The 109,441-nt window shown below is 56.0% G+C and carries 130 protein-coding genes and 2 pseudogenes (1 of these 132 cut by a window edge); 63 read left to right on the plus strand and 69 right to left on the minus strand.

The window, feature by feature from the left end; genetic code table 11:
* Positions 1–50 precede the first annotated feature (50 nt).
* The 8 genes from vapB (at position 51) to DV532_RS30505 (ending at position 3,578) form a co-directional block, all read left to right on the plus strand.
* A complete protein-coding gene (vapB, locus tag DV532_RS26695; protein WP_056799331.1) occupies positions 51–281 on the plus strand; it encodes a type II toxin-antitoxin system VapB family antitoxin in 231 nt (76 codons plus the stop codon).
* Positions 281–691 (plus strand): tRNA(fMet)-specific endonuclease VapC, encoded by a 411-nt coding sequence (gene vapC / locus DV532_RS26700; protein WP_056799328.1) that lies wholly within the window; start codon positions 281–283, stop codon positions 689–691. Before vapB ends, vapC begins: the two co-directional genes overlap by 1 nt.
* A 17-nt stretch (positions 692–708) precedes the next feature.
* Positions 709–960, plus strand: coding sequence for a hypothetical protein (locus tag DV532_RS26705; protein WP_056799325.1), 252 nt, complete (start codon positions 709–711; stop codon positions 958–960).
* Between the two features lie 88 nt (positions 961–1,048).
* Positions 1,049–1,288, plus strand: coding sequence for a hypothetical protein (locus DV532_RS26710; RefSeq protein ID WP_056799319.1), 240 nt, complete (start codon positions 1,049–1,051; stop codon positions 1,286–1,288).
* An 11-nt stretch (positions 1,289–1,299) separates the two neighbouring features.
* Positions 1,300–1,596 carry a hypothetical protein gene (locus DV532_RS26715; protein ID WP_156675953.1) on the plus strand — a complete coding sequence of 99 codons (297 nt, stop codon included), beginning with the start codon at positions 1,300–1,302 and terminating at the stop codon, positions 1,594–1,596.
* A 574-nt stretch (positions 1,597–2,170) separates the two neighbouring features.
* Positions 2,171–2,836: a hypothetical protein gene (locus tag DV532_RS26725; RefSeq protein ID WP_056799313.1), complete on the plus strand. Its 666-nt coding sequence runs from the start codon at positions 2,171–2,173 to the stop codon at positions 2,834–2,836.
* Positions 2,837–3,060: 224 nt separating this feature from the next.
* Entirely contained in the window at positions 3,061–3,345 is a 285-nt protein-coding gene (locus DV532_RS26730; RefSeq protein ID WP_056799310.1) for a hypothetical protein, read from the plus strand.
* A gap of 5 nt (positions 3,346–3,350) precedes the next feature.
* Positions 3,351–3,578, plus strand: a complete 228-nt coding sequence (locus tag DV532_RS30505; protein ID WP_156675951.1) for a hypothetical protein — start codon at positions 3,351–3,353, stop codon at positions 3,576–3,578.
* 36 nt (positions 3,579–3,614) lie between these two features.
* Here DV532_RS30505 and DV532_RS30790 read toward each other — a convergent pair whose 3' ends face one another.
* Positions 3,615–4,073, minus strand: a complete 459-nt coding sequence (locus DV532_RS30790; protein ID WP_201785244.1) for a zinc ribbon domain-containing protein — start codon at positions 4,071–4,073, stop codon at positions 3,615–3,617.
* A gap of 192 nt (positions 4,074–4,265) precedes the next feature.
* On the opposite strand from DV532_RS30790, the gene DV532_RS26740 reads away from it, so the two are divergent.
* Positions 4,266–4,919 carry an OmpA family protein gene (locus tag DV532_RS26740; protein WP_056799307.1) on the plus strand — a complete coding sequence of 218 codons (654 nt, stop codon included), beginning with the start codon at positions 4,266–4,268 and terminating at the stop codon, positions 4,917–4,919.
* 117 nt (positions 4,920–5,036) lie between these two features.
* On the opposite strand, the gene DV532_RS26745 is transcribed toward DV532_RS26740, so the two are convergent.
* Entirely contained in the window at positions 5,037–6,116 is a 1,080-nt protein-coding gene (locus DV532_RS26745; protein WP_056799304.1) for a hypothetical protein, read from the minus strand.
* Positions 6,117–6,340: 224 nt separating this feature from the next.
* Between DV532_RS26745 and DV532_RS30510 the strand changes: the two genes are divergently transcribed.
* The 5 genes from DV532_RS30510 (at position 6,341) to parC (ending at position 11,377) form a co-directional block, all read left to right on the plus strand.
* A complete protein-coding gene (locus tag DV532_RS30510; protein ID WP_156675950.1) occupies positions 6,341–6,493 on the plus strand; it encodes a hypothetical protein in 153 nt (50 codons plus the stop codon).
* 2 nt (positions 6,494–6,495) lie between these two features.
* Positions 6,496–6,654: a hypothetical protein gene (locus DV532_RS30515; protein WP_156675949.1), complete on the plus strand. Its 159-nt coding sequence runs from the start codon at positions 6,496–6,498 to the stop codon at positions 6,652–6,654.
* 12 nt (positions 6,655–6,666) lie between these two features.
* Positions 6,667–6,975 carry a DUF3828 domain-containing protein gene (locus tag DV532_RS26750; RefSeq protein WP_156675948.1) on the plus strand — a complete coding sequence of 103 codons (309 nt, stop codon included), beginning with the start codon at positions 6,667–6,669 and terminating at the stop codon, positions 6,973–6,975.
* A 210-nt stretch (positions 6,976–7,185) separates the two neighbouring features.
* Positions 7,186–9,084: a DNA topoisomerase IV subunit B gene (gene parE, locus DV532_RS26755; protein ID WP_056799298.1), complete on the plus strand. Its 1,899-nt coding sequence runs from the start codon at positions 7,186–7,188 to the stop codon at positions 9,082–9,084.
* A gap of 37 nt (positions 9,085–9,121) precedes the next feature.
* Positions 9,122–11,377: a DNA topoisomerase IV subunit A gene (parC, locus tag DV532_RS26760; protein ID WP_056799295.1), complete on the plus strand. Its 2,256-nt coding sequence runs from the start codon at positions 9,122–9,124 to the stop codon at positions 11,375–11,377.
* Between the two features lie 100 nt (positions 11,378–11,477).
* Here the strand turns inward: parC and DV532_RS30520 are convergent, their stop codons facing one another.
* Positions 11,478–11,633: a hypothetical protein gene (locus tag DV532_RS30520; RefSeq protein ID WP_162948998.1), complete on the minus strand. Its 156-nt coding sequence runs from the start codon at positions 11,631–11,633 to the stop codon at positions 11,478–11,480.
* A gap of 406 nt (positions 11,634–12,039) precedes the next feature.
* Between DV532_RS30520 and DV532_RS26765 the strand changes: the two genes are divergently transcribed.
* Positions 12,040–12,582: a hypothetical protein gene (locus tag DV532_RS26765; protein WP_056799289.1), complete on the plus strand. Its 543-nt coding sequence runs from the start codon at positions 12,040–12,042 to the stop codon at positions 12,580–12,582.
* Positions 12,583–12,622: 40 nt separating this feature from the next.
* Here DV532_RS26765 and DV532_RS26770 read toward each other — a convergent pair whose 3' ends face one another.
* The 4 genes and pseudogenes from DV532_RS26770 to DV532_RS26785 all read right to left on the minus strand — a co-directional run bounded on the left by DV532_RS26770 (position 12,623) and on the right by DV532_RS26785 (position 19,420).
* The gene (locus DV532_RS26770; protein WP_056799286.1) at positions 12,623–13,903 is read right to left on the minus strand and encodes a hypothetical protein; all 1,281 of its coding nucleotides are present in this window, start codon (positions 13,901–13,903) and stop codon (positions 12,623–12,625) included.
* Between the two features lie 104 nt (positions 13,904–14,007).
* Positions 14,008–14,520: pseudogene (locus tag DV532_RS26775) on the minus strand (type II toxin-antitoxin system death-on-curing family toxin); the annotation flags it as partial.
* 32 nt (positions 14,521–14,552) lie between these two features.
* Positions 14,553–15,146 (minus strand): hypothetical protein, encoded by a 594-nt coding sequence (locus DV532_RS26780; RefSeq protein WP_056799280.1) that lies wholly within the window; start codon positions 15,144–15,146, stop codon positions 14,553–14,555.
* A gap of 206 nt (positions 15,147–15,352) precedes the next feature.
* A complete protein-coding gene (locus DV532_RS26785; protein WP_056799274.1) occupies positions 15,353–19,420 on the minus strand; it encodes a DUF4165 domain-containing protein in 4,068 nt (1,355 codons plus the stop codon).
* Between the two features lie 369 nt (positions 19,421–19,789).
* Between DV532_RS26785 and DV532_RS26790 the strand changes: the two genes are divergently transcribed.
* The gene (locus tag DV532_RS26790) at positions 19,790–20,233 is read left to right on the plus strand and encodes a hypothetical protein (protein ID WP_162948999.1); all 444 of its coding nucleotides are present in this window, start codon (positions 19,790–19,792) and stop codon (positions 20,231–20,233) included.
* 7 nt (positions 20,234–20,240) lie between these two features.
* A complete protein-coding gene (locus tag DV532_RS26795; RefSeq protein WP_056799268.1) occupies positions 20,241–20,570 on the plus strand; it encodes a hypothetical protein in 330 nt (109 codons plus the stop codon).
* Positions 20,571–20,692: 122 nt separating this feature from the next.
* On the opposite strand, the gene DV532_RS26800 is transcribed toward DV532_RS26795, so the two are convergent.
* From DV532_RS26800 to DV532_RS26810, 3 genes are all read right to left on the minus strand, one after another.
* Positions 20,693–21,244 carry a hypothetical protein gene (locus DV532_RS26800; protein WP_056799265.1) on the minus strand — a complete coding sequence of 184 codons (552 nt, stop codon included), beginning with the start codon at positions 21,242–21,244 and terminating at the stop codon, positions 20,693–20,695.
* Between the two features lie 77 nt (positions 21,245–21,321).
* Positions 21,322–21,612, minus strand: coding sequence for a hypothetical protein (locus tag DV532_RS26805; RefSeq protein WP_056799263.1), 291 nt, complete (start codon positions 21,610–21,612; stop codon positions 21,322–21,324).
* Positions 21,613–21,670: 58 nt separating this feature from the next.
* Complete coding sequence (locus DV532_RS26810) at positions 21,671–21,934, minus strand: hypothetical protein (RefSeq protein WP_120715440.1); 264 nt, start codon at positions 21,932–21,934, stop codon at positions 21,671–21,673.
* Between the two features lie 254 nt (positions 21,935–22,188).
* Between DV532_RS26810 and DV532_RS26815 the strand changes: the two genes are divergently transcribed.
* Positions 22,189–23,238, plus strand: coding sequence for a DEAD/DEAH box helicase family protein (locus DV532_RS26815; RefSeq protein WP_056799254.1), 1,050 nt, complete (start codon positions 22,189–22,191; stop codon positions 23,236–23,238).
* Between the two features lie 114 nt (positions 23,239–23,352).
* On the opposite strand, the gene DV532_RS30525 is transcribed toward DV532_RS26815, so the two are convergent.
* The 10 genes from DV532_RS30525 to DV532_RS26860 all read right to left on the minus strand — a co-directional run bounded on the left by DV532_RS30525 (position 23,353) and on the right by DV532_RS26860 (position 31,925).
* The gene (locus DV532_RS30525) at positions 23,353–23,820 is read right to left on the minus strand and encodes a hypothetical protein (RefSeq protein ID WP_156675947.1); all 468 of its coding nucleotides are present in this window, start codon (positions 23,818–23,820) and stop codon (positions 23,353–23,355) included.
* 299 nt (positions 23,821–24,119) lie between these two features.
* Positions 24,120–24,461: a hypothetical protein gene (locus tag DV532_RS30530; protein WP_056799241.1), complete on the minus strand. Its 342-nt coding sequence runs from the start codon at positions 24,459–24,461 to the stop codon at positions 24,120–24,122.
* 322 nt (positions 24,462–24,783) lie between these two features.
* Positions 24,784–26,352, minus strand: a complete 1,569-nt coding sequence (gene pilV / locus DV532_RS26830; protein ID WP_056799238.1) for a shufflon system plasmid conjugative transfer pilus tip adhesin PilV — start codon at positions 26,350–26,352, stop codon at positions 24,784–24,786.
* A gap of 34 nt (positions 26,353–26,386) precedes the next feature.
* The gene (locus DV532_RS26835; RefSeq protein WP_056799235.1) at positions 26,387–27,961 is read right to left on the minus strand and encodes a prepilin-type N-terminal cleavage/methylation domain-containing protein; all 1,575 of its coding nucleotides are present in this window, start codon (positions 27,959–27,961) and stop codon (positions 26,387–26,389) included.
* A 286-nt stretch (positions 27,962–28,247) separates the two neighbouring features.
* Positions 28,248–28,679 (minus strand): hypothetical protein, encoded by a 432-nt coding sequence (locus DV532_RS26840; RefSeq protein WP_156675946.1) that lies wholly within the window; start codon positions 28,677–28,679, stop codon positions 28,248–28,250.
* 125 nt (positions 28,680–28,804) lie between these two features.
* Complete coding sequence (locus DV532_RS26845) at positions 28,805–29,737, minus strand: hypothetical protein (protein ID WP_056799230.1); 933 nt, start codon at positions 29,735–29,737, stop codon at positions 28,805–28,807.
* A complete protein-coding gene (locus DV532_RS26850) occupies positions 29,737–30,525 on the minus strand; it encodes a hypothetical protein (protein ID WP_056799229.1) in 789 nt (262 codons plus the stop codon). Before DV532_RS26850 ends, DV532_RS26845 begins: the two co-directional genes overlap by 1 nt.
* Positions 30,526–30,830: 305 nt before the next feature.
* Positions 30,831–30,977, minus strand: coding sequence for a hypothetical protein (locus tag DV532_RS30535; RefSeq protein ID WP_162949000.1), 147 nt, complete (start codon positions 30,975–30,977; stop codon positions 30,831–30,833).
* 115 nt (positions 30,978–31,092) lie between these two features.
* Positions 31,093–31,587 (minus strand): hypothetical protein, encoded by a 495-nt coding sequence (locus DV532_RS26855; protein ID WP_120715443.1) that lies wholly within the window; start codon positions 31,585–31,587, stop codon positions 31,093–31,095.
* A complete protein-coding gene (locus tag DV532_RS26860) occupies positions 31,584–31,925 on the minus strand; it encodes a glyoxalase superfamily protein (protein WP_120715444.1) in 342 nt (113 codons plus the stop codon). Before DV532_RS26860 ends, DV532_RS26855 begins: the two co-directional genes overlap by 4 nt.
* Positions 31,926–32,262: 337 nt before the next feature.
* Here DV532_RS26860 and DV532_RS26865 point away from each other — a divergent pair, with 337 nt between their 5' ends.
* The 11 genes from DV532_RS26865 to DV532_RS26910 all read left to right on the plus strand — a co-directional run bounded on the left by DV532_RS26865 (position 32,263) and on the right by DV532_RS26910 (position 40,114).
* Positions 32,263–32,664 (plus strand): hypothetical protein, encoded by a 402-nt coding sequence (locus tag DV532_RS26865; RefSeq protein WP_056799225.1) that lies wholly within the window; start codon positions 32,263–32,265, stop codon positions 32,662–32,664.
* Positions 32,665–32,737: 73 nt separating this feature from the next.
* A complete protein-coding gene (locus tag DV532_RS26870; RefSeq protein WP_056799223.1) occupies positions 32,738–33,757 on the plus strand; it encodes a DUF3850 domain-containing protein in 1,020 nt (339 codons plus the stop codon).
* A gap of 5 nt (positions 33,758–33,762) precedes the next feature.
* Positions 33,763–34,809, plus strand: a complete 1,047-nt coding sequence (locus tag DV532_RS30745; RefSeq protein WP_177339531.1) for a hypothetical protein — start codon at positions 33,763–33,765, stop codon at positions 34,807–34,809.
* A gap of 111 nt (positions 34,810–34,920) precedes the next feature.
* The gene (locus DV532_RS26880; protein ID WP_056799219.1) at positions 34,921–35,382 is read left to right on the plus strand and encodes a hypothetical protein; all 462 of its coding nucleotides are present in this window, start codon (positions 34,921–34,923) and stop codon (positions 35,380–35,382) included.
* A 2-nt stretch (positions 35,383–35,384) separates the two neighbouring features.
* Complete coding sequence (locus tag DV532_RS26885) at positions 35,385–35,795, plus strand: hypothetical protein (RefSeq protein WP_056799216.1); 411 nt, start codon at positions 35,385–35,387, stop codon at positions 35,793–35,795.
* 10 nt (positions 35,796–35,805) lie between these two features.
* Positions 35,806–36,012, plus strand: a complete 207-nt coding sequence (locus tag DV532_RS30540) for a hypothetical protein (protein ID WP_156675945.1) — start codon at positions 35,806–35,808, stop codon at positions 36,010–36,012.
* A 68-nt stretch (positions 36,013–36,080) separates the two neighbouring features.
* The gene (locus DV532_RS26890; protein WP_056799213.1) at positions 36,081–37,004 is read left to right on the plus strand and encodes a hypothetical protein; all 924 of its coding nucleotides are present in this window, start codon (positions 36,081–36,083) and stop codon (positions 37,002–37,004) included.
* Positions 37,001–37,552, plus strand: a complete 552-nt coding sequence (locus DV532_RS26895) for a DUF262 domain-containing protein (RefSeq protein WP_236707504.1) — start codon at positions 37,001–37,003, stop codon at positions 37,550–37,552. The genes DV532_RS26890 and DV532_RS26895 overlap by 4 nt, the downstream gene beginning before the upstream one ends.
* Before the next feature lie 24 nt (positions 37,553–37,576).
* On the plus strand, positions 37,577–37,888 hold the full coding sequence (locus DV532_RS26900) for a hypothetical protein (RefSeq protein WP_056799207.1): 312 nt from the start codon (positions 37,577–37,579) through the stop codon (positions 37,886–37,888).
* A 158-nt stretch (positions 37,889–38,046) separates the two neighbouring features.
* Entirely contained in the window at positions 38,047–39,420 is a 1,374-nt protein-coding gene (locus DV532_RS26905; protein ID WP_056799205.1) for a hypothetical protein, read from the plus strand.
* 127 nt (positions 39,421–39,547) lie between these two features.
* Positions 39,548–40,114, plus strand: coding sequence for a hypothetical protein (locus DV532_RS26910; protein WP_056799204.1), 567 nt, complete (start codon positions 39,548–39,550; stop codon positions 40,112–40,114).
* Between the two features lie 27 nt (positions 40,115–40,141).
* Here the strand turns inward: DV532_RS26910 and DV532_RS26915 are convergent, their stop codons facing one another.
* The 7 genes from DV532_RS26915 to DV532_RS26950 form a co-directional block, all read right to left on the minus strand.
* A complete protein-coding gene (locus DV532_RS26915) occupies positions 40,142–40,912 on the minus strand; it encodes a hypothetical protein (protein WP_056799201.1) in 771 nt (256 codons plus the stop codon).
* Between the two features lie 78 nt (positions 40,913–40,990).
* Positions 40,991–41,566 (minus strand): hypothetical protein, encoded by a 576-nt coding sequence (locus DV532_RS26920; protein ID WP_162949001.1) that lies wholly within the window; start codon positions 41,564–41,566, stop codon positions 40,991–40,993.
* An 810-nt stretch (positions 41,567–42,376) separates the two neighbouring features.
* Entirely contained in the window at positions 42,377–43,582 is a 1,206-nt protein-coding gene (locus DV532_RS26930) for a hypothetical protein (RefSeq protein ID WP_156675944.1), read from the minus strand.
* A 185-nt stretch (positions 43,583–43,767) separates the two neighbouring features.
* Complete coding sequence (locus DV532_RS26935; protein ID WP_056799193.1) at positions 43,768–45,354, minus strand: hypothetical protein; 1,587 nt, start codon at positions 45,352–45,354, stop codon at positions 43,768–43,770.
* Between the two features lie 77 nt (positions 45,355–45,431).
* A complete protein-coding gene (locus DV532_RS26940) occupies positions 45,432–45,851 on the minus strand; it encodes a hypothetical protein (RefSeq protein ID WP_056799190.1) in 420 nt (139 codons plus the stop codon).
* 107 nt (positions 45,852–45,958) lie between these two features.
* Positions 45,959–49,063 (minus strand): efflux RND transporter permease subunit, encoded by a 3,105-nt coding sequence (locus DV532_RS26945; RefSeq protein ID WP_056799187.1) that lies wholly within the window; start codon positions 49,061–49,063, stop codon positions 45,959–45,961.
* Positions 49,060–50,172, minus strand: a complete 1,113-nt coding sequence (locus DV532_RS26950; protein ID WP_056799183.1) for an efflux RND transporter periplasmic adaptor subunit — start codon at positions 50,170–50,172, stop codon at positions 49,060–49,062. Before DV532_RS26950 ends, DV532_RS26945 begins: the two co-directional genes overlap by 4 nt.
* Positions 50,173–50,496: 324 nt before the next feature.
* On the opposite strand from DV532_RS26950, the gene DV532_RS26955 reads away from it, so the two are divergent.
* The 5 genes from DV532_RS26955 (at position 50,497) to DV532_RS26975 (ending at position 52,856) form a co-directional block, all read left to right on the plus strand.
* Positions 50,497–50,934 carry a PH domain-containing protein gene (locus DV532_RS26955; RefSeq protein WP_082476820.1) on the plus strand — a complete coding sequence of 146 codons (438 nt, stop codon included), beginning with the start codon at positions 50,497–50,499 and terminating at the stop codon, positions 50,932–50,934.
* A gap of 10 nt (positions 50,935–50,944) precedes the next feature.
* Positions 50,945–51,520, plus strand: a complete 576-nt coding sequence (locus DV532_RS26960; protein ID WP_056799177.1) for a hypothetical protein — start codon at positions 50,945–50,947, stop codon at positions 51,518–51,520.
* 196 nt (positions 51,521–51,716) lie between these two features.
* Positions 51,717–52,103, plus strand: a complete 387-nt coding sequence (locus DV532_RS26965; protein WP_162949002.1) for a hypothetical protein — start codon at positions 51,717–51,719, stop codon at positions 52,101–52,103.
* A gap of 131 nt (positions 52,104–52,234) precedes the next feature.
* Positions 52,235–52,492 carry a hypothetical protein gene (locus DV532_RS26970; protein WP_056799170.1) on the plus strand — a complete coding sequence of 86 codons (258 nt, stop codon included), beginning with the start codon at positions 52,235–52,237 and terminating at the stop codon, positions 52,490–52,492.
* A 97-nt stretch (positions 52,493–52,589) separates the two neighbouring features.
* Positions 52,590–52,856, plus strand: coding sequence for a hypothetical protein (locus DV532_RS26975; protein ID WP_156675943.1), 267 nt, complete (start codon positions 52,590–52,592; stop codon positions 52,854–52,856).
* Here DV532_RS26975 and DV532_RS26980 read toward each other — a convergent pair whose 3' ends face one another.
* From DV532_RS26980 to DV532_RS26990, 3 genes are read right to left on the minus strand one after another with little or no spacing between them, the layout of a single operon-like run.
* Positions 52,857–53,282 carry a KfrB domain-containing protein gene (locus tag DV532_RS26980; protein WP_056799165.1) on the minus strand — a complete coding sequence of 142 codons (426 nt, stop codon included), beginning with the start codon at positions 53,280–53,282 and terminating at the stop codon, positions 52,857–52,859. It lies immediately after the preceding gene.
* 57 nt (positions 53,283–53,339) lie between these two features.
* Positions 53,340–53,660 carry a hypothetical protein gene (locus DV532_RS26985; RefSeq protein WP_056799163.1) on the minus strand — a complete coding sequence of 107 codons (321 nt, stop codon included), beginning with the start codon at positions 53,658–53,660 and terminating at the stop codon, positions 53,340–53,342.
* Between the two features lie 9 nt (positions 53,661–53,669).
* A complete protein-coding gene (locus DV532_RS26990) occupies positions 53,670–54,209 on the minus strand; it encodes a molybdopterin-dependent oxidoreductase (RefSeq protein WP_201785243.1) in 540 nt (179 codons plus the stop codon).
* A gap of 416 nt (positions 54,210–54,625) precedes the next feature.
* Between DV532_RS26990 and DV532_RS26995 the strand changes: the two genes are divergently transcribed.
* Positions 54,626–54,814: a hypothetical protein gene (locus DV532_RS26995; protein ID WP_056799161.1), complete on the plus strand. Its 189-nt coding sequence runs from the start codon at positions 54,626–54,628 to the stop codon at positions 54,812–54,814.
* A gap of 95 nt (positions 54,815–54,909) precedes the next feature.
* The gene (locus tag DV532_RS27000) at positions 54,910–55,419 is read left to right on the plus strand and encodes a hypothetical protein (protein WP_056799159.1); all 510 of its coding nucleotides are present in this window, start codon (positions 54,910–54,912) and stop codon (positions 55,417–55,419) included.
* 46 nt (positions 55,420–55,465) lie between these two features.
* Here DV532_RS27000 and DV532_RS27005 read toward each other — a convergent pair whose 3' ends face one another.
* The 5 genes and pseudogenes from DV532_RS27005 to DV532_RS27025 form a co-directional block, all read right to left on the minus strand.
* A complete protein-coding gene (locus DV532_RS27005; RefSeq protein ID WP_056799156.1) occupies positions 55,466–55,735 on the minus strand; it encodes a hypothetical protein in 270 nt (89 codons plus the stop codon).
* Between the two features lie 73 nt (positions 55,736–55,808).
* A complete protein-coding gene (locus DV532_RS27010) occupies positions 55,809–56,075 on the minus strand; it encodes a hypothetical protein (protein ID WP_056799153.1) in 267 nt (88 codons plus the stop codon).
* Between the two features lie 704 nt (positions 56,076–56,779).
* A pseudogene (locus DV532_RS31305) lies at positions 56,780–57,049 on the minus strand (ASCH domain-containing protein); the annotation flags it as partial.
* A gap of 50 nt (positions 57,050–57,099) precedes the next feature.
* Complete coding sequence (locus DV532_RS27020; protein WP_082476818.1) at positions 57,100–57,489, minus strand: DUF4031 domain-containing protein; 390 nt, start codon at positions 57,487–57,489, stop codon at positions 57,100–57,102.
* A 568-nt stretch (positions 57,490–58,057) separates the two neighbouring features.
* A complete protein-coding gene (locus DV532_RS27025; RefSeq protein WP_162241130.1) occupies positions 58,058–59,290 on the minus strand; it encodes an RNA-guided endonuclease TnpB family protein in 1,233 nt (410 codons plus the stop codon).
* Positions 59,291–59,299: 9 nt separating this feature from the next.
* Between DV532_RS27025 and tnpA the strand changes: the two genes are divergently transcribed.
* From tnpA to DV532_RS27045, 4 genes are all read left to right on the plus strand, one after another.
* Positions 59,300–59,716: an IS200/IS605 family transposase gene (gene tnpA, locus DV532_RS27030; RefSeq protein ID WP_056799149.1), complete on the plus strand. Its 417-nt coding sequence runs from the start codon at positions 59,300–59,302 to the stop codon at positions 59,714–59,716.
* Between the two features lie 154 nt (positions 59,717–59,870).
* A complete protein-coding gene (locus DV532_RS27035) occupies positions 59,871–60,095 on the plus strand; it encodes a hypothetical protein (protein WP_056799146.1) in 225 nt (74 codons plus the stop codon).
* 175 nt (positions 60,096–60,270) lie between these two features.
* The gene (locus DV532_RS27040; protein WP_056799144.1) at positions 60,271–60,642 is read left to right on the plus strand and encodes a ProQ/FINO family protein; all 372 of its coding nucleotides are present in this window, start codon (positions 60,271–60,273) and stop codon (positions 60,640–60,642) included.
* Positions 60,639–61,202 carry a hypothetical protein gene (locus tag DV532_RS27045; RefSeq protein WP_056799141.1) on the plus strand — a complete coding sequence of 188 codons (564 nt, stop codon included), beginning with the start codon at positions 60,639–60,641 and terminating at the stop codon, positions 61,200–61,202. The genes DV532_RS27040 and DV532_RS27045 overlap by 4 nt, the downstream gene beginning before the upstream one ends.
* Here the strand turns inward: DV532_RS27045 and DV532_RS27050 are convergent.
* The 6 genes from DV532_RS27050 to DV532_RS27070 all read right to left on the minus strand — a co-directional run bounded on the left by DV532_RS27050 (position 61,199) and on the right by DV532_RS27070 (position 65,396).
* Positions 61,199–61,663: a hypothetical protein gene (locus DV532_RS27050; protein WP_120715448.1), complete on the minus strand. Its 465-nt coding sequence runs from the start codon at positions 61,661–61,663 to the stop codon at positions 61,199–61,201. The two genes, DV532_RS27045 and DV532_RS27050, sit on opposite strands and share 4 nt — an antisense overlap.
* Positions 61,657–61,779, minus strand: coding sequence for a hypothetical protein (locus DV532_RS31020; RefSeq protein ID WP_256659173.1), 123 nt, complete (start codon positions 61,777–61,779; stop codon positions 61,657–61,659). The genes DV532_RS27050 and DV532_RS31020 overlap by 7 nt, the downstream gene beginning before the upstream one ends.
* A 138-nt stretch (positions 61,780–61,917) precedes the next feature.
* Positions 61,918–62,853 (minus strand): hypothetical protein, encoded by a 936-nt coding sequence (locus tag DV532_RS27055; protein ID WP_056799136.1) that lies wholly within the window; start codon positions 62,851–62,853, stop codon positions 61,918–61,920.
* 19 nt (positions 62,854–62,872) lie between these two features.
* Positions 62,873–64,147, minus strand: a complete 1,275-nt coding sequence (locus tag DV532_RS27060; RefSeq protein ID WP_056799132.1) for a mechanosensitive ion channel family protein — start codon at positions 64,145–64,147, stop codon at positions 62,873–62,875.
* A gap of 75 nt (positions 64,148–64,222) precedes the next feature.
* Entirely contained in the window at positions 64,223–64,831 is a 609-nt protein-coding gene (locus DV532_RS27065) for a hypothetical protein (protein WP_056799129.1), read from the minus strand.
* 4 nt (positions 64,832–64,835) lie between these two features.
* Positions 64,836–65,396: a hypothetical protein gene (locus DV532_RS27070; protein ID WP_156675942.1), complete on the minus strand. Its 561-nt coding sequence runs from the start codon at positions 65,394–65,396 to the stop codon at positions 64,836–64,838.
* On the opposite strand from DV532_RS27070, the gene DV532_RS27075 reads away from it, so the two are divergent.
* Together DV532_RS27075 and DV532_RS27080 are read left to right on the plus strand one after the other, a co-directional pair.
* On the plus strand, positions 65,395–66,987 hold the full coding sequence (locus tag DV532_RS27075; RefSeq protein WP_156675941.1) for a hypothetical protein: 1,593 nt from the start codon (positions 65,395–65,397) through the stop codon (positions 66,985–66,987). The two genes, DV532_RS27070 and DV532_RS27075, sit on opposite strands and share 2 nt — an antisense overlap.
* Before the next feature lie 150 nt (positions 66,988–67,137).
* The gene (locus DV532_RS27080) at positions 67,138–67,827 is read left to right on the plus strand and encodes an ankyrin repeat domain-containing protein (RefSeq protein WP_162241129.1); all 690 of its coding nucleotides are present in this window, start codon (positions 67,138–67,140) and stop codon (positions 67,825–67,827) included.
* Between the two features lie 132 nt (positions 67,828–67,959).
* Here DV532_RS27080 and DV532_RS27085 read toward each other — a convergent pair whose 3' ends face one another.
* Complete coding sequence (locus DV532_RS27085; RefSeq protein WP_120715449.1) at positions 67,960–68,568, minus strand: hypothetical protein; 609 nt, start codon at positions 68,566–68,568, stop codon at positions 67,960–67,962.
* 125 nt (positions 68,569–68,693) lie between these two features.
* Here DV532_RS27085 and DV532_RS27090 point away from each other — a divergent pair, with 125 nt between their 5' ends.
* Entirely contained in the window at positions 68,694–69,035 is a 342-nt protein-coding gene (locus tag DV532_RS27090; RefSeq protein ID WP_056799117.1) for a hypothetical protein, read from the plus strand.
* A 51-nt stretch (positions 69,036–69,086) separates the two neighbouring features.
* Here DV532_RS27090 and DV532_RS27095 read toward each other — a convergent pair whose 3' ends face one another.
* The 4 genes from DV532_RS27095 to DV532_RS27110 form a co-directional block, all read right to left on the minus strand.
* Positions 69,087–69,629, minus strand: coding sequence for a hypothetical protein (locus DV532_RS27095; RefSeq protein ID WP_056799115.1), 543 nt, complete (start codon positions 69,627–69,629; stop codon positions 69,087–69,089).
* A gap of 126 nt (positions 69,630–69,755) precedes the next feature.
* On the minus strand, positions 69,756–70,835 hold the full coding sequence (locus DV532_RS27100) for a hypothetical protein (protein ID WP_056799112.1): 1,080 nt from the start codon (positions 70,833–70,835) through the stop codon (positions 69,756–69,758).
* Complete coding sequence (locus tag DV532_RS27105) at positions 70,832–71,539, minus strand: hypothetical protein (protein WP_162949003.1); 708 nt, start codon at positions 71,537–71,539, stop codon at positions 70,832–70,834. Before DV532_RS27105 ends, DV532_RS27100 begins: the two co-directional genes overlap by 4 nt.
* A gap of 116 nt (positions 71,540–71,655) precedes the next feature.
* Entirely contained in the window at positions 71,656–72,093 is a 438-nt protein-coding gene (locus tag DV532_RS27110; RefSeq protein WP_120715451.1) for a hypothetical protein, read from the minus strand.
* A gap of 135 nt (positions 72,094–72,228) precedes the next feature.
* On the opposite strand from DV532_RS27110, the gene DV532_RS27115 reads away from it, so the two are divergent.
* From DV532_RS27115 to DV532_RS27160, 9 genes are all read left to right on the plus strand, one after another.
* A complete protein-coding gene (locus tag DV532_RS27115; protein WP_056799105.1) occupies positions 72,229–73,845 on the plus strand; it encodes a hypothetical protein in 1,617 nt (538 codons plus the stop codon).
* 92 nt (positions 73,846–73,937) lie between these two features.
* Positions 73,938–75,533, plus strand: coding sequence for a hypothetical protein (locus tag DV532_RS27120; protein ID WP_056799103.1), 1,596 nt, complete (start codon positions 73,938–73,940; stop codon positions 75,531–75,533).
* On the plus strand, positions 75,530–77,062 hold the full coding sequence (locus DV532_RS27125; RefSeq protein WP_056799100.1) for a hypothetical protein: 1,533 nt from the start codon (positions 75,530–75,532) through the stop codon (positions 77,060–77,062). Before DV532_RS27120 ends, DV532_RS27125 begins: the two co-directional genes overlap by 4 nt.
* Positions 77,063–77,078: 16 nt before the next feature.
* The gene (locus DV532_RS27130; protein WP_056799098.1) at positions 77,079–78,617 is read left to right on the plus strand and encodes a hypothetical protein; all 1,539 of its coding nucleotides are present in this window, start codon (positions 77,079–77,081) and stop codon (positions 78,615–78,617) included.
* Positions 78,618–79,086: 469 nt separating this feature from the next.
* Positions 79,087–80,028: a DUF6036 family nucleotidyltransferase gene (locus DV532_RS27140; RefSeq protein WP_156675940.1), complete on the plus strand. Its 942-nt coding sequence runs from the start codon at positions 79,087–79,089 to the stop codon at positions 80,026–80,028.
* 483 nt (positions 80,029–80,511) lie between these two features.
* The gene (locus DV532_RS27145) at positions 80,512–81,678 is read left to right on the plus strand and encodes a hypothetical protein (RefSeq protein ID WP_120715452.1); all 1,167 of its coding nucleotides are present in this window, start codon (positions 80,512–80,514) and stop codon (positions 81,676–81,678) included.
* A gap of 2 nt (positions 81,679–81,680) precedes the next feature.
* Positions 81,681–82,091: a hypothetical protein gene (locus tag DV532_RS27150; protein ID WP_120715453.1), complete on the plus strand. Its 411-nt coding sequence runs from the start codon at positions 81,681–81,683 to the stop codon at positions 82,089–82,091.
* Positions 82,088–83,629, plus strand: coding sequence for a hypothetical protein (locus tag DV532_RS27155; RefSeq protein ID WP_056799089.1), 1,542 nt, complete (start codon positions 82,088–82,090; stop codon positions 83,627–83,629). Before DV532_RS27150 ends, DV532_RS27155 begins: the two co-directional genes overlap by 4 nt.
* The gene (locus DV532_RS27160) at positions 83,626–85,161 is read left to right on the plus strand and encodes a hypothetical protein (protein ID WP_056799085.1); all 1,536 of its coding nucleotides are present in this window, start codon (positions 83,626–83,628) and stop codon (positions 85,159–85,161) included. The genes DV532_RS27155 and DV532_RS27160 overlap by 4 nt, the downstream gene beginning before the upstream one ends.
* A gap of 417 nt (positions 85,162–85,578) precedes the next feature.
* Here DV532_RS27160 and DV532_RS27165 read toward each other — a convergent pair whose 3' ends face one another.
* On the minus strand, positions 85,579–86,028 hold the full coding sequence (locus DV532_RS27165) for a hypothetical protein (RefSeq protein WP_056799082.1): 450 nt from the start codon (positions 86,026–86,028) through the stop codon (positions 85,579–85,581).
* Positions 86,029–86,049: 21 nt separating this feature from the next.
* Positions 86,050–86,379, minus strand: coding sequence for a hypothetical protein (locus DV532_RS27170; protein ID WP_056799079.1), 330 nt, complete (start codon positions 86,377–86,379; stop codon positions 86,050–86,052).
* Between the two features lie 568 nt (positions 86,380–86,947).
* On the opposite strand from DV532_RS27170, the gene DV532_RS27175 reads away from it, so the two are divergent.
* Positions 86,948–88,429 (plus strand): hypothetical protein, encoded by a 1,482-nt coding sequence (locus tag DV532_RS27175; protein WP_156675939.1) that lies wholly within the window; start codon positions 86,948–86,950, stop codon positions 88,427–88,429.
* A gap of 126 nt (positions 88,430–88,555) precedes the next feature.
* On the plus strand, positions 88,556–88,963 hold the full coding sequence (locus tag DV532_RS27180) for a hypothetical protein (protein ID WP_056799073.1): 408 nt from the start codon (positions 88,556–88,558) through the stop codon (positions 88,961–88,963).
* Between the two features lie 84 nt (positions 88,964–89,047).
* Here the strand turns inward: DV532_RS27180 and DV532_RS27185 are convergent, their stop codons facing one another.
* The 3 genes from DV532_RS27185 to DV532_RS27195 all read right to left on the minus strand — a co-directional run bounded on the left by DV532_RS27185 (position 89,048) and on the right by DV532_RS27195 (position 91,067).
* On the minus strand, positions 89,048–89,818 hold the full coding sequence (locus DV532_RS27185) for a hypothetical protein (RefSeq protein WP_056799069.1): 771 nt from the start codon (positions 89,816–89,818) through the stop codon (positions 89,048–89,050).
* A 262-nt stretch (positions 89,819–90,080) separates the two neighbouring features.
* Complete coding sequence (locus tag DV532_RS27190) at positions 90,081–90,275, minus strand: hypothetical protein (protein WP_056799067.1); 195 nt, start codon at positions 90,273–90,275, stop codon at positions 90,081–90,083.
* 9 nt (positions 90,276–90,284) lie between these two features.
* Positions 90,285–91,067 (minus strand): A24 family peptidase, encoded by a 783-nt coding sequence (locus DV532_RS27195; protein WP_236707514.1) that lies wholly within the window; start codon positions 91,065–91,067, stop codon positions 90,285–90,287.
* Positions 91,068–91,229: 162 nt separating this feature from the next.
* On the opposite strand from DV532_RS27195, the gene DV532_RS27200 reads away from it, so the two are divergent.
* Genes DV532_RS27200 through DV532_RS27205 form a run of 3 tightly spaced genes read left to right on the plus strand, consistent with a single transcriptional unit; the run spans position 91,230 to position 91,946 of the window.
* Positions 91,230–91,568, plus strand: a complete 339-nt coding sequence (locus tag DV532_RS27200) for a hypothetical protein (protein WP_056799061.1) — start codon at positions 91,230–91,232, stop codon at positions 91,566–91,568.
* Entirely contained in the window at positions 91,546–91,674 is a 129-nt protein-coding gene (locus DV532_RS31025; RefSeq protein ID WP_256659174.1) for a hypothetical protein, read from the plus strand. Before DV532_RS27200 ends, DV532_RS31025 begins: the two co-directional genes overlap by 23 nt.
* Entirely contained in the window at positions 91,671–91,946 is a 276-nt protein-coding gene (locus DV532_RS27205) for a hypothetical protein (RefSeq protein ID WP_120715454.1), read from the plus strand. Before DV532_RS31025 ends, DV532_RS27205 begins: the two co-directional genes overlap by 4 nt.
* 14 nt (positions 91,947–91,960) lie before the next feature.
* On the opposite strand, the gene DV532_RS27210 is transcribed toward DV532_RS27205, so the two are convergent.
* From DV532_RS27210 to DV532_RS27230, 5 genes are all read right to left on the minus strand, one after another.
* Positions 91,961–92,257 carry a hypothetical protein gene (locus DV532_RS27210; RefSeq protein ID WP_056799054.1) on the minus strand — a complete coding sequence of 99 codons (297 nt, stop codon included), beginning with the start codon at positions 92,255–92,257 and terminating at the stop codon, positions 91,961–91,963.
* Positions 92,258–92,325: 68 nt separating this feature from the next.
* Entirely contained in the window at positions 92,326–92,538 is a 213-nt protein-coding gene (locus DV532_RS27215; RefSeq protein WP_056799051.1) for a hypothetical protein, read from the minus strand.
* Positions 92,539–92,551: 13 nt separating this feature from the next.
* Positions 92,552–93,880: a hypothetical protein gene (locus DV532_RS27220; protein WP_056799048.1), complete on the minus strand. Its 1,329-nt coding sequence runs from the start codon at positions 93,878–93,880 to the stop codon at positions 92,552–92,554.
* A 105-nt stretch (positions 93,881–93,985) separates the two neighbouring features.
* A complete protein-coding gene (locus DV532_RS27225; protein WP_056799046.1) occupies positions 93,986–94,294 on the minus strand; it encodes a hypothetical protein in 309 nt (102 codons plus the stop codon).
* A gap of 3 nt (positions 94,295–94,297) precedes the next feature.
* The gene (locus DV532_RS27230) at positions 94,298–94,696 is read right to left on the minus strand and encodes a hypothetical protein (RefSeq protein ID WP_156675937.1); all 399 of its coding nucleotides are present in this window, start codon (positions 94,694–94,696) and stop codon (positions 94,298–94,300) included.
* A gap of 206 nt (positions 94,697–94,902) precedes the next feature.
* Between DV532_RS27230 and DV532_RS27235 the strand changes: the two genes are divergently transcribed.
* Positions 94,903–95,307, plus strand: a complete 405-nt coding sequence (locus tag DV532_RS27235) for a hypothetical protein (protein WP_056799043.1) — start codon at positions 94,903–94,905, stop codon at positions 95,305–95,307.
* A gap of 409 nt (positions 95,308–95,716) precedes the next feature.
* On the opposite strand, the gene DV532_RS27240 is transcribed toward DV532_RS27235, so the two are convergent.
* From DV532_RS27240 to DV532_RS27250, 3 genes are all read right to left on the minus strand, one after another.
* Positions 95,717–96,130: a hypothetical protein gene (locus DV532_RS27240; RefSeq protein WP_056799040.1), complete on the minus strand. Its 414-nt coding sequence runs from the start codon at positions 96,128–96,130 to the stop codon at positions 95,717–95,719.
* A 342-nt stretch (positions 96,131–96,472) separates the two neighbouring features.
* Positions 96,473–97,918, minus strand: coding sequence for a hypothetical protein (locus DV532_RS27245; RefSeq protein WP_156675936.1), 1,446 nt, complete (start codon positions 97,916–97,918; stop codon positions 96,473–96,475).
* A gap of 128 nt (positions 97,919–98,046) precedes the next feature.
* Entirely contained in the window at positions 98,047–99,039 is a 993-nt protein-coding gene (locus DV532_RS27250; protein WP_056799035.1) for a hypothetical protein, read from the minus strand.
* A gap of 349 nt (positions 99,040–99,388) precedes the next feature.
* Between DV532_RS27250 and DV532_RS27255 the strand changes: the two genes are divergently transcribed.
* Entirely contained in the window at positions 99,389–99,769 is a 381-nt protein-coding gene (locus DV532_RS27255; protein WP_156675935.1) for a hypothetical protein, read from the plus strand.
* Between the two features lie 81 nt (positions 99,770–99,850).
* On the opposite strand, the gene DV532_RS27260 is transcribed toward DV532_RS27255, so the two are convergent.
* From DV532_RS27260 to DV532_RS27290, 7 genes are all read right to left on the minus strand, one after another.
* Positions 99,851–100,522: an HD domain-containing protein gene (locus tag DV532_RS27260; protein WP_056799029.1), complete on the minus strand. Its 672-nt coding sequence runs from the start codon at positions 100,520–100,522 to the stop codon at positions 99,851–99,853.
* 406 nt (positions 100,523–100,928) lie between these two features.
* A complete protein-coding gene (locus tag DV532_RS27265; protein ID WP_056799025.1) occupies positions 100,929–101,447 on the minus strand; it encodes a hypothetical protein in 519 nt (172 codons plus the stop codon).
* Positions 101,437–101,670 (minus strand): hypothetical protein, encoded by a 234-nt coding sequence (locus DV532_RS27270; RefSeq protein ID WP_120715456.1) that lies wholly within the window; start codon positions 101,668–101,670, stop codon positions 101,437–101,439. Before DV532_RS27270 ends, DV532_RS27265 begins: the two co-directional genes overlap by 11 nt.
* On the minus strand, positions 101,667–102,749 hold the full coding sequence (locus DV532_RS27275) for a hypothetical protein (RefSeq protein WP_120715457.1): 1,083 nt from the start codon (positions 102,747–102,749) through the stop codon (positions 101,667–101,669). Before DV532_RS27275 ends, DV532_RS27270 begins: the two co-directional genes overlap by 4 nt.
* A 5-nt stretch (positions 102,750–102,754) precedes the next feature.
* The gene (locus DV532_RS27280) at positions 102,755–104,317 is read right to left on the minus strand and encodes a hypothetical protein (protein WP_156675934.1); all 1,563 of its coding nucleotides are present in this window, start codon (positions 104,315–104,317) and stop codon (positions 102,755–102,757) included.
* The gene (locus DV532_RS27285) at positions 104,314–104,709 is read right to left on the minus strand and encodes a helix-turn-helix domain-containing protein (RefSeq protein WP_082476816.1); all 396 of its coding nucleotides are present in this window, start codon (positions 104,707–104,709) and stop codon (positions 104,314–104,316) included. The genes DV532_RS27280 and DV532_RS27285 overlap by 4 nt, the downstream gene beginning before the upstream one ends.
* Positions 104,706–106,022, minus strand: a complete 1,317-nt coding sequence (locus tag DV532_RS27290) for a type II toxin-antitoxin system HipA family toxin (protein WP_056799014.1) — start codon at positions 106,020–106,022, stop codon at positions 104,706–104,708. Before DV532_RS27290 ends, DV532_RS27285 begins: the two co-directional genes overlap by 4 nt.
* A gap of 149 nt (positions 106,023–106,171) precedes the next feature.
* Here DV532_RS27290 and DV532_RS27295 point away from each other — a divergent pair, with 149 nt between their 5' ends.
* Positions 106,172–106,615, plus strand: a complete 444-nt coding sequence (locus DV532_RS27295; protein ID WP_056799012.1) for a hypothetical protein — start codon at positions 106,172–106,174, stop codon at positions 106,613–106,615.
* 82 nt (positions 106,616–106,697) lie between these two features.
* Here DV532_RS27295 and DV532_RS27300 read toward each other — a convergent pair whose 3' ends face one another.
* The 3 genes from DV532_RS27300 to DV532_RS27310 are packed head-to-tail and all read right to left on the minus strand — an operon-like array spanning position 106,698 to position 107,883.
* On the minus strand, positions 106,698–107,078 hold the full coding sequence (locus DV532_RS27300; RefSeq protein ID WP_056799010.1) for a hypothetical protein: 381 nt from the start codon (positions 107,076–107,078) through the stop codon (positions 106,698–106,700).
* A gap of 14 nt (positions 107,079–107,092) precedes the next feature.
* Positions 107,093–107,482, minus strand: a complete 390-nt coding sequence (locus tag DV532_RS27305) for a hypothetical protein (RefSeq protein ID WP_056799007.1) — start codon at positions 107,480–107,482, stop codon at positions 107,093–107,095.
* Between the two features lie 2 nt (positions 107,483–107,484).
* Positions 107,485–107,883, minus strand: coding sequence for a hypothetical protein (locus tag DV532_RS27310; protein ID WP_056799004.1), 399 nt, complete (start codon positions 107,881–107,883; stop codon positions 107,485–107,487).
* Positions 107,884–108,203: 320 nt separating this feature from the next.
* Here DV532_RS27310 and DV532_RS27315 point away from each other — a divergent pair, with 320 nt between their 5' ends.
* The 3 genes from DV532_RS27315 to DV532_RS27325 all read left to right on the plus strand — a co-directional run.
* Positions 108,204–108,587 carry a hypothetical protein gene (locus DV532_RS27315; RefSeq protein ID WP_056799000.1) on the plus strand — a complete coding sequence of 128 codons (384 nt, stop codon included), beginning with the start codon at positions 108,204–108,206 and terminating at the stop codon, positions 108,585–108,587.
* Positions 108,588–108,677: 90 nt separating this feature from the next.
* Positions 108,678–109,106, plus strand: a complete 429-nt coding sequence (locus tag DV532_RS27320; RefSeq protein ID WP_056798996.1) for a hypothetical protein — start codon at positions 108,678–108,680, stop codon at positions 109,104–109,106.
* 37 nt (positions 109,107–109,143) lie between these two features.
* Positions 109,144–109,441 carry the 5' end (the start) of a hypothetical protein gene (locus DV532_RS27325; RefSeq protein WP_056798993.1) on the plus strand. Its footprint extends 983 nt past the window's final position, so only the first 298 of its 1,281 coding nucleotides appear in the window; the start codon lies at positions 109,144–109,146; its stop codon lies off the right edge, out of view.

The following is a 109,441-nucleotide window of genomic DNA, read 5'->3' on the forward strand; positions in this document are numbered from 1 at the left end:
ATGCTTCATTATCATGGGATATACATTTGATATATCCCGCGAGGTGTGCCGTGGAACAAGGCGCCGTTTTTCAGAGCAATCGCAGCCAGGCGGTGAGGCTACCCAAGGCTGTTGCCCTTCCTGATGACGTGAAGCGTGTCGATGTGGTGGCTCTTGGTCGAGCCCGGATCATTACCCCTGCTGGCGAGTCTTGGGATAGCTGGTTCGACAGCGAAGGCGTAACTGTTGACTTCATGGCGGAGCGCGAACAGCCTGCCGATCAGGAGCGCGAGACTTTCTGATGCTCAAATTCATGCTCGACACCAACATTTGCATCTTCACCATCAAGAACCGTCCCCAAGAGGTGCGTGAGGTTTTCAAGCGGCATCACGGCCAGATGTGCATCAGCACCGTGACGCTAATGGAGCTTATCTACGGTGCGGAGAAGTCCTCGAACCCCGAGCGCAATCTTGCGGACGTAGAAGGCTTTGCGGCTCGACTGGAGGTGCTCAAGTATGATCAAGAAGCTGCCGCCCACACTGGTCAGCTTCGTGCTGAACTGGCCCGTCTTGGTAAACAAATTGGCCCCTATGACCAGATGATCGCTGGGCATGCCCGTTCTCAGGGGCTGATTGTTGTCACTAACAACCGCTGCGAGTTCGACCGCGTGCCCGGTTTAAGAATTGAGGATTGGGTCGCCCCGATCGCGTAACTGAGGAAAACTCGGCCATGGCACAACTGATCGAGGCGCTACGCTTGACTGCCGCGAAATGGCGAAAAGACAACCAGGAACATCGTGAGGGCGTTGTTCTGGTGTGGAAAGGCAAGGTATACGGCTGGAAGAATGAGCTGCGTGATCCGGCCAGCGAACGCCCAGGCGCCTATGCCGTGGACAAGGCCGGGCAGGTCTTCAAGGCCGAAGGCGGCGACGACTACAACGGTGCAATTGAATGGGTCGCGGTTGTCCCTGACGCGCCATAGGATAACACCATATGGACGCAAGACTTTGGACTGTTGCTCGATCTGCCAACCCAGGCTTCGCCTTACAAAGCTAACTAGAGGAAAATTCATGGAACTCCCGATTTCTCTCCCTGAAGGATGGTCTGCTGAAGCGGATGAAATGCTCGGCGTAGTCATCACCGCCGTGTCCTCGGAAGGGCATAAAGGATTTGTCACCGTCAGCGAGGCGAAGCGCTCGTTCGAGCTGGGCATGAGCGTGGTCAGGCAGCGCAAGCACTACGCTGGTCGATACTGGAGAAAGGAGTTGTACGAGGAAGCAGTTGCCACTCTTCGGGCAGCAATGAGTTAGGGGAAACTACGATGAGTAAAGCGAAAGCATGCAACCATCAAAACCAACACACAGAGGGAGCGGGGGTTCGCTGGTGCTCTGATTGCGGCAAGAAGGAGCCAGCACCTTTGAGCTTGGATCAAGCGACTTCCGCAGAGCGGCAAAGGCAAGCCAACCGGATTGAGGGACAGTTTGACACTCTACAAGATCGGGTAGCTGCTGTTGGACACGGCAAAAAGTACAGCGACGAAGAAGTGGCGGCAATGCGGGCAGAGATGGCGGTGCTTTCGAACCAGTATTTCGACCTGACCGGCCTCACCTTGGAATAGCAGGGTAACATACGTGAAGATCAAACCGACCCGCGAGCGGATTAATGATGCACTGGCTGGTGGAGCGCTCAGTTTTCACGAGTTGCCATGCGGGTTTATCCGCCTGAAAGCCACCCAAGGTCTTGGCGCTATAGCGCGAACGGAGGCCCACCAGGTTGCTTCATCGCTTTGAGCCGAATGGTGCGTGAAATGGGCCTGATTCAATGGGAAACGGGGGTAGGCGCTGGTCAGCGGTTTGTTCAACTGCCCGAAAACTCCAAGACATAGGAATTCGACTCGTGATCCTTCGATGGCTTCGCCGCATGATTGGCAAAAAGGCCCAAGCCCCAACGCTGTTCCTTGGGTCTACGACCTCCGGCTCAATGACCGATGCCCAGTTGAGGGAATGGGCTTGGTGGTTGCATGCCACCTCGATAGCCCCGGCAAAACTATCAGGGTTCGGAATCGACCCTGCGTTGTTGCTTAAGGCACAACTGGACGATCAGGCGTTGATGGATGTTCGTCGCTGGTCAGGCGTTGCGCACCCAGACCAGAACATATAGAAAACCGACATCATTCTGCCTGGAGTCCCCCAATGACCTTAATGAAAATCGTGTTTACAGAAGAAGACAAAGGCTTTGGTCAGGTGGGTGGCAGTGTTCGTATGGACGACCCAGGATTGTGGCCTCTGTCACCTGACACCCAGGAGCCGATGACACCTCTTTGCACGGTCATGGAAAGCTTCCTCCCAGCTAAAATCTTTCCGCCCGACATGGCTGCCACGGTATTCATAACCGCTAGAAAACAGCGCGACGGGGGCTTCAAGGCATCTGTCGTCAGCCGCTACTCACTTCATGAGCAAGCGGAGCTGCCTGGCATCCACAATGGTTACGCACGGTTCATTCTCCATCGGTTGTGTGAGGAAGAGTTAACAGCCCCACCTGGAACGCTCTTGCTGGAGCGCCGTTTTATCGACTTCGAGCCGATGACCGAAGATGAATTTGCCGAAGAGCACGCGGACGAGGACTCCGGTCTGGGAATCAGCAAGCAACTCGGTCGAGCAGCCTGGATGCAAGATCCAATTTATGTTCCAGACCGGTACTTGCTCCTTTTGCAACTGACTGACTATGAAGTTAGCCGCTGGGCCCCCGAGCAGGAAGGGATCTTCCTGGATGGCATAGGTTACATCTATCTGGACAAGCGAGCGCGGCGAAAAAACCAAGGTGACGAAGCAGGGTTCTTTTTTGTTCAATACACCTGATCAAAACAAGGATCAGCGTGTTACCATTCACGGTGCTGGTTTACACCAAAGTCCGGGCGCTAGCCCACTTGAATGCAGGAAAACCGGCCATGACTATAAACTAGCTTATTTGTTGAACGGGACAGTGACACCCGTAAGACTGAGGAGCTGTAGAATTCTTCGATTGCATTGTTGATCAGGTGAGCACATCCTCACTGGACTGCCAAATTGAGTGAAAACGCCCGATGACTACTGATTACACCCCGCTTTGCTACAAAGACCTAGCCACACTCCCTGGCGTAAAGGCCGTGGATGTTGTGGGAGGTATCTTGGTGGTGCTCCTCAATAACGATTCATCGATCGCTGTCACCAGAGCGGCCTTGGCAGAAGAGCTTGGGCTTGAGAAATGGAGTGCCCTTGTCGGCGAGGAACAGGCTCTTTCTCTAACCTCTGCTGAGATGCTTGATCTCATCAAGCGGACTGCATCAGCAGCCTCCTCAAACTTATCAAGAAAGCCAGCGGAATCATGAAGCCCATGAAACATCGTTATGACGTTGAACCAACGGTAGAAGCCATTCGCAGCATGGCCGAGCAGTTGCGCAAAAAAGCTGCAAAGCTTGACGATCTGGCTAGCGAGATGGTTGCAACAGGGAATCTTTCGTTAGCCGGACATGCTGCAAACGTAGTCAATAACCCTGTAGCCCATATGGACTATCTGGTGGATCGGCCTTTGGCTGCGATGGCCAATCCGTCAGATTGTTAAGGGAAAACGTCCACGTAAAACAATAACATCACTGATTCAATTGCGTCTGTGATGCATGCGGCCTATGCCCATGTTGAAACAGTAGTTGTCCAAGCTAATGGCAAATGGGGGCTTGGCATTCCCCCCCACCGAATCCTTACTTTGGAAGGGGATTCTCACAGTTGGACGCTCATGCCCGAGCGCAGGAATTTTTTTGGCGCCGTTGGCGTCGCGATCGTGGGTGACACCGCACCCATTGCAAATCCATTCTCTTATTCCAAGCCCAGCGATACCTATTGTCCTTGAATCTGGCAATTGCTGGTAGTTCGAGCAGGATTGAGCGGTGTTTCTTTCGCTTAAAATCTTGAAGACGATGCGTGAATCCTTGTTGAATAGGGGGCTAGGCCATAAGCTGCGGACGCAGCTGATGACTGCGATCGTGGAATGGTTGAGGGCAGGACGGGTTCCATCCAATGATTTTGAACCATCCGCGACGTTTTTTTGCGAACCCTCCAAGGTTTGAGGCTGATCTTTAGAGCATGTCCAGATGGGGGCTGGAGCGGTTTTCGCGTTGGCTGTAAATTGATTTAGCGATTCGAGTATTCAGCTAATTGACATCATCCTTGTATTGTCGTTAATTTAGCTGCCATCAATCCATGGACTGGGTTCCAGGCCAGGTTGAGCCTTTATTAACAGGAGTTTCTACCCATGAAAACCGCTTTTCGCTTGATCGCTGCTTCGACGATCGCCGCAATGCTCTCCGGTTGCGCCCTTGATGGCATGAACAAGATGACCACCTATGGCGGCGTGGGCGCCCTAGCCGGCGCTGCCGCTGGCGCACTCATCGGTGGCGACGGCAATCGCGGCAAGGGCGCACTGATTGGTGCCGTGCTGGCGGGCGGCGCGGGTGCCGGGTACGGCTACTATGCTGACAAGCAGGAGGCCGAGCTGCGCAAGCAACTGGCAGGTACCGGGGTAGATATTCAGCGCGAAGGTGATTCGATCAAGCTGATCATGCCGGGGAATGTCACCTTCAAGACCAACTCCAGCGACATCGCCAGCAATTTCTACAGCCCGCTCAACCAGGTTTCGGCTTCGCTCAAGCAATACGACCAGACCACCGTCTCGGTGGTGGGGTATACCGACAACACCGGCCCACGGCAGTACAACATGAACCTGTCACAACAGCGAGCGCAGAACGTTGCTCAGCACATCATTTCCCAGGGGGTGGGTGGGCATCGCCTGATGATTCATGGCGCTGGGCCCGATCAGCCTGTGGCGAGCAACAGCACTGAAGGCGGTCGACTGCAAAATCGTCGTGTGGAGATCAGCCTTCGCCCAGTGGTGGCAGCCGGGGCGTAAACCCACCTGAGGCAGCGCTCGGTGCGCCAACAACTTGCCGTTGGTGCGCCTGCTGGCTGGCCAGGCAGGACTCATAGCAGGCCGAACCAGCCATCAGGAACAACCCATCTGCCTTGGCTATAGACCCAGCTCCAGGGCCAGGAAATCATCCATTCGATTGTCAAACTCAGCCTGCTGTTCCGCAGTAACAATGTCTTCGAGCATAAATTCCTTTGTCAAGTTGGTGCCCCTCGCCATAGACGGGTGGATAGCCTTGACTATGAAGTTGTTGGGCTGCAGCTCCCCACTGATAGCGACCTTCCCAAGGAAGAAGATTGTGATGTTCCTTTTGTAGCCGTTGCTAACCTCAGTCCGAAATGCAGCCAGCAGGGCATCGCTCAATGCCTCAAAGCGTTTGCCTCGATTTTCGACCTCGAAATCCTTCAGCCTGGGGTGTCGAGACCTGAACTCATGACCCTTTACATCAGCGCTTCCCGGTGAATTCGCGGAATCATCTCCATGCCCATGATTGAAGAAGAAAAAATCATCATGATAGAAATCACCATAATCCCGATCTTCAGGCGTTTGCGAAATTTGACTTCCAGCGGTCATCGAGAACAAAGAGCATGCGCAATCGCCCCGGATCAATGAGTCCAGGTGCGACGACGATGTGTAATGGTGTTCATTGCTCAGCACGTTGGCTGCAGCCAGTGCGTCCTTGTCAACTTTGATGGAAAATTCAGATACCAGTTCAGCGTAGGGTTTTCCCATCAGCAGGTCGAAGAAAGCATCGATCTCACGCTGATCGGTTTCATCGAACGCCTTGTACAGCACGTCCAGATCACGCCAGAAATGCACATGCGATTCAAGCCATGGAATGCTGTCCTGGCTTGCTATGTGTCTGCGCAAATCCATCAGCGCACTGTCATGCGGCCTTCTGAGCAGTTGGGAACCACCGAATCGTGCCCACAATCTGTCCTGCTTGCTTTTGTGCTGGTCAACCAGATGGCCGTAGTCAACCTTTTCAAAAGTCAGAAAGCTGACCAAGCACTGCAGCAGGCCCGCATCCATGTCCACGGTGTTTTTCAGCGGAATGTCGCGTGCGGGTTGTCCATCCGAGCGCCTGACGACGTTATAGACATCACGACAGCCACGCTTGAGGACATCCGTGATCAAGGTGTGACAGGCCAGGGGGATGATGTCGTGGTAGGTTTTCACAATTTCAGTTCCTAACTGGTTTTTGCCAGCATTTTCCCACGGGAGAGTCTACCCTGGGTAGAGTGACTGTCGCCACCTGCAGGCTGCAGCGCCCGAACACCGGGGCTCGGCGCTGAAGTTCTGCCGATTGCCATAATGGCAATTTTAACCTTGCCTATCGTTCGGTTTATCGGTAAATTGCCATCCACTGCTTTCAAAGCCCATGATGGATGAGGAATGCCAGCGTGGAAGGTTTTCACGAGAAATTGGTGAAGTGTCGGATTTTCCTGCAGTGCCTGCTGGTCTTTTCCGTGGTCAGCAGCGTCTGTCGCGATGCCCTGTCACACTACATCTACCAGTTGCCCACGGTTTCGATGCGCACCTCCACGGTGGGGTAAAGATGCTGTATCCGCTGGTGTATGGCGCCCTGCTGATGCAACGGGCAGCCGCAGAAGCGGTGTGTATGAAGGCGCCACGGCAAGCGACCGAGGTGTTCTATAGTTGGCACCTGAATGCCCTCAACGACGGTCGATCGGCGCTGGCCACCAACCAGGATTAGCTGGGCGGATTGGTGTCACGTGGCTTGCTGGCCGAGCTGAGTGTAGGTGCTGGCGCAGACCAGGTTGGTACCGGGGTGGACTATTTCATCCAGGCGCCTGGCATGGATGCGGGCTGGAGCAGTGCGCTGGAGGTGAAAACCCAGTTCGAAAGCAGCAGCCAAGCCGTGGTTGCAGTGACGCTGGAGCAGGCTTCCGGCGTGAAGCAGGGTCTGCTAGTGCAACTCAAGCCATTGCAAGGTTGCTGGAAAATTGCGCATATTGGGCCGCGCACCACGGGGCTTTACCAAAAGAACTGTGAGACAGCGCTGGGGCAAACATGAAAACCAGATTAACTGCAAACGCTAAACACTGTCGTGCACCATACCGTTTGAAATTAGGAAGTTAGCATCGGATACATGCGAGAGAACTCGCCAATATATTGCCAAATCTGGAAAAATGAGGTTTACTCCGCAGCTGAAATGCGAAAGCGCTAGCTCGATGCCTCAGTCCGTTTGGCCTTTTGTTCCCAGTCACTTGTCAAGAGATCATTCATGACGCTGCCCAATACATACAACGCTGATGCCATCGAGGTGCTCTCCGGGCTGGATCCGGTTCGCAAACGCCCAGGCATGTACACCGACACCACACGCCCGAACCACTTGGCCCAGGAAGTGATCGACAACAGCGTCGACGAAGCAATGGCTGGGCATGCCACAAGCATTGAAGTGATCTTGCATGAAGACAACTCGCTGGAAGTGACAGACAACGGGCGCGGCATGCCCATTGACATCCACCCCACCGAAAAGATGTCCGGTGTTGAGCTCATCCTGACCAAGCTGCACGCAGGCGGCAAGTTCTCGAACAAGAACTACGAGTTCTCGGGCGGCTTGCACGGTGTTGGCATCTCGGTGGTGAACGCCCTGTCGGCCAATGTGGTCGTCAATATCAAGCGCGATGGTGGTCTGCACAGCATCAGCTTTGCTGACGGCTACAAGCTCACCGAGTTGGAGCGCATTGAGTCGGTGGGTAAGAAGAACACTGGCACCTCGGTTCACTTCTGGCCAGACCCGAAGTATTTCGACTCACCCAAATTTTCCGCCAGCCGTCTCAAGCACGTTCTTAAAGCCAAAGCCGTGCTTTGCCCAGGCCTGAACATCACCTTTGAAGACAAAATCGCAGGCGAGAAGCTCGAATGGCACTACGAAGATGGCCTGCGCTCGTACCTGTCTGAGGCCTGCGCTGACAGTGAAACCGTGCCGGAAGACCCCTTCACCGGCAAGCTGCGTGGCGACAAGGTTGAGCTGGAGTGGGCCCTGACCTGGCTGGTAGAGGGCGGCGAAGCGCTGCAGGAGAGCTACGTCAACCTGATCCCGACCGCCCAGGGCGGTACCCACGTCAACGGCCTGCGCCAAGGCCTGCTCGATGCCATGCGCGAGTTCTGCGAGTTCCGCAACCTGCTGCCACGCAACGTCAAGCTGGCTCCTGAGGATATCTGGGGCGGCATCACCTACGTGCTGTCGCTGAAGATGCAGGATGCCCAGTTCTCCGGCCAGACCAAAGAGCGCCTCTCTTCCCGCGAAGCCTCGCCTTATGTCAGCGCCGTGGTAAAAGATGCCTTCAGCCTGTGGCTCAACGAACACCCTGACAAGGGCCAGGCGCTGGCGGAAATGGCGATCAGCGCCGCCCACCGCCGCCTCAAGAGCAGCAAGAAGGTCGAGCGCAAGAAGATCACCCAGGGCCCGGCACTGCCCGGCAAGCTCGCGGATTGCTCGGGTACCGACCCGATGCGTGGCGAACTGTTCCTCGTCGAAGGCGACTCTGCAGGCGGCAGTGCCAAGCAAGCCCGCGACAAGGAGTATCAGGCCATCCTGCCTTTGCGTGGCAAGATCCTCAACACCTGGGAAGTCGAAAGCGGCGAAGTCCTGGCCAGCCAGGAAGTGAACAACATCGCCGTGGCCATTGGCATTGACCCAGGCTCGTCGGATCTGAGCGAGCTGCGCTATGGCAAGATCTGTATCCTGGCCGACGCCGACTCGGACGGCTTGCACATCGCCACCTTGCTCTGCGCACTGTTCGTCCAGCATTTCCGTCCGCTCGTGGCTGCCGGCCACATCTTCGTCGCGATGCCGCCGCTGTACCGCATTGACCTGGGCAAAGAGAAATTCTACGCCCTGGACGAAGCCGAGCGCGACGCCATCATCGATCGCCTGGCCGCTGCGAAAAAGCGTGGCACTCCGCAGGTCACACGCTTCAAGGGCCTTGGTGAGATGAACCCGCCCCAGCTGCGTGAAACCACCATGGATCCGAACACCCGCCGCCTGGTGAAGCTCTCGATCGATGACCACGCCGTGACCAACGAGATCATGGATATGCTGCTGGCGAAAAAGCGTGCCTCTGATCGCAAGAGCTGGCTGGAAGACAAGGGCAACCTCGCAGATGTCGAAGTCTGAGTAGGCTGTTAACCGAATTTTGAATGAGTATTCCATCATGAACGATGCGATCAACCTGAGCCTGGAGGGCGTTGAAGAACGCTCGATGGCTGATTTCACCGAGACGGCCTACCTCAACTACTCCATGTACGTCATCATGGATCGGGCGTTGCCGCACATTGGCGACGGCCTGAAGCCTGTGCAGCGCCGGATCACCTATGCGATGAGTGAGCTGGGCCTTGATGCCGACAGCAAGCACAAGAAGTCAGCGCGTACCGTGGGTGACGTACTGGGTAAATTCCACCCCCATGGCGACTCGGCGTGCTACGAGGCGATGGTGCTCATGGCCCAGCCGTTTTCCTACCGCTACACCCTGGTCGATGGCCAGGGGAACTGGGGCGCCCCTGATGACCCGAAATCCTTTGCAGCCATGCGATACACCGAGGCGCGGCTTTCCCGCTACTCCGAAACGCTGCTGACCGAGCTGGGCCAGGGCACCGTTGACTGGGTGCCTAACTTCGACGGCACCCTCAAGGAACCTGCCACGCTGCCAGCGCGCTTGCCCAACCTGCTGCTCAACGGCACCACGGGCATTGCTGTGGGCATGGCCACCGACTTCCCGCCGCACAACCTGCGCGAAGTGGCCGCTGCTTGCATTCGACTGCTGGATGATCCAGCGACGACCACCGCGCAATTGATGGAACACATCAAGGGCCCGGATTACCCGACCGAAGCTGAAATCATCAGCTCGCCTGGTGACATCCTCAAGATGTATGAAACAGGTCGTGGTTCGGTGAAAATGCGTGCGGTGTATAGCGTTGAAGACGGCGATATTGTCATCACCGCGCTGCCGCACCAAGTGTCGGGCGCCAAGGTGCTGGAAACTATCGCGGTACAAATGCAGGCGAAAAAGCTCCCGATGGTTGCGGATCTGCGTGATGAATCCGACCATGAAAACGCTTGCCGCATGGTCATCGTTCCGCGCTCCAACCGGGTCGACACTGAAGCGTTGATGGATCACCTGTTTGCTACCACTGAACTTGAATCCAGCTACCGCGCCAACTTCAACGTGATTGGCCTGGATGGACGCCCTGCGGTCAAGGGGCTCTCCACGTTGCTCAGCGAGTGGCTGCAGTTCCGCATCACCACGGTGCGCCGCCGCCTGCAATTCCGCTTGGACAAGGTCGAGGCCCGCCTGCACCTGTTGGAAGGTTTGCTCATCGCATTCCTCAACATGGATGAGGTGATTCACATCATTCGCACCGAGGACGAGCCGCGTACGGCCCTGATGGCACGCTTCGAGCTCACCGAAGCCCAAGCCACCTACATTCTGGAAACCCGCCTGCGCCAATTGGCACGCCTGGAAGAGATGAAGATCCGTGGCGAGCAAGATCAGTTGCTGCAGGAGCGCGAGAGCCTCAAGCTTTACCTGGAAAATGAAGTGGAGCTCAAGGGGCTGGTGCGCTCGGAGATCATTGCTGATGCCGACACCTATGGCGATGAGCGCCGTTCGCCGATCGTGGAGCGCGCTGAAGCCAAGGCACTGTCCGAAACTGAGTTGATGCCTTCTGAGCCGGTGACGGTGGTGCTGTCGGATAAAGGCTGGGTGCGCAGCGCCAAAGGCCATGATGTCGATGGCGCCGGGATGTCGTACAAAGCCGGCGATACGTTCAAGATGGCCGCCAATGGCCGGAGCAACCAGTCTGCAGTGTTCATTGACTCGACGGGTCGCAGCTTCTCCCTCCCGGTCAACCAGATGCCTTCAGCCCGAACCCAGGGCGAGCCGCTTTCGGGCAAGCTCAGCATCCAGCAGGGGGCGACGTTTGAATGCGTGACGCTGCCAGACGATCAAGCCTACTACCTGCTCGCCTCCGATGCTGGCTATGGCTTTGTGGTCAAAGGCGAAGACCTTCAGTCCAAGAACAAGAACGGCAAGACCTTGTTGACCTTACCGGACAACAGCAAAGTCATCGCGCCGATCCTGCTCAAGGATCGTGACCAGGACTGGGTCGCTGCAGTCACCAGCGAAGGGCGTCTGCTCATATTCCAGGCCAGCGAACTGCCACAGCTGCCCAAAGGCAAAGGCAACAAGATCATCAGCGTGCCTGGCGACCGTGTAGCCTCGCGGGAAGAAATGATGACCCAACTGGTGACCCTGAGTGAGGGTGACAGCCTGCTGATTACCGCTGGCAAGCGCACCATGACCCTCAAGCCTTCTGATCTGGAAGGTTACAAGTCCAGTCGGGGCAAGCGCGGCAGCCTGTTGCCCAAGGGCTACCAGAAGGTGGATCAGGTCGAGGTCAGCGCCAGCTGAGCTTGAAGGATCTGAAGAGGGCGCCTGCGGGCGCCTTTTTTATGGGGTAACCACTCAGCATGGGAAACAGTAGCTGAGTTGGACGGCACTGGCCGCAAGATCAGTGTTTGCCAGCGACATCTAGGGCAGATTTCTTGAAGGGCACCAGCGTCCCGCCTGGTTTCTCTGCCCCCATGTTCAGGATGTGATCCGGCAGGGTGATGAGGAAGGCCTGGACATGCAGCACAGGTCGAGGACTGTTGATGATGTGCATCATGTAGACCCTGTCTTTGGGCGACACCTTCTTTGCACAGCGCCTTGCCTGGTACGAACTGCTTTGTCGGTTTTGTGAATTTCCATGGCCAAGCATACACAGACCAGGGCGTCTAGAAATCTCATGGTGCTTCCAGCAGTCGACGGTGTAGAGCAATAAAAGCGGCGCAGATTATGCCACCGTTGACGTGGAGAATCGAGTGCGAATGGTTGTTCGCCGGCTGGCGAAAGCCCCATGGCGCGTGACGATCGGGTCTGCACAGAGGGCCCTGGGGGTGATGTTGACCGACTAATCGAGACGGGCATTAAATCTGCCCGAAATTACATGAAGCTCTGCAACTTTATGTATATATATCGCGAATGCGCATACTGCATAATGAGATAAATTGCATGGTCACCCTGAGGCTGAAATGACTATCTCTGTTGGCGTGATTTACTCGACATCGTCTGTGAGTGCCTTTTTTGAGGAGGGGCTGAAAGATGACGACGTGCTGAACGATCTTGTGCTGTATGAGTTCGAGACGGAGGTCGAAGGCGGGGTATTTCTGCGGGGATTGGACGACAGCTGTGGCTACGAAGAATGTGTGGTGCGTGAAGTGGAAGCCGACTCCGTCACTGCCAGGATAAGCTTTGGCAAAGGCCCTAGCCGCAGCGGCAAGTCTACAAAAGTGACCCTGGACTCAGTTGCTGAGCGAATCGCCTATGAAAAGGGTGTCTCAGAAGGCGAGGGCTGGGCCGCTTACCACGTGTTGGAGCCCGAAGACCTGCAGAACTATCTTGATGCCACTGAAGCGTTCAAGAAAGCGGTAGAGTCAGGCCAGGCGCGCAGCTTGATCGACTTTATCAAAACCCCGGAGGAAATCGAAGCCTTGCAAGAAGCAGCATTGGATCGAGGCTTGGAACCTTCAAAAGATCAAGGTGTTCGTGACACAGGTTCAGTTATGGAGCCCTAGAGCCATAAAGCCCACCAGGCAAGGAGATGGCTACAAAACACTAGAGGCCTAGGTCTGTGCCCAGCTGATCACCTGCGGCCCCCTCTGACATCCGCTCAAGGTACCGCTTTTCGCCTGTAAAGGCGTAAGCCGCTCGAAGCTGGGTGTCGGTTTTGGCACACTGGTCTACGTACTGCGGATCAACAAATACAAGCAATGAGTCTATTGCCATACCGTGGGCCTTGACTGCTCTAACTTGGTTGCCTGACAAAGATAGCAAATCTCCGACATATTCCTGAGTCAACGTGGTTGCGCTGGAGATCTTGTCCAAGTACTCGCCTGGAGAGCGACGCTCGATGTGCTTGTAAAGGATCTGATGCCCTGGGATGCCAGCTTTATGCAGATCTTCGATAAGCACCTGCACCATGAAAGGATTGTCACTCATGGCCGCCGCCAGACAATCTTCAATCACTTCTGGATAGCGGGTTAGTAGCTCATAATAGCCAGGAATATACCTTAGACCATGGTCTTTTGAGCGAATTGCAAGTGAGTCCATGTTGTAAAGGCCTTCGTAGAACCCACATTGAGTCCCTATTTCAGGAGCGCTTTTGTAAAGTTGATGCCCTGAAATATCCAACCCAACGGAAGCCAGGGGGAATGAGGTGGTCTCTAACGCTTTAGCCTGACGAGAGATTCGGCATTCGACCTCCATCATTGATGGCGTGGTCATTTCAGCCCAGCTGCGAACACTGGATAGGGGGTCAAACACAGTCTTTGCCAAGGCCGCACAAAGACTTTTTCTAAAATCACGAGAGAAAACCGACTTGGATATTTTTTCCACCATGGGAGCATCATCAAAAATTACGGCAAGCTGGAGAAGCGTGTCCTGAACTGAGAATGCCTCATTGAGATCCAACCAGTTTTCAACTGATGTATTTTTGAATGCAAGGTAGGGGTTGATTGGATTGCGATCCAAGATCCAACGGATTGTGTCGTAACAATCTCGTATCAGCAACGCGTCTAACTCTGCGAATTTTTCAAGAATGTACTCCAGCAAATCATCATAATCACCACATGGCGCGCTCAGTGCAAAAGCGACGTTTGCAATGAAGATGTCAACGGCTTCGCGATCGTCCCGCTCCGACTTGGGTGTCGACGCAACCGCGTCCAGAAGATCATCGATACCTGTGTTGTTGAGCATGTGCTGCCTGAAGGCCGACTGGCAACTGCGCTGCACCTCGCCCGAAATGAGTTCAGGGCATTCGTCATACGGTCGTGCCCCGTCGCTATTCATGCGATTGTTCAGCTGCAAGCCAGCAAAGCCAGTCAAAAGCGAGGTCATGTCGGAATTTCCTGAAGTCTTGACCTTCAGTATACATACTGAGTTGCCGGGAGTTGAACAACCCAAGAAGGTGGCGCCAAGCCACTGGCTTGTCTATTGACGCATCATCCGCTGGCGCTGAGCATGGCCACGATCAACGCGATGATCGTGTCCTTCTGCTCCGGGCTGGACTGGGCGACCATCAGCGTGAGCGAGGTCAAGGCCATGGGGCTGATCAAGGCTTCACCACCGGTCTCAGGAGTGAGGCGCCCATTGAAGTCCAGGAATGCCACGAACAAAAATGCCGCCGAGCGCTTGTTGCCATCCGAAAACGGGTGGTTTTTGACGACAAAATACAGCAGGTGGGCGGCTTTGCTTTCGACTGTGGGATAGGCGGGCGAGCCAAATACCGACTGTTCAAGGTTGCCCAGGAGGGCGGCCAACTCCTGCCCCCGGTCACGGGCAAACAGTTCCGAGGCCTCGCCCTTTTCCATCAGAAATCGCTTGAGCTCATCCAGTTGCAATTGAGCCTGGTCAAGCGGTGGAAGCTCACCTGCAGATTGCCCTTCGACGTCTGGGAAGCGGTCGTCGTCATAGCGCTGCAGCCAGGTAAAGGTGTCTTCATACTGGCGAATCAAAAGACCGCTGGGCAGGGACATTGCGGTTACTCCTAACCATTTTCTGGAGTGAAGGTGGGGCTGAACTCAATAATGCCATAACCCATACACTCACCGTCGACCAATTTCAGAAAAGTGCCTGATTGACCCGGAGCAAAGAAAACGGTCGAGGTTGGCTCGATCAGCTGCCCCCAGCGGTAGTCGCCTGGGTCAATGCTGGATCCCGGCAATGGCCCGATCAACACGTTGGCCCAGCCAGGTGCGCCTTTCCAGCGTTCGATCTTGGCAATTTCACGGATTTCCAGCGCTTTTTTGAGGAGGTTGTCGGCCATGCGATCGAGCCCCTCGCTGGCGGCATAAATGGCGGCCCGCGCCGGAGACTCTTCTTTTACCGTGGGCGGCGCAGGAGTTTTACTTTTGCGACGGCGTTTGTCGGCTGCGCACTTCCAGCCCACCGGCAGGGAATCCCCATTGGCAATCAGCCAGTCGCGTTTGCTCGGCACATCGGCGACCGATGCGGTTTTCGCGCATTCTGGGCATACGGCGACATCATGCGGCTCGTACCAGAAGTTGGTGGGCTTGGTGCACAGGGCACAGGGTTCGCCTGGCATGTACGATGGAAAATCATCCTTCACCACTTTGATCATGATGGTCGCTCCTGGCCAGTTATTGATTGCCATTATGGCAACGAAATGGTGAAGGTCAAGCCTTTATCAATAAATTGGCCAAGGGGCAGTTGGTTGAGCGATGCCGCGAAAGGTTATAGGTTGATGGCGGGAGAGGGGGACGTAAAGGTCAGCCCCTTCAAAATAAAAAAGGCCCTAGGGTAGGGCCTGTTGGCATCAGCAGACAATCATTCGGGGCTGGCTAGCACTTGGCTGATGGGCGCCCCCATGCGAATCCTGTTGTTGCCACGCGGCATAGGAATCAGCTTGAGGTCAATATTCTGATCAACATACAGGCCGTTCTGGTCAATGGCTCGAATGAGCACTGATGTATCGCTAGCACCTGTTGTCTGGAACCTCATCCGCGCCCCCTCCAGGGTGACCACCCCGTGACCGGGCTGGCGGATTACCTCGAACACATGCGAGTCCCAGCGGTTAGGATCAGTGACGGTCAAGGTTGCTGCACCACCGATGCCGACATACGCCTTGACCTCATCCGGCGAGATGCTGAGGGGCGGGAGATTGTACTGATCGACCTTGACCACCCCGTTGCCTTCAATGGCCAAGCCAGCCTCGTCAGTGGCGGTGAATTTGAAGCTGTCGTCGCCATAGAAGCCTGGGGCTGGCGCGTAAGCCAACCGGTCACCCAGCACCACGATTATGCCGTTCTGCGGTGCTTGAGTGACAGCATAGCTGTGACTGTCCCAGAGATTGCGATCCTGCACGGTTGGGACAACTGGGTCGCTCAGCTTCCCCTCACGCCCCTGAATCACCACGGAGGTAAAGGTGGGGGCGTAGTTGTATTTCTCGACCAACACGTGCGCAGCACCCTCTACAGCCATGCCCGAGGCATCGAGCACCTTGTAGGTGAACCCGTCGCTGCCGACATAGCCTTCAGCAGGGGTGTAGGTGAAACCCGATGCGGTCGGCACGACACTGCCATGCTCAGGGTCTGAGAGCACGGAATAGGTTTTGCTCTGCCAGGCATCTGGATGGCTGTCCGCTGGCGTGACAGTCGCCTGGGAGCCCTCATTGATCTTGAACTCCAGCGACGTTGTCACATCTGGATTAATCACCTGAATGGTCGATTGGCCTTGTTCAAGGGTTAGCTTGGTGCCCGAGGCATCGAACACACTGGCCGTCCAGCGAATTGACTGTTCGCCAGCGCGAGGCAGTTTTCCGGTCAGTTCCAAGGGATCAAGGGATTTGGTTTTGAGGCCCTCTGGTACGGCGGTTAATTGGATCAAGCATGTGAGTGACGTGCCCGCCACACCTGCCTCCCTGGCAATGGCCTCATCCCCCGTAATTCTGCACCTCGGGCCTGTCAGCTGAGACATTGTCACCGAAACCAGGTCGATCGCCCGCGTGACGGGCTTGCCTTGCAGTGACTGGGAGAAGGTGGCCGAGGCGACGGTCGACTGGACATCCAGGAACTGCTCGCTACTGGTCAGCAGCACCTTCTCCGTGCCTTTGTTGTAGAGGGAGAGGGAATAGCCGATTTTTTGCCGACCGACATCCAGGGCTCGACCGGTCAAATGCGTCATGGGATGAAGCGTGCCTGCCACATCCGTCTGCTTGAGCCCACGTGGGATGCTTGTCCATTCCAGCAGGCAGACTGGCGCCAGGATCGGGTCAGCGGACTTGGCCACTTCGGGGGAGGTCGTCACTTGGCAAGTATTGCCGGCTGCTTGTTCAAGCGTGGCACTGACAGTGGTCATTGCCTGCACGGGTTTGTCATCGTTGACGGCCAGTGACACTGTGGGAAGCCAGGTCGTGATGTTTGCGTACACCACGGGGGAGTTGGGGGCCGAGGTGGAGATGATCAGGCTATTGCTCCCGACCGCGCCCGGTGTGACAGGCACTACAGGGATGGATATCTTACCACCGGTGCTGGTGAAATTCAGCTGACCCAGCATCACCGTTGACCCAGGGTTCACGGTGAAACCCGAAATGCGCAGGGGGGTGACCGCATCCGAGCGCACGGTGGCGAGCAGATCATAGACTCCAGATACGGGCGTGCCATCAGCAAGCTTCAGCTGCTGACTGTTGATCAGCACAGAGCCATCTTTTCGTTTGAATTCCGTGGGTACCGCAGGAATGTTGATCAGGCCTTTGTCATGATCGATGATACCTGCCATCGGCGGGCCATACAAGAACGTCGTTGCTCCGGTACCTGTGTTTTTCTGGGCGTCCTGCGCGGTGACTGTCAGCGTGTAGGTTTCCCCAGCTGCCAATGATGGGAAGAGGATAGGGTATTCAAGGCCGTAGGTGGTCGCGTTGATTTTTCGGTACGACAGGGCGATCGACTCATTGGCGGGCCCACCTGTCAAATTCACCGACACAATCTTCGGCGCGGGATCCTTGTCATCGGTAACCGTGAAGCTGATTTTGTCCAGGGTGTCGATGGTTTCGCTGGCACCTTTGCTGACAGCAATGACTGGGCTTTTGCGGTCGCTCTCAACGGTGAACAATGGAATTCTGGAGACTGCGCCCAGGTTTTCACTGGCAGCGCCTACGATCTCCTGGGTGCCCTCCGGGAGGGTTTTCAGGTCAAACTCATACTCGAAATTCCCGCCATTGGATGAGGTCAGTTTTTTGGTAACGGGGAGTTGGGCACCAGATTTGTTCTCGATCCACGCTGTTTTATGTGCAAGGTAGTTGTTGTAGTCCCCTTGATGCGGCTGTTGCACCTTGAGTGTCAGGATCATTTCGGCGGCATTGTAGGTGTAACTCAGAACGGGGTAATACAGATCGTTCCACCAGACGTTTGCCCACTGCCCAGAAGCACTCAAAGCCCCGTCAGCACTTTTCAGTACCGCCTGGTTATGCATGTAGCCCGTAGTGCCTTTGGCCAGTGTAGTGTCAATGGCGATTTCGCACTGGGTCTGCCCCGCAGGGATGGTGCAGGTGCCCAGATGGGTCGCCACCTGGGCGAACGGACGAGCTTCGACAGTGTATCTGACCTTGGTAACTTTGATCGGAAGCTCCTCGGGCCTCACGATTCTTCCAGAATAATTCATCCAGCCTTTGTCACTGAAATAGTATTCCACCAATTTTATCACAGGCGTTTTCGGGGCATTGGGGTGAAGCACCAGGTCATACCGAATGGTGCCTTGAGAGCCCCATTCGCCATAATTAAAAAAGCGTATGTAGTTGGTGTCTTCGGCCCGAAACGGTAACGATCCTACCAAGTAAACGAAAGTGTCATCTGTGCCAACAACCGTGTTTTCGCCGAAGCTGTTTTGAAACCTCAACCCACCCAGACGGTAGTCGTTCCAGTTGGTTTTCGGAATCTTCCAGGCCAGCCGAATCGGGTTGGTTTTCACCGCATAGCCTGGCACATAAGGCACGAAGCCTTTCAGCCCTGGTGCAAGGGTAGCGGTGTTATCAGGATCATAGACGGCGAATGGCTCGGTCGGCGCGTTGCCAATGTTGTCAAACATGACCTTCTGCCGGTTGGTCGCAGTGACGTTGCCGGCCTTGTCTGTGATGACAAAATCAACGCCAAACACCTCATCAAGGTCGGAGTTGGGAAAGAAATTTGTACGGTACTGAATCGACGCTGTTTTAGTGTCTTCGGAAAACAGCACGTTTTGCGCCTTGTAGAGCTCGCCTGTCGCCCGATATACCCTCGCCGTGACATTGCTGATCCCAGAAGTGTCAGAAAAGCCACTCAAAACAAAGGTTGAGTAGGTTGCAGCATCGGCAGCCGCCAGCCCAAGCTTCCACACATCTCCAGTCAGAACAGGGGTGCCCCAGGTATACGGTCGTGGCGCGAAGGTGCCGGCCACCGGGCCTTTTGTATCGATCACCAGGCTGTTGTTGTCGCTCTGGACAATAGCGCCCGTGCTCGACAAGATATCTGTGCGAACCGAGTACTTCCCATCCGCCAGCTTTGGGCTCAGAAATTCTTCGCCGTAGTAGCTCTTGCCGTTGTAGGTGATGACGTCGTTGGCCCCCAAGACCCTAGTGCTTTCCTTGATAAAAGTGGGTGCCGAAGAACCATTGGGGGTGACGGTTACGCGAAGTTTACGGTCAATCCCGCCGCTGACCATGAAAGACACCGTGGACGCTGGATTGATAAATCCGACTCCAGGCTCGGTTGCGACCTGCTCGCCCGTGCCGGTGGTGTAGCTGTACCTGACCAGGTCGGCATAGGCATTGTCGACTGACAGCAGTGGTAGCCCCAAAATAATGCCCAATACTCCCCAGGCACATTTTCTGCACGTCCTCTTCATCCTATCACCTACACTCATCAGAACCCCCTTCGCGCTCTACCCTCTTTGGGTAAGGCCAACCTGAATTTCCCGACAGCGGATCGCATCGGATCGTCGCGTCAAATTACATGCATCTTTTAGCCTTTAGCTACATATTGAGTTTTTCATGGATCCATTCCAAAGTCCATTGGGGTTTAGCTCTACACCCGAATTGAGCTTGCCCATCTTTCAATCGTGGGGCCTGAAGAACAGCCAACGAGATTTCTGTGGTACCAATCCACACTGGAAATCCAGATGTGATTGACCTATATTGACTGCAATTTTGACTAGAGAGTATTGCAGATGACGCCGGGGGAGTTCGAGACATTTGTGCGTGACAGGGCCTCCTTGGGCTGGAGTCGTCAGCGGGTGTGCCAAACCCTGGGAATCACACCCGTTAAGCTCGCGCACCTCACCGAAGGCATGGATGACATCCCGTGGCCCAAGCCTTCGTGTGGAGCTGGGCATCGCCTGCACTACCAGTCTATCAAGGGGCAATTCCCGCTCTATCTGCAGCGCAATATCGAGAAAGCCCTGGCCGCCAACGCCAAAAAATATCCTCAGTACACCCTATGTGGAGTGCAGGGATCCGTGCGCGAACTGTTCGTGGCCTGGAGTGACTACATTGACGTTTCTCTGTGTACAGTGCGGCGAAGGCTGGCTGCCGGAAAAAGTCTTTATGATGCCCTGTTTCTCCCGGCCACCCCGGCTAACAGTCGAAATCAGGGGAGAAGGAAAATCCCGACCTATCGCAAGCTGCGCAGAACCCGTCCCAAGCAGGCGGCCATAGCGCAAATCAACAACCCCATATGAGGCAGTCATGAGACCTATCACCATCACCAAGTACGCGCAGGGCCTTAGGGCTCCGCAAGGGGTCTGGACAGACGCCGATGACCCGAACTTCCAGCGCTGCGTTTTCGGCGGACAGGAGATGCTACTGGTCAGTGTTGGCGATGCCGACCTGACCTATGATCTGGTGTTCATGTCGTTCAAAATGGCTGGTTTCCACAGTCTGGAGGTGGCCAAAGAGAGCGCTCAGGCGTTTGCCTTGAAAGTGCTCAAACTGGTTACGGAAAGCGCTGCCACCCTGGAGCCAATCCAGTTCTCTGTTGAACGCGCCCTGGATCCTTCAGCTCCATTTCCCGGATAACCCTTACCTGCGGATGAGCCATCGCGGGAATTCATGCCAGCTTGCAGCTCCCCACATTTCTGGTGACCCAAGAAAAGGCCCGCAACGCGGGCCTTTGTCCCCCAGCTACAATTACCTGCCTGTTACTGAACTGCCCACTGCTGGGCAAAGGTCTGGGCCAAACTTGCATTCTGCTCTGCAGTGTTCTTGCTCGACCACACAAGACCGGTGGCCACAGTGACGGCCTCCAGATCCGGGTAGCGTGGTTCGCCGTCCACCACGGTCTCTTGGCGCCAGATGTCCGGAAGGTGCGAATATTGTCGTCTTTGGCCCGATGCTTCGGCATTCGCCAGCTGGTCAGCCTCGGTTTCAATACAGGGTCTGCGAGTGATCGTCGTGACCAGGTGGATTTCCAGCGTGCTCTCAGGGGTAACGCCATACTCCTGGGCGAGCAGCTCGGCTCGGTGGGCCTCGTTACGCGTAAAGGAGGTCAGGTAGCCGTAATAGTCATTGGTTACGGGGCCCTGGCGAACGACTTTCCCGCCGTGCATGAAGAGAAGGGCAGTTTCGCTTTCCTGCACCCAGATTACTTCACGCTCAAACGACGCTCTTTGACCGGCGCCGCCCACTTCCACGAACTGCACGAATTTTTCGGTGGTCTTGCTTGTTGGACATTCAGTGCGAAATTGCGACATAGTCGAACTCCCAGATTCTGCGCGCAATGGCAGGGGTAGATTAATCCTGAATGGCTTCACATCACCGGCATGAGGCCCTATTTTTCCAACACTTCAGCTCGGGTGAAGTCGCCTTCCTTGAGCTCACTACTGAGCAAACTAGCCAGGTGATTGGCTGCGACCCTGATTGCCTCAACGTTTGGCGTCCAGAATTCGATCATCAGCCAATTACCTGAATCCCCCTGCTTGAAGGGCTTGCAAGGCTCAACCTGAGGATCCTTCATGGCCATCACCAGCAGGGTGCGCTGCTCTGGCTTGAGGTGAATGGCCTGAAATGACCAGGACTTATCGCCGTGGGGCGGCACCAGCCTGGTGACCAACTTCAGCATGGTTCAATCTCCTTGAGCAGGTCAGATTGTTCATCGCTGATCACCGCTCTGCCGACAGTTAAACAGAGAACAGCCCGGCGAGCGCTAGCAGCATCCAGAAGGCGCAGACCACCGCGCTCAGCAGGCTTACGCGAAAGAAGGGCAGCATGAAGTCGACGATCGGCGATTGCACGCCGACCTCCATGGCCGTGGCAACGATGCTGTTCCACTGGTGTAGGCAGCTATAACAGAGAAAGAGAAACGCACCGGCCACCAGCAGGTTGAGCACAATCAGCAACGTGATACGCGACACCGGCTCTTTCGATTTGATTGCAAAGGCCATGACAGGCTCCTTGGGCGTGTTGTCATTTTGGCAATATATGCGCCAAGCGCATTTCTGTCAATAAATGCGAAACCCGAGTTGAAAATATTTCCGAATATGCTATTTTTCAATCACGGCCTGTCTCCGCCTGCAGCTTGCCCCATACCGGGATGGCAAAGGATGACGTTCACACCCTCCAATCGAATTTGGTCTTCTGCCAGCGATTGGGTAATGCAAGCGCCCTGTCTGAAGTTGCTGGCACCTGGAGCATCCGAATGCAAAACGAATACGTTTCTGCGGTAAAAACGCACGCCTCGGTTTTGGTCGAGCACCTGAATCGCTACGGTATCAAGCTGAAGAAAACTCAGGCCATCGAGGTCATTGCCAACTTGCAAGGGCAAACTGACTGGAATCGGGTCAGGGCCAAGCTCACCGGAGTCGAGAAAAAACTCATGCCAGAGTTGCCGGCAGGTGCCAAACCCCTGCGGGCTATGATATTGCTGGGTCGACCAGGGATTGGCAAGACCGAGGCGCTGAAGACAATTGTTGAACTTGAGCAAGCGGACAGCCAGACTAACTCCTTGTTTATCTGCCTGTCAGGCTCCGCTCATGTGTACCTTGATGAGCAGGACAGCATTTCGTATCACAGCAATAATTTTGATGTTCACTACTCGTCAACTGGGATAATCAAGACCACGGGTCGGCTGCGCCTGCCAAATAAGCCCATTCTGATCAACATGATTTCCGATGAGCGTGGATCACGTCATGGCCTGAAGCAGTCATTGATCAGCTTTCTGATACAAAACAAAGAGTTATTCCAAAGTGTTCGGATTGGCTCGGTGTTGATCGATGAACTCCACTGCCTCCAGGCGGAAGAGGAGCGGGAGATCATAGAGACAGTGGCCTGGTTCTCCGCGACGCTGCCCAGGCCGATCCGTCAGTTGGTGATGGTGAGCCAAGTGATACCAAGTTTTAAGACGGCGCCTGCCGGTGTTGACTTGAAGCTTTTGGTGGATAGCCAATTTCCATTGGCAATGGATTGGAAGCCTAATGAAAATCTTAGTTTTCCACATGAGAGTGTTGGTCAGGTTTATACGCGCCCATTAGACGGAATGGGTTATTGGGAACATCCTCATCTGCCGTGGCGCTCTCAATCCATTGACGATGAATTTTTGGTGAAAGATATCTTCAATGCGGTGATTCTGGCATTGATTGAAGAAAAAAGCGAAAGGCGAATCAGGGTGAATGGAACAACGCGGTTACGATATGTCCTTGGCGAGTCGATCTGGTTCCGGGATCTTCGCGCAGATCTACTGCGCCTCTAAGACCCCCAAAAGCTCCTTCGGGAGCTTTTTCCTTGCGATGCCTGTGTTCGGAATCTATGCACATTGCCTTGACGACGCTGATAGGCTGGGCAAATCACCTGCCGGCCCCAAGTGTTAGGCGCTGGCGTTTAACTCGGCATGACTGGAACACTCACTGGCGGGCCGGTAGTCAATGCCCTGAATGGCAAGGGCAGCCTTGCGAATGCGACCCTCTGCATAGAACTTGTTGCAGGCCGAAATTTGAAAATTGTCTGTGTGACCATGCCAGCGCAGATGAAAATACGCACCTGACGGATTATGCAAACAGATCAGAGAGTACTCATGCGCCGGAAGATCGTCATCGTCGGTCATTTCCGTCACCTGGAGCACCTTGAGATCCACACCTGCCAGCTCTTTACCGTCAGGGAGCTGGAACACTTTACTCGCCAGGCCTTGTTGATGGCGAGCAAGCTGAAAATCATGTGCTTGCTGACGTTGTTGAAAGGCTTTCGCCTGGCGCGCCTTGCCTTGTTTGGCAACAAACACTGCCACGCCTGCGCAGAGTCGAGCATAGAGGCCTGGTTTGGTTCTTGGCTGGGTCATGACGTTCTCCGAAGGCCGGGAATTTTTCAGGGCAGGGTGCTATCAATCATGGGATGAGTGTCAGTTGACGTTTCGCAAGACAACACATCCCTTGCCGTTTGTTCAAGTTATCCATAAATTGCCAAATTGTCAATACCGCCTTTGCCAGCGTCGGTGAGTAGGGGCTGATACTGCCTGCTCGCCCGACGATCGCCCGACTATCAGGGGGAAAGGCGTGGCAATAAAAAAAGCCCCTCAGGGGGCTTTTCGGTGTCCACAGCCAGTGCGCAGCATCTGCTGGGAATAGCGGGGATGGGTGTCTACCACCAGTTGTAGCTATTGCGTTTGTTCAGCCGGCTGAGCGCTACCTCCAGGTCGCCGTTTCTCAATGCCTGGTGGATCGCCTGGCGATGCTCACGGCTTTGCTTCTTTACATCCAGCCTTCGGCAGAAACCTGGTACGCTGCGTCCGCCTTTGTCGCGGTGGTGCTTGCGCACAGACTGTCGCACATGGTCATCGTAGCTACCGGGGTTTCTCCAGTCATCGACCCAGCGCGGGATGCCGCTGTAGTGGGAGACATCAGCCTCGCTGTAAATCACGCCGATGCGCTGGTAGTGCTGCCGGTTACGGGTGGGTTTTCCCTGACGCAGTGTTCGTGACATTTTTGTTCCCTCGTTTGTGTGAACACAAACGGGAAACCTTGTTGTGGCGGTAGGGGATCATTTCTTTCATGGGAAATCCTCATGCAGTTATGGGAGATAACCAATATAGGTAAAAACCTTCAACAGGATTTCAGAGTAACATCCTTCCAAACGCTTCACCAGCTCTTCGTACATTGCCCGGCCAAATGCCGAGACACTCCGAGGTTACCCTTATTTTCCCATCAGATATCAAAGAAACACCTGGCGCCACTGGATTGCGAGCGGAACTAATCGGTATCTGCTAAAGCGGAGTGATGGCTGGATTGGCCAGCCACCGGAAGTCTTACAGGTTGAAGGCGTAAACTGTGAACCTACCCAGTCCACAATCATAGGGTAGAGAGGTAATGCTGTAGGCAGTGTTGCTGGGCACCCCGAAAGTAATGGTGGCAGTCTTGTACCATTCGTTGTTGTTATCAATAGCTCCTGCGACTTGCATGCCGTTTACCGTAGCGGTCAGGTAATAGCGGTTTGTGCCGTCACTGCCACCGCATGAAGGAGCATTCCCGCCACGAACCATAACGATTTGAGCCTTTGACCCCGAGCTCAGCGTGGCACTCCCCGTGTATGTGCCCATTTGTGTATAGTCACCCTGGATCCCATTTGCAGCCCATTGGCCTGCCTGGCATGACAACAGTTTTCCGTCGCTGGCCCTGCCCACCAAGCCGGATGGGGCGCATCCTGCACCTTCTGTGGCCAGGCCCCCAAGCGCAAGGTATTCATTGGTGGAAATCCTGCCGGCAGAGGTAATGGTGCCAGAGTTGGTAATGTTGGCACTGCGCAGGTTTGCGAGGTTCGAGGTGTTGTTCGGGTCGAGGTAATAGGCGGTGTTGTTGGAATCATAAAAAATCTGCGCGAGAACAGCGTTACCTGCGGTCACATTGCTGCTAGCGGTGACGTTGCCGCCAGCGGTGACGTTCTGACCTGCAGTCACATTGTTGCCAGCAGAAACATTGTTGTTGGCGGTGACGTTGCCAGTGGCTGTTACGTTTCCGGTAACGGTCGCACCATTGTCGACTACCAGGCTGTTGCGTACGCGCAGACTACCGATGATTTCCGCGTTGGTGTCTACGACCACTCCGGCTCCAGAAACGGGGGTGACACCCGAAGCTGCACCCAAATAAAGCACCTGACCTGCCAGGTTTTGTACGCGGGAGGCCCCAGTGATTTGCCGATTAAGAGCGTTAGCGTCATCAAACTTCAGGTTAGCATGCATGGCGTTTCCGCCATCGGTGCGTAGCCAGATATCGCCCGTGGATACGTTGCGGGCCACCATGGTGATCTTGGCATCCAGGGCATTTGACTGATAGCTGGCATCGGTAGCCGCCGCATAAGGGGTGGCTCCAGTTGAGCCAGTGCTATACCCGGCGCCCAGCGCTGCCGCAGCGGTGAGGGCAGCCATGCCAGAAAGATCCGAACGAATGGTGGCGATATTGCCTTTATAGAGCGTGAAGGCACTGGTCGTGGTGGTTGCAGTCAGTTTTCGGTTGGGCGCGGTACCCGTAGCGGTAATGACCGTGGTAAAGCTCAGAGAGCCGAACTTGATGGGATTTGCAGCGCTGGCTTCAGGGAAACTGCAGGGGAGAAACTCGCTACCTACCGCGAGTGTACCACCGCACGTTGTGTTCTTTAGCCAGGCAGTCCCCGCTCGCGTGCCGACAGCCACCGCACTGTTCTGAGCGAGGCTGGCGCGAACGGCATTGTTGTATTGGTAGAGTTGCTCGCCAACAACGCGCGCTTGGGCTTGCTCAAAGGTTGCCTGGCGCTCGTTGAACGACATGATGATGCCAACACTGAGCAGTGCGACAACTAATAGTATTTCTAGAAGGGTCAGCCCGCGCTGAGACTGTTTCATGCTCTTGCGTCCTATTGTTATTATTGTCGCAGGATCAAAGGTTGAAAGCTTTTACGGAAAATACACCGGGGTTGCAGTTGTAGGGTTCACTCCTTATATAGAATTGAGTATTGGCAGGCGCCATGAAGGCGATGTAGCCCCTTTTACCCCACAGATTACTGGCATTGTTAATGTTCGCAACGATCATGCCGTTTAATGTTGCCGTCAATTGATATCGGTTTATACCATCCCACACATCACACGAGGTGCCATTACCACCATAGACTTGAATCAGTGCAGCCTTGGCGCCCGTGGCGAGAATGGCTGAACCGCTGTGGCTACCCATATTCACATATTGACCGCTGATACCACCACTCGACCAAATCCCTGCAGTACACGAGAGCACAGCCCCTGTCGACGATCTCGCTACTAAGCCAGTTTGAGCGCAGGGGGAGCCTTCGTTCACTGTGGCTCCGAGCTGGAAAAACTCATCTGTTTTCAGCCTGCCCGCTGTCGCGACCGCAAGTGAGTTGTTGATCGTCTGCGTGTAAATGGAGTTGAGGTTGGAGGTAGCGGCTGGATCCAAGTAATAGCCAGTGTTGTTGGCATCGTAGAAGATCTGGGAAACCAGAGCACCCCCTGCGGTAACGTTTCCGCCAGCCTGGACATTGTTGCCGGCAGTTACGGACTGATTTGCTGATACACTGCCAAGGGCAGCGACATTGTTGCTTGCCACGATCTGGTTGGAGGCTGTGACGCCCCCTGTAATTGCTGCGCCATTATCTACCGCCAGGGTGTTGCGCACCCGAGCCGAGCCGATAATTTCTCCATTGGCATCCACTACCGTGCCCGCCCCGGAAACGCTGGCGACACCAGAAGGGCTCCCTAACATCAGCACGCCAGCTGCAATATTCTGGATTCTCGAAACTCCCTGGATCTCTCTTGCACTGGCCGATGCAGCATCGAAGTCCAAAGTAGCCCGCATAGCATTGGCGCCATCGGTGCGAATCCAAACATCGTTGTTAGGCGCTGCGCTTGCTACCATCACGATGGTAGAACTCAAGGGATCGGCCTTGTAACTGACGTGTGTAACCGCATTAACTAACGAGGTGCCTTCCTCGGATACGCTGCCATTACGGTTGGCATTGTTGGCTGAGGCTGCAGTGATTGCGCTAATGCCCGCCAGGTCAGATCGGCGCGTGAGCACACCCTTGTCGTACAGCGAAAAGGCGCTGGTGGTTGTAGTGGCCGTGGTTTTCACGTTGGGTGTGGTGCCAGTTGATTGCACCAGGGTGCTAAGGGAGAGCCTGCCGAAGCGAATCGGGTCTGAAGCAGTGGCTGCAGGAAATTCGCAGGGAAGATACTCTTTGCCAACCGCCAGCGTGCCGCCGCAAGTGTTGTTCTTAAGCCAGGCGGTGCCATCTTTCACACCCAGGGCCGGCGCTGTTTGTTGACTGAGGTAGGTGCGCACGGCGTTCTCGTACCGAAACAGCAGGGCTCCGGTCTGTGCCGCCTGTGCCTGCTCCAGATCTGCCTCTTTGGCGCTCAATGACAGGGCAAGAAGCAGGGAGGAAAGGCCAGTCACCAGCAGCAGTTCTACCAGCGTAAATCCGCCTTGACGCTTTCTCATCAGATGACCCCCAATTCTGAATGCGCATGCTGACCACAATATTCAGAAATGAATTTTGTCGTCGATGGCCCATGGGCCATAAAATGCGTCAGACCAATTTATTGGCCAACCACCTGAGACTATTAGCGAATGGCCATCTTTATTGTATGATGCCAAGGATGTCATATTTAAGCATAAATTGCTATAGATGACCTTCATGCAATCCCCGCCTGGCCGGCTCTTCGCAGGGCACGCTGGATAGGGGGACGGAGAGGGCTGCTGCGCAAAGCAACCAATGATCTGGGCTCTAGTTTCCTTGCGCAATGTCAGAGAAGTGCAGCTCGATACCCAGGATTTTCGCTTGCGCCTGCTCGATTTGATTTTGCGCTTCTTCTTGCGGGCACAGCCTGATGGCGCAGTGCGAGTCATAGTTATTGCGAGTAACTATGAAGAAGCTTCTGCCCTGTCCGTCCCAGCACAAAACCGCATGATCGTGATGGTGTTTCGGTGTTGACGGGGTGGTGATGACGTTTTGAACAAGAAGGTCTTCACCTTTCAACAGCCGTTTCTGACCGTCATGTGAAATTTGGAAGTGATGCTTACGAATAGCTCTTTGGTGGTAGGCAAGCACCTGCTGGTGATTACATCGGCGCAAAGTGACACCGAACCTATGCAGATTTGCCTTTAGCGCCGCGAAAGCGCGACCGATAGCACCTGCCTTCGATTGGGTTTTCTTCATGGGATAACCTTTCGTCAGATCTAGTGAAATTGGCTGATAAAATTGCCCCTGACATTCTGCCAAGGGCATCCTGCGTTCCTGGTAACACAGTCCGGCACAGACTCAGGCCTGATCCATCGTGTGGATCAATCCTGCGTCAATCCGAGCAGTTCTTGCACGGTTTGGCCGATCTTGAGTTGCTCCAGGCGCTCGTTCATTTCGGTGATGAACTGGCGGTGGGCTCGCTGACCTTCGGCTGCCCCTTTGGCGTTACCCAGGGCCAGCACCTCATCGACGACTTTTGCGTAGGCTTCGGAAATGCGCCGGGACTGCTCGATAAATGCCGCGTATTCACCTTTCTTGCTGGCGCCTTTGGCTACCATAGCTCGAAGGGCACTGATCTCCGCTTGAACGCCTTGCAGGAGGTCTTCGAGCACCGCCTTGAAGTCGACGGCGCCGTGGCGATCGAAGGTCATTGCGGGCGGCGTATCATTCCAGTGTCCCGTGTTGATCTGCACGCCACAAGGCGTGTAGAACCCCGCGTCACCGCGAACCATGAGGATGAACTGCTCGGCGGAAAGGTTCAACTCCAGCTTTCTGCCGACCCCCGAATGTAGCGTCGGACGGTCTTCGTGCCCCTGATCTACATCCACCCTCGCCAGATTGAAGACAATTGACTTCGAGTACTGACTGATAGTGCTCGCCCCCACCAAGAAATCGTTGGCGCCGCTCGGGTTGCTGACGGACACGGCGCCGTAGCTGCTGTGCGCCAAGCCAAGCCCATCGGCGTCCAGGCTGGTTTCCACGATCAGCTGACCGTTCTCGCTGCGCGTCGGGTCGTGATTGAGAATGTGGTGAAGGGTGCTGCCCTCAATGGCATCCGCCGCTGTGAAACGCGGCGCTCGCAGGCTCTCCAGGTGCGTGGAGAATGGGTTCTGTCGGTTGGACTTGTTGCTGCGGTCGTACGCGGTTTTCTGCGACCACGCTTCAAAGCTGTGATCGGCTTCAGGCAGTAAAAATGCTAGCTCTTCCGGAGTGAGACCGAGGTCGCGGGCGGTAACGACATCAACGTAACGCATTATTTGCCCCCTTGCGTTTTGCGCAGGCTAATCAGGGATTCAACCTCAGCCCGCTGCGAGGTCGTGACCTCCTGCGAGAATTCGGCGACCTTGGAGATCTGGAAGCTGAGGTTGCGCGTCAGCGAGGAAACCTCAGGAATGGTGTTGCGCTGAAGCGCATCGATGGTCTTTTGACTGAGCTTTCCACCTTTGGCCCCCAATTCTTCGAAGTCGGTGGTCAACTGCTCCAGGCGCCCGGTCATGCCCTCGACAATCCCCTGGATTTTTGTGGCCAGGTGCCGTGCTTGCGAGGTGAAGGCCGAAGGAATCGTCGGCTCGATTCGGTAGCCTACCAGTTTTTCAATAGTCACCGGAGAGTCGACGCCGCCAGAACTGGTTACCATGGTGTTGTAGCTGAGCTCACTCAACTGGAATTGTCCAACGATTTCGTAGGGCGCGTACGTGATCAACCCTTCAGGGGTAATGGTCGCCTCGGCGCGAGACACCGTGAGGGTGTAGGCCGTTAGCGACTTGCTTGGGGTGCCAAACAGCACCGTCGGCGCCGGTAGCACATGGTGATCGACGGAGACCACACCAATGGCGGGATGGCGCAATCGAACAGCACCATCGGGCAGCACTGACTCAGCATATTGGGCGCGATCGGCGCTGCGGTACTTCTCGATCTTGGCCAAAATGGAGTCACGCACGCCGGCATCGCCTTGAGCAGCGTGGGCGAGGTCGGCCAGGACGTTGAGCGACTCCTCGCGATCCCTTAAAAACTTCATGTTGCTTGGCTTGATGTACTTCATGCGTGACTCCCGCCAGTGTCGATTTCGCCCACACATACTGATTGGGCTACTGAGTCCAAACGCTCCCCAGGGACGCCTGGGGGATGGGTTCAATTTATTAATATATTGCCAAATTGTCAATGAAATTTCAGCAAATCAGCGGCCAATGCTGGGCATGAATTGTCAGAAGAGGCGGGGCCTGGAAACACTAAGGGCGACAGCAACTAAACAGCATGGACTCAGCATATTGCCTGCACAATTGCCCGCAGAAGCCTGCGCCAGCCAGATGCCGGCCAGGCCGAGTTTCTGCAGTAGTCTGAAGCACCTTAATCGACAACCTCTACTTCAACACCGAACCCGACGACCTGCGGGTCGGCTTCGTCCAGGGCGGCAACCACATGGGCATGCAGATCATCCTGGCTCATGTCCATTTCTTCGAGTTCTGCTTTACTGACGATGACTTTGAGTTCCATGGGGTTACTCCGTAAAAGGCGGTGTGGTGATTGATGTTCGTTGGGCAATGGATATACGCCAAAGTAGGCCAGGTATGCTAGTTGACTCCGGCACACCCAGCACTGGTGATTGATCCTAAAGCCCTGCCCCCAGTGGACTTTGGCCGCCGAGGTTGCGCAGATCATCAGCCAAGCCAATCGCCTCCAGTTTTCTAAGGCGCGACCGCCAAATTTCCTGCATGCCCGCCGCAGGCCACACAGGCTGCTGCTCAAACATGAGCAGGAACGGAAGTTGGTCAATTTGGCCTGCAAATTCACCCAGGCCAGCCTGCCCCATCAAGGTCTTGATCCTCACGATCGGATCGGCGGCGTGCAGACCAACAACTATCTTGAAGCCGATTTGTGCCAGCTGCAAGGCTTCATAAGCCACGCGACCACAGCGCAAGTCGTCGACAAACACAATGCCAGAGCGGGAGAGGGCGCTACCCATAATGCTTTGGCCCCCACTTGCGTTGACCCATTTGATGGCCGCGGGGTATTCCCGCTCCTGCTTACCGAACTGGTAGAAATCGACAGAGTCGTGACCCTGGATCAGGGCTTCATCCGCCATTTGCGAAAGCGTGGTGGTCATGCCGCAGCCAGTGCTACCAGCCAAGATGACCAGACCACCTTTCGGCGTGCGCAGGAAATCCTGAATCTCCTTGCCCAGCTGCGGGTTATTGCGAACACCTCGTCGTATTGCCCCACCCAGTCTGGACGTATCTGAGTGCGCAGCTCCCGCACCAGAGGGTTGCAGCGCTCCTGCGGCAGGGCTTTAAGGTGGGCAGCACATGCGGCGTCCCAATGAGGATAGTTTTCCTCTTTGGCCACCAGCTCCAGTGCTTGAGAATGTGAAACAGGAATGCCAAGCATTTTCTCAATGGCATGGCGCAGGCGCTTGGCCCGTGATTTCAGAATTTTTGCGGACATAACTGGCTTCCAGATGTGGCCAGGCTGGCGCACTGCGCGATCGGAGTCCTCGTTCTCGAAGCCTGGTAAATGGTCACCCGAGGCTTTGGTTGCACCCCGCATTCACCGTACCCATGCGGGCGAGGACGACTGGCTGCGGATAGCCACGAATGATAATATCCACCCCGGCATTTTGTGTCAATAAACACATAAATAGACAATGTGCGCGTATGCCAAATATTGACAATTTGGCAATGCGACTTATAATTCGAATACAGGGGTGCGAACCTGTACAGCCGTGGTCTTTGCTTGCAAAACACAGCGTTCCGCCCGGCCCACTTCGAATGAGGGTTACCCCATGCTGGACTACCACATCAAGCAAGTCGAAGAATTGATGACAGAACATGGTAATACCGTGGGCGAAGATTTTTCAGGCCACGAAGTGCTTGAGGCAGCGCGCAAATACGCCGCCTCGCTCAACAGCGACCAGAAGCCAGTTCCCATCAATGAGCATTTGCGCCGCTGGGAAGACATGGGGCAAGGCCGCCTGGAACTGTTCCGTGAGGAGGATGGTGACATGATTGTCACGGTCATCGACCCGGAGGGCCACTCCAGCAGCGTGCAATTCTGTACCTACGGCAGTGGTGGCGGCCAGTCGCCCAAAGTGCTGAAGGCCCTGTACACCCTGGCCAGCGCCATCTTGGAAGAAAACCAGTCCCACCCTCAGCGGGGACGCGGGCCCGCCCTGGCAGGCAGCTGATTATCGTGAGGGGCACAGATGTACTCCTGACCGACCCCATGGATTTCAGACTTACATTTCGGAGCGACCACGTATGACCACCCACAGGGTAAAGCTGCCTAAAATGGCATTTTTTGATCTACTGTCAGGCGCCAAGAACGCCGAACTACGCGATTGTTCCGACACTGCGCCGCATCGATACCGCGTGGGTGATACGATGCATTTCAACCTGGTGGACGAAACCGGCAACCCGACTCCTCACGAAATGACCCGGACGATCACCCACGTCGAATACGATGGCCAGCTCGATGACCTCTGCTTGGTTTGTTACGCGCCAGTTCCCAAGAAATATGACCTGGACGCGGTGAAAAACCCTGCAGAGCAGGCAGCCTTCAGTCAATGGGCGTCTCAGGAACAGCATCCGCTGGACGACGCGCAGCGTGAATCGGCGCGGGTGGGTTGGCTGGCGGCCCTGGAATGGATGAGCCAATCGCCAGATATCATGGAAACCCAGGCCCTGCATCGGGCTGCAACTATTGTCCGGCGTGGCAAGCAACACAACCGGGGAGCACGGGGGATTGACTCGCACCTGGAGAAGGCGGCTCAACGCATTGAAAAACGCGCTGACTTCGAATGGTATTTCTACGACTACGTGCACCCCACACCCACCAAGCCGCAAATGGTTTGCCTGATCAATACCGAGGACGCCAAATTCCTGCAAAGCAATCTGCATCGGAAGGGCACTTTCAAAATGGATCTGTTCCTTGATGGGGACAGCGCCGGGGCGGACACCAGCTTGCTGTACATTATCCCTGCACCTGTTCATCACGCGCCACTGCCCGTCGATTGCGAGGCAGACCGCCCTGTCTTCTCGCAAAAATTCCCCGACGCTGCGCGTTACAAGCTGCGCGAAGATGGGCTGTACTGGGATGAAGGTGGGCTGCGTGATGAGCCGTTTCCTGCCGGGCCGAACAGCGAATGGAAAGGCTGGAAGGCTTGCTACGAGCACCATGTGCTGCCCATGAGCACCGAAATCGCCCGGCTGAAAATCCATCACCGTAACGAGTACGTGGAAGCCTACCGCGAACAAGAAGCCTTGGGCAACGGAGTGTAATGACCATGACCACCACCCACGATACCGCTGTCATCGACCTGGTCGAAGGCCTTGATCTGAACACCACCGAGGGCGGACGCGAATTCGTTACCCGGCTTTTCCGGCAGCGCCTGGAACGCCAGGATTTCACAGGCTACATCAACACCGAGCTTGCTGGCGACTTTGCCTATCACCTGGCCCGGTTTCTGGCGTCCGAGCTCAAGACCCCGGTGCCCCAGGTCGAGCCAGCAGTGCAGGTTCCTTTTGTAGCTGGTAATTTCTACCGGACACTGGGTGGTGTCCTGGTTCGCTTTGTGCGCACCCACAACGAAGGGATGATGCATGAAACCATGGAAGACGAGGCGGGCATCCACCGTTACACCCGACGCGATTTTGGCCGTGTAACTGGTACCGATCACCATACCCCGGATCCGCGCAATGTCCTGCCGCTGTTCCAGCTGCCCCCGGAGGCGGCGCAGCAGGCTATCGAGCGGCAGCTGCAGCTTGACCAGGCTCTGATTGAAATCGAAACGCTGAAGCAACAGCTGGCGCAGGCGCAGGCTGACGGGCTTGCGCAAGCTGCCCAGGCACTGCGCGAGCATGAATCCTCTGCCTGGCTGGGTAGCAAAGGCCACCATACCGGTATCATCCACGCTGCCGTGCATTTGGAGACACTCGCCGAGAAAGGGAGGGCGGCGGCTTCGGGGGGAGTCGCCCCTTCAGCGCCAAGCGCTGCTGCTCCTGGGGCCGAAGGCCTAATTGCTGGCTGGGAGCTGACCATCGAGGGTCGACATACCCAGTTTGTGCCACCCGCCGAATATGAAACGGTGGCTCAGAAACTACAGCAGGTTGCGGGTGCCGAGCTTCATCCTATGGTATATCAGCGCGCTCTCACTCAGGCCCAACAACAGAGCGATTTGTACAAGGAGCGTGCCGAACGCTTCTTGCGCATGAAGCACGAAGAATGCAAACGTGCCGATGCTGCCGAACACCGAGCCAATGACCTTCAGGAGTCGCTGGAGGATCTTGAGGCACACTACGGCAAGGCATCGGGACAAACCAGGAAGGGCTGACGCGTCGGCTATGGGCGAGACCCCGGCCTGAAGCTGGGGTTGATTGTACAATGGTAAATTCTCAGAGATACGGGCGAGACTACCTCGGCCATTTCAACACGGGTGATCAGCATGCCTGAGCAGACAGGGCAAACACTGAGCGAACGGCTCCTCAAGCTTTCTGGGCAGCTTCCACCGCTTGATCCGGTTATTTGGCGTGAGCTGTGTGCTGCCATCCGCGACGTAGCGCAAAACGAAGCGCAGGACGTACAATTGCCATCGGAAACTCCGGCCTGGCCGGACATTGGCCCCGAGCTTGGCGAAGATCGTGATGCCTTCCTCAGCCAGTGCCATGCACGGCTGTTGGATGTGCGCGTGGATGCTGGGGGCCAGTTCGTCTGCGAACACACACGCACACTGTGGGATTTCTGGCGAGTACGCGGACAGCAGCTTCAGGCAGGTTTTTTTGCGGTGCAAGGGGCAGAATGCCGGCGCCTGCAAGCGCTGGTGGATGGTCATGAGCAACGCATCGCGCAAGTGGATGCACGTTTCCGCAAACTGGTCGACACTTTGAGCCAGGCACAAGGAGCATGAGCATGAAACCAGGCAACACGGAAGACGATCAAGCGGCGGATGTTCCGGCAGAGGTGGTATTCACTGCCAATGAAGCGCAAGTGATGCTGCATCGCCTGGAGCTCCTGGAGCATGAGGAACACTGCGAAGAAGTGTTCGATTCGGTGGATGCTGAATGGGCGGCTGAGTATGCCGGGCAATTGGTCAAGCTAATCGAGGCTGAAGTCTATGTGTTCCCGCTCCCGTGCACTGACGCTCTGGAAGTCCTTGCCGAGTCGCTGGAGGGGTCAACATTCTTCGGTGATGTCGATGATGCTAATAAACAGGGCCAGGTCACCAAACAGAAAATGGCCGCATACAAACGCGCCGCTGGTTCTGCTGCGGCGAAAATTGAAAAGCTCATTGGCCGCCGCGTTGTCGCGGCCCTCAGTTGAGGGCACTGCCATGGCGCAATTGGAACTCAAGGATCATCCCGTGGGCACCCGCATTCAAATTGGCGATCGTTTCTTTGTGCGCTTGCATCACGGGACTTTCTGGAAAGAAGATCACTCCATTCCCGGTAACTGTTGCAGGCGGCCATCGGCGAGCCTCAGGCAGATCGAGATCGCGCTGAAGACCGCCCATGTTGTGCTGCCCAGTGCCGAGGGCTGAGCATGGGGTTTCTAAACAGCCTGAGATTTGCAGGTTTTCTATTCTTCTCTCCAATGCAGGTGGGTAACATGAAGCGTGCCATGGCAATGGTTGGTCTGACGCTGGCGCTGCCAGGTTGCGGTGATTCGAGCCAGATCAGTGAAATTCTAATTGGCGGCAAGGTCATCGGAACCCCTCCATTCCAGCTGCCAGGCCCGGTGTACGCGCTCAAAACGTCGCCGGATCGAACTGCGCCAAACGGCACGGCCTGGGCGTTCGAAGCTGCCTCATGGAAGCCCAAGGGCTGGTCGCTTTGGGTCACAGCCAATGTCTACTCAGCGTACGTTGCGCCGAAAAACGACCAGACTTTCCTGCGCAATGGCTTTGGCCGTGCCGAGTCCGCGATTGAGCGCAGCGCCCAGGAGAGTCGTTTTCTGGGGGCAGTGAGCCAGTGGACGAAGGCCAACAAGGTGGCGCTGGAAATTAATTTCATGGGTTATGATGCGGCGCCGCTGCCAGGAAACTGGGCGCATCCCTCCAAGGGTTATTTCCTGACACATAAGCACTCACCCTGTGACAAAGCCTTTCGCCTGTGCGTGAACAACTATTTCGCCTCCCCCGTGCAGAGACTGCCCGAGAGCGGGCGCCTGGCATTCAAGGACTGGATAGCACCCTTTTTGGCCATGCCTGATGACGAGTCGTCGATGGGCAAGCGCTATGTCATCGCGGCCCAAGGTGGCCTGGAAAGCGCCGACAGCCCATTTTTTGACTGGTGGCCAACCATGGTCTTCCTCGTCAACCCCGAAGGCAACGTGGTGCGCGCCTGGCTCCCGCAAAAGAATGACCGCGCTACCGCCGATCGGGTCAAATATGCGATCATCAACGAGATGGGCGGCAATTACGCTGACCTCAAGGTGGCGGACGACGACTCCAATCCCGGCGTTCCCGCCCACGCCTATTACGGCAAGGATTTCATCAACGCTATTACGGATAAAATGGTCGGAAATCAATGATGAAAACCCTCCAGTTACCCGAGCCGATCCTCACTGGCACCCAGCGCTCCTACACCATCAGCAGCCTGTGGCAAGGGACTGCGGCTCGCCCCAATCAGACGTCTGAACGCCAGCTGCTGAACCTGGTGCTGCCGTCCTGGCAACGCCCGCCCTGCTGGAGCAATGAGCAGCAGATTCGCTTTATCGAAGGCATCTTCTTGGGCCTCGGCACCGGCTTCTATGTCATCAATGGCCGCGAGTACGGCGACGATGGCAAAGACTTGCCGATGTCTGGCTGGCTGCTGGATGGCCAACAACGCATCACGGCAATTGCCCGGTTCATCAACGATGAAATCGCCGTGTTTGGAGGCATTCGCTATAGCAGCCTTAGCGTGGCTGAGAAGCGTCGCCGCTTCGAAAACATCGTGTTCCCCTGCATTGAGCTGGAGTACCAGGCTGACGAGACCCTGCTGAAGACGCTGTATCGCCGACTGAACTTCAGCGGCACCGCTCATACCCTTGTGGATCTTGCTTTGCTCGATGAGACCCGTGAAGCCCCGCAGGACTGAAGTTTGTACAACCCAGGAGCTACCATGCCAAGTGAAGAAACCGTTAACCTTGCGAGCAACATTTACGTTGCCCCTTGTTTGCAATGCGGCGGAACAGACATTGCTTTGTTGCACAACCACGATGCATCGTTCAACATGGGCGGCGGAAAGTGCAAAAAATGCGGTGCCGAGGCCCTTGCCGAGCTGAGCATCAACCCCAGGGCGGGGCAGATGGCGGCTGCCTGGAATGCCCAGAATGATACCCAGACATTGATCCGCCAGGAATTGGGGATTATTGCTCAGGCCCAGCGCAGGGTTCTGGAACTGAAAGCCAAGCCCTGGCACGTCGAAAGCTGAATGGGGCTCAAGGTTATTGATTGATGCGGGTCAAGCAGCGACTTTCCGCACTCACCGGCTGCAGCAATGGATTGACCGCAACCTGTATTTGCAGCTTTTATGGAGTTGCCATCCTGGACAACCTGCAAAAGCCTTGCACACCGAACTGAGATACCGCCATGAGCCACGCCACCCCTACAGCAGCAGAGGTGCTAGAAGCGCTGCTGCAGTACATCGACACGGGCACCTGCGCGTATGGGTATGCCGGCAGTCATGAGCGGCTGGGAGTTGAACAGAAGGTGCAGCTGTACCGTAGCTCGCCCTCCAAGCTGGTGCATGGCATTTGGCTGATTGATGCCATTCATCGCATGCAGAATCCCGCCGCATTCTCAGCCAAGTTCGAAGCCATCTTGAAATTGGTGCCCCGTGGCCTAAACCCATCAACCATCCGCCAGCATCTGACCGACACCCTGTTGTGCACGGCGGTTGTCGATAATCGCGAGCAGGCCCGGCATCTGGAGGCGGTGTGGGAACTGATCAATGCAAATCCCAAGTCAGTGTTTACCTTCAACCTGAACAGGCTGGCGCTTATGGATATCCATCGCCTGGCCCTTGAGTATGACGGCTTGCGGCTCAGCGGCGCACCGAATACCTGTTACCTTGCCTACGCGGTCATGCAGTTTTCACCTGACGCATCCGAGCAATGGAGCTTCACCCCTGAGATCAAGCAGGAGGAGGCCGCGTTCCTCAAAGGTTTGTTCGAGGATGGCCACGAGCATATGGCCAGGCGTAGTTTGTGTTCAAAAATCACCTTTTTGCGTAAACACTACTCCCCGGTGACGGCCCGCCTCGCCCAGGCCTACGCAGAGTACCTGACCCTAAAGGTCATAGAAGGGGAGGCTAAATTCAGCCTTGATCCTCAGCTGATCAGGCTTTTGTTCGAGGGTAGACAAGTCGAACACCTTTACCAGGCGTTTGTGCAAAAACTCGCGCCAGGGCCCCTGACCATTCATGGCGCCGAGAAGTATCAGGCGATCTTGGAGCAAGCCCGGCAAGTGCTGCAGGTGGTAATGAAGGCGATCAAGCCTGGCCAGCACGATGAGATGCTGGCGCTGCAGATCAGCCGCCAGTTCGACGTAAAAAAGATGCAAGGCTCCGCCCCGCTCCTGCTCGCCAACTACTTCCGCTGGGTGGCAAGCATTGCCCACAACTGGCCCGTTGTTGTTACGGCGCTATTGACCAATAGAGGCACTGGACTGGAGCTGCAGCGGGCCCAGAAGGCTACCGCTGGCACGGCCTGTCGTCTGGCCATAAGTTACCTGATCAATCCGCGTGATGTGACACCACGGCCCACAGAGGTTTACAAAACCCTCGCCGAAGTGGTGGTGCAGGACACCTATACGCTCAAGCTGGCAGGGCTGGTGCTGCACAATCGCAAGGATCGCAACAGGGCGATCGAGACGCTGTACGCCATCACCCAGGACGCCAAGCTGCTGGACATGATGCATGATTCGTCGCTTGAAAATACGCTCGCGACCGAATTGGGCTTATAAGCGGCACTGAGCACGCCATTGCGGGTTGACCCGGCTGGATATTAGCTATGGTTTACCTGTATATTGCATTGCCAGTTTAGCAAGTCAGTGCCACACGCTGCTCGCTTATCCGCCTTGAGGACAGAACATGGACTACACGACCGAAATCCGCCACAACTGCCTGATTGCCTATGGCAGCATCCCCATTATGGAGTTGGTTCGGATTATCCAGAAGGCTCCAGAAGAGGCCGACATGGATCTTCGACTTCAGCGCATGCTGGGTGCTTCACTGGTGAGGGGGTTGCCCGAAGACTTGAAGCGGCTGGCCGCTGACCCCTATGTCCTGGAGCGAGCCACTGAAATTGCCCGCCAGGAGTTGGGCTACAAGACGGTCAGCGCCGAGGCGTTTAACTGGCTGGTGTCTGGCGAGCGCGGCTCTAGCTCAGAGCATCTGTTTTCGGTCGTGCTGGGGGTTGAATTGCCGGGCAAGGGGTTTCCTGCTGACCCCGCTGATTTCTCGCGGTGCCGCAAGCTGTGTGAACAGGTTCCTGAGGTCGCCAGCAATCTGCAGCTGATGAAAGCAACTTCGACGCAATGGGCGCGCCTGATCGATCAATGGGACAGCCTCTGCATCCTCATGGACAGCGAGAGCCCGCAATGGCGAGAAGGGGTTGGCAGCGCGCCGAAAACCTACAAGTCCATCCAGGCGCTTTAGCGTGCCAGCCCGCTTTTGATGGAAAGCTTACGGCTCTGGAAGGTCAAATTCCAGCTCAGGCTCAGCACTCGCCGCACCGCTCGGCAACACGGTGTTGTAGCCATTGGCAATGCAGTCGAAGTGCAGGATCCAGTGGCGCTCGCGGTCATTGATGTAGGCGGCCTTGTTTGGATGATCATCCGGCAGGGCGATGGTTTCGAGTGCCTGGAACTGCCAATCTGTCAGTGGCGTGGATTTGATAACCTGGTGGAATTTGGACTCGCTTGGATACGTCAGGTGTTGCCACCAGCGCAGGGTGATCGGCCTGATGGTCTGACCCACATAGCACTTGCCTGTGGAGAGCTGGCGGATCAGGTAAATCACTGCCGGTAGTTTGCCGCTGCAGACCAGGTCGTAATCCTTGATCCGGCGCAAGCGACCCTCTTCCGCACAGCTTTGTGAGCAAAAATCCGGGCCTGTATCGCGTTCGGCAGGGTTGTTGAATTTGTCGATGATGCGGAAACGGGCCGTGCATTCCTTGCAATCCAGAAACGCAAACCGCCGTCGCATGACGTCATCCTCCGGGAGGATTTCACTGATCGACAGCAGAAAGGCATGGTTTTTCAGGTCTTTCGTCAGCACACGCAGTGGAAACTGCCGCCCGTACTCCTCTTCGATCAGCAGCTTGGCCGCCTTTTTATTCGGGGCCTCGACCTTGTCGGAGAACAGGGGTGGCCATTCCCAATTCGAGTTGAATGCCCCCATCCCCAGCTGATCATCTGGCAAACGTCCTTTGATCTGGTAGTAAAACTCTGGCACGCCTAATCTCCTTTTTCTCTTGCTGGTCAGTGGCCAGCAAGCAACCATTTGTGCAATAACCAATATACCGCGAAGCCGTTATTCGGCCTCGGTCTCCGCCACGGGCAATGTCTTGATCTGCTCGATCTTGCGGATATAGACCTCCAGGCCTTCGAGCACCGACCCGTTCTTCGCCTCATGGCTGACAAACCGATGGATCTGCGCACTCGGCAGCCGCTCGGCAAACAGTGCCACCAGCAGGTCACGGTTGGTCTGGCAGTCACGCAGGCACTGGCCATCCCCGTCACGCCGATCAAACAGGACAAAACCTCGATCGACCAGGGACTGCTCCCACAAAGCCTTTTGTTCCTTGTCCGAAATCGGGGTCGCCGAATTGGTCAGCGGGTAATGCCCAAAGAGCCGGCAGGAAAAATCAGCTTTACAATTATATTGACCAAATTGGACTTCCCGGACATGGCCAAACCCGTCCAGTTTCCACCATCCATCAAGCTGCTCAACCATCGAAGCGAGGGCTAGCTGCACATTGGCAGGATCTTGGGTGCTACCGATCAGTGCTTCCAGCCTGTGTACCTCCATGTTTGCTCTGCGCAGATCTGCATGGCGCTCTTCACTGTCCGCAGCCGCCTGAGTCGCAACTTCGAGCAGCTCGCCCAAGGCCTTGATATGGCTTTCAGTGATGTTCAGTACGCTGGATGCCAGGCCTCGCGTCAGGCTGGCGTCTTGGCTCTTAAACCAGAGCAGGGAGCCCAGGTTCTGCTGGATCTCTTGACCGTGCGCTGCAGCACCGCATCCTGATCTGGGTTCAGGCTGATGTGCGTTTCATCGAATTGCGACTCATGTAATTCCATTGCTCAGCTCGCTCAGGGTGCCAGGTTTTGGGCTGGCACCGCAATTATTGGACAAGTTCGTGACCCTCCAGTTAACCACCGCGTGTTGCGCCTGGCTGGATCTTCTCAAGCTTCATTTCACGAATGAATTTGTTCAGGTGGCCCAAATGCGGATTTCGACCACCTGAAACAGCGCGGGAATACACCTCACAGCAAGCTTTTATATAAGCCAAGCTGTCCGACCCACCTAGTTTTTGGGTCTCGCAATCTCCCGCCATACGTACATCTCCTCGGTGTGATTGATTACCTGCAGCATAGCATTTCAGGCAAGCATTACAGACGTCTATTTAGCCTGCCACATTGCCATATTTCAACCATTTAGGCCATAATTGTAATGGCAGCGTGGAGCGATCGGCTTCTTTAAGCAGGTGACTCTTCAGGGGGCCAGTAACGCTGGATGACCAATCGACACCCCTGTTGACTTGGTAGCGCCGGGTGGAAATGGCCAGCCACGCGGGCACACGGCCACTCCCAGGGAGCGATCTCTGGGATTTTCTTTGCCTGAGGTGGGAAATGACTTGCTGGGCCGCGCCTGATCCTGAATCAGCGTCCAGTCGAGCGGCAATCTAGCGCAAGATCAGAAGGGCAGATCCCTGCCGGATATCTCATAGCCAGGGTCTTCAGGCTTGCGGTCGACCGGTGCCGAATAGGGGAAGCCCATGTCATCGGCAAACGAGATGGTGCGGGTGAAGATTTTGCGCTTCTCCTGCTCGCTCAGGTCGCTGATGAAGCGGTTCTGATTGTTAGCCAAGGACTGCCTGACATCGTCTCGCAGGCGATCGACCAGCGCCTCGACCTGCGGGGTGGGGCAGCCCTTGCCAGTGCGGGCCATGGCCAGCCAACGCTGCGCAGTGATCTCATCGCGCACGGCCTGCATCGCCGGTGTCACCTGAGCGCCTGGCTCATCCGGGTTGACCAGGAAGCCATTCCGTTCGAAATGGTTGGCCATGGTCTCGCGCATGATCTTAGCAATCTCGGCCACTGACTTTTGCGTCATCGCCTTAGGATCAATGCCCTTGAGCAAGACATCCATGGCCCACACGGTGGTGTGATCCTGATTCTTCACCGAGATATCGGCCCGTCGCTCCAGCCGGAGCATATTGCTGAAAGCATCGAAGGTGCCGGTTTTCTGCGCGTAGAGAAGCACCATGCCGAGGTCGCCGGCTGTCTCCATCACGCTGCTGAAATACTGCGGGTCGAACTCATGCTCATTGCGGATGTTTACGCCATCCTCAATGTTGTACAGGCAGTGGGTAAGCTCATGCGCGGGAATGACAAAATCCAGAAGGTTCCGGTTCATGATCGTCGGGCTATTGGGGTTGTCCGTCCCAAAGTAAACCTTCGAGATGTTCCATGGTTTGGCGTAGCTTCTTATGACGCAGCCATTGGCCTCCTGCCCCGTTTCAGTGCGAGAGGCAAAGTAGGCCCTAGCATTCATCTGCACCTGGTCAAGCTCTGCAGGTGTGGCCCGCCAGGCATCCAGAACCACGCGAACACTGCGCATGAACGGTACGTAGGAAGAAAACTGCCCCTGCTCAATGACATTGACCGGGCCCAGGTTGCCCTCAAAGCGCGTGCCCTCCACTGGAATGGGGTTGATTAGGTCGTTGGCGCGGACAAGGTGCGCAAGGCCTGGCACTACACCGGCTATGGCGAGACTGATCACAGCGCCGCCGATGAATTGTTGAGGGCGCTTGATCAGGGGGCGGGTTTTGAGCTTGGCCGGCAGGTTGAACAGAATACTTGCCTGCTCGCCTTGAGAGACAGCAATCACCTCATCCACTTGCCGCTTATTGTCCACAATCACCACCAGAAGTTTTTTGGAGAAGATAGCGTCCGTCTAGCGCTCTGACGGTTCGCTTATTTCCCGACTGGTGATTATTGTAGAGAAGGCGAAAGAGGGCATGCAAGGCCCATAATTATCGGGATTTCCGCCTGAATGTGCTCTGCTGCGCGAGTTGAGCGCGGCTACAGACCCAGGTCACGGCCCAGGGCTTGCTCCCAAAGGTCTTCCGGTAAATGCTGGCCGGTGGTCTGAAGTTCCTCTCCAGTGACATTGAGCAATAACATGGTGTCAGCGCAAAGCCGCTCCGATTTTGCAAGACAATCAATGGTCAACTGACGGATCGGGGGCGTGAGCTGCAACAAGGTCTTTTCTGGAAGCTTGGGCCGCATCGACGGAATCCAGCTTTGGTGAATTGCCCAGTATTTGTAACGTGCGGCAACTGAGGCACACACCCCACTGATAAAGACAGCAGCCTCGGGCGCATTCAAGGCGTCAAAGTCCACAACCCTTTCGAGCTCTTCGTAGGGTATGCTGGGCAACGTGGCTGCTGGATTTAGCACAGCTTTCAGGCCATCGGTATAACCCCCCTCACGGGCTAGGAGATTGGCCTGCACTTCGTGCGTTGCCCCACCTCCAAGTGCGTCATCGAATCCGATGTTGAAACCAGCGCGGCCCAAACAGTCCAGCTGGAACGCCAGCAGTGACTGTGGATTCCAGCTTCCTGGGTGGTAGATCAATGCCAATGGCCCGCCCAGCAGCTTGCGGTGCTGATCCCCAATCAACAGATGCTGCCTGATAGCTTGACCGGAAACTTCATCACGGGCTGGCGCCAGTCTCCGCAAGGCTTCAGGGTCAAAATAGAAGAGATTGATCAACACGCCGCGAAACACAGCATCACCCAATACGGCATCTATTTTCAGGGCCTGGCAAATTGCTGTCATGACAATGCGCAACTGCTTGATGAGGCGTTTTGTCCCAACCCCCTCCAGGTGGCAAAGGAGTCCGATCGGATACACCGCCACGTTCACACAGGTTGCCAGCTCATTGCCTGTGGCGACCCTGCCATTTAAAATGTCTTGGATTAGGTAGCGTGAAACTTGGTCAAGGGTCACACCGTGCGCCACTTCGCCTTTGAATACCGCGACAAACAAGTCATACAGCCCCACGTCACCGCTACGATTGTCGCCTTCACGTACCTGTGGGCGATGGTTCGCCCGGATATTATCAATGTGTTCTTGCGTATATCGGCTGACTGGATCAGTGCCTAGGGTGGAACGCCGGCCTTTCCCAAAGATCTCAAATCCACAGCGTGCATAGATGGATGAATCAAATCTTTTGCCGGCCTCTGAGGTTATATACAGCACATGCACCAGCCGTCGAATGACCGACAGCTTGGCATCGAACAGTGGCATCAGGGGTGGCAGGCCTACACCGAGCATGATATGCCTTGGGTTGATCAATAGATGCTGATCGACCAATCGCTCATAAAAATCAGTCAGGGTGTCCTGACCGTAGCTGTGCAGGAACGCCAGGCAAAATGTCAGGACGGCGCGTAGGTCGGCGCCGTTACACAGCCGGTTTTCCAGAAATTCATGGTGAAACGCCCTGAAATCACTGGCACTTTGATGGTGCCATAGCGCAATGCGCCTTGGCAGGTCGGTGTCGTCACCGGGCAGTTGTTTTCGGCATGCGCGGGAGTACTCGCCGATCAGGGCAGTCGTTTTTTCGCCGAAGGCGTCTGCTGTGAAATTTTTGAAAATGATGGTCATCAAGACCTCGAACCTTGCGCAATGGCAGCTACGTTAGCAGCTTCTGGATTCAATGTACTCGCTAGGCTGTGCAGCGCTCAGGTGGCGTTTTGTCCTGGCGGGCACAGCAACATGTCTTGCTTGATCGCCAGGAACCTGAGCGCAGCATCTCGTGTAGCCGCTTCCAGCGAGTCTGCGGTGCCCCAACTGTAGCCGTTGTAGGCGCTGCCGATCTCCCATGCCCAGGTTTCCGGGTACGAGGCAATGATGCCCTTACCAATGGAAAGCTCGATCGCACTGTCCGGCATTTCGGTTGGTGACTCGTTGCCCAGTCCTGCACTGAATTGGGCCAGCTGGGCTGCAGCCTCGGCATAGGCATCCATTTGGGATGCCGCAACACCTCGGCGCAGCGCCAGGTTGTCGCCGTAGATTTCCCAGCCCCAGGATTGCGGGGAATCTGGACTCAAGCCCAGCGCCACTCTGAGGGTAAGGGTTTCTTCCTTTTCGCCGTTGGACATAGTGCAGAATCTCGCAGATTAAAGTGGGGGTGTTGATGTGCTTGCCAATATACATGATAAGTAAAAAAGGCGCTCGATGAGCGCCTTGTTTACAATCGTCTGCACCCTCACGGCTGAGGGTCTACCTTCACCTGTTTCGATTTGCGAGAGGACAGCAGCATGAAGAACAGCGGCACGAAGATCGTCGCCACGAAGGTTGCGGCCAGCATGCCGCCAAACACGCCCGTGCCCATGGATTTGCGTGCGGCGGCCCCGGCGCCACTGGACACCACCAGTGGGAGCACGCCGAGGGTGAACGCCAGAGAGGTCATCACGATGGGGCGGAAACGTAGCTTAGCCGCTTGCAGCGAAGCCTCGATTAGGCCGACCCCCTTATCGAGCTGTTGCTGTGCGAACTCAACGATCAGAATGGCGTTTTTTGCAGACAAACCGATCAGCACCACCAGGCCGATCTGGAAGTACACGTCATTGGGCATGCCACGTAGCAGAATGGCCCCGAATGCTCCGAGCAGGGCGAAGGGAATACTCAGGATCACGGCCAGCGGCAGGCCCCATTTTTCATACTGCGCCGCCAGGATCAGGAACACCATCACGATGGCAAATCCGAAAGCCAGGTAGGTGGTGGAGCCGCTGTTTTGCTCCTGGTAGGCCTGACCTGTCCACTCGACATGATAGCTGTCAGGAAGCACGTTGCTGGCAACCACTGCGACTGCCTTGATTGCGTCACCGGAGCTGACGCCCTTGGCGGCACTGCCAGTGATCTTGGCGGCGACAAAACCGTTGAAGCGCTCCAGGCTTTCCGGGCCGTTTTTCATTTCTACCTTGACCAGCACCGAGAGCGGCACCAGCTCATTCGCCGTGTTGCGCACATATAGCGCAGTGATGTCTGTTGGCGCACTGCGGTACTGCTGATCGGCTTGCACCTGGACGCGGTAGGTGCGGCCCGAGAGGTTGAAGTCGTTGACGTAAATCGACCCAATCGTGCTTTGCAGAGTGCTGTAGAGGTCTTGCAGGGACACACCCATGGAAACGGCCTTCTCCTCATCGACATCCACATACAGCTGTGGCACTTGCGCCCGGTAGAAGGTGTTGATGCTGGCGAAATGCGGATCTGCCTTGAGCGCCGCCACCAGCTTGTCCAGTTGCTTGGCCAGCGACTGGGGATCCCCGTCATCACGGTTTTGCAGGTAGAACTCAAACCCACCGGTCGAACCCAGACCCATGATCGCGGGCGGGTTGAACATCATGGCCAGGCCATCGTTCATGCTCATACCAATGCCCATGAACTTGCCCGCGATGTCCATCGCGGTCACTGTGCGCTCGTCCCAGGGTTTCAAGGCCACGAACAGGGCGCCGGAGTTGCTTTTGTTGCCGCCACCGATGAAATCCATGCCACTGATGCTGAAGACGCTTTTCACGGATTCATCAGCCATCATTTTCTGGCGAAAGTTCTCGATGAAGGCCGTGGTGCGCGAGAGCGAAGCGTTGTCTGGTAGCTGAATCGAGCCCATCAGCATACCCTGGTCTTCCGCTGGCACAAAGCTGGTCGAGGTGGTCTTGGCCAAGGTCACGGTGCCGGCGCAAACCAGCAGGAATACAAGGGCGGTGGTCACCTTGTTTCTAAGGGTCTTGCCCACCAACCAGGTGTAGCCAGAGGTGAGACGCTCAAACCGGGCGTTGAATCCGGCGAAGAACTTGCCCTCGACTTTGTGAGGCTTGAGCAGCAGGGCGCACAGCGCAGGCGTCAGGGTCAGCGCAACGACACCCGAGAGTGCGACCGCCAGCGCCACCGTCACGGCAAACTGTTGGTACAGGGTGCCAGCAATGCCCCCCAGGAACGACACAGGGATGAATACCGAGCACAGCACAAGGACGATCGCCACCAATGCCCCTGAGACCTCCTGCATGGCCTCTATCGACGCCTGGCGGGCAGACAAGCCCTTCTCATGCATGAGCCGCTCAACGTTCTCCAGCACGACGATGGCGTCATCCACGACGATACCGATCGCCAGCACCATGGCAAACAGCGTGAGGGTATTGATCGAGAAGCCCAACACCCAGAGGCCGGCAAGGGTGCCCACCAGCGACACCGGCACCGCCAGGATCGGAATCAGGGTTGCGCGCCAGTTCTGCAGGAACAGGAACACCACCAGGATGACCAGAATCATGGCCTCAACCAGGGTCTTGATCACCTCGTCAATCGAAACACTGATGAAGGTCGTGGTGTCGTAGGCGGTCTTCACCGACACGCCGTGTGGGAACTGTTTGCTCAAACTGGCCATCTTGGCCTTGACTGCATCGGCGACATCCAGGGCGTTAGCACCGGTCTGCAGGTTGATGCCGAGGCCAATGGCTGGAGCGCCATCCATGAACGTGGTAGACGAATAACTCTGCGCCCCGAGCTCTACGCGGGCAATATCCTTGAGGTGTACCACGCCTTTCTGCGCGTCCTGACGCACGATGATGTGCTCGAACTGTGCCGGGCTGATCAAGCGTCCTTTGGCGGTGACGGTGAAGGTCAGTTGCTGGGATCCGGCGACAGGCTCATCGCCAATCTTGCCGATCGCATTTTGATTGTTTTGGCTGGCAATCGCCGACGTCACATCGGTCATGGTGATGCCCAATGCGGCCATTTTTTCCGGGTTGATCCAGGCACGCAAGGAATAGCTCTTTTCACCAAAGATTTGCACATCGCCCACGCCTGGTACCCTTTTGAGGTCATCGACCAAGTTCAAGGAGGCGTAGTTGGAAAGTTCAAGGGCCGAGCGGCTGTTATCTGGGGAAACCAGCGCCAGCACCATCAGCATGTCACTGCTGCGCTTGCGCACGGTGACGCCATTGCGGTTCACGTCCTCGGGCAAACGTGCCGTGACGGCCTGCAGGCGGTTCTGAATATCCACCACGGCCATGTCGATGTCTGTGCCAACCTCGAAGGTCGCGGTCAGTCGCATGCCGCCATCGGAGCTTGAGGTCGAGTTGTAATACAGCAGGCCAGGCACGCCGTTGAGGACATCTTCGATCGGCGCGGCGACCACCTTGGCCAGGGTCTCAGCACTGGCCCCGGTGTACGTGGCGCTGATATTCACCGTGGGCGGGGAAATGGCGGGGTATTGCATCACCGGTAAGCCCAGCGAAGCCAGGGTGCCGGCGATGATGATGATCAGGCTGATGACCGTCGAGAAAATCGGTCGCTTGATGAAGAAACTGGTCATTTTGCATCCTTGTTTGCGGCGTCATCCTGAACCACCTCAACAGGGGCACCCGGATAGATTTTCAAAAGGTTGTCCAGGACGACTTGGGCGTTTGCTTCAAGTCCGCTCGCCACCTGGTATTCGGTGGTGCTCCAGCCGTTGTTGCCCACCGCCTGGCGCTGCGCCTTACCGTCCTTGACCACATAGACGTAGGGCCCGGCTTCTGACTGCTGAACGGCCTTCAAAGGGATCAGGCTGACATCGGCTAGGCTGGCCCCACTGACGGTCACCCGCACGTATTGGCCCGCCTTGAGTCGGTCATCGTCGTTACCCAGGGAGGCCCTGAGCGTCACGGTACCGTAGCTGCTGCTGATCTCGGGCGAGGTGTAGTCCAGCTTGGCATCGCCCACGACCGACCCATCCTCAAGCAACACATTGACCTTGGCATCGTCCAGTCCGGCAGGGAACATGGCCTGGTACTGGAGCTGAGACAGGGCAAAGGTCACCCACATGGGGGAAACCGCCGTGAGCGTCACCAGGTTGTTGGAGGGCGAGAGGTAATCACCCACCGACACCGTTGCTATTCCCAGCTTGCCGGAGAAGGGGGCCTTGATCACGGAATCCGCCATCCCTTTGCGGGCGATATCGCGGGCGGCCAGGGCGGAGTTGACCCTGGCCTGCTCGACCTGAAGGGTGCTCAGCGCGTTGTCGTAGTCCTGCCGGGCGACGGCTTTGTTTGCCAGCAAATTGGCTTGCCGGCGCTCTTCGCGCAGGGCCTGGTCGAGGCTGGCGCGGGCGCTCTGCAGCTGGGCATCGGCCTGTTTCAAGGCAAGGTTCAGGTCAGTCTGTTCCAGAGTGAACAGGACTTGCCCCTGCTCCACGGCATTGCCATCGGCGAAGTGCTTGGCTTCAAGCAGGCCGGTGGTCTTGGCCTTGATATCAACCTGGGCCGAGGCGACGGCCTGACCCAGTACCGTCAGCGTGGGGGTATAGCGTTGCAGGTCGACGTGTTGGGTGTGGACAGGGGTTGCGGTCGGGGCGCGGTGGTTCTGGGATGGCGCACCGCTGTTGCCGCAACCTGCCAGTAAAATAGCGGCGGACAGGGCGCAGAAGGCCTTATATGCTCTCATTGGGCTCTCTTTTTATTCTGGAATTGTCTCAGCTGGGTATATTTTGGCGTTCTGCGGCTGATAGGGCAACGGTTTTGTTGGATATTGAAAATGGCTGGGCGGGGATGAAGGGCATTGATCTGCACAAACACCCCTGAGTTAGGACTCGCGCCAGTCAGGGGCAGACACACCTCGCAATATATCGGCCCGGCTGAATCTGCGCGGCGCTCGACTTCTGTAGATCCTGGCCGGCATAAGCGGGACTGGATTACTCGGATTAGTGCTAAATTGACTGCCTTAAGGGTCTCCGGTAGAGTCTATGGACACCCAGTGCGAGTAGATCCCATGTCGATGCCTCACCTGAATGCTAACGAACAAATAGTCTGGGAGGGTAGACCATCCCAATGGAACAACGCAGGGACGTTCTTTGCCGCCACGCTGTTCTGCTGGATGGCATTCCCGCTGCTGATTGCCCTGTGGCAGTGGCTGGTGGTGAAAAACACCCGCTATGTGCTGACCAATCAACGCCTGTTCACCTACCGGGGCGTGTTGAACAAGCATGCTGACGAACTGGAGCTGTACCGTGTCAAGGACTACGCCTTGTTCAAGCCCTTTCTAATGCGCTTGGTGGGCCTGGGCAACGTCTCCCTGGTGACCTCCGACCGCACCACACCGAATGTTACGCTTGCGGGTATTCTCGAATCCGAGAAGGTGCAGGGCATGATTCGTAACGAGTCCGAAGCCTGCCGCATTCGTCGCGGCGTTCGCGAATTTGACGCGTAAGGAATTCACCATGATTCATACTCAGGCCTTTCACAAGGGTCAGTCGCAAGTCTTGCGGGGCGAATGCAAGGGACTGCTCGATGAGCTTCGCGAAGAGTGCGGCAAAGGTGAGCCACGAAAACACAGGCTGCTGACAGCACTGCCGGCAGTGCTGGTCAACAGCTTGACAGTCATGGCGATCATGGCGCTGTGCGTGTTCGGCCTTTTTGCTTTCCTCATCAGCGGCCCGCTACCGCCTGAAGCCCAGGATGCGTTGTCAAATCTCTTTGCCATCCTGCTCGCGGGGTGTGTGATCGCAGGTTATGCCGTTTGCGCGTCGTATGAAACAGACTTGATCCAACTAAAAGAAGTGACGGCCTATTTCTACGAACGCTTTGCTTCCAAAGCGAAGGAATTCCCGGATCTGGCGATGGCAGTGGATGGACAGGAATTTCTCACGAATCAGGAGGCGGCATCCGCGCTACGCCGCCTCATTCGTCGCCTGGATCAGGAGATTGTCTCAACAGGAGCGGGAAAGTCGCAGGACGCCATGCGGCGTAAATTTCAAGAAGTCTCCCTGCGCGACAAATCCGAACTCGCGCCTTGAGACAGCCCAACGGCTCTGAAAGGCCCGATGCCAAGCTGCATTGTTCGAGTCTGCGCCTGGGGCTTGGTTTCACAAGTGAGCCAGCTATAGCCAGAAGGCGCAGGTGGCACTGTCAAAACCCTTCGCATCCTGAACCCACCGCGAGGCACCAACCCTGAAAACGATTGCAACAAAGTGCTTGCTGGTGCTGGCGTGCTTGCTGATGTTTGCAGGGATCAGCGCTTGCACCCTCGGCTTCGTGAGTGATGATCAACCGACCCGAATATTTCTGGGAATCTTGGGGGCGGGCTGGATGTTCGTAGTTGTCCAAATCGTCATGCATCGTCTTGATGACCCCAACAGCCCAGATTACCGTCACGTAGAGCCTCAGGAACGCGTTGCTGTGGTGAAATGGTTTTGCCGGTATCTGCCGAAATGGCTGCGCTACTGCCTTGGATTTGCTTTGGCCACTGCCCTGGCCGTGCTTGTGGCGTATGCAGCAGGCCCTATTGGCATCTTCGTCTGGATCGGCGCCACACTCGGGGCTGGAATCACCTTTGAGCACAAAGAAATAGCCGCTGACACTGCAGTCTGTAAGGAATGACCTGGGAAGCAGCAAAAAAGCCATTTCGGTTATTTGACAAATTGGCAATTGGGGCGTAGAATTTGTTGCTTGATTGGCTGGCAGCCCGTTGACCAGCCAATGTTCATGAATAACACAAGGAGAACCTTTTCATGGATCAGCATTTTCGCACCAATGACACCGTTTATTTCACCCTGCCACAGTCCTGCGACAAGACGCCTTCCCAGGTTGTACCTGGCGTCGTCAAGGAAGTGTTCGGCTCGTTGATCCATGTTGAGCTCGCTCGTAAAAAGCGCGGCAACTGGACGTACGAGTTCCGCTCTGTGCCCCACCTGTCCCTGAGCCATCGCCCCAAGGGCTCGGCGCCGATGGACAACCAGCGCCTGCCAATGTCCTTCGGCCAGGTCTGATATCGCCCAGCCATTCCACCTTGAGCATCGATCTGCGAGGTTTTTCATGGTCTCTGGGCAGTTGGGTGCTGCGGCGCCGCAAACGCTTCCACCCTGCATGATCGGCGACGTCCGCGAGTTCGTGCAGGGTATGAAGGTTTATTGGAATTTCAAAAGCCTTGGCGGCAGGGCAGTGCAAAACATCCCGGCCATTGTGAAAAAGGTCATGCCCACGCGCATTCGGATCGAGTTCATGGCCTGGGAAGCGGGCGGATGGGTGGCGCGCACACGCACCATTGCCATTACAAATGTGTCCCCGCGTGATGCCCTGGTACCCAGGATTGATCAAGCGGGCAGCGGTGTAAAATCAATCCCCGCCTACTGACTATCTGCCCAACGAAAGCCCGCTCTCAGGTGTGTGCACCCGATGCTTGGCTCGCTCCTGCTGAGGCACATCCACCGCAATGCCCCGCCCCCCCTCGTAACTGACATCGTACGGCTGGCCGACTTTCGGCTCACCCTTGAACAGGCTCCGAGCGTGCTTCACGATGCCATCGTCGGAAAATTGCCACACGTGTCGATCGTTGACATGCACGATCGCACTGGAATATGCAGCCGATTCCCGCGTTTGGGTTGGGTCTTTGGCATCGGCAAGCTGGTAGATACCCCTTGGCAAACCTGCCTCCGGCTTAACCTCCAGGCACACCCACTGGCCGTCGATGACCATCTCAATCTGGCGACTGCCATTCAATACACAGATCTTGAGCGAGCGCTCAGGCTTCATCAGCACCGAAGGGAGATACCCTTTCATAACCACCTCATTTTTTGTTTTTCTTTGATTGTACCGGTTGATGTGGTAATAAATCTATTAATCGACGAGATCGTCGCTATACCCAATGGCATCAGATCCAGAATCCGGGTCGTTCTCAGTGCAGACACCCTTGCGAACCAGCCTGGCCAGCGCCTGGCGCTCGTGAAAACGCGCCCGTGAGTTGACAAACTTCTTGGCGCCGCACTTGTCCCTGGCGATCCCGCGCTTGCCGTTGGTGTGGCTGGTGCACGTTGCATACGCAGTGACTTCCCTGTCGGAAAGCTCCAGGCGGCGCGAGTTGCCACCAACAATGTAGCGAGCAAAGACAGCCCTGGGGTCGCGGGTTTCTTTAAAATTGCGTCGATGATTGGTTTTCATGTACCACCTTCAAACGTATGTGTTGAACCAGGTTACGAAACGCCGCCAGCGGCTGTGATCCTGGGGTGCTGGCGCGGGCGGCGACTGGGTAGGCTCGGCTGGTCGCGGCAATGCCTGTTTGGGGCCGTAGCGCTCCTCCCGCCAGGGGTTGCCAATGTCATGGTCGCCACGCTGCTCCCAATAGCCAGGGATCTTCTCCTGCAAAAATTCAATGCGCCTCAGCCATTTCGGCGACTTCCAGAAGTACAGGGAGGGGATGACCAGGCGATAGGGCCCGCCATGCTCCGTGCTGATCGGGGCGCCATCGTAGGTGTGTGCGAGCATGGACTGTGATGCCAGCAGATCAGACAGGCGAACGTTGACCGTGTAGTCATCTTCGCAGTGCAGGAGGACGTAGGGGGCGCGCTCATCGATCCCAAGGCCTGCGACCAGGTCGGTCAGGAGGACACCCTCCCATTGGCTGTCCAGCCGTGTCCAGCTGGTGACACAATGGATATCGGCGCTGATCCTCGACTGAGGGAGGCTGGCGATCGCCTGGTGATCGAGCACCCTGGGCTGCCTGACGCACCCCCAGTGCCAACGTCCACGCCTCGATCGCGATCTCGGGCTGTACTCCCAAATCCAGCACAGGCAAGCCTTTCACCAGGCCTTGCCCCGGTGGAATGCGCGAATTTCCCGGCTGGGCCTTATCGCCCGTGAGGAAGCGGCCTTCCTCGGCAAATTTCAGTTTGGCGGCAATCAGCTTCCCAGGATCTTTCACGGCGATGTTCTCCCAAACCCGCAGGGCCGAGGCCCTCATTCAAAATGACGAGGCGACGCACAGTCCTAGCCAACCTTCTGACAGAGGTTTGTTCCCGCAGGCCTTCAAGTGAAACGCTATTGTCGCCTCAATCCCGCCACGGGTAAATGCCTTATCGGCTATTCGGGTTAAACATATATTGACCGATTAAGAAATTGTCCCCATCATGTGCGCCACTGACGCCGAAGCCTATGCCGACAAGATGCACTACACCCCGGAGCAGCTTGTCCAGCTTCGTGCGATCGACAAGTACAGCGAGGCCTGTGCCAAGTCGACCTGCCAATGGCGCCATGCCGGTGACCCTGCCTGCTGCGAATTGAGCGCGCAAGGCCTGGCACCTGCTGCCAGGCAGTAGGTTGTCATAGGGCCAGGTGCATAGGTGTGCACAGGGTCTTACCGGAATAAAGGCAATATCCACTTAACCGATAGTCGTGACACCAAGGAGCATCCATGAACTTGATCAAAACCCTGCCGCTGGTCTTCGCCCTCATAGTCGGCGCGGCCCATGCGGAACCGAACAACGTAGTTATCTCGATCGACGCCCCAGGTCTTTCTTCGGCACTGACGACCCAAGTTGGTCGTTCGGCCACGGTCAGCTCGGGCGAATTGCAATCTCCTCCCAGCCAGGCGCTCTGCATTACCATGGACGTGAACCCTGCCGAGGGCCCGGACAAACTATCTGTCGTGTTGAATACGGTCAGTGCAACCACGGTCACCGTTCTACCCACCAACAGTGACGCCACCGGGGTCAGGGCTTACGTCGGGTTCACGGAACAGGCGCTCAAAGACCAAAAGTTGGTCGCAGCCAGCAAAGACTGTACCTTGCCCACAGGCATGACCAGCTCGACCACCAAGAGCATGTTTGTTGAATTTGTCTGGGGGGAGCCGAAAAAGATCGACCTGCCAGATGGCCAAGCCCTAAGCATCACGATCAACAACCCAGAAGCTGCAGGTCAGTAGCAGAGCCTCACGGTGCCAGCCCCTTGTCTCGCGCCTGACCTGGCAATCAAGCTTCGTCAGGCGCCGAGGTATCAGCGGCGGCGGTGGCCCTCAGGTGAGCCTGAGCCAATTTCACTAGGCTAAGCTGATAGGCGACTGCAATAGTGGCAAAGCCGAGGGTAATGATCAGCGAACTGATCACGTCGAACGAGAAAAATCCAAGCCCCTCGCTGAGTTTTGTGGTGATCCGCACCAGATGCATACCAGCAAAGAATGCCAGCAGCAAGGGGATTGCCACTTGGGCGCTGGGTCTTCGGTATTTGTCTGATGGTGCCATAATCTTCTCCTGTGCTGCTCGATCGCCAGTCTTCTGTCGAACTGGCGTCTTGCCGTTGGAATAGTCAGAAGGTTCAGGAGCCAGACTTCTCAGAAGCGGCCTGTTCCTGGATGTGTTCATTGCCTTCGGCTGGAATTGCCCTGCGCATTTTTAATAGGTAGGCCACACCCATGCCTGCGAACCCCAGTGAAATTAGAAAGTTGCCAGCCACTTCGGTCGAGAGGAGATTGTGGCCCTCGTGGATGAAAGTGGCGGTTTTGACCAGGTTGATCCCCGCACAGGCAATCCACACCAGGCCAAATACAAGGTCGGCGTTCCAGCGTTTTGTTATTGTTTTCATGTTATTTTCCAGTTGTTGTTATTGTAGATTCAGGAGCACACGACCCGAGGGCCGGGGTACTCGGCCAGGGCATTGTCCAGTCGGTCTTGGGCGTTACAGTGAGTGCAGGCTTTGTCGGCTCGGGGCTGGCATTTGCCGTGCGGGCGCTTGATGTCGTACAGATCCTGCATCACCCCGTGATACAGTGCCGATTCCTCGCGCAGCCGCACTATATTCACGGCGCGCTGCACGCGCAGTTCACGCTGTGGCTGTTCAAGCGAAATGATCATGGTTCGATGAATCGAACCCAGTTTCCAGGTGTGCAGATGCGCCTCTTGCGCATTCAGGAAGGGGCCATAGGCCGTTACGCCGGTCTCCCACAGACTGCCCTCGATGATGAGTGCCCTCGGGCTGTGCGCAAGCGCCTGTCGACGCTCAGGCGCCTCCAGTGCATACTGTGCCGCGACCTCGCTGGCCAGGGTCGTATCGAGGGCAAGCGCCAGGTGACCGCTTTCGGCAAGCGCCTCGTCACTCGGCGTATCGCGGGTGAACCCAAGCAGCCTGATCCCCTGGCCGAACGCTTCGGGCCGCTGGAATATGGCGTAGTGGTGCAGGGAGTGCATGTGGCCTCCAGGGCAGTCGGCATGTTCCAGCACGGCTTTGCCGGCTGGGCTGCTTGTCGCGGTCGTCGCGCCTTGGGATTGTGGCGCTGCCAATGCTTCGGACTGGACATTGATCGCAAAAACGGTGACCGGCTCTGCTCCAAAATGCGGATGCGTCAGCGTGATTACGCGAAAGCCTTTCCAGGGCAGTCGCAGCCGCCTGGAGGCGTCATCGCGGCGTGGGTAGCCTCGCGTCAGCTCGATGCACGAATAGTCGCGGCCCTCCAGGCGCTTGCGCCAATAGGGCGTGACCAGGCGATATTCCTCCTGTTTGGTACCAGCCAGGATCGCGTCGAAGTATTCCCCCTTGAGGGCCAGGGTCAGCGTTGTCATGGTTGGTAATCAACCTCGGGGCAGTCTGCAAAGGGATGGGTTTTCATCATTCAACCGAACAGATCCGCCGTCACACCTGGTGCGGATTGTGCGTCTTGTGCGGACGGAACGGTGGGGGCGTTGGCCTCAGACGTGTTCCGATTAGTCCGCCAGGCTGTGGCCTCCTCAGGAGTTCCCAGGCGACCCGTGGCCCTGCGCATTGCACACATGGCGCCCGCTTCGGCCCAGGTGATCGCCACTGCACCGTTTTTGATGGCAATGGCCTTTTTGCTTTGGGCGATGTCGTAGTGACTGTGATGGCGGGGTGGTGCCTGATGCCAACGCCGGGCGACGCCAATCGCGTCCGCCATCGCATGCAGCTCTTCGTCGCTGTCTGCAATCATGTGGCACATCACCATGTTGCCGAATTTGGCCTTCATGTCGTCAACGTAGACGGTCATAGAACAATCCCTTCGGGTGCTGTCTGTTTGGCTGGGCATCGAGGACGGTGAGCCACAGGGCAAACCTGTCCAACAGAGAATTCAATATAGCATATAAGGCGTCAACGGTCGCGGCCAGTTTCCTGCCCAGGCATCACGAGCTCTCGATGAGCAATTGATTGAGCGCGAGCAGCGGCTGATCCACCTTGTCGTGCTGGTTGATTGAGCGTTTGAACACCGCATTGAGGTCGCGATGAAAGGTGTCCAGGCGCGCCGAGAGCTCGCGTAGCAGGTTGTGTTGGCCAAGGTCGTAGTAGAGGATGACCAGGGTGCGAGCGTGCGGATCATCAGGATCTTGCGCCCTGTTTCCAGGCGATTTCGGCAGTCAACGTACAAGTCGGCATTGAAGAGCAGCGGGTTGTTTCCTGTGCCGTGACCTACAGTCGAGCCGGCCTCCCTAATGTTCTCCAGCGAATCGAAATGCAACCCGAGGAACGTGCGATGGGTGGTACCGGTCTCGGGCTGAACGACCTCGTAGAAATGAACTACTCCAACCAATTGCATAAGCAAATGGGTGGAGTTTCACGGGCTAACAGCTCCCGTCTCGGCCTGTTCCACACCGGATAGGCGCTACAGGTTTCCCATGCAGAGCCCAATTCAAAGCCACTCGTGCCGAGGCCGCGTCTCGCGGCTCGCGATGCCCACAGGGGCACTGATGAATACGCTCAGCCAGGGTCTTTTTTACTACCTGCCCGCAGGCAGGGCAGGTCTGACTTGGCTTCGCTTTTCGGGTCGGCACGTCAACGAATTCGCCACCAGTTTCCTTCACTTTGTAGCGAATCAATTGATTGAATAATGCAGGAGCCGTATCGAGAATTTCTCGATTCAGCCCGGATTTCTGTGCAACATTTTTTCCAGGCGCTTCCAGGTTGCCCTTGGCACTGCGGGTCATGTTCCGTACCTGCAGCTCTTCCATGGCGATCAGCGCATTGTGCTCTGCCTGGCTGGCGCTGACCTTGTGAAGAAAGTCCAGGCGCTGCCGAGACTGTTGGGCACGGGCGGCGCCAAGGGCTTTGACGGCCCGTTTCCGACGCTGCGACCCCCGCTTTTTACGCGACACGGCTTGTTGCAGCGCGGCGATGTATTCTGCTGAACAGCGGTGGTAGCGAGGATTCTCTATCACCCGATGCCCGCCGAATTCATCGGCGATGGTCAGGAACTGGGCAACGCCCCAGTCGATACCCACCGCCGCGTCAGACGTACGTGTGCGCTCGATAAGTTTGGGTTCGACCGTCAACGAGAGCCACCAGGTGCCATTGCGAAACAACAGATCCGAAGCACAGACACGCCCGCCCTGACGGGCGCGGCCCCGACAACGGATATGGCCAACACCACCGATACGCAGAGAACCGTGCTTCCAATCTGCGCCAGGGGTAAACCGCCAGCCATCACCATGGCCCTTGAAGCTGAAACCGGGGTAACGCTGCAGGGATTTGAAGCGCGGGTAACCCGGTGTTTCACCGGCTTTAATGCGCCTGAAAAATGCCTGGAACGCCTTGTCCAGTTTGCGCAAGGTCATTTGCTGGCTGGAACAGTTGGCAAACGTCCATTCGGGCAAGCTCTGCCGAATGAGGGTCAGTGACTTGCATTGATCAGCGTAGGAGATGGATTTGCCGCATTTCTGCCAGGCCTCAGTGCGTTCCTGCAGCGCGGCGTTGTAAAGTTGCTGATGACTGCGCAGCAGTTCGAGCAGCAGGATTTCCTGCTGTTTCGAGGGGTAGAGCTTATAGCTCACCTTGCGCTTTTCAGTGTCATCGGCCAAGATGGTACCATGACTCAAATCCATGTAAACACCCTAAACCATTGCGCGCATTCACTCAACTATCATTTGGTTATGGTGACTAAATACCGCAAAAAATGCCTGACCGGAGCGATGCTCGATGAGTTTTCGCAACAGGCCCGTGAACGCTGCTTGGCGTGGGGCGGAGAGGCGAAGGAAATCAATGGTGAGGTCGACCATGTTCACCTGCTGATCGAGCTGCCTCCGTCAGTGGCCATCGCTGATTTTGTCAACGCCTTGAAGACGGGCACCAGTCGACGCCTGCGAAATCTCTTTGCCGACCACCTGGCTCAGTTTTACCAGAAGCCAACGCTATGGAGTCGAAGCTATTTCATCGCGAGCTGCGGAGGCGCCCCGCTGGAGGTGATCAAACAGTACGTGCAACAACAGGAAAGACCTGGGCACTGACGTGCCCGCGATTCCCCTCCACCCAATTCCATTGGAAATGGATGGAGCCCCCTCGCTTCAGGTGGGCATTGAGTCCTCCTTGTTATCCATCTCGATTATAGTGATAATTGGTTGATCGGAAAAGCCGACCATTTCCCCGACCGCCCGGTGCCTCATGAAAATTTCGACCTTGATCTTGGGCCTGACCTTGGCCTACTCCGCACTGTACGCTCATGCCGGTGACAAGCCGGCGCCGATCGAACTGCCTGCCATCCACATCACGGCGCCAGCGCCTGATGCGACAGAGACGCTCCAGACCACGGATGCTGAGCTTGCAGCTGATCAAGCAGACGAGCAACCAGCAAATGATGAGAAAGCCGGCAAGCCCATCATCTACTGAGCGCCTATGAAGTCGCCCCATGCGTTATCAACGGGCTTCTTAGGTCAAGCTCCGGGTTTACCCTGCGCCTGGCGCGGTACGCTGCCATCGGCATGAGCCCATCGGATGGCTGAAAACACTGGGGCAGTAACTCCTTAAGTGATATATTGGGTTGAAGCCCAAAGAGGAGACCGCCATGCTCGGCCCCATTACAGCTCAGCGACGCAAAAGAAAGCATGAACGCACTCTGTCCCTGCTCTCGACCATTCAACAGCATTACCCGCTTGCCTTCCCGCCCAAGAACACCACCCCGGTGTACCCCCTGAATCCTGGCATTGAAAACGAACTCAAGCACGGCCTGGCCGTGCGGCAGATTGAAGCCTCCGAGGATGAAATCCAGCTGGTGCTGGCCCACTGGTGTGGCCAGAAGTTCTACTTGAAGGCCTTTGAAAACCAGACCTTCCGCGTCGACCTGACAGGGTTCGAGACGTTCCCGCTCACACAGGAGGAAAAGGAGCGGGCGTTTGAACGCAAAAAAAATCTGCTGAAGAAGAGGGCCCAGGCATGAGCTGCAGCCTGGATGACGTCAACCTCATCATTGTCCACCAGGGGCAGAAGCGTTATTGGGCAGGGGTCAAGACCTGTGGCCATATCCTGATGGACGAACGCCTGGGGTTGTGGGCAGATAACCCGGAACCGGATCTGTCGTGGATCTCGAAGTCGACCTGGGGAGAAATGCTGGAGGCCATTGAGACACCGTTGGTAGAGCCGGTGTATGGGAGCATCACGGTCGATTTCGATGCGAAGCACATCATCGATCGCTCAGGCTTCGGCCTTTTTTTCGACTTGAACCTGTCCTGGCTGGCCTTGACCTGGCGCCTCCCCCGAGAAGCCCCAGTCACCAAGAAATCCTTGCGGGGGCATTTGCGAGCAGGGCGCGTGCAGTTGATCGAAGCGTGCGACTTGCGTGATGCTTGCCGGACAGGCGAAGTATTTCCCGCCCTCCTGCCGAAAGCCGAGGCGTTTGCCGAGGACAAGCTGGCTATTGGCTCCTGGTATGCACGGTTCAAGCTACCAGAGGGATGGGTGTACTGCGCAGCAGTAGAGGATGACGGCGTCGCGGGCTAAAGCCCAAGATCCAGGGCCAGCGCTTCGACCACCAGGTCGCTCTGCATGTGCTGCACGAATCGGGGCTCTCGGGTCAGCTTGTAGAGCTTGAGCAGGGTGGCGTCATTGAAGGGGCTTGGGTCAAGACTGGAAAGGTCGTGGCGCATCAGCAGTGTCCCGCACCAGGCCTGGTGCAATTCACGCCACGACCTTTGCTTGAGTGAGGCGGGGATGCGATCGAGGTAAAGCCCTACGGCTTGCTCTGCCGGCACCGCCTGGCCATCCATGGGTTTGCCTGACAAGACGCTTACGACTGCACGTTCGAGCCGTACGCCCAAGTCCAGCAGCATGTCCTGGTACTCCCTGAACAAGGGGAAGCCGTCCTTCATGCGAAAAAGGGTGTGGTAGTTGTATTTGAAGGCGAGAATATTTTTGAAGGCGAGGGTCGCTACAGCCTCATCGATCCAGTCATTGGTCAGCACTGAGTCTCTAACTGCGCGATACCGTCGCGCCGAACTTCAACCGCTGAGAGCGGGCTACGCAGAATCAGGTTGTCCAGGTGGCGCAGGGCACAGGCTACATCGTCAATGCTGTTCACTTAAAGCTCCTTTGGCGCAGTGCTCATATTGTACTGATGCCCTGGTATCCCGAGTGAAGGGCACCTTAAACAAAAACGAAACAAGAGTTTCGTTTTCATGGGTTTTTCGCCTTGTTTGCGAAGATTCGAAGCAGGAGCTTAGTTTTTGATTTCCTGCAGCTGTATTGGAACAGCCCTGAACCCTGGCTCTGCATGCACCAATTCAATGGTCAGCACGCCATCAGACAAAACTGCTGTGATGTCACGAATCACCTTGGCAGAGGCGTACTCGATATCCGCATTCCCCATTCGGTAGGAGCGGGCCTTGCCCATATTGGCACTTTCCGTGAGCAGGCAGGTTAACTGCATGGACAAATAGCCATAGTGCTCATGCGCATATCGAGACATGCTGCCATTGAGCGCATCATCTTCGTTAAAGCCCGGCAGGGACATAAGCCAGGTGCGCAACATTTCACGGGCATGCTCACTCAGGATTTGGTTATGCGATAATGCGACATAGCCATCGAGTGTAAGGAATTTGCGATAGGAAGTAATGTTGAGCTCCAGTTCCCCTTTATCGCGAAGCTCAACGAGGGCGGCATGAAGCGGTTTGGCCATGGTCATGGCGCGTGAAGACCACAGATCTCCCTCCTCAGCGCCCTCATTCGAGCTCCCTAGCCAGGCTTTTACCCAGACATTTAGGTCATTTGCCGAGCAGCTGCTCCAGCGCAAGTGCGCCAGTTCTTGTGCCTGCTCCTCGCGGAGTTCTGGCCTGATACCTTGCAAGTACAGCCTCAGATTTTCGATCAAGAACCCCTTTGAAAACGCCTCTACCGAAAAAAGCACCCTGGTACCATCGTGCCTGACGGAAAGTTCACTGGGATCCACGTCACCCAGAGGGATTTTCAGGCGGGTTGTGTTGCCCAGGGCGTGCACAGCAAATCGATCCGCCAGAGGATCTATTTCGTAATCCCGGAGGGAGAAGGGCTTCTTGGTGCCAGCGACCTCATCAAACAGGTCAACTACTGCCGTGGTGAGCAGCTCAAAACCTTTGCCTGCCTTGTAAAATGCATCGCGAATTGGGGACTTATTCATGGAAAGATCTCTCTTGTTTTTATGAGGGGATGTTTGAACGTGTGCCCAGCATCATCAGATCGCGACCCGTGGGTTGCTGGTGAACGGCTAGGCCGAATTCTGGCATGATTGCCAATATATGGTCAAAGATATCAGCCTGGATCTTCTCATACTCCGTCCAGACGGAAGTGTTGGTGAAGGCATAGATCTCAATGGGAAGTCCATGTGGTGTTGGATTCATGTGCCGGCACATGAGGGTGCGATCTTGGTGGATCCCAGGGTGGTTGCGCAGGTACAGCTCCAGGTACGCCCGGAAGCTGCCCAGATTGGTGATCCTGCGGGTATTGACCAGCTCGCGGCTATCGGCGGGCAGGTTTTGATTCCAAAGCTCCAGCTCGGTCTCCTTGGCCTTCAGGTAATCCTTGAGCAGGCCGAAGCGGCTGAGGTTGGCTTTTTCCGCCTCATCCATGAAATGCACGGTGGATTGATCGATGTAAAAGGCTTTTTTGATCCTGCGGCTATTGGACTGGGTCATCTGGCGATACGACACGAAGCTTTCTGTGATCAATTTATTTATGGGTATGCTAGAAATTGAGAGATCGTAATTCTCCACTCGCACTGTATGTAAAGCAATATCGATAACCACGCCATCGGCATTGAATTGATCCATTTTAATCCAGTCGCCGAGCTTCACCATTCCCCCGGCATTGATCTGCACCGCCGCTACGGTTGAAAGAATGGTGCCCTGGAAAATCAACAGCAGCACGGCAGCGAGGGCACCCAGGCCTGACAAGAGAATCAGTGGCGATCGGTCTACCAGGGTCGCGATGCAGAGGATCAGGGTGACGATGGCCAATAGCAGGCGGATGACCTGGATGTAGCCCTTCATCGACCGAAACTTGGCCGAGGGGCGCCTTTGATACAGGGCATGGGCCATGTCCAGCAAGCCCGACAGGAACAGGGCGAAGCACAGGATGATAAAGGCGCTGCAGACATTGTTGGTGACCGTCATGGCGGCCTTGGGCAGCCCAGGGATAAAACCCACGCCGGTTGCCAGAATCCAGGCGGGAACCACGTTGGAGAGGTGTGAGATAACCTTGTGGGGCAGGCCACGACTGTTGGACTCAAACACGGTCAGGTGCAATACATGACTGATCCCCCGCACGATGACACCTTTGAGCGCGAGGTTTGCCAGCCAGGCGCCCAGTAGGAGTAGGGCGCAGAGGGCTGCTGTATAAGCCAGTGGATAGTCTTGCAGCCAGGTGATACAGGCGGAAAATTGATCGTACAGCGGCAGTGCTGAGAGGGTTGTCATGGCTTTACTGGATTTTCGTTATCAATATACGCTATAGACAACAATTCTATCCAAATGGTCACGGGGTAGATAGGACTATCTGTTGATACGCTCGATGAGGTTTCGTGGCATGAATGTGAGCGCTTGCCAGCAGTCTGGAAGCGCGAACCGTTGAAAGATGCGATTGCGCAGGCCAGTCATGCCCCTTGCATCAGAGCGACACAGGCTGATGAAGGTGAGCGGGCAGTTGATGACTTTGGCAAAGTCAGCCCTAAGAGAGGCTTCCACGCGCTGATCAGCAAACACGCACGCGATCACGATCTCGCTCACGGTGCTGTTCTCAAGGATCTCCAGGATCTGGGCACGGACTGCAGCGCAATCACCGATCACCACTTGCCACACTACAACACAACCCAAGGCGGAGCCTCCGGGATCGACATAGCGATGCACCACGTTGGCAAATGACTGACCCAAGGTGACGTACTGCTTCATCCAGTACACCAGCACGCCTTCTGTGCTGGCAGGCGCCAAGCGATCCAGCAGCAGATCGGCTTCTTCAGCCATCAATGACCATGTTGTAGGCGTGCAGTGATCTCGGATCCTCTGGTTCAGCGCTGAGATGGCCAGGTAGAGTGCATCCGCCGCATCCTCGCACTCGGGGTCGGCCAGCGCCTGGATAACCTCATGCAGAGACAGCGTCGACATGGAATTAGTGCAGCTGGCTTCTGGAAGGTGAGCCTTCCTGGGCCGGAACATGCAGTCGGGCCATGATCTGGTCGATATGCGCCATATGCAATTCGGTCACGAAGACGTCCAGGTCGATGTTGTGCAGGCGGAACACGGCTGCCGACTCGTCGCCCAGGTTCAGGTGGTGGCAATACAGGTGATGCTTGAACTCGGCGGGAGAGGCGGCCTTGAGGTGCTCAACCGTTTCGGCAAACTGCTCGATCCAGGCCTCGGTTTCAGCGTACTTCTCCGGCGAATAACCTTCAGCCTCCTGGCCAAAGCGGAAGCGACTTTCCTTGAGCGAGTCCTGTAGCAGGCACAGCGTGCTGTACACCGACTCGTCGGGCGCGGCATCGAGCGACTGCTGGATCTGTTCGCAGATCAGCTCTGGCGCGGTGCTTAGGCGTTTAAAGCGCGCATAGCATGCCGCAAAGTCTGCCGGCGCATCGTCCGTAGGGATAAAGACCTGGATGTTTCGGTGCTGCCCAGCATGAAGAATGATGCCAGAGAACGCCTTTTGTTCATCATCGTAGAGCATATGCATGAGTCAGTCCCCGAATGAGAGTTCGGCCAATATAGAGATAAAGCTTTCGGATCGCAAGGGGCCGGCGCGGTCTGTTTGCCAAGCGATCACCTTCCGCCATAAACTGAAATCAAAAAGAGCTTCAATATCCATGAAAATCAAGAACCCATCCCGGTTTCTCGCCACTGCGGCATTCGTCGCGTGTGCCAGTCTGGGCCTTGCTGCCCCCAGTTTTGCCCAGCAGGCTTCGGTCAACCCAGATGCGCCAACCAGCCTTCAAGCGAGCATCGGTGAGCTTCCGCTTCTCAACGGGGTCAACCTGGAAGGACGTTCAGTGCGAATGGTCAACGAGCAGGACTTGCCCGCCACGCTGCGCCAGGCGATTCGCCAACAATCCGGGGGCGGCGCCATGCGCTTGAACACTAAGGACAACAACATTCTGTGTAGCGTGACTGTGCAGGCGCACGCGGATGCACCGGGTATGCCCGGCACGGTGTACTACAAGCTGTCCTACCAGAATGAAGAGAATGTGCTGGTCGATCGCAACGTCTATGACTTCTACATGGCAGCGCACGAGCTGAGCCACTGCTTCAACCATGCAAGCCAGGCGTCCAACAGGCAGTTGATCGCCTTACAGAACAGCCCCAATTTTGCGGCCTATGCCCCCATCCTGCACCTGCTGGACTCCTCAATCCGCGAGACCTATGCAGACTTTTCTGCGGCGCTGCTGGGCGCCAGCAAGACCGGGGACTGGAGTGTGTTCAGCAAGGCCGTCATGCCGTTTCGCGCCAGCCTGCCCGACCTGAAGCACCTGACCCTCAATGCCACGGCCAATCTCGTTAACGGCATAGACCCCAAGACCCTCAAAGGCATGAGCTTCGAACAGGTTAACGCCCTGGCGAACAAGCATTTCAAACTGCGCTTCATGAATGCCGCAGGCGAGATTGACATGCGCAGCGCTGGCGTTTTGGATGTGGTCTCAGAACTGGCCTATACAGGCGAGCGGTTGAGAATCCTCTCTTCGATCGATATCTACAAGAACGATGCGACTTTGTTCCTCAACACCTCGAACCTGGTTCGTGGCTTTGGCGAGGCGGTGTACACCAAGCCGATTGCACGGGCCGACGACTTTGCGTTTATCTCGGCGCTGCATGTCGTGGATGCCAGGCTGATGGGCCGCTTTTCAAAAGAGGAGCGCAACAATACCCGCGATGGTCGCCAGCTGGCGCTGGAGTTTGGCGCAGCCATGGCCACCAAGGAGCGATTGGAGAGGGCCGTTGATGGGTACTTCAGCAAGGTGCTGTTCAAGCAGCCCAGCCAGATCGATCGGTATGTTGAGAGCGTTCAGAGCTGGAGCAAACGTACCACAGCACCGGGTGCCGAACTACTTTTGGGCGCAAAGCTCAAAGATTTCATCGCCGAGAACGTGCGTTTTGACAACAGGGCCCCAACACAGGCCAGCAGAGCAGGGCTTGATGCGCGCACTCAGGAGCGTTTTGGGGTTGTCAGAGGTGGGGCAGACGCAGGCCTGCGCACTGACGATCAACAGATGTCGACGCAGGCTGCACAACAGCGCAACACACAGACCGACAATGCTGACTATGATCGTTGACTGAGTGAGACGCTCACGGCCAGAGGGGGTGGTATTCCAGTCACCTGAGCTGTACAGGGGCTGCTATAGTAGCTGAACGCCCCGTCTGGCCCGAGCAATGCCGGAAAAGACGGGCCAATTTCAGCCAAAGAGCAGACAGGAAGTCGAATGATGAGCGTTGAAGCCGCCCTCGTAGCCCTTGAAACGGTCACCGCGCCCAAGAGGGTGGTCTCGACAATGCACTGCGCTCCGGATGTGTTCACCGGCAGCCACTACCCGACCTACCTCGATCGTTTCATTGAAGATCATCCCAACCCTTTGAGCAGCGCCTGCAGCCGAGGCGACAATGTCCTGCTCAAGCTGCTGCTCAATCACGGGGTGCGGCCAACCCAGGATACTCAAGATCCACTGATCATTGCCGCAGCCATGCGCAATCAGGCGGGCGTGGCGCTCTTGCTTCAACATGGCGCCAACCCCAATCTTCGGAGCCAATCGGGGTTGCGTGGGCCTGTCCACGCGGCGATTGGCAAAGATCCGCAATGGGCGGTTCAGATTCGCCTTAACCCTATCTGGAGGGCGGAGGCCAGGCGACTGCCCGCAGACCGACTGAGCGCGGATTTTGAGCGTGCCGAGCGCGATATCATTCGTTTGCTCGCCCATGCCGGGGCAGACCTGAACAACGACCTTGGGGGCTTCGAAACCCCGCTGCACGTGGCGATCCTGGATTCGAATATCGAGATGCAGGCACTGCTGCTTCGACTGGGTGCCGACCTGGATATTCCCAACTACTGGGGTGCCACGGCTAGGCACCTTCTGGGCCCGGAGCTGACCCGGATGCTGATTGACCTGGCCATTGGCTGAAGCAACCACGCAATGCATTTAAGGGCCCCAGAGAAGGCCGCAGTCAGGTGCTCCAGCGTTTGCTTGCAGCCTGGACAAATCGAATTCCGGACAGGCAGGTCGTTATGCTGCCCCATGGGGGCTGGCCCCTGGCTACAATGCCAGCTCACCCTCCAGCAGCTCTGCCAGAAGGGGCTCTGACAGCCTTCCCAGATCCATCTCCAGGCAACCACTCAGGTGAAGCATGAAGGATTGGCCGAGGCTCAGTTGAACGTTTTCGAACGCCTGGGGATTGTTCCGATACTCGCGCTCCAGCAGCATGTGGTACACCGCCTGTCTCTCATGCCGCTGGCTGGTTTTGGGGGAATGCCATGCAGCAAGGACAAAGACTGGGGGTATCCTGGCGCCCAATTTCAGTAGGGTGCCAATCTCAAAAGGAGTGTCGACTGGCGTCTTGTGTCCCGTGGCAACTTCCAGCCAGACATCGCGGAAATCCCGGCGCAGCCAGGGAATTGTGTCGCGTTTCGTGGTGGCCCGACTGAGCACTTCCTTGTGTTGCGCCCACAAGGATTCTTGCAAGGGCGTGCACATACCCTGAGCCATCCACGGGATCATGAGAGCCACCCGTCGATTCCGGTACAACTCGAACAGAAGGCGTGGCGTCTCAATGGGGATCAAGCCGTCAGCCACATTGATCCACCTGGGTCGACCGGTTTCTATCACATGGATTTTTTCTGTTCGAAAATGCTCAAGGGCAGTCATTTTCAACGCTCTGGCTTTGATTGGGATGAACACGATGGTGGCAACAGGGATTCAGGTAGACGGTATCGACATACATCAATATATGCAATAATCGCACATATGAATATATCTCCCAGGGAATCACCATGAAGCTCGTTATCCCCCGCCTGAAGGCCGATCATCTCGCTCTGACCAAAAAGTGGACATTTCACCTGCACCATGAGGAGCGTAACGCCTCCCTCGGCGCGCACCTGAATATTGCCGCAAAGAAATTCCACTGGAGCAACAAGGACAACCTCGCCACCGAGGTCACCTTACCCAAAGGGACGGTCATGACGGTCGATCGCTACTACATCCGACAGGGGAACGAGCAGTTTGACTCGATCACCTTCCTGGTGCATGAGATCGACGGCAAGGTGCTGAAGAAGAAGCTGCGCTTCTGGGTGAAACTCGATGAAGCGCTGACGCTGGATTTCAAATACCTCTGAGCGGTACCGGGCTGTCGGATAATCCTTGTTCTCTGAGTAGCTCACACCTCCTCAGAGCGCCAGATCGATCTCCAGGGCCTGGGCGATCTCTTGTTCGCGCATGTGTTGCTTGCACTGATCCCAGCCAAAGATCTTGAAGAACTTGAGTGCTCGCTGACTGTCCAGGTGATGCAGCAGGGTGGGGTGCTCGCCGATCGGCATGAAGTAGCTTTTCACGTAGCTTCCCATGCCCTTCAGATTCAGTCCGCCTAGGTAGCGCAGAGCCATGGCCGGGTCTTTGTCAATCAGCAGGTCGAGCCAGTCGATTTTGGAGGGCAATCGATCCACAGTCCGATAGCTGTCGCCGATATTCACCTGCCGTGTTTTGGCCATGATGCCATCGGGGTGATTGGCGGCGATGCTCTCCAGTGAAACGCGCTGGATCTCCCCGAGGAAATAGCCGTCCCTCAGGCATTCGAGCAAAAGCGCAAACATTCGCTGGCCATCCTCATCCTGCAGTTGCTTGGCATCCATGGAGGTAATGGGCACCAGGTTGAAAAGGTGCTCAATGAGTGCGCGATCCAGGCGTTTATCGCCCTGGTTGCGCTCCTGCACATCCTGGTATCCAATCCTTCCCAGCAGCCAGTCCAGGGCCGTCTCGTACCGATCAGCGATGCTTGGATGAACTGTGCCGTCGTCTTGCAAGGGCGGGGTAATATTAGACAATTTCATGCTGGTGCCTCAGAGTCCCAAATCGCTTTCAAGTTGGCGCACGTACAAGGCATCGCATGCCTTGGCAATCTGCGCGTCGAGCTTGGCCGAAATCAGGCCGTCCGCCATGCGTTCACTGGTGCAGGCAAACGCGTTGACCGTGGCCGCAATGTGCTGGCGCAGCGCAGGCTCGGCCTTCCACAGCCTGTTCGCGATCTTGACCATCATGGCGGGCTGATCCTGTTCTGGGATGTCAAAGCCCGCCCACTGGCTACCCGGCCTGGACAGGTGAAGGTACAGCGAGGCCTGGGCGAATCGCTTGCTGCCGGCAGAGGCTTGCCTCAGGGCCGCCATTACCGTGTCCTCCATGGGATGACCGAGATCCTCCATCACCACGAAATGCTCCATGACCATCGGCCAGCTTCGCTGTGCCACGGCATATCGCGTGCACAAGCCGTCCAGTCCAAGTCGCTTGAAGAACTGCGCCATACCCAGAGCCAGTGGATCATCGATCAGGAATTTGAAGTTGAGTCCGGCAAGCAGTTTTTCATGGTGGTCGCATACGAAGGCTTCCAACGCCATCCGCACCGGCTCGTCGCACGCAAGGCTAAGCTCGTATGTCCAGCGACAAAGCTGCTGGGTGAAGTCTTTCGGGTAGGTACCGACGTCGAACCCCATGTACTTTTTGGCCAACTGGAGAAACAACTGGTGTTCATTGTGCTGCACCAGCAGGGGAATGAAGCGATACAGTGAGAAGTCACGCAGGTGCAGGTTCTGCTTGACGAGCAGCGGGAAAAACACGCCAGGGTTGGCAACGTTGTGCAGCGTCGATTGGTATTTCAGATGTTGATCGCCCAGGTCACACCCCACGGTCTCCATCAGCAGGCGGGTTGTCCTGACTGGAATGCCCTGGGTGAAGTACAGCTTCTGTAATTGCTCCAGGTGCCCGGCGCCCAGCAGTTCCGACTCGTTGCGAAACAAGCGGGCATGGGTATAGGCCGCCTTGAGGCTGACGAGCAGGGGCTCGATGACTTCTGGCTGCATGTCCTGGGGCTTCATGGCCAGGATATGCTCCAGCTGCTGGGTGGCTTTATCGATCAGCCGGTTCACAGCCCAAGCTCCTCCTGCAGGCGCGATTCGGGGAAGCCGGGTATGTCCATCAGGTATTCCAGCGGGTAGAGGTTTCGAATCTCCTTGATTACCTCCTCTTCAACCTTGATATGGCTTGCCACGTATTGACGCATGAACTCGGCACGCTTGCTCTCGATGTCAGGCTGAGCCTTGTGCCGCTCAAAGGCTTTTTGAACGATCACTGCCTGGGCTTTCAGGTTTTCCACCCGGCCCTGACCGCCCCCAAAGGCACAGACTTTTGGCGGAGGGGCAAACCAGCAGTCCCTTCCATGAATTTTATTCATCTCAGCAACCGCATCGTCACTGTCGAATACCCACCGGTTTTCCTGATCCTGAATGAAATATTCGACAAACGCGGCGAAGGTGCCCAAGCTTTTGGTGCTCTGGCTGAGCGAGGCGAGCATCCAGAGCGACAGTTTGGTATCAAACGCCTGCTCTGCCAGCATGAGCTCATCCCTGTTTTCGAGACCTTCGCGGCTGTGCAAATACAAGTCCAGTGCCAGCTTGGGCAGCCCCAGTTGCGCCAGTTCACGCAGGGCGGGTCTGTCGGAGGCCCGCAGGCACGGCTCTCGGCGATTGCTGGTACTTAGCGACCATTCACAAATTTCTTCGATGCGCGGGGCCATGCGCTCCAGGAACTGCCTGAAGAAGAGGTCTCGACCACCCTTGATGAACAGCGCCACCACCTGATTGTCGAACGAAAAGGGGCTGTCGTGCAGGTCTTCGTCGTGCAGCAGGCCCTCGATCAGCTTCGCGGCGAGCTGGTGATTGTTGTGCGTCAGCAGCGTGTCAATGAGTTCTAGTGAGCGCACGAGCCGGGGGCGGCCTCACTGCGCACTTCAACTTCATCGACCAGGTGGTTGGCCCGAAAGAAACCATTTTTGAGGATGTTGTCGACCAGCTTGTTGTCTGAGCCCGAGTGATCCTGCAGCAAGAATGGCGCAGCCAGCCAGGGTTCCAGTGGGCAATGCTCCGCCACAAAGGTGCGGTACAGACGCTCTTTGCTCAGCCCACTGTACTTCTTGGCGAAGGTGTAAACGGGCTCACGCAGGGTCTGCAGGTGCTCCTGGGCGAAGAGGGCCGCCTGGTGGTGGCCGGTTGAGAAGGCCTGGTTCATGTGCTGGGTGTATTGCTGCGCGTTCTGTCGTGCAGATTTCCAATCCCGATCAATGAGATTGGTGAGGATCACGCTCATCTGATTGCGAAAGTGTTGTTTGGTGAATGCCGGCTGAGTCATCGGAGATCTCCTTCAATAAATCATTAAAGCATGGCCTCACGAAGTGTTGCCACCCGCGTCGCACAACGTGGACGTTGAAACGGTGCATCTGCCAGAATGAAGCAATGCAACCGGCACAGACCTACTCGAACGCCCATGAAAAACCCTATTTTCGGTACCTCGCTTCCCATTGAACTCAAGCCCGAGCGTGTTCAGGTGGTCAGTCAATTTGCTGATGAGGCCCTTGAATTGGCCATGGCCCACGATCAGCAATTCACAACTCTTGCTGAAATGGCGGAAGAGAATGGATATTGGGACGAGGCTCACCTTGATGAGTTCATTAAAAGCCAGCACGGCCTCAAGTTGCTAAGTCATTTTTTTGAACGCGGTGTGCTTGATATTGCCACCTTGATTGTTGCAGACAAGGTCGAGGATATTGATGATTTTTGGGGCAATTTTGCCACCTTTGAGCTTGAGGAACTGCGCAAGGATCTGATGCAGTACGGGCTTCATGGCTTGCATTTTCGCAGCAATATGCCCACTCAAGACCACCGGCTGGCGGCGGTGAAGTTGCTTTCACAGCGGCTGTTTGACCTGCAGTCTGAAGCTTATACAACGGATCCATGCTTCCCGTTGGGAGCGCTGTCGTGTTTGATCAAGCTTGATTATGAGAAGGAATTCCAGCATGCCCGGCAGGTAGAAGAGGGTGCTGAGCTGGCGGATGACATCCCAAGGGCGAACAGACATCATTTGAACGCCCTGCTTGGTTTGGGTCTTGAGACTACAGAAGGCAAGCCGTGGAGCCTGAAACGGGCTGTGGACTACTTCCTTAGCTATGAAGGACAGTATGATTACCCGACGCTAAAGGATACCCTCAAGCCGCAGAAACTGGCCAACATGATTCAGCTTGGGTTTAGGTGCCTTGTCTACAATCGCGGCTATCAGCTAAAAGCGGCTCAAGGTTGTGCGCGGATGACTGATTTCGAGCTGATGAGAGCGGTCGAACCGACAATCGATCGCTTGCTTACCCCGTTCAAGGCTTCCCCGGAATTCAATCAGGCGCTCAAGCGCCAGGTGTTAATCAACCTCTTCAGTGCATTTCCATCAGGATTGGCCTTATTGGACGCTCAGCCCGAAGAGCTTCAAGGGGTCATTCTTGATCCAGTGCTTCGCAGTCACCCAGATGCCAGGTATTTCGCCACCACCCTGGCTGGGCCAACGCACCTGTTCGCCGCCAACCGCTCTGCGCCCAAACAACACAAGGCCACGCAAGTGGCTGAATTCCTGCAGGCCGCTGGTTACCCGATTCACATCGACATCGCCTGCAAGGGGTGGCTGTCCACCCTGGGCCAGACCGGAAATCTGATTGATCACGCCGAAGGCAAGTCTGATGTTCTGGACGCGTTTTTCAGTGAGTCGCGTACGCTCGACGATACCCCGTTCGGGACAGCCCTCAGCCTGCTGACGCCCGAATACCTGGCACATTACAGCGATAGTGCCGTGATCAACCTGATCAAGGCGGGTGCGCAGATCAGCTGTCCCGAGGCTGGGTATCTGACCTACCGGCGTGCGTGCGCAGCCATCGACTTGCGCGACTTCTTCGCCGCCAGGGCCGACATGATTCCAGTCGTGCTTAGCGCACTGGAGAAGGACGACCTGATCAGCATTCACGCCTTCAAGCTCTGCGGGTTTGGCAGGCGCGAGCTGACCCTTCTGGATAATCCGCCCGGCTCACTGAATGAGCATATTCTTGGCGGTGACCTCGGCCTGTAGCCGCTGCCCAGGCGCTGGACGTGGGATTTACGGCTCTGCCACACTTGGGTTAATAGCCTTTACAGACCTGGTCAGCCAGGGGCAGGGATTTTGTGAGCCAATTATTCAAGAACGGCCAGACCTTCGAACTCGCGGCTGAGCGGGAAGCGCTCTTCGAGCGTTTTGCGTCCGGGGTGCTAGCGTTTGCCGCAATTTCCGGCTACGAGTACGAGTCTGCAGAGGAAGTGTGCGCCGAACACACCCACATCTTTCGCGCATTCGTTGAATCAGACGAGGGACGCGAGCTGCTTTCGCAAATTCATGCGGGGGGAGCGCTGGACTTTTTCACCCTGTATGTGAATGACGCCAGCCCCTTTGACATCAAAGACGAATGGCTGGAGTATGAATCGCCGTTCAGCTTCGCTGATCTGAGGGAAGACATCGATAACCATGGGCTTCATAGCCTGCATTTCCGCATGAACCTCGCCGACGAAGAAGGTCGCAAGTGGGGGGTCACCACCATTTCACGACAGCTCCACGACTACTTCGGCGATACCTGTCCAAATGACCTGGCGTTCCCCTTGCACAGCCTGTCTTCCTTGATCAAGGAGGACTATGACCATGAATTGAAGCTTGCCATCGATGCGGTGCGAGACATCGAAGGGGATGACACAGGCCACAAGTTCACCAAGAGCGAACTCAATGCGCTCCTCAACCTGTTTGCTCGGGTCGATTTTGAGCCGGAGCAGGCCAATGCACTGGACACAGGCATGGCCAAGTTCATGAGTGGCAGGGGGCAGTACGAAATGGAAATTGCCGCCAATACACTGCCGCGTCACCTGCTGGCGGATCAGGTTGAGCAAGGGTTGCTGGCCATGGTCTACAACTATGGCTACCGCTTGAAAGCCACAGTGCCTATCAGCAATTTCGAGCTCAAGGAGGAGGTAGAGCCCGTCATCGACCATCTGCTGGAGCAGTTCAAGAGCACACCGGAGTTCACGGTAGCTCTTAAGCGCCAGGTGATGATCAATTTGTTTAGTGCATTTCCGCGAGGCCTGGAGATGTTCGGCGCCAAGCCCGAGGAACTCCAGGGCGTCATCCTTGACCCGGTACTCAAGACCCATCCCGATGCGCAGTATTTCCTGAAAACCTTGATGGGGCCTTTAGCCTTGTTCCGCGCCGACAAGTCCGCCGTCGAGGAGAGCAAAGCATCCTCAGTAATCGACTACCTGACCGCAGCCGGCTACCCGATCACGGTTGAAATGGCGAGCCGAGGTTTGCTGTTTGATCGGCCTGAATTTAGCGCCCTCATTCACCATGAAGGTGGCGAGTCCGCCGTGCTGGATGCCTACCTGGCCGAGGATCGCTCTGCTGACAAGATGCCACGCCATGTCATCAAGGCATTGATGCGCCCGGAGTACCTGCGCAGCTACAGCGATCGGGCCGCACTCAACATCCTGCGCACGGGCCTGAATTTGCGGGCGGCTGAGATCAATCAAGACCGTCTGCCCAAGCTTCACCTGAAAGGGCTCTTTGCTCAACGCCCTGGCCTGATCGAGCCTGTGCTCGACCACCTGTGGAAAAATGACCTGCTCACCCCTAAGGTCTTCCAGGAGCTTGGGTTTGATCACAAAGAACTACGGCTCTTGGGCAACCGTGCCCCAGACAGCCTGGCAGAGCATGTTTTAGGTGGAGAGCTTGGTCTGTGAAACTAACTCAGTTGTTCAGCACAGTACCTCATGAGCAATTCAAGCCTTCCAGTCAAAAAGGCCAGCAGGCGTTCCTGGAGGCAGTCAATCTTGCCCTGGGTGAAGTGGCGCCCATAAAGACGTCGTTTGACAGCCTGGTCGCTCTGCATCAGCAAGAGTCTGCGGCGCTGGCGACCGTGATCCAGGCGTTGAACAGCCAAGGGCATGCCTGGATGGAGGCTACGCACAGGCTCGACTTCCAGGCCGCTTGGGTGCTCGATGGCGGCCAACTCTCGGACATTGTCAACCTCATGCAGGTTATGGACAAGGAGTATGTGCGCAACCTGGCCGAGGACTGCATCAATCTTGGAGCTCATCACCCACTGCTCCTGATTGGATACAAGGACAGCCAGTTGTCACTGACCGGTGCCAGCAAGATTCTGACTAGCCTTTTTCACCCCTCAGGGGACTGCTTCAAGGCAGTGGAGGCACTTGGGACGGACATCGATCGACTCGGGTTGGGGGCGTTTGAACATGCGCCGAAATTGGAGGATAAACCCGACATGGCCTCGGCGCTGTACCTGAATCAGTTCCACCCAGGCACGCAGCGCCCGGTTGGTGCGGTTGACCTGAGCTTACTTGCCTGCTCGGTTTATCACGGTTTCCTGGAGGATCCCTCCAGTGTTGATTTTGCAGTGCGCCGGACGTTGAATGTGTTGGTGTACACCCCCCACCTGCAACTCAAGGCCCGTGGGGCGGGCACGATGGAGATTGCACAGTCTGCCCAGTGTGTGATGGACGCCATTGAAGCCTACATCGGTGTGCGCCTCAGGATTGCGGAAGTTGAGGCCAATGCATTCAACACTGCCGCCCTGGCCAACCTGTTCAGCCCTTTCCCCACGGATGTCGCGCTACTGGGTATCGGCGATGATGCGCTGCACGGCCAGCCAGGATTTGAGGGACTGCCACGAGGCCAACTGGCGATCACGCTGGAAGGGCCTTTGGGCAGTTTTTCGGGCACCGACGACCATAACTCAATGGGGGTGATCGCCGAAAGCTGGGAAAACGCAGGGTATCAGATTGATCTGAACAAGGCCCTGTTTTCCCTACTGCAAGAGCACGAGAGTTTTCCCACCCTGGTCAAGTACAAAGAGACCTGTGAATTTCTAGAAGGCTGCCTGCGTCGGATTGTTGCCGATGGCCCTGTTGATACCGAGCTCACCCAATTCCTGAGCAATCACATTTCACTGCTCAATTTCGAGAAGCTGCCCCCCGAGTCCCAAATTGGCTACCTGGGGATTCGTGTGCACGACTTTCTCGCGGGCAGGTGGTGGGAGGATGATTCGGAGCCCGAGCAGAATCCGTCTTCCCAGCTGGAGAGACACCCAGCATTGATTCCTGAATTTTTAAGCTACCTGGATCGAAATGGTCAGTTGGAGGCGCAGGTTCTGGCGCTTGCCAAGCTGGGAGCAGGGGTGCTGGACGACCTGGGTGCCAGGGCCAGTGACCGCCTCAAGGAAGACTACCTGGCGCAGGATCTTGGACTCTAATCACCGGAATCGAACCATGTTGCTTACCTTTATTTTCAAGAATTTCACCCGTGAGCAATTCAGTGAGCAATTCAGCATTGAAATGCAATTGATGACCCAGGAAGTCAATAGTGAGCTGATGTGGGCCGCAGGCGGCTCATTCGGTGATAGTCCGCGCATAAGCTCGCTCTTGGATCTGAGGGAAAAATTTCCCAAAGTGTTCGAACAGGTCTGTGGCGAGCGCAAGGCGGGGCATAGCCAATTGCGCGACCGCAGTCAAAAGTTCTTTGAAAGCCCTGCCTTTCAGGCAGTGTGGCTGCTGGACGGTGCGAAGTTCACCCCCCAGACCTTGCCACTGGCCCTGTGGAGCAGCCTTGTCGAGAACTTGTGCAGACAGGGTGCGCATGGTTGGTTCTACAAGATGCCCTTTCAAGACCCCGTACTGGCCTTGAAAGCCGTGAACAACCTGATTTCGATGGTGCTCGATTCACCTTTTGCGCTGTCGAGCCTGACATGGCTGGAGAGTTCGCCATGGCGCCGAGAAGCGTTCACTTCGCTGCAAGGGTTCAACGTCAAACCAGAGCTCGCTGTTGACACCGACAAAAGACTCAAGTGGCGGGTGGCGAGTTATTTCACTGAGGGCAATGGTGAAGCCCCAGACCTCCGCTTGGCCTTGCGCGATTGGGTGTACAACGAAGCACTGCGTTTAAAATCCCAGGGCTATCCGACCCACCAGGTAGTGCATCGACTGAGCGAGCGGATCAATCTTGTGTTTGACCAAGCGTTTGGAGACAGTCAGTCCCTTCCTGTGGGGCAGTTGTATCCACTATTCCATCGCCAGGTGTTGATCAATGCCCTGGCCGCGTTTCCCGATGATCTGGCGCATCTGGATGCCTCGGCCGCCGAGTGTTACGGCCACCTCAGCGCCTCGGCTTCTGATAGCGATCGCCAATTGATTCGATCATTGACCACACAACAGCCGACCTCGCACTTGACTACAGTGTTCAACGGCCCCGTCTTCATGATCTCGGATGTAGAATCGGCGTTCACTCCGTATCACGTAGCCCTGTCTCTCGAAGATAAGGGGGTGCCAATTGACCTAGACCTCATCCTGACTGGGCATCTAAACAACCATAAGTTCACCCACAAGGCGATTGTGTGCGATTCGCAGCCAAAGTACTCCAAGGCGCTGGAGAACTTGTTCGCAAGCCTCCCCCATTTTCAGGACAAATCAACACCTCAAGCACGCAAGATCGTTGACTACGCCACCCTGATATCTCCTCCTGAGCACTATTCGACCGCAGCTAAATTTGGCTTCGTAGTCGGTTTGATCGAGAACGCCAGATTGAAACTGGCAAATGGTGAATACCTTTCCAGTCGGCATCATCCCGCCTACGAGTTCCAGGATGATGCGCCACTATGGGACGAGGTGCTGGGGTATTTGCAGCGCACGGGGCCCATGGATCAGCGCCTGCTGAAATGGTGTGGGTTCGGCAGTGACGTGCTGTCCAAGCTATCCGCTGAAGATCAGGAGCGCTTGGCCGAGCATTATCTAGGGGACGACCTCGGCCTTTGAATTCGATTGCCCGAAGGGGGTCGTGATAACACACGTATTCGCAAAATTCTCATTTGGTGCGAAAGCTATTCCAAGTGGTTATTGCGGGTCGTTACCCTCCGTCATGCTATAGTTAGCTTGACCTGTTGCATCCAGCAAGCCTCCTGAGCACAATACGCAAAAACAGGTGTGAAAATGATCAGTGGAAAAAGTGACCACAGAATCCACGAGATTCGAAGCCTTCTGATTCACAGGCTTGTCGCAAAAAAGCTTCGTGAGAATCCGAAGCTAATTGAAAAGGCCTGGTCGAACATTGCGAAAGCCAGAGAAGTGGCCGACCTGGATGTTCTCAAAGAGTGGGAGGCAGTGCTGCGAGCACCCATCTCCAGAATATGCGATTTTATTGTGCGAGACACCCAGGTCGCGATACGGATGCGCCAGTCAAGTCCATTTCACGGCATCATAACGCCCGAGGAAAGGCAAGAGATCAATGAACAGATCAAGCTTAGAACATTTGATACGTGCTGCTTCGGACATAACGGGTGATCGTGAGATAATCATTGTCGGCAGTCAAGCCATACACGGCTCCCTGCATAACATACCAGATTCCGCCCAAGTGTCATTTGAAGCCGACATGTATCCGAGGAACATGCCGGAAAAATATGAGCTTATTGAGGCCTTGCTCGGCGAAGAATCAAATTTCCATAATACCTATAGCTATTACGCGCAAGGGGTTGGCCCGGAGACGGCGGTGCTTCCTTCTGACTGGGAGACTAGATCCGTCAGCATCCAGAATGCATCAACCAATCACGCATCTGGCATTTGTATCGGCTTGCATGACTTGGTGCTTTCCAAATACGCAGCTGGCAGAGAGAAGGATCATATTTACGTCGGCGAGGTGATTGCTTTAGGCGTGGTCGACAGGGATGAGCTTATTCGACTGGTTGATAAAATGCCCTCTGATCGATGTAACCATGACCACATCAAAGCTTGCATCCACAGGGATTTTTCTAAGGTAGAGTTTTCAAAAGTCATTTCCAAAATAGCTCGATGCGAGGCGGTCGTAGTTGAGATGATGTCCAGGATCGATCCAGAGATTGCTTTAGATCTCATTGAGCTCAAGGACAATGGGGATTTTAAATTTGAAAAGGTCTTGTTCGAGAAGTGTTTCGAGCCACATGAAGCGAACATCCAATCCGTCGCCAATAAGATGGATAGGGGTGGTTTGCTTCATATAAATGAGCTTAGAAAGCTGTGGGAAAAAGCCAAGTCTCTTGACCCCAATATAATGGGTGTCGGAATGGTGGGTAATTTAGTTACGAAAGCCGCAGCACTAGACAAAAACAAAGATCTCCCCAAAAGCTCGTTCTCAGAGGCCGTCAGCAATCATGCCAAGGATAAACCAGGCAAATCGAATGAGCCAAAGCCTTGATGAGGCGCATACATTGCGCTGGCGAAGAATGGTTCACACCGATGGGGTTCGATAAGTTCTATCGAAACCGAGCTTGTCGAACAAAAAATCGAAAGCATTTTCCGCGTGGCGGCCTGTCTTGAGGCGAGAGCTTTTTCAGCCATTCGGCGTAGGGCAGCCGGTTGTGCAGCAGGAACTGCAGGTGGTCTGGAAAGTCCGGTGATCCCTTGGCATCCCAAAACGGCATACCCGTCCAGCCGGGTTCACCCATCCCTCGTACCGCTAATTCCAACTGGAGGGGGCTTAACGCGTTCGAGCCTAGGGCCGGGATCATGGGGTAGTTCACCTTTCGATGCGATTGAATGGATATCAATATAGCGGTTAATACCGCCGTCGCCAACCCGAGTGGGCAGTTGGAACTTTACCCTGAGGGCGCTGATCTGCCAGACTTGAAGTAATAAGGGCGCTAGGCAGCGCCACCCAACCTCAAGGCACAGGCTGATCATGAGCAATTCCCTTTTCCGCAAAGCTTCGCTGGACATCCTGCCGCCCGAACGGGCCCAAGAATTGGAGCGTTTTGCGGTTAAAGCCATGGAAGCTATTGGCATGTCTGCCGGCGCATCATTATCGGACATGGAGGTCGAGGACTTTGACCAGCTGCACGAGGTCAAGGGGTTGCTTGACCCAATTTTCGAAACGCGTGGCAGCCTCGACTATGTGGCGCTGGCCGTTGAGGAAGGGATCGACATCGAGCAGCACTGGGAGATGCTGCACAGCGGCTACTTCTCCAGCCTGGTGGACGAGCTTTACAACTACGGCTTGCATGGCCTGCATTTTCGCATGGGCATTGTCGACCCCCAGGTGCGCCGTGACCAGACCCTGAAACTGGCTGACGCCATCGTGCTGGCAGCCCCACAGGAAGGTTACCTGGCCACATCGATCGACCATCAGCCGCATTTCCCGATCAACGCCCTCTCGTGTACGTCGAGCGCCATGGCTTTACGGATCGAACGCGAATACGTGTGCTGGCACCAAGGTATTGCCGCGCACATTGAGAAGAACCCCTATAGCCCCGAGCAAACTGCCGCGCTGCGACACATTGGCAGCCCCGGAACCGCCGCTGACCAGGTTGTCCAGGAGGGGGCCATTGACCACTTGCTCAGCGAGAAGGGCAGCATGCCGTTTTATGCCCTGGGTGACAGCCAGCGGGCGATCCAGATCGAGAAGGCCCTCCACACCCTGGTCTACAATCGTGGCTACTGCATGCGCACCGAAGGCGCCTCGTGCGAGTCAATCGCCGAAACAGTGAAGCCGGTGATCCAGCACCTGCTCAGCAAGATCGATCTGTCGGAACAGCTGTGCAAGGCCGTTGAGCGCCAGGTACTGGTCAACCTGTTCAGTGCCTTCCCCGAGGGGCTGGCCATGCTTCAGGCGCAGCCAGAGGAGCTTCAGGGGGTACCGCTGAACCCCATGGTGCTGACGGATCCCAAAGTGGACTGCTTCAAGCATACCTTCTCAGGCCCACTGGAGCTGTTCAGGGCGGCCTCCACCACGCCCTATCGGCATCGGGGCACCCAGGTGATCGAGTTCTTGTCAGCGGCAGGCTATCCGATCCACCCGGACTTGGCCTTTGGTGGCTTCCTCTCGGCGACGAAGCTGCATGATACCTGATCTTGAATTGCCATGGTCACTCCAAGATCATTGAGGAGGTGCTGCTGCCTGAGCACATTCGGCAGCTCCAGGACGTGGGGTGCAGAATGGAGGTCAACCAGTTTACCCCCGTACTCATCCGCCATCTGGCCAACCCCGAAATCCTGCGCCACTACGGTGACGCCGCCACCCTGATGATCATACGCCTGGCGCTGCCCATGGCAGGCGAACGGGATTTGCCGCCGATTCACCAGGTGTTCAGGGCTCGCCCTGGCCTGATCGAGCCGGTGTTGAACATCATGGTAGAAACGTTCTACCTGTGTAACCAAGCCTTCGATTATTGTGGCTTCGGCGGCAAGGAGCTGAAATTGCTGGGCAGCCGAGCACCTGAGAGCATGCTCAGCGACTACCTTGAGAGGGATCTGGGACTATGAAACTGCAGTGCTTGTTCACCGAAGTTCCCGTTGACCAGTTCAGTCACACTCAGCAAGGCTGCCTGAGCAAGTTCTACGAGGCACTGGCCCATGAACTCCACGACCCTCGCCTGGGCGCGGAGGAGCCCGTGGCGCGCAACCTTGCCCATGCCTACCAACTCAATCCGGTGGTCGTACGGGAATGGGTCGAGGCGTTCAGCAAGGACAGCGTGCTGCTTCGCACGGTGATTGCCTCCCTGGGCTTTCAAGCGGCGCTATTGCTCGATGGCGGTGAGCTTGGCACCTTTGATTTCGACAGTAACAGGAAGCTTGACGCGAAAAATGCCTACCGCTGCGGGGCGCATTACCTGTTCTTTGCCATCGGCTACAAGAGCACGGAGCTGGCCCTCAAGGGCGTCAGCCACTACCTGCACCATCTGTACGACGATGTGGACTACACGCACGGCTTGTCCGCCGATCAATCCATCTCCGGCAGCCTGTCGTTGCATGGGTTCCTTGGCAAACCCTGGATCCCCTCGAATCTATCCACGGGTGGCATGCAAGTGTATGTCGACAATTTCCTGACCACCCAGCGCATCAGCGGAGCACTGCTACCGCTCAGCCCCACCCTGGTGAGTGACACCCTGAAGGATTGGGGGCGGATCACGGACATGGAACCCTTCGAGCTAAGGTTTCTACTCAAGCACTTCGTCTACAATCCGGGGATGCGCCTCAAGGCACAAGGGCGCCAGCAAAGCGAGATTGTCACCCACCTGGAGCCGGTAATCGACCAGATTGTGCAACAGCTCGACGGCCTCTTGCCAGCTCGACAGATGGCCAAATGGGGCACGCTCTTTCGGCGCCAAGTCCTGGTTAACCTGTTCAGCCCATTTGCCTCTGACCTGGCCATGCTTGACGTACGAACCCACGAGCTCATGGGTCATCCTGATCTTGTCGACCATGACATTCCTGTGCTGATTGAGGACACATTCAAGGGGCCGCTGTGTGTGTTCAATCAGGGCTATGCCGGCGATATCTATGCCAACTACCAGCGCCTGGAGCTGCCCCTGGACATTGACATGGTGCTGGCAGGCACCCTCGCCAATGGCGACGAGGCCTACGAGGTGCTGTCGGAAATAGGCCGCAGTGACACCACCGATCGGTTGCTTGCGCAGTTCCTGGAGCAGGGCCCCGCAAAAACCCCTGAGATCGGTGTACTGCTGAGCCTTCACGGAGCGCTCGACATCCACAAGCACGGTGAGGCTGGTCAGGTGGCGCTGCTCGTTCTCAATGTCATGCTGACCACCCAGGCCCGTGACAGCGCGCCATCTGGCGATACGAGCATGGACTGGAAAGACAAGTTTCTGGGCGTTGCAGCGGTGATCAGACAGGCGCCAGCGCTGGGTGACATGCTGCTGACCCACCTGGAGCGCCATGGGCTTCCGGATGCAGAGATCCTGCTGTGGTGTGGCTTTGACAGCCGGATTCTGCGCAAACTGAGCAAACCAGCACCTGAGGCCTTGAGCGAAGCCCTGTTGTGCGCAGACCTTGCGCTATGAAGCTCAAGGGGCTGTTTCAAGCCATACCATTTGGGCATTTCAGCAGTCCGCTGAAAGCCAAACTGCGTCAATTGCTGGATGCAATCAATGGGGTGCTCAATGATATCGGGAGTGATGAGCATCTCCTGCTGCCATCCCTTTTTGCAGCGCATGCGTACAAGCCCGACCTGGTAGTCCAAGCGTTGAATATCGTTGTCTCAGCCAGGCAGGGGCGCGCAGAACTGTTGTCCAGCCCGATGGTTCAAGCGGCATGGGCGGCTGATGGGGGCCATCCCCACGTACTCCAGAGCTACCGGGTCAGCAGCGATGCTCTGCATGCCGTTGCCGGAGGTGCGCACCACGCCTTGCTGGCGCTGGATGGCTCGCACCATGGCCTGAAGGATGGCGCCCGAGCGTTTGCCCTCAAACATTTTCTACGCAGCCTTGAGCTTGATCGGCAGCATGACCCCGCGCTGCTGAGTGTGCTGTCGCTTAGGGGTTTTCATGGTGAGTTCGTATCCCCGCAGTACGTCACGACACACGCCGCAAGGATTTACCTGGAGGCTTATTTCCCTGGCTTCCAGACACCCAATACACTGAGACCATTGAGCCCGACGCTGATCAATGACTTGCTCAAGGCAACGGGCCGATTGCCAAGCAACGATGTGCAGAGATGGCTGTTCAAGGTGCTGGTCTACAATCCGGGGCTGCGCTTGAGAATGGCGGGGTTCGATTGCGACCAGGTGGTGGAGCACTTGCTGCCCGTTTCGATGCAGATCGTTGATGCCTGGCAACAGTGCGGCGAACACCCTCTGTCCAGCACCGAGGTGCGCTTGATTGAACGCCAGTCAATGATCAACCTGGCCTATCCTTCGCCGGAGCATCTAGCGGCTTTGCATGTAACCCCGGAAGAGATTCTGGGCCACCCTAATCAAGACAAAGATCACCTGCCCGTCTGGGCGAAAGTGACCTTGCAGGGGCCCTGCAGAGTATTCAATTTCCTCCAGGGCACTGAGGTAGAGCCTGGGTTCGATCAAGGGCAACTGCGTGAACGACCCACAAGCATTCTTCGTCAGCAGGTGGCTCAGCTGAAGCTGGCGACCTCGCTGCTCAAGGAACATCAGCGCAGTGACATGACTGACAGGATGTTGGCCAGGGCATTGGAGCAGGGGGGCTTGCATTACCCCCATGCCGATGAGCTGCTATGCCTGGTGCCTCACCTGCGACCCGAGCTGCACGAGGCGCCAGCTATCACGGGCCTGGTGGTGATGATGATTGAGGCGCAATTGTCCCAGTCAACGCTGAAGGGGCGTAAGCGAATCGCGTTGAATTCGAACACCTTTGGGAGGCGAGATTTTCAAGCGATCAGGCAATTGATAGCAGCTAGGCCAGAAGTGCTAGGGGGGATGGTCGAATATCTGGAGCGCAATGATCTGTTGAGCTATCCGCTGCTCAAGGCTTGCGGCCTGGATAGCAAGGTCTTGCAGAGCTTGACTGTGCAATGCTCTGGCACGCTTGCAGAAGAATTCCTATTGGACGATCTGGGTATTTAATTGGATATCTGATCCAGCGCCGACCTGCGACGTTCGTGCAATATTGAATCCCTTTCAACCTTCGGCGTGGGGCAGGCATGGAACCGTTCCGGTGTAATAATGGCATCGGTTGATCCCAGTGTATTGCGGTTTCCAGTCCCCCGGATCCGCAGCTACCTTGGTTTCTGCTGATCGTCTTTTTGCACGGCCTGATCACTGGCATTGCCCTTGCGGTAAGTGCAATGATCCCCCAGGTCTTTACGGATCCTTCACGTCACACGCCTAGGAGCGCCGCTGCCTGTATTGCGCAAATGCCTTTGAAGATTGCGATGTCCGATGCATCCAGCCTTGATCGCATCAAACAAACTTACAGCAGAAGAAAACCCTGGGGGGAGTATTTGCTCTCGCCACTCAGAACGACAGAGAGCACTATTGCCGTCAGGCCCATTCTGGATCCAGAGAGGGCTCTGACAGAATGGCTGTTTTTTCCTTGGCAAGCTGCGCTGCGAAATGCTCCCTGTAACCTTCTATCACCAACAAGACGGTGTCTCCCGTCAGCAGGTCTGGGACACTCTGAATTGACTCAAGGCCATTCAGGTGTCCTTTGAGGGTATCGAAAGCTTCCTTGAGTTGGGGGTCGCGCACCTTTTCCCGAAGCACTGGGAACTCCCCTTCGTCTGTGTTTTCAGTGCCCACTTGCTCGATCTCAATCGCATGGTGTTCCAGCGCTGAAAGCGCTTCGCCGAAGTGATGCCGGATCTGCTCAAAAAGGTCTTCCGGATCCTCAATGGCGCGCTCATCAATGGGGAGCAGTAGATCGCTCAGCAAGGCGCAGCCTTCAACCAAGGATTTCTCAGCAGCTGTGTAAGGATAGATCTCGTAGCTCATGGTAACTCCTTGTTGGATCGATTAGGCCTTGCGGATGGGCAGCGGGGAGGGCACCTTGCCGTCCAGGTAGTCACACAGGTAGCTGCGCACGCCCTCGGGATTCAACAATCGGCCCCAGGAGCGAATGGCGTAGGTGAAGTAGTTCTCGCCGATCTTGTCGATTTGCATCTCATAATCATTGATCAGCTGATCAATGTAAAACGCAATTTTCGAGCGCTGCAGGCCCGTCAGTTCAGCGATGTTGGCGATGGTTGCGTCTTGCAATCGATCGATTGCACCGGCAGTCAAGAAGAAGCGGGCAGGGTGGGCCTTGGGTAGATGTGGTTTTTTTTGTGCTGCTTCAACGGTCATGGAGATGACCCCTTTTGCGACTAGATCATTGGTACTGTGGTCTCTTGGCGTTTCGTCCTTTGTCCGAGGGTTACCCCTCCTTACAGATTTCTTCCGTTGATATGGCGGCCCTGCTTCAACCAGCGAGCCGAGCCCCGCCTTCGGCAGTTCTCGAAAAACTCGATTCCATACATTCATTCGTCCCTAAGAGGCTGTATTTGCAGTAATTGCCATGGGCGCTTCGATCTCTACCAGACTATTTCCCATGATAACAAATGTCAACTGAGGGCAAAAAGCCAGCAAGTTGCATGGATAGTAGCCATCATAAGGACTTCTACCTCAAATGCGACTGGTAAACACTCGCAGTGATCTTGGTTCAAGACGGCTGCCAGAGCACTTGAATTGCCTTTTTTAACCTCAACCGCCAGTAGTCAACCAGACTTGGCTTGAGCAATACTATCAATAATCGTGAATCCTCTACCGCCCAGATTGACTCGTCGGGCGTCAGATCCTATGAGTAGCCTTGCTAATGCATTCTCTATTCAAATCTGTACCCCAGACTGCGTTTTCACCGCACCTACAGCCCATTTTGGCCAAGCTCAAAGATGCCTGCGAGGCCGAGATTGCGCGCAGAGGATTGGATCCAAGTGTTTGCGATTGTTTTGCCGCCGCCGTAGGTCACAGCTATTTTCTGCCGGCCATCCTCAATACCGCGTTGGGCGATGATGTTGAGCTCCTGATCAGTGCAGAAAACCTGGAGTTTGTGGCTGCGTATGCCATGGATACCACTGATTTCGATGTGTTCTGGATGGTGATGGCGGAGGACTTCGGTGATTCGAGCTTGTTTGACTTGAACGAGCAGGTGATGGAACGCGGCCTGACTAGCCTGGTGCGTCGGATCAATTTCCAGGACGAGACCCTGCGCAGTAAGGCAGTGGCATGTCTGGCTGACAGGATATCCAGTTATTGCGGCTATCCCAGCAGCCAAGTATACACACTGGCCGACAACCAACCATGGTTGGCAGGACAACTCATCTTGGCGAGCCAAGCCCTCGGAGCGCTGGCTGAGGCGAGTGACTGCCAAATTCCCAAGCAATGGAATAAAGTGGAGATCAAGCCCAATTCCTTGAACCGAATCCTATGTGCCGATCGAGACCCTGCTATCAGGGATATCGAAACTGGTGTGCGTGGACTGGTAGAGCCACCCTCCTTGCTTTCCCCGAACGGCCTTGAGCGCATTATCGACCTGATTGTCTACAACCCAATGGTCACCCTGCAGATGAAAGGGTGGACGGTGGCACAAATTGCCCAAAGGTTGAGGCCTGGTGCAATGACCTTGCTTTCGCACTACGGCTACAAGGAGTTTGATCGCCGGCAACTGTTTCGGCAAATGCTAGTGAATGGTTTGGATGCCTACCCACGCCTGGCAACCGAGCTTGCCGCCACGGGCGATGAGCTCTGGGGCCGAAGCCCGCTTCTGGTAAATAATCCTCGGGTGAGCAGTCTGGTGAGAACCCTGGCGGGCCCGCAGGGCACTTTTGCCGATATCAACTGCGTTATGGAGCGCAGTCGTCTCAGTGAAGACTATGTTGGCGCGGCCTTCTTCGACTTATACGACAGCCACCTGAGCAGGACAGCTGCGGTTCGCAGCATGGAGTTCCTGACTAAGCCCGGTGATGAGATGGCTTTGCAGCTTCTAATTGAGCAGCGCAAGCTCTTTACCGAATCGGTTGCCTACCGTTGGGTGGATATCGAGCGGCAAAGCCCTGCTTTTACCGACGATGCCTACCTAGCCCTGATCGAATACCACATAAAAGCAGTGCTGGAACACTCAAGCCTGCTGGGCTACTCGATGCATTCAGGCAAGAAACTCCTGCAGCAGCGACCCCACTTGATGCCTGAAGTGGTCGAGATCTTGTCTTCTCTCCCTGCAGCAGGGGTGAGCAGTAATCGCGTCTCACAATTGGCGGCAAGCATGGATGTGGATGCCGGGTTACTGCTAAGGCAGGAGGCGTTTCTGGCCGATCAGGTCATGCAGGCAGACCTGCTGAGTCACGAGCTGGGGTTGTGACGCATTAGGCCTAAATTGTTCTGGCGCATGACTTGTCAGGTAGAGTGGGGCGCTGTTAGATTGGTGACCCAGATATCCAAGTAGGCTATGGCCGAATTTACTTCAATCACCAGGTAAGGAAGATCAATGAAAAAGCTATTTGCAGCGCTGCTGGCGCTGCTGCCCCTGACGTCCCACGCGGACACCACTATTGTCACCGGCAATTCCTCGGTGACGATCAATGGCAAGACCTATCATGGTCGCAACGTTTCCGTCAGCGGCAACGGCAATGTGGTGGTTGACGGAGTGCGGCAAGAAGGTTCGTTGGTAGGCCCTATCACCGTGGTGGTAAATGGGGATGCCAATTCCATCTCTACACAATCCGGTGATGTTCGGGTGCAGGGCGGGGCGAAGAAGGTCAAAACCATGAGCGGTGATGTTCATGTGGCTGGCAATATTCTTGGCGATGTCAGCACGATGTCCGGCGACATTACCGCCCAGGTAATCAAAGGGGGCGCGCATTCGGAAACCGGAGACATTGGGAAAGGTTTCTGAATTGGCGGGTCAGGGTCAGAGCTTTGTGATGGCAGAAGCGTAAATCCCCAGGCGTCGTTTCACCTGGGGATGAGTAGCCAAGCTTTACTTTTTGAACTCGACAGTAACGATGTAGCGCTTGGCTAGTTTGGCACTGGCGTAGTCGGTGGCGCTATGATTCCAGCCCACATAGAAGGGCGAGTATGGGTAGTCGTTGACAATATTGCTGCTTGAGATGGAATAGAAAATGTTGCCAGCAGCATCGACCATATCGATCTTGATTGATGAGAATAGCGCAGCCGAATTCTGGTTGCGATCCTCGAAGCCTATGAGTACCCGCCCACCATAGCCGAGAGAGGCATAGTTAAGTACATGCGCAGGATCAGTGCTGCTGATGAGCTTCCCGGCGTTCCCGTTGGGCATGTAACCCCACTGGGTGTCGACCTGTGCGATTGTGACCACATATTGAGCATTGGTGTAAGCCTTCGTACCTACGCTGTCTCGCGTTGACGTGGCTGCAATATTGCGGGTTTCAATTGCGGGCTCACCAACATTGCGAACAACAAGGGTTTTCTCATTTTTTTCTGTAGCCTGAACAGTGCGCTCTTGGGGCTGCTGGCAATCTGTGGCGGTTTGTTTGAAGGGAGTACCCTGATCAATTGTGTCCGCCAGGGGGCTCCAGTTCGAACAGGCGACCAGAGCTCCGGCATTGACCCAATCACTCACAATACTTTCCCAGGGCACCCAGTTACCACTCGGTTGCGCAGCTTTTCCAGCCTGAACTGGGGCGTTCATTCGGATGATGTTGTTTGCATGCGTCAAAGGGCTGGCAAGGAGCATAGTGGCAAACAAGAAGCAAAATTTGACTGTTTTCATGCAAATGTCCGGAGGAATGTGTGATAGAAATTGGGCCCAAATACACGCTTGATTTTCAGAGTTTGGACGCAATAAAGTCAATAAGCGTTTGTGAATTATTCCTAATACGCGACCGGTGAGCAGTATCTCAGTCAACTACCAACCTGGCCTCGCGCAGTAACTCATCCGCATTGAGCGCCCACATTCTCACCCACGGCCAACAAATAAGGACGCGCTATGCATAGGTTGACTGGAGGAAAGTCCGCATGATTAATCGACCTGACTACCCATCTTGCATCGGGCGTGCAACGGCGTAATAGCTTTGGACGCGTTTGCCGATGCAAGTGAAATCATGTTTGCCCGGTGGATTCCATTCGTCGGTGTCACTGTGGGCCAGATCACCCTTGCGCACATTGCCATCAAAGACGAGCTCGTAGCCTGCAGGCGGTGTCGGGAGGGAGCGTTTCGCCAAGGTCATGTCATCGTCCTATGCAGTAAATTGAAGCAGGAGCAGAAACCACCCTGCCACAGCCAGCGCAGGCCCAAAGGGTAGCGGATTTCCCAGCGAAGATCGACGGGTTTTTGTGAGCAAAAGCGCCAGCAACAGCGCCAGAACACAGGCTATCAGGAACAGCAGCGGCAGTGCTTGCCAGCCAAGCCAGGCCCCGAGCGCTGCGGCAAGCTTGAAGTCACCATTGCCCATCATCTTCATGCCGCGCATCGCCCCATAGCCCTCTGCCACGCCCCATAATGCCGCGTAAGCGAAGAAGGCGCCGTAGATACCCTCAATGGCGTCACCATGCCCTGAAGCGCGCCAGAGAAGCCCTGCCCATAGCAATGGGTACACCATGCAGTCGAGCAGCAGAAAATCACTCAGGTCAGTGTGGATCAGGGCCAGCAGGGCCCAGGTCACTCCCACGGCCACCCAGCCTTCCAGGGTCATCCCGCCGTGCGCCAGGGCTACCAGAGAAGCTGCCAGTGCCGTGATTTCCCAAGCCAGGTGATGGCGGCGTTGATCCAGCAAGGGGATGAGCAAGCGTGCTTGCCGGCGTTGCGCCCACAGCGCAGGCAGAGCGCCGGGCAACCTGCGGCTCATGACTTTGCAGCCCGCTTCATCGGCCATTTCGAGCTGCCAACGCGCTTCCAGGAAGCGCACCAGGGCCGGAGCCAGCACACTGATCCCTCGGCCCGCCGTTAACGCGGCCAGCGCGGCGAGCCCCCAGAGCAGGGGAATTGGAATGTTGATCATCGCGCTCCTTGTCGTCACCACACGCTGCAACGGGCTGGCAGCGGCCTGCACACCCCATGAATGTGGCAGAAATGCTAGAGCATTTAGCCTCGCTTGAGAAGGGACAAGCACGCTTTATGCTTAAATTGACCGAATGGCGTTCTGTGCTCTATCATCAAGGCATCCACACGAAGAATTCAGACCATGAATCAGAAGACCACCGCGTCGGGCTTTACTGTGTTTTGGCGGGAGCGGCGCACCCGAATCTTGCTGGTCATCCTCATCCTGGGCTTTCTGGTGGGGCAGTGGGCGCAAGACGCCGTCCAGCGCCACCAGCAGCATGAGCGCTATGCCAAAATTGAAGAGCTGCGCTCGAAGTCCGAATACCACGATCGGATTTTGAAAGCCTACCTGTTTTGCGTGCGGGATGACGGAGAGCCGGAGTCCACGTGCATCGCGAATACCGTTCAGCTGGCAGACCTCAACGGCTACCGCAGCAGAATCAAAGAGGTGTTCGACGATGCGCACATCCCAAGTCGCTAGGGGCTGCCTGCTGGCACCTGCCACGACCCAGCTGGAGCGGTTTCTGGATGTGGATGCCAGTGCACTCAAACTGGTTGAGGCCAACAAGTTGCTGAAAACTGTGTGACCTGGGGAATTCTTGGCTTCGGCATCTTGAGCTTGATGGCCTGGGTGAGCCAAAGCTGGCTCACTCTGGCCTCACTGTTCTTCTGGATCATCGTCCTGGGTTTGCACGTCATCCCGCAGGCGAAAAGGGATGTGATCCGAGCCATGAATTGCTTAATGGTGCGCATCTCGTTCCTGGATGGCGGTGAAAAACACCTGTACGTGAAGCGCATGGACAGCGTGCCATTGGGTCGGCAGGAAGTGGCTTATCAGCTCGGTCGCGATGTATTCTGAAGAGTGAAAGCGGATCAGGGTGTCCGCTTTTCGACTATATGCCGGCCAATCAGCGCGAGTGCTTCGTGCTTGTTTAAAACCCCGGCTCTTTTCAGCGAAATGACCAGGCGCTCAGTTTCATCCAGCTCAACCTCGTCTCCCGACAGCCGGGTGATCACAGTCGCCAACCGATCGAGATTCGTCTCGACATATTGAATCCCGCAAAAGATGGCGAGCGCGCCGATTTTTTCCCGCATGCTAATGGGGAGAGAAAACACCCTGGATTTTTCAACCTCGATGATGGCTTGCTGGCGCTCGCTGGAAATCGACACAAGGGCTCCGTATTTCAGAATGGGGCGGCGTCGTACGCTCTGTGCAGCGACCTGTCCGCCGCCAGCCCTCAGGCTTTGCTCAGCGTCTTCACAACCCCTGTCAGCGGCGCAAAGAACAGCCTTGGTGCTTCAGTCGCCCCGCGTTTGAACGATTGCAACAACGCCTTGATGGGCGCGTCCGACAACGGCGGCAGGGTTTTACGCTGGCGATCGACATGGTCATATTCGGCGCGGATATTCTGGGCCAGGGCGTTCAGAAATGGGGTTTTGGTGGTTTTCACAATCTTCGTGCTCCTAGAGACCAATATCGCTCTGGAGGATATTGGCGAGTAAATGCTCATTTTCCATGTTGTTGAGTATAGCGTAGTTGCCAGTGACCTGGTAAGCGAATACCCGCGCCGCATCGTGATGATTGCACACCTGTAGCAGTTGCTCAGTCGTGGCCGCCATCAGCAAGGCTTTGAGGTACACCATGGCCTTGTCCATGTCCTTGTAGTCGATTCGCTTATCGACCAGTCCCATCAGTTTGCGGTGTAGCCACATTTCATCGCTGCCGTGCGCTTGCTTGAGACGAAGCGCTTCGCCAACCGGGATGTCCAGAATCATGGCGCCCAAGAACAGATCCCCCTGCTGGGGAATGTGTTTGCCCAGAAAATCGGCCAGCGCCGCGAGTTTGTCGGACAGTCCCTTGAGGACTTTCGGGTCTTTTTGATCGCGGTGGGTGAATACTTCGAAAGGGGGCAAATCATCGCCAGCAAACCCATGGCTTTCTCGATAGCCTTGCAATATGTCGGGGCCAACGGCAACGGCTAGATAGTCTGGATTCAGGCTCAAGGTGAGTAAATCCTGGTTAAACGCGCCCACACTGACCGATCGATTTTCCAGGTTGCCGCCCAGATTCTGCGCGATCTCATTGCACTCCACGATGCTGGTCAAGACACTGCCCATCACCAACTGGCGCAGGGCGCGGCAGTGCGCATCGACGACCGGGAAATTGCCGTTTTTCAATAACGCCTCAAACGTTGCAACCGCTTTGCTGAATTCCTGGTGGTTGTCGGCGTCAGCGCTGATCAAGGAATAGAAGTCCAGCATGCCGACAAAGTTCTGCTGGTGATTGAGCTTGCTGTTGTACAGCAGGCATTCGGGGCCATTGAGCAGCAGATATCCGAGGGTCTGATCGCTCCACGTCGCCTCAGTTGGAAATTGCCGGCTGGCGCAGTACTTCGAATGGTAGCCTTCACGGGCCTGGCTCGCGATGAGCGAACTGCCCATGGATCGAGCTACTTCGGTCACCCTTTCCAGGATCCGGGGTTGCTGGACATGATCCAGGCCACAACTGAGACCCAATGCCGCTAGGTAGCCACTCCCGGCCCCAGGGAATGCCGTGTTGAGGTCGGCCATCACACTGCAGATGCTCTGTTCATCTCCAAACAGGTTGGCCGCCTCAAGCACTGCAGCGAGGCACCGATCGGCAAAGGCCTGGCCCTGCAAAAGGTGATTCTTGTCATGATTCTTGCGAAGCTGAAAGGCTTGGCGGTATTGGCTGACCACCTCGTTGATACTGGCGCATGCTTCGCCCAGCTCACGGGCTTGTGGAGAGCAATGAAATGTTCTGGCGGTCATGAGGGGCAGTGTTCGGTCGGGATATAGTTTCATCCTAGCCCTTGCTGGCGACCCAATGCCAACGGTAATTGCTTTTAGCATCGCTCTGGGCCACGGCCCTGGGTGCTAGCCGGAAAAAGTTGGGATGGGCCCCTGGTGCAAGGCATGCAGATAGGGTCGAGAGAACTCCCGCTCCTCATCCACATCGACCAGGCCTTTGACCGCCAGCACACCCTGGACAAAACCCATCCAGCGCGACAACTTGTCGAAAGGGTAGCGATGCGCATTTTGCATGGCTTCCGCACACAGTCGAGAGAGGTGCTCGCCGCGACATTTTTCCGGCAAGTCCTGGAGCTCGGCCATGTGACTGGCGATCAGTTTCTGGTACCGACCAAAGAGCACTTCGACGGCCTGGGCTTCAGCGATGGTAAGCATGGCCTACTCCTGTTCAACCTCAGCATCTTTCAGCACGGTCACGAGCTGATGCATGATCATGATTTTCGGCGCAGGTTCATCGCCGAGCGTGTGATGATCAATGAAGTCCTGCGCCTGGGTGATGACCCCGTCGCGGTCGGCGGGCAGCCTGAGCAAGGCGGGGTCGCGGGGTACCTTGCAGCGGTTGGCAAAGTGAATAGCCCTTCCTGCGCACTGTGGTGCCTGGGCCGCCTGCGCTTCCCAGTCGGTACGTTCGTAGTCCACGTGCATATGGCACGGCATGCGTTGCTCAGCTTCCGAGGTCTGCAGAAACTCAAGGGGTGTGGAGCCACCCAGCCAGCCGCGAGCGCTCTGCACTTTCCAGGGGCATTCTCGGCAAGGGCGTTTGTGCTGTCGCTTCATGGAGGGGTTCCGCTGAGTGAGCCTCAGATAATGATCCTCTCGGGAGGAAAATGGAAGGGGGCAGTCGATTGCTTTGTTTGCTTGCAAACAGCTGCTTGGATTGTGGGTTGCAGGTCAATATGCGCAATACTTGAGGTTGCTCGTTTTTTCGGGGACAATTCCTTCATAACAAGAGGCCCAGCGCGGCCATACACCAGGATTTTGTTGTGAAAGTTGACCTCAATCAGGCACTGGCGACCGTGGTTGCCATCCTCAAGAAATTTCCAGTAGGCGCCGCCCGCACTGATGACCTTGCCCGCATGGAGTCCCTGCTTCAGGATCGCGAAGCTCAGAAAACAGAGTTCTACGTGGGGCTGTCCAGGGCCATCGACATGACCAAGACCCTGTGGCACCTGCTGAATGATGACGACCGCAGGGTCGTGCGCCACGCCCAATCCGACCTGTACGCGGGCATTGAAGATCAGGGGGTTGATGTGGATGTTGATGTGGATCGGGAGTTGCTACGGCGGTTGGAAGCCCATGCATTGCGCCACAACAAAAGCCTCAACCAGGTTGTTCAAGACGCACTGGCCGGCTGCGTCAGTGGCTTGACCTTTGCCATGCGTGCGTGAGGGCTCAGGCTTGCTCCACGACTCGTTGCATGACGTTCTTTAATACCCCTTTGAGGCGCACTATCCACTGTAACCGCCTACAACGGACTGGTTATCCCTGCTTTAGGGGCGGGGAAGGTCAGGCTGTTCGAGGTCATTTATATCCATCACCGCCTTATCGGCGGCTTAGAAATGAACTTGGAGCAGGCCTCCACCCGCGACGCATCTCCCCGCCAGCAGGCGGCTTAGAAGTGCGAGGCGGATGTGCCAGCCCATGGCAATTGCCTTACCACCTTTCAGGTGGCTTAGAATCTGAACACCACGCCGACGATCTCCTCGGTGGCATCCACGCCCAGCAGACGGTTTAGACAAAGGGGCAAGCACAAGCTCCTGGAGCATTCCCGCCAGCTAGGCGGCCTAGCAGGATGGGTTATGCGCTTCGAAGGCTGAAGCCCATGCCACGGGCAGCGCAACGGAGTTTTCCAACAAACCGATCAATGTTGATCTGGTCGCGTAACTCTGGCCAGCGCGTACCTGCTATAAAATCAGCCAGCACCGTCATCAGCAAATCGGACACCTCGGTATCCCCCCAGCCATATTCAGCCAATTTGGCGCGTTCGACGGGGTACAGGGACAGTATCTGCACAAGTTGCTCAGCACTGAGGATGATCCCTGTTTCGGCAGCAATGTGCTCGGCGGCCAGCGCTACGGTCTCTTTAGCCGGAACGAGGTGCAGGTTGGCTAATGCGTGCTGCATGCGTGCTCGCTGAATGGTGATGTAGACACCATCCACCAACTCGTCATCGTCCATCAGGGAAAAACGACCCGGTTCGACAATCAACATGGTTAGCTCCGGTAGAACATTTGAGGTCTTTTCGGGATTATGCCAACGGCTCGGCCACAGGCGTCTGAGCGTTTTCCAAGGCCTCGGGGTGGCCTGGTCTTGCATTCTCATCAACGCTGCGGCAGGCTCTCGGCAGCTCGGTGTCGGGAGTTGTCTGATACTGGCCGAAGGTTTTATGAAAAGCTGGTTTTTTTTAAAGGCGCCTTGGTTTGCTCGTAGGGCACCTTGATGATCACTTTACTTAGATATTGGGTTGTTGTCTACTGCTGGTCGTTCATTGAGCGCTGGCGCCAGCGACTGAATCTGGGGGGGCGTGTTGATCACACGGCATGGATCGAGCCTTCAGGTGTCATCCTGCCCGTTATCGAGCCCATATTGAACAACCTGGGTGCCTGATGCCAGCGGGACAAAGTCGTAGGTGTGCGAACCGACGTCCAGACGAAGGTTGTCAGCGCCGATACCAGGGGATAGGTCAGGGCCAGTGGAATTAGACATTTCTTCAGCTGCTGCACCAGGTGTTTCGGGCCATGACTGGGCAGATACGCAAGTGCTGAGTTGGTACTTGCGGCCCACACGCAGCAGGCGGTCAAGAACGTCCAGGGGCGAGCCAATGGCAGTGACCCCTGAAATGGGTGGCTGGAGCAGTGCCAGCTCTTCCTGGCGAGTACGTCTGCTGTGCAGTACGCGCATTGCGCTGCTTACGCGACCACGCAGCGCCGACAGCGCTTCGTCATAAGCTTCACAGTCCATGGCAAATTCACATGCTCGCTCCCAACTGTCAGCTCGCTGGAGAGCGTGCCAGGCATAGGCGCCGCGAGCGACGGACAGATCCGTGTATTGCTCAGGATGCACTTGCGTACCCAGCAGGTACAACGCGAATTCTTCGTCACGCACCGCCTCGACATCCAGGTGGTGCAGGCGATCGCTCATGAAGCTGTAAAAGTGATCGTAGACCTGCTGTTTGGTCAGATGTGACAGTTCGGGGTACATGGCGACCAGCTTTAGCGCTTCGGCATTTTCTTCCGCGCTCTCTGGCGCTTGAAGGTCGGTCGTGAAGTCGGGTTTCGGCAGCTCGCGGGTTGCTAGCAAGGCCCAGATAGCAGGCAGGTCTGAGTCAGGGAGATTCAGGAGGGCATCACGCTCTGCCTCCCAATCACGGGTAAGGGTAGCTACCGCGCTGTACAACTCCTGATTGAAAGCGCTCAAGCCAGGTTCAAATCGAGCCGAGCTCAAATCACTGGGGCATTTCTGCCGGGATGCATTGACAGTAAACGCCGGCTTTGCAGGCAAATCCAAGGTCAGTGGCGTGTTGAATTGCAGCCATTGACCTTCGTACTGAAAGTCGCCCGTGCTGGCGATCGACCGACCGATCAGGATATCGGCCAAAGCACGTTGCGCCTCGCGATGGGTTAAAAACAGCGCTGGAACGCGGGCTTCCAGTGCATCGTGCTGCAAGCAGAATCCGCCCTCAATGCGCTCGATGGCGTACCCGACTGGCACAACCTGGTAATCGATGACAGCGATGGCGGGGTCGACCCAGGAGGTGGCCACCAGCGCTATGACCGCCTCCGGTGCAGTCGCCGGATCAATGGCCTGTTCTTGCACCTGCTGGAGCAGCCGCTTAAACACGAACACCTGCTCACCCCGCACCAGGTAGCGTGCATTGGGTACGCCCGACAGGCTCAGCACGGCTCGTTCAAGGCGTTGATTATCACCCCATAGCCGCCAATACTCATCGAGTATCACGATTCTTTGCTCAGGAGCGACCTGATCGCTGGCTTGGAACATGAAGGCGGACTCCGGGTGGCTTAATGACTGTTCCGCACTATATCGTGTTAAGCGTATATTGCAAGCGCCATTGCTTCCCTACACGCCGCCGTTTCAGTTCGAGGGGCAGGGCGGGCATTGAGGATCGATCATTCCATCTTGGCCAGGCGATCACGCATCATCTGCTGGCGGCGCAAGTCATCCCTGCGATTGAGTGCTTCTTCCACTTCAATTTTGCGTAAAATGAGGTCTGGAGCAAGTCCTCGCAGGTGCCAGCGCAGGCCCCTGGCTAAAGCAGCAGGCTCTTTGATCCCTCGTTCCAGAAAAGGCAGCACGGGATCGTCGGCCAATACCCTCTGCAGCTCAGCAAGGGGTTTTAGCGTATGAGTGTCCCGCCCGCTCGCAAGACCCACCAGGTCTTCGAAGGTTGCGCGGGCATCGAGCCTGTTCAGGCGGGCAACTTCCTTGCGCACCAAGCGCTCCTGCTCCAGCAGCGCCGCCCTTGGCAGCTTGGGCCATTCAGGGATGTAGGGGATTGGCACCCGGTCGAGCTGATAGCGTCGTGCAGTCAGGTCAAGGTCATTGGCAGCCCAGTCATCCAGGATCAGCAGGAACATGTGGTTGAATTCATGCGCCCAGCCTCTGGAGAGGGTTGGAATAACCGAGTTATCCAGGTTGTACCAGCCGAGGGCATTCCAAACCGTCTCAAGGTCGGCAGGTATGGTGTCCGCAAACTTGATGAAGGCTGGGGCGCCCAAGGGGTGGTCAGATCCCTGACGAGCTTCGAGAACAATGTAGCCTTGATCACACAGGGCTTGCACATAGCTGGCAATCCGGGCATCGATCATCAGGACAAGGCCAGTAGTCAACACCACCTCGCGTTGTGTTATCTTTTCGTGTGGCACTTTAAAATGGCTGCGCCAGTCTGGGCAAAACCGGAAATGGGTGACAAATTTGCCGAGAAACTTCTGCGAGTACTGGGCCTGTTCAACCATCGCCTGATATTCATCACCCGGCGCTTCAATCAGCAGCCGCACGAGGCCTGCGTCTGGCCCGTGAGGCACTGGTTCGTAAACGTTGAGGCTGCAGGCCAGTCCGTCCACAGTGGTAAATTCCAGGTCGTTGCGTTTGAGGGATAGCATGAGTGAGTCTGCCTTGCCAAAGCCTGCTGGCCAGATTCACCCTGCACGTCAAGATGATGGAATATGTGATAATCCAGGCATCGGTTGACTTTATGCAAAACCGTGAATACTGACGATCAGAGCTATTTAATAGTTTTTATTGTTGTTAGTGGAATATAGCCCTGCAACGCAGTTTGTTCAATAACACTGTCCAAACACTAATAAAACAAAAGCGTTTTGCAAAATGGCAATAAAGTTATATAGGTAATATAAAAGTATTGCCTGATTTGTGGTTTATCAAAATATTGATATATTTCGACGGAGCGGCTAGACTGCTTGCCTACCTATTGACCTCATGCAGGCCTGTCGTATGTCAGATTCTGTGCAACATCCTTCACCACTACCCATTTTCGAAGTGATTTCCCAGCAGGGTAACCGCCGCTTCTTCAGTCAGTCGGATGCGCAGTCCATGAAGGCCTTGCTTGATCAGTACCCAGGCATGATGGGCCCTGGCGTGGCCGGTGAGTCTTCAATTGAAATGCTCGAAGGTGATCGGGCCTGGCAATTCGATTACGTGATTAGCTTCATGAACGAGTTCTACCGTTCGCGGTGGTGTTCGGGGGGGCTCTGCGGCTGTATGGGATGCGCCAACGGATCCGGGGGATTGGCTGCACTGGGGTTTACTAAGGAGGACTGGTTGGCCTGGCGATCGCGGCAAATCCAGTTCATTGGCCTGCATAACGTCAGCTAATCGGCATTATAGTGCATGATTCTTTTGCGCTTCGCTGAAAACCAGCATTATAATGCCGTTTTTTAGACCGGACTGACATCCTCAGATGCCCGGCGATGGCTCATCAACCAGCTTTTTGGTGCGGGCCATCAATTGCGGGACGAAGAAGTTCACCATGCGAACCTGGTCAATCAACATGGATTTTGCCAGTTCGTAAAAGGACTTCTGCTCAGGGAACAGCTTGCGGGCAGTCTTGGCCATCGGCAGGAAATAATCATCCACTTCTTTAGCGTAGGCGAGCATTTTTTCATTGGAAAACACGCCTGTCATGGTGGACAGGTTGTGGAGCCTGTCGATCAATTTCGCTACCGAGGCGACAGGGCAGTGCGCCATTTCCTGGAAATACTGTTTTTTGGAAATTTCCACCCCATCACGGTATTTGGACAGCCTGACGCTGTAGGTGACCACCTCTGGGAATTGCGCCTGCAGAACCGCTTTGCTTTCGGGAAAATCCTCGACCAGGTCGTGCGCCAGGATCGCCAGGTAGACCGATGCCGGCGAGGTGAGGTTGAGGTGCTGGGTGATGGCGACACCGAGAATGCTGAGCTGATGGTAAAACTCAGGAGTTACCCCATCCTTACGCGTGCCGCTGTGGTAGTGGGCGGCCAGCTCCATGAGTTCCAAGACGCGATTGTACTGGGGATCTTCTTTCGCCATATCCGTCAGGCTAGCGCGAATGGTTGAGCGCAGCTTTACAAAATCAGTGGTATTCATCAGGCAGTTTCCGGCAGGTGGGTGTTTTTGCATTACACCATTGGAATTGGGTCTGTGAAAACCCCGCTAACCAATAAACCTGAAAATTGGGAGACCCAGGTTAACTGCCGTTGTTAGCAATCATCCGCCGCCGACGCACAAAAAAGCCCCTGAAGGGGCCTTTTGCATTGGATATCGCCTATCGGACAGGCGACTGAGGGTCTTGCGCCGCTTTTTGGGCCAAATAATCAATCATCGCTTGCGCCCCTGCCGAGGTTTTGGATTGACCCCCCTTGTGCGTTAGGCAAGCAGGATTCGCAGGGGTAGACGGCGCAGACTGTTTTTCAGAGTTCATGGGCAGTGCTCCTGAATTGGGGGGGGTGGTAAGAGTATACACCGATCGCTGTAAGGCACCGGAACCTTTACCTTATTGATCCGCTAGGGCCTCCAGAAATGGCGATCCCTGGGTGATCTCTATATAGCTGCCATGTGGCTGGTAGAGCATGTGTAGTGTGCTGGCTCGCCCATCGGCAGGGTGCTGCACACACTCGCCAGGCCAGTTGCCATCAATCACTGCGAGACCCAGCTGGGGGTGTCGGGCCGCGATCACCCAGTGCCAATCACGCGGGCTGACATGTTCACCACAACCTCCCACTTTCAAGATGGCCAGCGCCGGCAGGCAATCCCAGTCCCGCCATTTGCACAAACGAGTGCCCAGTCCTGCTATGGTCAGGGCCGCCCGCAGCTCCTTGAAGTTCGTGCCATACCCCGAGCGGTTAGGCCTGGGCCCACCATAGCCAAGTCGATCAAAAATCGCCTGAGCCTGCTCGTAGCCAGTGCCCGCGACACCCGCCAGGGCGGCGATGCCGCAATCACCATTGCCCCGCTGCGCCACCCGTAGCGGAAGGCGGGTAATGCACGGAGCGCTTTTGGAGTCAAAGACCAAGATCCGCCTCCAGCTTCCACGTCAGCAGAGTGTCTTTGCCCGCGTTTTTCACTAGGTCGTCATCAATCAGTGCGCCGACCAGCATGGCAGAATCTGGATCATTGACCCTGGCGGCAAGCTTTCGGGGCTGCAGTTGGTAATAGGCGACAATCGTGGCGGCATACGCCTTCAAAGCCTCCCGCAGATTGGTACCGTCCGATCGGTTGGTGTAGTCCAGGGTCATAGGGGGGACAGGGCCATCAGTCGTGGCAGGGGCTTTTCCTGCGGCTGCGCCATCGGTTTCAGATCAGGGGTTAGGGCGCGGGTCAGTTCAATCATCATATTGAATTGAAGCGGCGAAAAGTACATGCCCACCACGCGCTCAGCCGTGGCGGCGATTTTGTCCAAGCTGGCAGGGGTCTTTAAGGCAGGGTAAGACTCTGGATACTGATCCAGGTAGCGGCTGGCAAAATCTCGAATCCCCTTGAGCAGCGTATTATTTTCGCTTTCGTCGCTGTACACCGTGAACTGCTCGATCAGCTTTAGATAAGTGTTTGCAGGCACGTGTGGAATATGCCCATAGACAATCGACGGATCGGGGTTTTCGTTCAGTGCTTTCAACACCGCCAGGTTGTTCTTCAGGGCCCTACTTGGGTCGAGGACATAAATGACCAGCGCAGCATCCCTTAACGACGGGATGGCAAGGGGGGAGCGGGCAATGATTTCCATCAGCTCCACGCCTGACTGAAAGTTCGGGGAGGGCGCAAAGTAGCCAATGCGTTTAGCGATTTCGCCATACTGCTCCGCCTCCGACTTGGCGGGTCTAGGGGCCTGTTGCACCGCCTGCCTCATGGTTTTCAACGTCTCTTCCATCTGCAGCAACAGATCTGGATCTTTGGCCACCCGCGCCAGCATAGCGCCACTGGTGCGGTGGTTTTCCATCATGAAGTAGATTTCAATCAGTGGCCTGTCTTCCAGCGGGGCCGTGGTTGCAATGGAATCGACCAGGCTGTGCGCCGCCTCGGCCAGCCCACCGCAGAAAAACCGAAAGGCCAGGAGCGCCCGCAGGGTTTCGGGCAGAAAGTGGTACTCCAGGTCATTCTCGCGATAGTCCCGGCGAATGGCCTTCTGACGACCCTCATCGGCGAGCACTTCCTGGATGATTTCTGCAGCTTCCTGGTAGCCGAGTAGATCAACCAGGTGTTGGAGATCAGCTTTGCGTTTGGGCTGTGTCAGGGCACGAAACGCCCAAGCCACCGGATCTTCTCCGGCGATCAGGCTGCCGAGGTAGTCCACGGGCTTTGGCTTGATGAAGTTGAACATCGGTGTTATAGCCCCAACTCTGATTGAAGGATGGATTCTAAATCGCTGGCCCGCAGACGGTCAGTCAGACCTGGGATATCTGAAGTCACCAGCCCCAAAAACCTGAGGTCGACCAAGGAGATATCCACCTGATTGGCTAAGGCCTCTATCACGCTGGTCTTGAAGTGGTGATGGGCGGCCATCGCACCCTGGAATAGCGGGGCATACGGGGCGCCCATGAGGTTGCGCCCCTGCAGTTGCAGGATCGGCTCGAACAGGTTGATCACACTGGTTGGCTGATAGTGGCTCCAGGCGCCTGGGTGGGCACCGATTGCCTTGATTGCCTTGATAGAAGATTGCGTCGACAATGATTGAGTTTCCAGCACCTCATCCAGGGCCTGCAAATGCCCATGCCCGGCGTGGATCAATGCCTCGACCAACGGCGCATCGTGGTGCACACGCTGCGCTAGCTGGCGCTTCACGACAGAGCCATAGTGTGCGGTGAAATACTCAAGGGACGCCTGTATCTCCACAGCGTTATGGCCGGCAAATGCCAGAACGGGCCCCTTGGCAAAGATCGGATGAGCATCAGCCTCAGGCACCCAGCTGCTGCCTTCACCAAAAACTTCTCGCAGGTGGTCAGGGCTGATCGACAACGCGTTATACAACACTTGGTTGACCGTGGCCTCCATCTGTTCTGTACGCACATGGCGCCTGAGCACCAGGGGCGCCCGTGCACGCACGAGGCTGGCAATGGCGTTGGCCGGCAACCCTTGATTGATCATCAGGAAAACCGGGTCGTAGATACTCAACGCAATCACATGCTGCGTATGATCACGGCGCACTTCGGCATCATCCCACTTGAACGCAATCACCTGGTGCAGTTTGACCAGCGCCTGTTCGAACAGGACGTCATCATGGCTGCCCAGCACCACCAGCTGGTGTCGTTCAGCCGCCGTCAGCTGACTGGGATTGATGTCAGGTGGAAGCAGCTCGCCGTAAAGAGCGTGATGAAGTGAATCATGGGCAATCCAGAGCAGATCCGGTCGAGGCGAGCAGACCCCACCGTACTGATACATGTCCTGCTCCAAGGTTTGGATTGATCGAGGCAGGGCATAGACCAGCAAGCTGATGGCCTTGAAGCGCGCTTCCAGCGGCGTATCATGGACAAACCATGCGGTGACTGCGTGGATGCCATGGTAAATGGCCCTGCCAATGACATCCACCACGTCCACGGTATCCAGCTCGGAGTTGGCAAACGCTGAAAGATTTCCGCCTGAAGCACAGTAAGCATGAATAAAATTGATGTCTTTGATGAACGCCCCTTCAATGGCCATCTGGAAGAAAGGGATACGCCGGGGGTTTGCCAGGTGTGCTTGCACATAGGGCTCGAACAAGTTTCCACGCACGAAGCTGGCCAAGTCTGGATACGCGCTAAGGCTGGCACCCTGGTCATCAATGAATTGGTTGATCGCGCTGCAGATGTCTTGTGCCCGCACCTGCTCCTGGGTGGACAGCCCATTCAGCAGGTCTTGCGAAAACAGGCTCCTCATTTTGACCATTCTCCAAGTATGCAGGACGACCTTCACGTTACATTGTTATTCGCCCGCGCTTTCTTACGCAGGGAGCGGTTCTTGGCCGCAATTGGGTTGGTGCCACGCATGGAGGTGTTGAGCGCCAGCTGGTCACTTTTGCTTAGTATGACCTCATCACGCACGATGGCGCCAAGCGTCATTCGCATCCCAAACTTGTTCAGGATGCTATTGAGGGTATTGATGGTGGGATTGGCCTTGTCGTTTTCCAGCTGGTACAGCGCCTTCGTCGACATCTGGCACATTTTGGCGAAAGTGGTCTGATCGAACCCCGTGACCTCGATCCGCAACCGGCGAATGGAGGTGCCCAGCGTCTGCCTACCCAGGACATTTTCCTTGAGGATATCTTCGATCAGCATTTGGCGCTGTTCGGGACGGAGGTGGTTCATCGCAGCCCCCATTCTGTCAGTCGTTTGTCCAAGTCATTGAGGGGGATGTTCCGCGATGCCTTGACCTCCTCGGGCAGCTCGCTCAAGAGCCCAGGCAGAGCGCGGAATGTTTCGGCGCTTGTTTTCAGGTGTGTCATGAGCCGATCGGGCGCCACAAGCTCCCGAAGATCTACGCAAATTTGCCCCCAGTCGGGATTGCCTTTGCGTTCGGCATCCCACTTGGTGGCGCGAGTGACCCCCTCTGCGTCCAGCACCATCGGCGCCAGGTCGTAGATCGGAGCAAGCTGAAAACGCCCCTCCGTTCGGAAAATAGCGCTGTTGCGACCGTGGTTATCCGAATTGCCCAGTATTTTGTTCAGCAGGTCGCGCCGAACGTATTCGAACACGAGCCCCTCGATTTCGTCACCCTGCCCATTCTGGCGCCAGAGCTTGGCCAATGCATATAACACCGCCTCGTGATCCATGCGCTGACCTTGCTCCTTGACGTTGCAGACCGAATAGATGGACTCCATGGCAATACGCTCAACGCGGCCATTCACCACGCGGCGGTCAAACCGAGGCATCCACAGGCTGGGCTTTTCAGCCTCGCACAATTGCATCCTGGCCACCGGCACCGTGTCCAACCCCAGCTGGGCGATGGCCTTGTAATATTGGTACTCAGCCCTGAGAATCGCCTTGTCGGTCTCGGTCACCTTGTTGCGGGCAAACTTGATCAGCCAGTGGTGCTGCGCCTGGTCGTCAGGAAGCATCGCATCTGCGTAGAGCTTGCCTTGCGCATCTTCAACCATTAACAGCTTGGGCGCCTCGCCTTGAGCACCAGTAGCCCCACCCAGGGCGGCCCCGGCTTCGTAGGCGTACTCCAGGAATTCATTGGTTCTCTCAACGACCTCGTGCTGATCAAATGCTTCAAGGGCCCCGGCCTTGAGGTGTTCGACAGACTCCTTTACGCGCAGGTGGCCAATTGGAGAGGGGGTGCAGCGCTTGAAGAGGTAGAACAGCATATCCAACCCTTCAGTATTCTCCCCGCCGAAGCGCTTGACCAACGAGCGATACGCCGCCCCGGCAGGAATGATGTCATACACAAATGCCGGGTAGCCGGTATCCCGATGGGCATCCCAGGCCAGCGGCAGGTTGACACTCACTGCAGGCTCCAGCCGTGTTTCCAGCTGGTCGATGAAGTCCACCAGGTAGCCACCGTCATAGGCGGTGGAGCATGCCCCCACTATCACCTTTTGCGGGTTCTCGATGGTCAGTAACAGCGCATCACGCCACTGGCCTTGGACAAAGGTTTGAATCGTGAGCTGATCAGTCATGGCGATGTCGATACCGGAACTTTAATACTGCTTATGGTATGCTAAACCGAAACAAGCGGCAATATAGTTCTGCTTTTTGCGCGGTCTAAAAAATAATCAGTATTTTAGTGCCGAATATGAGTGACCATTTCATCGAAAGGAACGTTTCCATGACCTCATCCGTTCAAGATACCAACCTGTTGACTGCACCTTTTCCAAGCCAGGCCGTGCAGGCCCTGAACACCTTTCAGACTCACACATCAGGCGGCTTCTTAGGCCATCCCTATACCTGCGCGAACCGAGGTGATGGCTACCATGGTGAGGAGGGCGGGGATCTCGGGGTATTGATTGCTACGGAAGAGGGCGGGGTTTGTCCGCATTGCAGCTACACGCAACAGACAGCCCACAAGATGATGGTGGACACGGGCAGTGCCGCGCAACGGGATGTATTTAGGGGGCTTGTCAAATCCACCCAGTTGCGCGATCTGTTGAAGCAACGGATTGATGCGTACCAGGCACTGCAGACCCGCCACCCGGCTGCACCAGGGGTTGCGGTGATGTTGATGAGCCTCAGGGGCAAATGGGCGCAGCTGGGCGCTGAGTCAGCGGAGTAACCCGCATTCAGCCCAAGGTTGGGGCAACAAGCCTTGGCTGCAGTGCGTGCCGAAGCCTTGTTCCTAAACTGCCTGAAAGCTGTTAGTGGGGCTGCATGGAGACTGAGGCCTCACCCTCACGTATGTCTTGCGCAATGGCCGCAAAAGGCACGCTCAGGGGCAATTGCTTCGCCCACTGCTCAGTCGCGCCCATGCAGTCGCGCTGAGGTTCGCGTACAGTCTGTCCAGACTGGCAATGCCGATAGTAGGCGAGCACGTCACGGTAATTGGGGCCCTTCAGCGCCAGCTCCTGGTACATCTTGGTGTAGGCCGCATGGGTCTGAGCGCGCTCTACGAGAAGTATGGCCATGGCACCGACACAGCAGAACATGCCTGCATAAACGCACTTCAAGGCCCACCGGGCCATCATGCCCGAGGTGCTGACGGCTACGCGGGTAGCAACGGATGGTTTCTGGTTAGACATGAAGCTACCCCTGCTTACTGCTGGCGTGTACGCAGGTAGACCTGAGCTTCGCCGGAGCCGATGTCGTTGCGAATGGTTGAGAAGGGTACCTCCAACTCAAGCTTTTGCGCCCAGGCCTCGGTTTTGTCCATGCAGTTACGTGCGACCACGTCCCTGGCAATCGGGATACCTCTGCCAATGACCCCCACAGTTCCCCTGGCAACGCATGACGCATAAAAGCTGACCAGGTTGCGGTGATCCTGGCTCTTGGTGCCGAGCACAGCGTACATATCGTGGTAAGCCGCTTCCGGGGAATTGGCCTGGCGATTTGCCCAGGCGGAGATCCCATATGAAAAGACCGCCGTCGCCGCGATCGCGGCGCCTGCCAGCCACAATGCAGCCACAACGACTTTGCGCGCATTCATGCTCATTTACCATTTAAAAACGTGGAAGGAATCTGCGCGTAGATGGTTTGCTCGCCATGGCGCACATCCTGCTCAACCTGGAACAATTGAGCGTGGGTTGGCTTCAATAACAGCATCTCCTGCACCGTTTCGCCGAGACAGTTGGTGGCGGGGCCTGCGCCTTTACGATCAGGCGTGCAAAGACGGTACTTGTCGATGAACGCTTTGTGCAGCGGTGACTTTTCCTGCAGCTGATCGTACAAGGCTTCAAGGCGATACGTGCGCTCGACAGCCTTTTGGACTTCAAAACCAAAGATGACCAGCACCACCAGCGTACCGATACCAATGACGATGCCGTCCAGTGCGGTTTCTGCAATGCCGAGCCGGCGTTTCAAGCCAAACGGATGAGATGAAGTGGACATGACGGTCTCAATGCCGGGGATCGGCAGCTTCAGGACTGAAAGGTTGAGTCCAATATATCATTAAACAGTGCTGGTGTGTCATGGATTGATGCGCCAGCTGTGCAAGATCGGGGTGCCCTTGTGCATCCTTTGAAATATGCCTATATTGTACACACCGTTTGTAATCACACCGTTCTCATGAGTCCTTATTTACTTTACGTCACATTCTTTGCTGCATTCTGGCTTGGCGCAGGGTTCGCGATGATGCGGATCTTCTGGGTCAGGAGTAAAAGCACCCGACCATTGGCCAGGTGCTGGAGCAGCCTAATGGTGGTTATCGTATGGCCGTACCTGCTGAAAAAGTTATCCAGCTAATCCACTGGCTCAAGCTGAGGCGTCTTGCCTTCAGGTTTGATCACAAAACCAAGGTCATCTGCTTTGCTGGGTTCATCGTGCCAGGACTGCCGGCGATTGACAGTCCGGGGTGGCTGTATTTGGCTGCACTGATCGGCGTGGTGGTGTTGGCCGTGGCGCCTGTACTGATTGGTAAAAGCGTTGCCAAAGAGATCGAGCACCGATTTGGCAAGGCAGTGCTTGAGCGTGCGCTGCATCACTGCACGCTGGGCCGCTATTTGCGAAACAAGACGTTTACGATTGGTGATATTCAAGCGCAGCTTGAAGCCGAGCGACAAGACCAATACGCAGGGGCATCCAACGACGCTTAAATAGGATATTGACAGAATGGCAAGCAGCCACGATACTCCATCGCACTTGCCCCACACCTTCTGCCGTGGGCCTCTTTGTCGGAGCCTGTCATGACCAAGTCGATTCTCCTGGATGGTACCTCTCGCCGGTTGTTTGAACAGCAGGCGCCCGCAGCGCTGAACCTGGATATGACCAGAAACACCGAAGGCGATTACGCTGACCCCATGACCCATGGCATGTACCTGGGCTTCCTGGTTGGGCATGTCACCGGCCTTTCCCACGGTCTGCGTGTGGCCAAAAGCGAGTTCGAACAGGCGTACACCACGGCTGCCGACCGGGCGATGATTGCACAATCGGAAATCGGCACCTCTGCAGGGCTGGCAGCAATTGACCTTGCGGTCGAAGCGTCCGATCACGACCGTGCCGCTGTTGCCCACTCCCTGGCGGGCTTCTCGCAAACCTTGATGAGCCAGCATGGCGAAATTGTTCGTACCATGACCCTCGAAAATCACCTGGCCAACTACAAGCAAGCCTCGTGATCGGGCACTGCCTGGCCGGCTTCTTGGAGACGTGGTGATGTTCGATAACCAGCCGACCGAACAGATCCTGCGCTGGATCAGTCAAGGCCAGGTGTTGCAGCAGCAATCCGAGTTGTTTCGCCATCAGACCCTCAGCCCGGATACCCTGCTGGTAGCAGGCTTCTGTGCACTGGAACTCCAGCGGGCGCTGGACTTCTTCCATGGATTTGCTCCCGCGCTGCAGAGCAGCATTACCCATTGGGTCGATGGCTTGCTCGCGGCTGATTATCGAAATAATGAGTTCGTGGAAACCCTGAGCGACCGCTTTCATGCCGTACTGATCAGGGGGCTTGCGA

Origin of the sequence: Pseudomonas sp. Leaf58, from assembly GCF_003627215.1 — a bacterium.
Classification (GTDB): Bacteria; Pseudomonadota; Gammaproteobacteria; order Pseudomonadales; family Pseudomonadaceae; genus Aquipseudomonas.

Excerpts from the sequence above, each read along its gene's own strand:
- DV532_RS26770 (WP_056799286.1), bottom strand. The coding sequence starts at position 13,903 with ATGACCTCGCTTTTGACTGGCTTTGCTGGCTTGCAGCTGAACAATCGC.
- DV532_RS26815 (WP_056799254.1), top strand. The coding sequence starts at position 22,189 with ATGCAAAACGAATACGTTTCTGCGGTAAAAACGCACGCCTCGGTTTTG.
- DV532_RS26960 (WP_056799177.1), top strand. The coding sequence starts at position 50,945 with ATGATTCATACTCAGGCCTTTCACAAGGGTCAGTCGCAAGTCTTGCGG.
- DV532_RS26890 (WP_056799213.1), top strand. The coding sequence starts at position 36,081 with ATGAAGCGTGCCATGGCAATGGTTGGTCTGACGCTGGCGCTGCCAGGT.
- DV532_RS27060 (WP_056799132.1), bottom strand. The coding sequence starts at position 64,147 with ATGACAACCCTCTCAGCACTGCCGCTGTACGATCAATTTTCCGCCTGT.
- DV532_RS27005 (WP_056799156.1), bottom strand. The coding sequence starts at position 55,735 with ATGGCACCATCAGACAAATACCGAAGACCCAGCGCCCAAGTGGCAATC.
- DV532_RS26855 (WP_120715443.1), bottom strand. The coding sequence starts at position 31,587 with ATGACCACCACGCTTTCGCAAATGGCGGATGAAGCCCTGATCCAGGGT.
- DV532_RS31025 (WP_256659174.1), top strand. The coding sequence starts at position 91,546 with ATGCGCACATCCCAAGTCGCTAGGGGCTGCCTGCTGGCACCTGCCACG.
- DV532_RS26780 (WP_056799280.1), bottom strand. The coding sequence starts at position 15,146 with ATGATCAAAGTGGTGAAGGATGATTTTCCATCGTACATGCCAGGCGAA.
- DV532_RS30520 (WP_162948998.1), bottom strand. The coding sequence starts at position 11,633 with ATGATGCACATCATCAACAGTCCTCGACCTGTGCTGCATGTCCAGGCC.
- DV532_RS27010 (WP_056799153.1), bottom strand. The coding sequence starts at position 56,075 with ATGAAAACAATAACAAAACGCTGGAACGCCGACCTTGTATTTGGCCTG.
- DV532_RS26995 (WP_056799161.1), top strand. The coding sequence starts at position 54,626 with ATGTGCGCCACTGACGCCGAAGCCTATGCCGACAAGATGCACTACACC.
- DV532_RS27090 (WP_056799117.1), top strand. The coding sequence starts at position 68,694 with ATGAAGCTCGTTATCCCCCGCCTGAAGGCCGATCATCTCGCTCTGACC.
- DV532_RS27165 (WP_056799082.1), bottom strand. The coding sequence starts at position 86,028 with ATGAGCTACGAGATCTATCCTTACACAGCTGCTGAGAAATCCTTGGTT.
- DV532_RS26705 (WP_056799325.1), top strand. The coding sequence starts at position 709 with ATGGCACAACTGATCGAGGCGCTACGCTTGACTGCCGCGAAATGGCGA.
- DV532_RS26715 (WP_156675953.1), top strand. The coding sequence starts at position 1,300 with ATGAGTAAAGCGAAAGCATGCAACCATCAAAACCAACACACAGAGGGA.
- DV532_RS26975 (WP_156675943.1), top strand. The coding sequence starts at position 52,590 with ATGATCGGCGACGTCCGCGAGTTCGTGCAGGGTATGAAGGTTTATTGG.
- pilV (WP_056799238.1), bottom strand. The coding sequence starts at position 26,352 with ATGAAACAGTCTCAGCGCGGGCTGACCCTTCTAGAAATACTATTAGTT.
- parE (WP_056799298.1), top strand. The coding sequence starts at position 7,186 with ATGACGCTGCCCAATACATACAACGCTGATGCCATCGAGGTGCTCTCC.
- DV532_RS27285 (WP_082476816.1), bottom strand. The coding sequence starts at position 104,709 with ATGAACCACCTCCGTCCCGAACAGCGCCAAATGCTGATCGAAGATATC.
- DV532_RS26880 (WP_056799219.1), top strand. The coding sequence starts at position 34,921 with ATGCCTGAGCAGACAGGGCAAACACTGAGCGAACGGCTCCTCAAGCTT.
- DV532_RS26800 (WP_056799265.1), bottom strand. The coding sequence starts at position 21,244 with ATGTCGCAATTTCGCACTGAATGTCCAACAAGCAAGACCACCGAAAAA.
- DV532_RS26870 (WP_056799223.1), top strand. The coding sequence starts at position 32,738 with ATGACCACCCACAGGGTAAAGCTGCCTAAAATGGCATTTTTTGATCTA.
- DV532_RS26950 (WP_056799183.1), bottom strand. The coding sequence starts at position 50,172 with ATGAGAGCATATAAGGCCTTCTGCGCCCTGTCCGCCGCTATTTTACTG.
- DV532_RS27245 (WP_156675936.1), bottom strand. The coding sequence starts at position 97,918 with ATGTTCCAAGCCAGCGATCAGGTCGCTCCTGAGCAAAGAATCGTGATA.
- DV532_RS26940 (WP_056799190.1), bottom strand. The coding sequence starts at position 45,851 with ATGTCCAACGGCGAAAAGGAAGAAACCCTTACCCTCAGAGTGGCGCTG.
- DV532_RS27160 (WP_056799085.1), top strand. The coding sequence starts at position 83,626 with ATGAAGCTCAAGGGGCTGTTTCAAGCCATACCATTTGGGCATTTCAGC.
- DV532_RS27260 (WP_056799029.1), bottom strand. The coding sequence starts at position 100,522 with ATGAATACCACTGATTTTGTAAAGCTGCGCTCAACCATTCGCGCTAGC.
- DV532_RS27290 (WP_056799014.1), bottom strand. The coding sequence starts at position 106,022 with ATGACTGATCAGCTCACGATTCAAACCTTTGTCCAAGGCCAGTGGCGT.
- DV532_RS27170 (WP_056799079.1), bottom strand. The coding sequence starts at position 86,379 with ATGACCGTTGAAGCAGCACAAAAAAAACCACATCTACCCAAGGCCCAC.
- DV532_RS26860 (WP_120715444.1), bottom strand. The coding sequence starts at position 31,925 with ATGTCCGCAAAAATTCTGAAATCACGGGCCAAGCGCCTGCGCCATGCC.
- DV532_RS30525 (WP_156675947.1), bottom strand. The coding sequence starts at position 23,820 with ATGACCCAGCCAAGAACCAAACCAGGCCTCTATGCTCGACTCTGCGCA.
- DV532_RS27275 (WP_120715457.1), bottom strand. The coding sequence starts at position 102,749 with ATGTTCAACTTCATCAAGCCAAAGCCCGTGGACTACCTCGGCAGCCTG.
- DV532_RS26885 (WP_056799216.1), top strand. The coding sequence starts at position 35,385 with ATGAAACCAGGCAACACGGAAGACGATCAAGCGGCGGATGTTCCGGCA.
- DV532_RS30515 (WP_156675949.1), top strand. The coding sequence starts at position 6,496 with ATGCTGTATCCGCTGGTGTATGGCGCCCTGCTGATGCAACGGGCAGCC.
- DV532_RS30505 (WP_156675951.1), top strand. The coding sequence starts at position 3,351 with ATGAAACATCGTTATGACGTTGAACCAACGGTAGAAGCCATTCGCAGC.
- DV532_RS27115 (WP_056799105.1), top strand. The coding sequence starts at position 72,229 with ATGAAAAACCCTATTTTCGGTACCTCGCTTCCCATTGAACTCAAGCCC.
- DV532_RS27185 (WP_056799069.1), bottom strand. The coding sequence starts at position 89,818 with ATGAAAACAGTCAAATTTTGCTTCTTGTTTGCCACTATGCTCCTTGCC.
- DV532_RS27045 (WP_056799141.1), top strand. The coding sequence starts at position 60,639 with ATGAGCTGCAGCCTGGATGACGTCAACCTCATCATTGTCCACCAGGGG.
- DV532_RS26850 (WP_056799229.1), bottom strand. The coding sequence starts at position 30,525 with ATGAAGTACATCAAGCCAAGCAACATGAAGTTTTTAAGGGATCGCGAG.
- DV532_RS26710 (WP_056799319.1), top strand. The coding sequence starts at position 1,049 with ATGGAACTCCCGATTTCTCTCCCTGAAGGATGGTCTGCTGAAGCGGAT.
- DV532_RS30530 (WP_056799241.1), bottom strand. The coding sequence starts at position 24,461 with ATGTCACGAACACTGCGTCAGGGAAAACCCACCCGTAACCGGCAGCAC.
- DV532_RS26865 (WP_056799225.1), top strand. The coding sequence starts at position 32,263 with ATGCTGGACTACCACATCAAGCAAGTCGAAGAATTGATGACAGAACAT.
- DV532_RS27180 (WP_056799073.1), top strand. The coding sequence starts at position 88,556 with ATGAAAAAGCTATTTGCAGCGCTGCTGGCGCTGCTGCCCCTGACGTCC.
- DV532_RS26980 (WP_056799165.1), bottom strand. The coding sequence starts at position 53,282 with ATGAAAGGGTATCTCCCTTCGGTGCTGATGAAGCCTGAGCGCTCGCTC.
- DV532_RS27270 (WP_120715456.1), bottom strand. The coding sequence starts at position 101,670 with ATGACCCTGGACTACACCAACCGATCGGACGGTACCAATCTGCGGGAG.
- DV532_RS27230 (WP_156675937.1), bottom strand. The coding sequence starts at position 94,696 with ATGAAGCGACAGCACAAACGCCCTTGCCGAGAATGCCCCTGGAAAGTG.
- DV532_RS27255 (WP_156675935.1), top strand. The coding sequence starts at position 99,389 with ATGTCAGATTCTGTGCAACATCCTTCACCACTACCCATTTTCGAAGTG.
- DV532_RS26845 (WP_056799230.1), bottom strand. The coding sequence starts at position 29,737 with ATGCGTTACGTTGATGTCGTTACCGCCCGCGACCTCGGTCTCACTCCG.
- DV532_RS26905 (WP_056799205.1), top strand. The coding sequence starts at position 38,047 with ATGAGCCACGCCACCCCTACAGCAGCAGAGGTGCTAGAAGCGCTGCTG.
- DV532_RS26895 (WP_236707504.1), top strand. The coding sequence starts at position 37,001 with ATGATGAAAACCCTCCAGTTACCCGAGCCGATCCTCACTGGCACCCAG.
- DV532_RS30540 (WP_156675945.1), top strand. The coding sequence starts at position 35,806 with ATGGCGCAATTGGAACTCAAGGATCATCCCGTGGGCACCCGCATTCAA.
- DV532_RS26955 (WP_082476820.1), top strand. The coding sequence starts at position 50,497 with ATGTCGATGCCTCACCTGAATGCTAACGAACAAATAGTCTGGGAGGGT.
- DV532_RS26900 (WP_056799207.1), top strand. The coding sequence starts at position 37,577 with ATGCCAAGTGAAGAAACCGTTAACCTTGCGAGCAACATTTACGTTGCC.
- DV532_RS27315 (WP_056799000.1), top strand. The coding sequence starts at position 108,204 with ATGGCCGTACCTGCTGAAAAAGTTATCCAGCTAATCCACTGGCTCAAG.
- DV532_RS30745 (WP_177339531.1), top strand. The coding sequence starts at position 33,763 with ATGACCACCACCCACGATACCGCTGTCATCGACCTGGTCGAAGGCCTT.
- DV532_RS27020 (WP_082476818.1), bottom strand. The coding sequence starts at position 57,489 with ATGACCGTCTACGTTGACGACATGAAGGCCAAATTCGGCAACATGGTG.
- DV532_RS26725 (WP_056799313.1), top strand. The coding sequence starts at position 2,171 with ATGACCTTAATGAAAATCGTGTTTACAGAAGAAGACAAAGGCTTTGGT.
- DV532_RS26810 (WP_120715440.1), bottom strand. The coding sequence starts at position 21,934 with ATGGCCTTTGCAATCAAATCGAAAGAGCCGGTGTCGCGTATCACGTTG.
- DV532_RS27155 (WP_056799089.1), top strand. The coding sequence starts at position 82,088 with ATGAAACTGCAGTGCTTGTTCACCGAAGTTCCCGTTGACCAGTTCAGT.
- DV532_RS26730 (WP_056799310.1), top strand. The coding sequence starts at position 3,061 with ATGACTACTGATTACACCCCGCTTTGCTACAAAGACCTAGCCACACTC.
- DV532_RS27000 (WP_056799159.1), top strand. The coding sequence starts at position 54,910 with ATGAACTTGATCAAAACCCTGCCGCTGGTCTTCGCCCTCATAGTCGGC.
- DV532_RS26985 (WP_056799163.1), bottom strand. The coding sequence starts at position 53,660 with ATGAAAACCAATCATCGACGCAATTTTAAAGAAACCCGCGACCCCAGG.
- DV532_RS27110 (WP_120715451.1), bottom strand. The coding sequence starts at position 72,093 with ATGACTCAGCCGGCATTCACCAAACAACACTTTCGCAATCAGATGAGC.
- DV532_RS26945 (WP_056799187.1), bottom strand. The coding sequence starts at position 49,063 with ATGACCAGTTTCTTCATCAAGCGACCGATTTTCTCGACGGTCATCAGC.
- DV532_RS30535 (WP_162949000.1), bottom strand. The coding sequence starts at position 30,977 with ATGGAACTCAAAGTCATCGTCAGTAAAGCAGAACTCGAAGAAATGGAC.
- tnpA (WP_056799149.1), top strand. The coding sequence starts at position 59,300 with ATGACTCAAATCCATGTAAACACCCTAAACCATTGCGCGCATTCACTC.
- DV532_RS27225 (WP_056799046.1), bottom strand. The coding sequence starts at position 94,294 with ATGCTTACCATCGCTGAAGCCCAGGCCGTCGAAGTGCTCTTTGGTCGG.
- DV532_RS27295 (WP_056799012.1), top strand. The coding sequence starts at position 106,172 with ATGACCTCATCCGTTCAAGATACCAACCTGTTGACTGCACCTTTTCCA.
- DV532_RS26935 (WP_056799193.1), bottom strand. The coding sequence starts at position 45,354 with ATGACCATCATTTTCAAAAATTTCACAGCAGACGCCTTCGGCGAAAAA.
- DV532_RS27250 (WP_056799035.1), bottom strand. The coding sequence starts at position 99,039 with ATGCTATCCCTCAAACGCAACGACCTGGAATTTACCACTGTGGACGGA.
- DV532_RS26765 (WP_056799289.1), top strand. The coding sequence starts at position 12,040 with ATGACTATCTCTGTTGGCGTGATTTACTCGACATCGTCTGTGAGTGCC.
- DV532_RS27035 (WP_056799146.1), top strand. The coding sequence starts at position 59,871 with ATGAAAATTTCGACCTTGATCTTGGGCCTGACCTTGGCCTACTCCGCA.
- DV532_RS26785 (WP_056799274.1), bottom strand. The coding sequence starts at position 19,420 with ATGAGTGTAGGTGATAGGATGAAGAGGACGTGCAGAAAATGTGCCTGG.
- DV532_RS27240 (WP_056799040.1), bottom strand. The coding sequence starts at position 96,130 with ATGTTGATTGTCGAACCGGGTCGTTTTTCCCTGATGGACGATGACGAG.
- vapC (WP_056799328.1), top strand. The coding sequence starts at position 281 with ATGCTCAAATTCATGCTCGACACCAACATTTGCATCTTCACCATCAAG.
- DV532_RS27220 (WP_056799048.1), bottom strand. The coding sequence starts at position 93,880 with ATGACCGCCAGAACATTTCATTGCTCTCCACAAGCCCGTGAGCTGGGC.
- DV532_RS26970 (WP_056799170.1), top strand. The coding sequence starts at position 52,235 with ATGGATCAGCATTTTCGCACCAATGACACCGTTTATTTCACCCTGCCA.
- DV532_RS26805 (WP_056799263.1), bottom strand. The coding sequence starts at position 21,612 with ATGCTGAAGTTGGTCACCAGGCTGGTGCCGCCCCACGGCGATAAGTCC.
- DV532_RS27055 (WP_056799136.1), bottom strand. The coding sequence starts at position 62,853 with ATGAATAAGTCCCCAATTCGCGATGCATTTTACAAGGCAGGCAAAGGT.
- DV532_RS27145 (WP_120715452.1), top strand. The coding sequence starts at position 80,512 with ATGAGCAATTCCCTTTTCCGCAAAGCTTCGCTGGACATCCTGCCGCCC.
- DV532_RS27080 (WP_162241129.1), top strand. The coding sequence starts at position 67,138 with ATGAGCGTTGAAGCCGCCCTCGTAGCCCTTGAAACGGTCACCGCGCCC.
- DV532_RS27075 (WP_156675941.1), top strand. The coding sequence starts at position 65,395 with ATGAGTCAGTCCCCGAATGAGAGTTCGGCCAATATAGAGATAAAGCTT.
- DV532_RS26835 (WP_056799235.1), bottom strand. The coding sequence starts at position 27,961 with ATGAGAAAGCGTCAAGGCGGATTTACGCTGGTAGAACTGCTGCTGGTG.
- DV532_RS27040 (WP_056799144.1), top strand. The coding sequence starts at position 60,271 with ATGCTCGGCCCCATTACAGCTCAGCGACGCAAAAGAAAGCATGAACGC.
- DV532_RS27305 (WP_056799007.1), bottom strand. The coding sequence starts at position 107,482 with ATGAATGCGCGCAAAGTCGTTGTGGCTGCATTGTGGCTGGCAGGCGCC.
- DV532_RS27190 (WP_056799067.1), bottom strand. The coding sequence starts at position 90,275 with ATGACCTTGGCGAAACGCTCCCTCCCGACACCGCCTGCAGGCTACGAG.
- DV532_RS27320 (WP_056798996.1), top strand. The coding sequence starts at position 108,678 with ATGACCAAGTCGATTCTCCTGGATGGTACCTCTCGCCGGTTGTTTGAA.
- DV532_RS27070 (WP_156675942.1), bottom strand. The coding sequence starts at position 65,396 with ATGCATATGCTCTACGATGATGAACAAAAGGCGTTCTCTGGCATCATT.
- DV532_RS26740 (WP_056799307.1), top strand. The coding sequence starts at position 4,266 with ATGAAAACCGCTTTTCGCTTGATCGCTGCTTCGACGATCGCCGCAATG.
- DV532_RS26795 (WP_056799268.1), top strand. The coding sequence starts at position 20,241 with ATGAGACCTATCACCATCACCAAGTACGCGCAGGGCCTTAGGGCTCCG.
- DV532_RS27200 (WP_056799061.1), top strand. The coding sequence starts at position 91,230 with ATGAATCAGAAGACCACCGCGTCGGGCTTTACTGTGTTTTGGCGGGAG.
- parC (WP_056799295.1), top strand. The coding sequence starts at position 9,122 with ATGAACGATGCGATCAACCTGAGCCTGGAGGGCGTTGAAGAACGCTCG.
- DV532_RS26840 (WP_156675946.1), bottom strand. The coding sequence starts at position 28,679 with ATGAAGAAAACCCAATCGAAGGCAGGTGCTATCGGTCGCGCTTTCGCG.
- DV532_RS27065 (WP_056799129.1), bottom strand. The coding sequence starts at position 64,831 with ATGTCGACGCTGTCTCTGCATGAGGTTATCCAGGCGCTGGCCGACCCC.
- DV532_RS27310 (WP_056799004.1), bottom strand. The coding sequence starts at position 107,883 with ATGTCCACTTCATCTCATCCGTTTGGCTTGAAACGCCGGCTCGGCATT.
- DV532_RS26910 (WP_056799204.1), top strand. The coding sequence starts at position 39,548 with ATGGACTACACGACCGAAATCCGCCACAACTGCCTGATTGCCTATGGC.
- DV532_RS27085 (WP_120715449.1), bottom strand. The coding sequence starts at position 68,568 with ATGACTGCCCTTGAGCATTTTCGAACAGAAAAAATCCATGTGATAGAA.
- DV532_RS27140 (WP_156675940.1), top strand. The coding sequence starts at position 79,087 with ATGAACAGATCAAGCTTAGAACATTTGATACGTGCTGCTTCGGACATA.
- DV532_RS27300 (WP_056799010.1), bottom strand. The coding sequence starts at position 107,078 with ATGTCTAACCAGAAACCATCCGTTGCTACCCGCGTAGCCGTCAGCACC.
- DV532_RS27130 (WP_056799098.1), top strand. The coding sequence starts at position 77,079 with ATGTTGCTTACCTTTATTTTCAAGAATTTCACCCGTGAGCAATTCAGT.